The 115,343-nt window shown below is 31.9% G+C and carries 105 protein-coding genes and 1 tRNA gene (2 of these 106 running past the window's edge); 61 read left to right on the forward strand and 45 right to left on the reverse strand.

Translation table 11 applies throughout. From position 1 onward, the window contains the following. The 6 genes in view from WA327_RS00580 to WA327_RS00605 are tightly spaced (at most 46 nt apart) and all read left to right on the forward strand, a layout consistent with a single transcriptional unit that may run on beyond the window. Nucleotides 1–282 carry the final stretch of a glycosyltransferase gene (locus WA327_RS00580; RefSeq protein WP_336065259.1) on the forward strand. The gene continues 834 nt to the left of window position 1, outside the view, so 282 of the gene's 1,116 nt are visible here — the last part of the coding sequence; its start codon lies beyond the left edge, outside the window; it ends in the stop codon at nt 280–282. Next, nucleotides 273–818, forward strand: coding sequence for a sigma-70 family RNA polymerase sigma factor (locus WA327_RS00585; protein WP_336065260.1), 546 nt, complete (start codon nt 273–275; stop codon nt 816–818). Before WA327_RS00580 ends, WA327_RS00585 begins: the two co-directional genes overlap by 10 nt. Next, entirely contained in the window at nt 818–2,038 is a 1,221-nt protein-coding gene (locus tag WA327_RS00590; protein ID WP_336065262.1) for an Nramp family divalent metal transporter, read from the forward strand. The genes WA327_RS00585 and WA327_RS00590 overlap by 1 nt, the downstream gene beginning before the upstream one ends. Before the next feature lie 43 nt (nt 2,039–2,081). Next, the gene (gene lipA, locus WA327_RS00595; protein WP_336065264.1) at nt 2,082–2,960 is read left to right on the forward strand and encodes a lipoyl synthase; all 879 of its coding nucleotides are present in this window, start codon (nt 2,082–2,084) and stop codon (nt 2,958–2,960) included. Further along, nucleotides 2,960–3,955, forward strand: coding sequence for a type I glyceraldehyde-3-phosphate dehydrogenase (gap, locus tag WA327_RS00600; RefSeq protein WP_336065266.1), 996 nt, complete (start codon nt 2,960–2,962; stop codon nt 3,953–3,955). Before lipA ends, gap begins: the two co-directional genes overlap by 1 nt. A gap of 46 nt (nt 3,956–4,001) precedes the next feature. Beyond that, nucleotides 4,002–6,245 (forward strand): ATP-binding protein, encoded by a 2,244-nt coding sequence (locus WA327_RS00605; protein WP_336065269.1) that lies wholly within the window; start codon nt 4,002–4,004, stop codon nt 6,243–6,245. Here the strand turns inward: WA327_RS00605 and lpxK are convergent. Then, nucleotides 6,232–7,236, reverse strand: a complete 1,005-nt coding sequence (gene lpxK / locus WA327_RS00610) for a tetraacyldisaccharide 4'-kinase (protein ID WP_336065272.1) — start codon at nt 7,234–7,236, stop codon at nt 6,232–6,234. The genes WA327_RS00605 and lpxK overlap by 14 nt on opposite strands. 91 nt (nt 7,237–7,327) lie before the next feature. On the opposite strand from lpxK, the gene WA327_RS00615 reads away from it, so the two are divergent. From WA327_RS00615 to msrA, 3 genes are all read left to right on the forward strand, one after another. After that, entirely contained in the window at nt 7,328–8,422 is a 1,095-nt protein-coding gene (locus WA327_RS00615) for a Nif3-like dinuclear metal center hexameric protein (RefSeq protein ID WP_336065275.1), read from the forward strand. A gap of 3 nt (nt 8,423–8,425) precedes the next feature. Then, nucleotides 8,426–9,211 (forward strand): C4-type zinc ribbon domain-containing protein, encoded by a 786-nt coding sequence (locus tag WA327_RS00620; RefSeq protein ID WP_336065277.1) that lies wholly within the window; start codon nt 8,426–8,428, stop codon nt 9,209–9,211. 133 nt (nt 9,212–9,344) lie between these two features. Then, the gene (gene msrA, locus WA327_RS00625; protein WP_336065279.1) at nt 9,345–10,001 is read left to right on the forward strand and encodes a peptide-methionine (S)-S-oxide reductase MsrA; all 657 of its coding nucleotides are present in this window, start codon (nt 9,345–9,347) and stop codon (nt 9,999–10,001) included. Here the strand turns inward: msrA and WA327_RS00630 are convergent. Beyond that, nucleotides 9,998–10,798: a class I SAM-dependent methyltransferase gene (locus WA327_RS00630; RefSeq protein WP_336065282.1), complete on the reverse strand. Its 801-nt coding sequence runs from the start codon at nt 10,796–10,798 to the stop codon at nt 9,998–10,000. The two genes, msrA and WA327_RS00630, sit on opposite strands and share 4 nt — an antisense overlap. A gap of 88 nt (nt 10,799–10,886) precedes the next feature. Between WA327_RS00630 and WA327_RS00635 the strand changes: the two genes are divergently transcribed. From WA327_RS00635 to WA327_RS00680, 10 genes are all read left to right on the forward strand, one after another. Next, nucleotides 10,887–11,558 carry a hypothetical protein gene (locus WA327_RS00635; protein ID WP_336065284.1) on the forward strand — a complete coding sequence of 224 codons (672 nt, stop codon included), beginning with the start codon at nt 10,887–10,889 and terminating at the stop codon, nt 11,556–11,558. Nucleotides 11,559–11,752: 194 nt separating this feature from the next. Then, nucleotides 11,753–13,018: a kynureninase gene (gene kynU, locus WA327_RS00640; RefSeq protein WP_336065286.1), complete on the forward strand. Its 1,266-nt coding sequence runs from the start codon at nt 11,753–11,755 to the stop codon at nt 13,016–13,018. Beyond that, entirely contained in the window at nt 13,019–13,369 is a 351-nt protein-coding gene (locus WA327_RS00645; RefSeq protein ID WP_331808342.1) for a hypothetical protein, read from the forward strand. Between the two features lie 26 nt (nt 13,370–13,395). After that, nucleotides 13,396–14,799 (forward strand): NAD(P)/FAD-dependent oxidoreductase, encoded by a 1,404-nt coding sequence (locus tag WA327_RS00650; RefSeq protein WP_336065289.1) that lies wholly within the window; start codon nt 13,396–13,398, stop codon nt 14,797–14,799. A gap of 292 nt (nt 14,800–15,091) precedes the next feature. Continuing rightward, nucleotides 15,092–15,526: a RidA family protein gene (locus tag WA327_RS00655; protein ID WP_336065290.1), complete on the forward strand. Its 435-nt coding sequence runs from the start codon at nt 15,092–15,094 to the stop codon at nt 15,524–15,526. Between the two features lie 80 nt (nt 15,527–15,606). Continuing rightward, on the forward strand, nt 15,607–17,046 hold the full coding sequence (locus tag WA327_RS00660) for an aldehyde dehydrogenase (RefSeq protein WP_336065292.1): 1,440 nt from the start codon (nt 15,607–15,609) through the stop codon (nt 17,044–17,046). Nucleotides 17,047–17,121: 75 nt separating this feature from the next. Beyond that, nucleotides 17,122–17,904, forward strand: a complete 783-nt coding sequence (locus WA327_RS00665; RefSeq protein ID WP_336065295.1) for an SDR family oxidoreductase — start codon at nt 17,122–17,124, stop codon at nt 17,902–17,904. 141 nt (nt 17,905–18,045) lie between these two features. Then, nucleotides 18,046–18,582 (forward strand): 3-hydroxyanthranilate 3,4-dioxygenase, encoded by a 537-nt coding sequence (locus WA327_RS00670; protein ID WP_336065298.1) that lies wholly within the window; start codon nt 18,046–18,048, stop codon nt 18,580–18,582. 83 nt (nt 18,583–18,665) lie between these two features. Beyond that, nucleotides 18,666–19,751, forward strand: coding sequence for an amidohydrolase family protein (locus WA327_RS00675; protein ID WP_336065301.1), 1,086 nt, complete (start codon nt 18,666–18,668; stop codon nt 19,749–19,751). Beyond that, complete coding sequence (locus WA327_RS00680) at nt 19,751–20,392, forward strand: O-methyltransferase (RefSeq protein ID WP_336065303.1); 642 nt, start codon at nt 19,751–19,753, stop codon at nt 20,390–20,392. Before WA327_RS00675 ends, WA327_RS00680 begins: the two co-directional genes overlap by 1 nt. Nucleotides 20,393–20,460: 68 nt before the next feature. On the opposite strand, the gene WA327_RS00685 is transcribed toward WA327_RS00680, so the two are convergent. From WA327_RS00685 to WA327_RS00695, 3 genes are all read right to left on the reverse strand, one after another. Further along, nucleotides 20,461–21,981 (reverse strand): S8 family serine peptidase, encoded by a 1,521-nt coding sequence (locus tag WA327_RS00685; protein WP_336065305.1) that lies wholly within the window; start codon nt 21,979–21,981, stop codon nt 20,461–20,463. 211 nt (nt 21,982–22,192) lie between these two features. Further along, complete coding sequence (locus tag WA327_RS00690; protein ID WP_336065307.1) at nt 22,193–22,480, reverse strand: twin-arginine translocase TatA/TatE family subunit; 288 nt, start codon at nt 22,478–22,480, stop codon at nt 22,193–22,195. A gap of 32 nt (nt 22,481–22,512) precedes the next feature. After that, nucleotides 22,513–23,481 carry a type I phosphomannose isomerase catalytic subunit gene (locus WA327_RS00695; RefSeq protein WP_336065309.1) on the reverse strand — a complete coding sequence of 323 codons (969 nt, stop codon included), beginning with the start codon at nt 23,479–23,481 and terminating at the stop codon, nt 22,513–22,515. A 113-nt stretch (nt 23,482–23,594) separates the two neighbouring features. Here WA327_RS00695 and WA327_RS00700 point away from each other — a divergent pair, with 113 nt between their 5' ends. After that, complete coding sequence (locus WA327_RS00700; RefSeq protein ID WP_336065310.1) at nt 23,595–25,358, forward strand: aromatic amino acid hydroxylase; 1,764 nt, start codon at nt 23,595–23,597, stop codon at nt 25,356–25,358. A gap of 1 nt (nt 25,359) precedes the next feature. Here WA327_RS00700 and WA327_RS00705 read toward each other — a convergent pair whose 3' ends face one another. Further along, nucleotides 25,360–26,112 carry an enoyl-CoA hydratase/isomerase family protein gene (locus WA327_RS00705; protein ID WP_336065312.1) on the reverse strand — a complete coding sequence of 251 codons (753 nt, stop codon included), beginning with the start codon at nt 26,110–26,112 and terminating at the stop codon, nt 25,360–25,362. A 140-nt stretch (nt 26,113–26,252) separates the two neighbouring features. Between WA327_RS00705 and WA327_RS00710 the strand changes: the two genes are divergently transcribed. Next, on the forward strand, nt 26,253–26,558 hold the full coding sequence (locus tag WA327_RS00710) for a rhodanese-like domain-containing protein (RefSeq protein ID WP_336065315.1): 306 nt from the start codon (nt 26,253–26,255) through the stop codon (nt 26,556–26,558). Here WA327_RS00710 and WA327_RS00715 read toward each other — a convergent pair. The 10 genes from WA327_RS00715 to alaS all read right to left on the reverse strand — a co-directional run bounded on the left by WA327_RS00715 (nt 26,553) and on the right by alaS (nt 38,190). Beyond that, a complete protein-coding gene (locus WA327_RS00715; RefSeq protein ID WP_336065318.1) occupies nt 26,553–27,161 on the reverse strand; it encodes a DUF4230 domain-containing protein in 609 nt (202 codons plus the stop codon). The genes WA327_RS00710 and WA327_RS00715 overlap by 6 nt on opposite strands. Before the next feature lie 331 nt (nt 27,162–27,492). Continuing rightward, complete coding sequence (locus WA327_RS00720) at nt 27,493–28,134, reverse strand: response regulator transcription factor (RefSeq protein ID WP_336065320.1); 642 nt, start codon at nt 28,132–28,134, stop codon at nt 27,493–27,495. Between the two features lie 15 nt (nt 28,135–28,149). Then, nucleotides 28,150–28,395, reverse strand: a complete 246-nt coding sequence (locus WA327_RS00725) for a hypothetical protein (protein WP_336065322.1) — start codon at nt 28,393–28,395, stop codon at nt 28,150–28,152. A gap of 16 nt (nt 28,396–28,411) precedes the next feature. Beyond that, nucleotides 28,412–29,743 (reverse strand): hypothetical protein, encoded by a 1,332-nt coding sequence (locus WA327_RS00730; RefSeq protein ID WP_336065324.1) that lies wholly within the window; start codon nt 29,741–29,743, stop codon nt 28,412–28,414. Nucleotides 29,744–29,827: 84 nt separating this feature from the next. Continuing rightward, nucleotides 29,828–31,639, reverse strand: coding sequence for a tetratricopeptide repeat protein (locus tag WA327_RS00735; protein ID WP_336065327.1), 1,812 nt, complete (start codon nt 31,637–31,639; stop codon nt 29,828–29,830). A 147-nt stretch (nt 31,640–31,786) separates the two neighbouring features. Continuing rightward, entirely contained in the window at nt 31,787–33,676 is a 1,890-nt protein-coding gene (locus WA327_RS00740) for a PQQ-binding-like beta-propeller repeat protein (RefSeq protein WP_336065329.1), read from the reverse strand. 12 nt (nt 33,677–33,688) lie between these two features. Beyond that, nucleotides 33,689–34,162 (reverse strand): hypothetical protein, encoded by a 474-nt coding sequence (locus tag WA327_RS00745; protein WP_336065331.1) that lies wholly within the window; start codon nt 34,160–34,162, stop codon nt 33,689–33,691. A gap of 74 nt (nt 34,163–34,236) precedes the next feature. After that, on the reverse strand, nt 34,237–35,205 hold the full coding sequence (locus WA327_RS00750) for a GSCFA domain-containing protein (protein ID WP_336065333.1): 969 nt from the start codon (nt 35,203–35,205) through the stop codon (nt 34,237–34,239). A 4-nt stretch (nt 35,206–35,209) separates the two neighbouring features. Continuing rightward, nucleotides 35,210–35,563 (reverse strand): peptidoglycan-binding domain-containing protein, encoded by a 354-nt coding sequence (locus WA327_RS00755; RefSeq protein ID WP_336065335.1) that lies wholly within the window; start codon nt 35,561–35,563, stop codon nt 35,210–35,212. An 11-nt stretch (nt 35,564–35,574) separates the two neighbouring features. Further along, nucleotides 35,575–38,190, reverse strand: a complete 2,616-nt coding sequence (gene alaS / locus WA327_RS00760) for an alanine--tRNA ligase (protein ID WP_336065338.1) — start codon at nt 38,188–38,190, stop codon at nt 35,575–35,577. 173 nt (nt 38,191–38,363) lie between these two features. Between alaS and WA327_RS00765 the strand changes: the two genes are divergently transcribed. Genes WA327_RS00765 through WA327_RS00790 form a run of 6 tightly spaced genes read left to right on the forward strand, consistent with a single transcriptional unit; the run spans nt 38,364 to nt 42,077 of the window. Beyond that, on the forward strand, nt 38,364–39,335 hold the full coding sequence (locus WA327_RS00765; protein WP_336065341.1) for a M23 family metallopeptidase: 972 nt from the start codon (nt 38,364–38,366) through the stop codon (nt 39,333–39,335). Next, entirely contained in the window at nt 39,335–39,664 is a 330-nt protein-coding gene (locus WA327_RS00770) for a MerR family transcriptional regulator (RefSeq protein ID WP_336065344.1), read from the forward strand. The genes WA327_RS00765 and WA327_RS00770 overlap by 1 nt, the downstream gene beginning before the upstream one ends. A 12-nt stretch (nt 39,665–39,676) precedes the next feature. After that, complete coding sequence (locus WA327_RS00775; protein WP_223076119.1) at nt 39,677–40,261, forward strand: LemA family protein; 585 nt, start codon at nt 39,677–39,679, stop codon at nt 40,259–40,261. Between the two features lie 9 nt (nt 40,262–40,270). Next, nucleotides 40,271–40,711 (forward strand): TPM domain-containing protein, encoded by a 441-nt coding sequence (locus WA327_RS00780; protein ID WP_336065346.1) that lies wholly within the window; start codon nt 40,271–40,273, stop codon nt 40,709–40,711. Beyond that, the gene (locus WA327_RS00785) at nt 40,708–41,541 is read left to right on the forward strand and encodes a TPM domain-containing protein (protein ID WP_336065348.1); all 834 of its coding nucleotides are present in this window, start codon (nt 40,708–40,710) and stop codon (nt 41,539–41,541) included. Before WA327_RS00780 ends, WA327_RS00785 begins: the two co-directional genes overlap by 4 nt. A 59-nt stretch (nt 41,542–41,600) precedes the next feature. After that, on the forward strand, nt 41,601–42,077 hold the full coding sequence (locus WA327_RS00790) for a TPM domain-containing protein (protein WP_336065350.1): 477 nt from the start codon (nt 41,601–41,603) through the stop codon (nt 42,075–42,077). Nucleotides 42,078–42,226: 149 nt separating this feature from the next. Here the strand turns inward: WA327_RS00790 and WA327_RS00795 are convergent, their stop codons facing one another. Next, nucleotides 42,227–45,010 (reverse strand): TonB-dependent receptor, encoded by a 2,784-nt coding sequence (locus tag WA327_RS00795; protein ID WP_336065353.1) that lies wholly within the window; start codon nt 45,008–45,010, stop codon nt 42,227–42,229. Nucleotides 45,011–45,133: 123 nt separating this feature from the next. Next, on the reverse strand, nt 45,134–46,441 hold the full coding sequence (gene der / locus WA327_RS00800) for a ribosome biogenesis GTPase Der (protein WP_336065356.1): 1,308 nt from the start codon (nt 46,439–46,441) through the stop codon (nt 45,134–45,136). A gap of 99 nt (nt 46,442–46,540) precedes the next feature. Here der and WA327_RS00805 point away from each other — a divergent pair, with 99 nt between their 5' ends. Beyond that, nucleotides 46,541–47,038 (forward strand): GTP-binding protein, encoded by a 498-nt coding sequence (locus tag WA327_RS00805; RefSeq protein ID WP_336065358.1) that lies wholly within the window; start codon nt 46,541–46,543, stop codon nt 47,036–47,038. Between the two features lies 1 nt (nt 47,039). On the opposite strand, the gene era is transcribed toward WA327_RS00805, so the two are convergent. Continuing rightward, complete coding sequence (gene era, locus WA327_RS00810; protein ID WP_336065359.1) at nt 47,040–47,924, reverse strand: GTPase Era; 885 nt, start codon at nt 47,922–47,924, stop codon at nt 47,040–47,042. Between the two features lie 27 nt (nt 47,925–47,951). Beyond that, nucleotides 47,952–48,410: an RNA methyltransferase gene (locus WA327_RS00815; RefSeq protein WP_336065360.1), complete on the reverse strand. Its 459-nt coding sequence runs from the start codon at nt 48,408–48,410 to the stop codon at nt 47,952–47,954. Nucleotides 48,411–48,536: 126 nt separating this feature from the next. Here WA327_RS00815 and WA327_RS00820 point away from each other — a divergent pair, with 126 nt between their 5' ends. After that, complete coding sequence (locus WA327_RS00820; RefSeq protein ID WP_336065363.1) at nt 48,537–50,459, forward strand: glycoside hydrolase family 97 catalytic domain-containing protein; 1,923 nt, start codon at nt 48,537–48,539, stop codon at nt 50,457–50,459. 112 nt (nt 50,460–50,571) lie between these two features. Here WA327_RS00820 and WA327_RS00825 read toward each other — a convergent pair whose 3' ends face one another. After that, complete coding sequence (locus WA327_RS00825) at nt 50,572–50,832, reverse strand: hypothetical protein (protein WP_336065366.1); 261 nt, start codon at nt 50,830–50,832, stop codon at nt 50,572–50,574. Nucleotides 50,833–51,057: 225 nt separating this feature from the next. Further along, nucleotides 51,058–52,710, reverse strand: a complete 1,653-nt coding sequence (locus WA327_RS00830; protein WP_336065368.1) for a SusC/RagA family TonB-linked outer membrane protein — start codon at nt 52,708–52,710, stop codon at nt 51,058–51,060. 234 nt (nt 52,711–52,944) lie between these two features. On the opposite strand from WA327_RS00830, the gene WA327_RS00835 reads away from it, so the two are divergent. Beyond that, a complete protein-coding gene (locus WA327_RS00835; RefSeq protein WP_336065370.1) occupies nt 52,945–53,631 on the forward strand; it encodes an NrtR DNA-binding winged helix domain-containing protein in 687 nt (228 codons plus the stop codon). Between the two features lie 37 nt (nt 53,632–53,668). Here WA327_RS00835 and WA327_RS00840 read toward each other — a convergent pair. The 7 genes from WA327_RS00840 to WA327_RS00870 all read right to left on the reverse strand — a co-directional run bounded on the left by WA327_RS00840 (nt 53,669) and on the right by WA327_RS00870 (nt 62,697). Next, nucleotides 53,669–53,741: transfer RNA gene (locus WA327_RS00840), tRNA-Met, on the reverse strand. 59 nt (nt 53,742–53,800) lie between these two features. Next, complete coding sequence (locus WA327_RS00845; RefSeq protein ID WP_336065372.1) at nt 53,801–53,983, reverse strand: CPXCG motif-containing cysteine-rich protein; 183 nt, start codon at nt 53,981–53,983, stop codon at nt 53,801–53,803. A gap of 67 nt (nt 53,984–54,050) precedes the next feature. Beyond that, the gene (locus WA327_RS00850) at nt 54,051–54,863 is read right to left on the reverse strand and encodes a Two component regulator three Y domain protein (protein WP_336065373.1); all 813 of its coding nucleotides are present in this window, start codon (nt 54,861–54,863) and stop codon (nt 54,051–54,053) included. A gap of 194 nt (nt 54,864–55,057) precedes the next feature. Further along, nucleotides 55,058–56,392 (reverse strand): TolC family protein, encoded by a 1,335-nt coding sequence (locus tag WA327_RS00855; RefSeq protein WP_407942421.1) that lies wholly within the window; start codon nt 56,390–56,392, stop codon nt 55,058–55,060. Continuing rightward, nucleotides 56,370–59,570 carry an efflux RND transporter permease subunit gene (locus WA327_RS00860; RefSeq protein WP_336065378.1) on the reverse strand — a complete coding sequence of 1,067 codons (3,201 nt, stop codon included), beginning with the start codon at nt 59,568–59,570 and terminating at the stop codon, nt 56,370–56,372. The genes WA327_RS00855 and WA327_RS00860 overlap by 23 nt, the downstream gene beginning before the upstream one ends. Further along, a complete protein-coding gene (locus tag WA327_RS00865) occupies nt 59,570–60,700 on the reverse strand; it encodes an HlyD family efflux transporter periplasmic adaptor subunit (protein WP_336065539.1) in 1,131 nt (376 codons plus the stop codon). The genes WA327_RS00860 and WA327_RS00865 overlap by 1 nt, the downstream gene beginning before the upstream one ends. Nucleotides 60,701–60,789: 89 nt before the next feature. Further along, nucleotides 60,790–62,697, reverse strand: a complete 1,908-nt coding sequence (locus WA327_RS00870) for an ABC-F family ATP-binding cassette domain-containing protein (RefSeq protein WP_336065380.1) — start codon at nt 62,695–62,697, stop codon at nt 60,790–60,792. Between the two features lie 86 nt (nt 62,698–62,783). Here WA327_RS00870 and WA327_RS00875 point away from each other — a divergent pair, with 86 nt between their 5' ends. Continuing rightward, the gene (locus WA327_RS00875; protein WP_336065383.1) at nt 62,784–63,170 is read left to right on the forward strand and encodes a DUF983 domain-containing protein; all 387 of its coding nucleotides are present in this window, start codon (nt 62,784–62,786) and stop codon (nt 63,168–63,170) included. Between the two features lie 139 nt (nt 63,171–63,309). Here WA327_RS00875 and WA327_RS00880 read toward each other — a convergent pair whose 3' ends face one another. The 7 genes from WA327_RS00880 to topA form a co-directional block, all read right to left on the reverse strand. Next, nucleotides 63,310–64,359, reverse strand: coding sequence for an FAD-binding oxidoreductase (locus tag WA327_RS00880; RefSeq protein ID WP_336065385.1), 1,050 nt, complete (start codon nt 64,357–64,359; stop codon nt 63,310–63,312). Nucleotides 64,360–64,435: 76 nt separating this feature from the next. Beyond that, complete coding sequence (gene gldN, locus WA327_RS00885) at nt 64,436–65,335, reverse strand: gliding motility protein GldN (RefSeq protein ID WP_027880541.1); 900 nt, start codon at nt 65,333–65,335, stop codon at nt 64,436–64,438. Between the two features lie 32 nt (nt 65,336–65,367). After that, entirely contained in the window at nt 65,368–66,930 is a 1,563-nt protein-coding gene (gldM, locus tag WA327_RS00890; RefSeq protein WP_336065389.1) for a gliding motility protein GldM, read from the reverse strand. A 54-nt stretch (nt 66,931–66,984) separates the two neighbouring features. Then, on the reverse strand, nt 66,985–67,620 hold the full coding sequence (gene gldL, locus WA327_RS00895) for a gliding motility protein GldL (RefSeq protein WP_336065390.1): 636 nt from the start codon (nt 67,618–67,620) through the stop codon (nt 66,985–66,987). A 68-nt stretch (nt 67,621–67,688) separates the two neighbouring features. Beyond that, nucleotides 67,689–69,056 (reverse strand): gliding motility lipoprotein GldK, encoded by a 1,368-nt coding sequence (gene gldK, locus WA327_RS00900; protein ID WP_304141836.1) that lies wholly within the window; start codon nt 69,054–69,056, stop codon nt 67,689–67,691. A gap of 162 nt (nt 69,057–69,218) precedes the next feature. Continuing rightward, nucleotides 69,219–70,385, reverse strand: coding sequence for a formimidoylglutamase (locus WA327_RS00905; RefSeq protein ID WP_336065396.1), 1,167 nt, complete (start codon nt 70,383–70,385; stop codon nt 69,219–69,221). A 6-nt stretch (nt 70,386–70,391) separates the two neighbouring features. Continuing rightward, the gene (gene topA, locus WA327_RS00910; protein WP_336065399.1) at nt 70,392–72,896 is read right to left on the reverse strand and encodes a type I DNA topoisomerase; all 2,505 of its coding nucleotides are present in this window, start codon (nt 72,894–72,896) and stop codon (nt 70,392–70,394) included. 155 nt (nt 72,897–73,051) lie between these two features. Between topA and miaB the strand changes: the two genes are divergently transcribed. The 8 genes from miaB (at nt 73,052) to groL (ending at nt 80,705) form a co-directional block, all read left to right on the forward strand. Then, entirely contained in the window at nt 73,052–74,497 is a 1,446-nt protein-coding gene (gene miaB / locus WA327_RS00915) for a tRNA (N6-isopentenyl adenosine(37)-C2)-methylthiotransferase MiaB (protein WP_336065400.1), read from the forward strand. Between the two features lie 10 nt (nt 74,498–74,507). Beyond that, the gene (locus WA327_RS00920; protein ID WP_336065402.1) at nt 74,508–75,476 is read left to right on the forward strand and encodes a hypothetical protein; all 969 of its coding nucleotides are present in this window, start codon (nt 74,508–74,510) and stop codon (nt 75,474–75,476) included. Between the two features lie 25 nt (nt 75,477–75,501). Then, nucleotides 75,502–76,761: a sigma-54 dependent transcriptional regulator gene (locus WA327_RS00925; RefSeq protein ID WP_336065403.1), complete on the forward strand. Its 1,260-nt coding sequence runs from the start codon at nt 75,502–75,504 to the stop codon at nt 76,759–76,761. Nucleotides 76,762–76,790: 29 nt separating this feature from the next. Next, nucleotides 76,791–77,291, forward strand: a complete 501-nt coding sequence (locus tag WA327_RS00930; RefSeq protein WP_336065404.1) for an LptE family protein — start codon at nt 76,791–76,793, stop codon at nt 77,289–77,291. Nucleotides 77,292–77,300: 9 nt separating this feature from the next. Then, nucleotides 77,301–78,206, forward strand: a complete 906-nt coding sequence (locus WA327_RS00935) for a hypothetical protein (RefSeq protein WP_336065405.1) — start codon at nt 77,301–77,303, stop codon at nt 78,204–78,206. 12 nt (nt 78,207–78,218) lie between these two features. After that, a complete protein-coding gene (gene secG / locus WA327_RS00940; RefSeq protein ID WP_336065406.1) occupies nt 78,219–78,572 on the forward strand; it encodes a preprotein translocase subunit SecG in 354 nt (117 codons plus the stop codon). A gap of 142 nt (nt 78,573–78,714) precedes the next feature. Further along, nucleotides 78,715–78,993, forward strand: coding sequence for a co-chaperone GroES (gene groES / locus WA327_RS00945; RefSeq protein WP_336065407.1), 279 nt, complete (start codon nt 78,715–78,717; stop codon nt 78,991–78,993). A gap of 74 nt (nt 78,994–79,067) precedes the next feature. After that, on the forward strand, nt 79,068–80,705 hold the full coding sequence (gene groL, locus WA327_RS00950; RefSeq protein ID WP_336065408.1) for a chaperonin GroEL: 1,638 nt from the start codon (nt 79,068–79,070) through the stop codon (nt 80,703–80,705). A 54-nt stretch (nt 80,706–80,759) separates the two neighbouring features. On the opposite strand, the gene WA327_RS00955 is transcribed toward groL, so the two are convergent. Further along, complete coding sequence (locus WA327_RS00955) at nt 80,760–81,188, reverse strand: exosortase F system-associated membrane protein (protein ID WP_336065409.1); 429 nt, start codon at nt 81,186–81,188, stop codon at nt 80,760–80,762. After that, a complete protein-coding gene (gene xrtF / locus WA327_RS00960; RefSeq protein ID WP_336065410.1) occupies nt 81,181–81,732 on the reverse strand; it encodes an exosortase family protein XrtF in 552 nt (183 codons plus the stop codon). The genes WA327_RS00955 and xrtF overlap by 8 nt, the downstream gene beginning before the upstream one ends. Nucleotides 81,733–81,812: 80 nt before the next feature. On the opposite strand from xrtF, the gene WA327_RS00965 reads away from it, so the two are divergent. The 7 genes from WA327_RS00965 (at nt 81,813) to rodA (ending at nt 89,700) form a co-directional block, all read left to right on the forward strand. After that, nucleotides 81,813–82,268, forward strand: coding sequence for a GAF domain-containing protein (locus WA327_RS00965; protein WP_336065411.1), 456 nt, complete (start codon nt 81,813–81,815; stop codon nt 82,266–82,268). A gap of 124 nt (nt 82,269–82,392) precedes the next feature. After that, entirely contained in the window at nt 82,393–83,922 is a 1,530-nt protein-coding gene (purH, locus tag WA327_RS00970; protein ID WP_336065412.1) for a bifunctional phosphoribosylaminoimidazolecarboxamide formyltransferase/IMP cyclohydrolase, read from the forward strand. Between the two features lie 226 nt (nt 83,923–84,148). After that, nucleotides 84,149–85,177 carry a rod shape-determining protein gene (locus tag WA327_RS00975; RefSeq protein WP_336065413.1) on the forward strand — a complete coding sequence of 343 codons (1,029 nt, stop codon included), beginning with the start codon at nt 84,149–84,151 and terminating at the stop codon, nt 85,175–85,177. An 11-nt stretch (nt 85,178–85,188) separates the two neighbouring features. Then, on the forward strand, nt 85,189–86,001 hold the full coding sequence (mreC, locus tag WA327_RS00980) for a rod shape-determining protein MreC (protein WP_336065414.1): 813 nt from the start codon (nt 85,189–85,191) through the stop codon (nt 85,999–86,001). Next, on the forward strand, nt 85,994–86,500 hold the full coding sequence (locus WA327_RS00985; protein WP_336065415.1) for a rod shape-determining protein MreD: 507 nt from the start codon (nt 85,994–85,996) through the stop codon (nt 86,498–86,500). The genes mreC and WA327_RS00985 overlap by 8 nt, the downstream gene beginning before the upstream one ends. Continuing rightward, complete coding sequence (mrdA, locus tag WA327_RS00990) at nt 86,497–88,422, forward strand: penicillin-binding protein 2 (RefSeq protein ID WP_336065418.1); 1,926 nt, start codon at nt 86,497–86,499, stop codon at nt 88,420–88,422. The genes WA327_RS00985 and mrdA overlap by 4 nt, the downstream gene beginning before the upstream one ends. Further along, on the forward strand, nt 88,423–89,700 hold the full coding sequence (gene rodA / locus WA327_RS00995; protein WP_336065422.1) for a rod shape-determining protein RodA: 1,278 nt from the start codon (nt 88,423–88,425) through the stop codon (nt 89,698–89,700). Between the two features lie 53 nt (nt 89,701–89,753). Here the strand turns inward: rodA and WA327_RS01000 are convergent, their stop codons facing one another. Next, nucleotides 89,754–92,489 (reverse strand): TonB-dependent receptor, encoded by a 2,736-nt coding sequence (locus WA327_RS01000; protein ID WP_336065425.1) that lies wholly within the window; start codon nt 92,487–92,489, stop codon nt 89,754–89,756. A 33-nt stretch (nt 92,490–92,522) separates the two neighbouring features. After that, complete coding sequence (locus WA327_RS01005) at nt 92,523–93,437, reverse strand: GLPGLI family protein (RefSeq protein ID WP_336065428.1); 915 nt, start codon at nt 93,435–93,437, stop codon at nt 92,523–92,525. A gap of 157 nt (nt 93,438–93,594) precedes the next feature. Here WA327_RS01005 and WA327_RS01010 point away from each other — a divergent pair, with 157 nt between their 5' ends. Together WA327_RS01010 and WA327_RS01015 are read left to right on the forward strand one after the other, a co-directional pair. Then, nucleotides 93,595–94,374 carry a hypothetical protein gene (locus WA327_RS01010; protein ID WP_336065430.1) on the forward strand — a complete coding sequence of 260 codons (780 nt, stop codon included), beginning with the start codon at nt 93,595–93,597 and terminating at the stop codon, nt 94,372–94,374. Between the two features lie 2 nt (nt 94,375–94,376). Then, the gene (locus tag WA327_RS01015) at nt 94,377–94,991 is read left to right on the forward strand and encodes a deoxynucleoside kinase (RefSeq protein ID WP_304141801.1); all 615 of its coding nucleotides are present in this window, start codon (nt 94,377–94,379) and stop codon (nt 94,989–94,991) included. Nucleotides 94,992–95,055: 64 nt separating this feature from the next. On the opposite strand, the gene WA327_RS01020 is transcribed toward WA327_RS01015, so the two are convergent. From WA327_RS01020 to WA327_RS01040, 5 genes are all read right to left on the reverse strand, one after another. Continuing rightward, a complete protein-coding gene (locus WA327_RS01020) occupies nt 95,056–96,057 on the reverse strand; it encodes a phosphatase domain-containing protein (protein ID WP_336065431.1) in 1,002 nt (333 codons plus the stop codon). A gap of 75 nt (nt 96,058–96,132) precedes the next feature. Next, on the reverse strand, nt 96,133–98,583 hold the full coding sequence (locus WA327_RS01025) for a sodium-translocating pyrophosphatase (RefSeq protein WP_336065433.1): 2,451 nt from the start codon (nt 98,581–98,583) through the stop codon (nt 96,133–96,135). A gap of 114 nt (nt 98,584–98,697) precedes the next feature. Beyond that, nucleotides 98,698–99,225 carry an inorganic diphosphatase gene (locus WA327_RS01030; protein WP_336065436.1) on the reverse strand — a complete coding sequence of 176 codons (528 nt, stop codon included), beginning with the start codon at nt 99,223–99,225 and terminating at the stop codon, nt 98,698–98,700. A 150-nt stretch (nt 99,226–99,375) separates the two neighbouring features. Then, nucleotides 99,376–101,877, reverse strand: a complete 2,502-nt coding sequence (locus WA327_RS01035; protein ID WP_336065439.1) for a DUF5686 family protein — start codon at nt 101,875–101,877, stop codon at nt 99,376–99,378. A 78-nt stretch (nt 101,878–101,955) separates the two neighbouring features. Next, the gene (locus WA327_RS01040) at nt 101,956–102,933 is read right to left on the reverse strand and encodes a pyruvate dehydrogenase complex E1 component subunit beta (protein WP_336065443.1); all 978 of its coding nucleotides are present in this window, start codon (nt 102,931–102,933) and stop codon (nt 101,956–101,958) included. Nucleotides 102,934–103,174: 241 nt separating this feature from the next. Between WA327_RS01040 and WA327_RS01045 the strand changes: the two genes are divergently transcribed. The 13 genes from WA327_RS01045 to WA327_RS01105 all read left to right on the forward strand — a co-directional run. Next, nucleotides 103,175–103,921: an electron transfer flavoprotein subunit beta/FixA family protein gene (locus tag WA327_RS01045; RefSeq protein WP_304141793.1), complete on the forward strand. Its 747-nt coding sequence runs from the start codon at nt 103,175–103,177 to the stop codon at nt 103,919–103,921. A 56-nt stretch (nt 103,922–103,977) separates the two neighbouring features. Then, nucleotides 103,978–104,940, forward strand: coding sequence for an electron transfer flavoprotein subunit alpha/FixB family protein (locus WA327_RS01050; RefSeq protein ID WP_336065447.1), 963 nt, complete (start codon nt 103,978–103,980; stop codon nt 104,938–104,940). A gap of 114 nt (nt 104,941–105,054) precedes the next feature. Beyond that, the gene (locus WA327_RS01055; RefSeq protein WP_304141790.1) at nt 105,055–105,672 is read left to right on the forward strand and encodes a bifunctional nuclease family protein; all 618 of its coding nucleotides are present in this window, start codon (nt 105,055–105,057) and stop codon (nt 105,670–105,672) included. Nucleotides 105,673–105,688: 16 nt separating this feature from the next. Then, nucleotides 105,689–107,380 (forward strand): nucleoside transporter C-terminal domain-containing protein, encoded by a 1,692-nt coding sequence (locus WA327_RS01060; RefSeq protein ID WP_336065451.1) that lies wholly within the window; start codon nt 105,689–105,691, stop codon nt 107,378–107,380. Between the two features lie 211 nt (nt 107,381–107,591). After that, complete coding sequence (locus tag WA327_RS01065; protein WP_336065454.1) at nt 107,592–108,416, forward strand: thymidylate synthase; 825 nt, start codon at nt 107,592–107,594, stop codon at nt 108,414–108,416. 17 nt (nt 108,417–108,433) lie between these two features. Next, nucleotides 108,434–109,288: a hypothetical protein gene (locus WA327_RS01070; protein ID WP_336065457.1), complete on the forward strand. Its 855-nt coding sequence runs from the start codon at nt 108,434–108,436 to the stop codon at nt 109,286–109,288. 34 nt (nt 109,289–109,322) lie between these two features. Beyond that, nucleotides 109,323–110,234: a dihydrofolate reductase gene (locus WA327_RS01075; protein ID WP_336065459.1), complete on the forward strand. Its 912-nt coding sequence runs from the start codon at nt 109,323–109,325 to the stop codon at nt 110,232–110,234. Between the two features lie 23 nt (nt 110,235–110,257). Continuing rightward, on the forward strand, nt 110,258–111,067 hold the full coding sequence (locus WA327_RS01080; protein ID WP_336065462.1) for a LytTR family DNA-binding domain-containing protein: 810 nt from the start codon (nt 110,258–110,260) through the stop codon (nt 111,065–111,067). A 229-nt stretch (nt 111,068–111,296) separates the two neighbouring features. Continuing rightward, on the forward strand, nt 111,297–112,496 hold the full coding sequence (locus WA327_RS01085; RefSeq protein ID WP_336065464.1) for a S41 family peptidase: 1,200 nt from the start codon (nt 111,297–111,299) through the stop codon (nt 112,494–112,496). 84 nt (nt 112,497–112,580) lie between these two features. Continuing rightward, the gene (locus WA327_RS01090) at nt 112,581–113,165 is read left to right on the forward strand and encodes a Crp/Fnr family transcriptional regulator (protein ID WP_336065467.1); all 585 of its coding nucleotides are present in this window, start codon (nt 112,581–112,583) and stop codon (nt 113,163–113,165) included. Nucleotides 113,166–113,261: 96 nt separating this feature from the next. Then, entirely contained in the window at nt 113,262–113,615 is a 354-nt protein-coding gene (locus tag WA327_RS01095; RefSeq protein WP_336065469.1) for a nuclear transport factor 2 family protein, read from the forward strand. A gap of 28 nt (nt 113,616–113,643) precedes the next feature. Then, nucleotides 113,644–114,207, forward strand: coding sequence for a YceI family protein (locus WA327_RS01100; RefSeq protein ID WP_336065471.1), 564 nt, complete (start codon nt 113,644–113,646; stop codon nt 114,205–114,207). A 109-nt stretch (nt 114,208–114,316) separates the two neighbouring features. Then, nucleotides 114,317–115,343, forward strand: the 5' portion of a protein-coding gene (locus tag WA327_RS01105) for an FAD-dependent protein (RefSeq protein ID WP_336065472.1). The gene runs 530 nt beyond the window's last position; the window shows 1,027 of its 1,557 coding nt (coding positions 1–1,027); it begins with the start codon at nt 114,317–114,319; the stop codon falls past the right edge of the window.

The following is a 115,343-nucleotide window of genomic DNA, read 5'->3' on the forward strand; positions in this document are numbered from 1 at the left end:
AAGTTTAAGCATAAATCTTTGTTAGCTTTATTTTACATTAGTCAAGTTTTGTTTTGGATTTTAGGAATAACTCTTATTTCAATACTTTATTTATGGCCTTTTGTTTTAGGTATTATTGTTTTAAGATTTACGCTTCAATTTTTTAGCATTGGTTTTTCAGCAAAAAAATTAAATGAAATTGATGTTATTTTATTGCTACCAGTTTTAGAAATTTCTTTACTTGCCTTACAATTCTGTATCTTTATAAATAATATAATTTCAAAACCTAATTATTGGAAATAAAAGACGCCATAAAAAAGGCTAAAAACAACGATCAAAAAGCGTTTAAATATTTACTAAACACTTATTGGGATCAAGTTTACGGATTTCAATTAAAACGTGTTGAAAATGAAAATGACGCAGAAGATATTACTATTCAAACTTTTTCTAGAGCATTTGACAGAATTGAAACGTTTGACGAAAATTATACTTTTAGCACATGGCTAATTACCATTTCTAAAAACATACATATTGATATAATTAGGAAAGAAAAACACTCGATAAAACATGCGCTTTCTAGAACAGATGATGAAGTTTTTCATGTCTTAGATGAAACACCTTCTGTAGAAGACAAACTTATTACCGAGCAAAATCTAGCCAAGTTACTTAGAGACATTAAAAAACTAAAACCGCATTATCAAGAGGTTATAAACCTAAGATATTTTCAAGAATATAGTTACAAAGAAATTTCTGAAGAACTTAACGAGCCCATCAACAACGTAAAAGTTAAATTATTACGTGCAAAAAAACTGTTAGCAGAAATTATTCAGAAAAAATAATGGCTTTCAATATAAAAAAATTAGGTCCTGGTTTATTGTTTGCTGGTGCAGCAATTGGCGTCTCGCATTTAGTACAATCTACACGTGCTGGTGCCGAGTTTGGATTTGGTTTTATTTGGGCATTATTACTCATTAATTTTATAAAATATCCTTTCTTTCAGTTTGGACCAAGGTATGCTTTAGCAACCGGAGAAAGTCTTTTGGATGGTTATAAAAAAATGAGCAAAAGCGTTTTAGTCACTTATTTCGTGCTCACTTTTTTAACCATGTTTACTATTCAAACCGCAGTTACCATAGTTACTGCTGGTTTGGCAAGTTCGTTATTTGGAGATTTTATTTCTGTTGAAGCTTGGACCGTAATCATCCTTGCTATTTGCCTGGGTATTATTCTTCGTGGTCGCTATAAATTTCTTGATTTATTGATGAAAATTATAGTCATTGCTCTAACAATAAGCACTTTAATTGCTGTTGTTTTAGCCTTAACGGGAAATGCTAAACCAATTTCATTTGCACAAATTATTCCAGATAATGCCGAAAGCATTGGATTTTTAATCGCCTTTATGGGTTGGATGCCAGCACCATTAGATGTTTCGATTTGGCAATCGCTTTGGGCTTTAGAGAAACAAAAAGACACCTACAATTACGACGTAAAAACTTCATTATTTGATTTTAATGTTGGCTTTATCGCTGCTATTTTTGTTGGTATTGGTTTTATTGCTCTTGGCGCTTTAGTTATGTTTAATTCTAGCGAAGTGATTAGCCCAAAAGCATCTGTTTTTTCTAACCAACTAATTAGTATGTATACACAACAATTAGGTAATTGGTCTTATGTTATTATTGGTTTAGCAGCGTTCACAACCATGTTTAGCACAACACTTACTACTTTAGATGCCTCACCAAGAGCGATGCATAAAACCACTGAGCTAGTTTTTGAAAGCTCACAAAAAAATGGGTTTTTAATTTGGACGTTGATACTGGTAATAGGCACAATTTCAATCTTTTTCTTTTTAAAATCAGAAATGGGATTTCTTATACAAGTCGCTACAATTTTATCTTTTGTTACCGCTCCTTTTTATGCAATAATCAATTACAAATTAATTTGTAGCAAACACACACCAAAAGAATGGCAACCAAAAAAAGGACTTCGTCTTTTAAGCTGGATCGGTATTATCTTTTTAATAGGATTTAGTATTTGGTACTTAACCAGCCTAAAGTTTTAAATCACATTAATAACTCGTATCTTTGTGCGTAGAAAAATAAACTATGAATACAGAGAACGCTTCAAATATATTACCAGAAAGAAAACCTAAACCAAAATGGTTACGCGTTAAATTACCTACTGGTAAAAAATACACCGAATTAAGAGGCTTAGTAGACAAGTACAATTTAAACACTATTTGTACTTCTGGAAGCTGTCCAAATATGGGCGAATGTTGGGGAGAAGGAACTGCTACCTTCATGATTTTAGGTAACGTTTGTACTCGATCTTGTGGTTTTTGTGGTGTAAAAACAGGAAGACCAGAAGATGTAGATTGGGACGAACCTGAAAAAGTAGCGCGCTCTATCAAAATAATGAAAATTAAACACGCCGTTTTAACCAGTGTTGATAGAGACGATTTGAAAGACATGGGAAGCATCATGTGGGCAGAAACTGTAAAAGCAGTACGACGCATGAATCCTGAAACGACAATGGAGACTTTAATTCCAGATTTTCAAGGTATAGAAATGCATCTTTATAGACTTATTGATGTTGCTCCAGAAGTTATTTCGCATAACATAGAAACCGTAAGACGCTTAACCAGAGAAGTTCGTATTCAAGCAAAATACGACCGTAGTATGCAAGTTTTAAAATATTTAAAACAGCAAGGTCAACGTCGTACTAAATCTGGAATTATGTTAGGTTTAGGTGAAACTAGAGAAGAAGTTATTGAAACACTTCACGATCTTAAAGAAAACGACGTAGATGTTGTAACTATTGGGCAATACCTTCAACCAAGTAAAAAACATTTACCTGTTAAACGTTTTATCATGCCTGACGAGTTTAAAGAATATGAAGAAATAGGTCTTAAACTAGGTTTTAGACATGTAGAAAGTAGCGCGTTAGTTCGTTCATCTTATAAAGCTCAAAAACATATAAACTAATGATAACGGTTGCTATTAACGGTTTCGGTCGTATTGGTAGACGTGTTTTTAGATTATTACACAATCATCCATCTATAAAGGTAGTTGCAGTCAATGATTTGGCAGACGCTAAAACATTAGCACATTTATTAAAATACGATAGCATTCATGGTGTTTTTCCTGCTGAAATTACTTCAACAGAAAATACTATTGTAGTTAATGATGAGTCGGTTACATTATTCAACAAAAAACATCCTAAAGACATTAATTGGTCTTTAGTCAATCCTGATTTTGTAATTGAATCTACAGGAAAATTTAAAACTTCTGAAGATTTAGAATTTCATTTAAAAAACGGAGCTAATCGAGTAATCTTAAGTGTTCCTCCAATAGAAGATGATATTAAAACTATTGTTTTAGGTGTTAATGAAAGTAGTATTAATGGTGATGAAAAGATAATTTCTAACGCGTCTTGTACTACTAACAATGCTGCACCAATGATTAGTGTTATTAACGATTTATGTGGTATTGACCAAGCTTATATTACCACTGTACATTCTTACACTACAGATCAGAGTTTACACGATCAACCACATCGTGATTTACGTCGTGCCAGAGCTGCAGGACAGAGCATTGTACCAACAACAACTGGTGCTGCTAAAGCGTTAACGAAGATTTTCCCAGATTTATCAGATGTTATTGGTGGTTGCGGTATTAGAGTACCTGTTGCTAATGGATCGTTAACAGACATTACATTTAATGTAAAAAAAACGGTAACGATTCAAGAAGTAAACGAAGCATTTAAAAATGCTGCAAACACTAAGTTTAAAGGTGTTTTAGAATATACCGAAGACCCTATTGTATCTATTGATATTGTAGGAAATAAACACTCATGCATATTTGATGCTCAAATGACATCGGTAATAGGAAACATGGTAAAAATTATAGGTTGGTACGATAATGAAACTGGATATTCTAGCAGAATTATTGACATTATAATCAATTTATCGAATAAATAATTACTTTTATCGGATAAATATTTATATTTGTTTGATATGTAATGCTATGCGTACCCTAACCAAAACATACCTACTCTATTTTATTTTCTGTCTATTTGGACTAAATCTTTTTGCACAACAGGATTTGTCTCAAACAGAAATTGATGCTATTAAAGATAAGATAGATTTTGACATTAGCTTTGCTCAAAACAACATAGATAACAACGAATTTTACAAAGCTCAAGACGATTTAGAACAAGCTTTAGAATTAGCAAAACAAATTAATGACAACAAGAGCATTGGTTTAATCTACTCTAAAATGGGTAAATTGTATTACATACAAGAAAACCCAGAAGAAGCCACTAAAATATTAGTAAAAGCTATTGAAAAACAACGTTTTGCAAAAGACAACATTAATATTGCTGAAACTTATAAAACTTTAGGTTTAGTTTATCTTAAACAAAAAAAAGAATACAACAACGCAATAGATTATTTTAATTCTGCTGAAGTCATTTTTGAAAATGAAGACTTACACTCTTACGAAGCAGAAACCAAAATGTATAAAGCAGATGCTTATTTCATTTTAAAAAATTATGATTTAGCTCGCGATTTATATGAAGAAGTTATCAGCTTATCTAAACGCTACCAACACAATCAATTACTTAGCACAAGCTACCTAAAGTTAGGACAAACAAAAGCTGCATTAGGTAATATTACAGAAGCAGAAAACTTAGCTAATCTTGGATTTCAGATTGCAGAAAAAAATGGTTTTATTGATATTTTAAGTATTGGGTACAAAGTAAAAAGCGACATTAAAGAAGCTGCTGGAGAATACAAAGCATCTAACACCTTATTAAAAAAACACCTAAAATTAAATGACTCTTTACTAAAAGTGAAACGTTCTCACTTAGCAGAAGATAAAAAATTAGAGTTTTTATATGAAAACCCAGTAGAATATCAAGAAGAAAGAGAAGCAGATTTACAAAAAGAAGCTAATTCTTCTTGGTTAGAAAAATTAACTACCATCTTAAGTATTGCGTTAATTACCATTCTATCTTTACTAACATTATCACTTTACAAAAACAACAATATTAGATTAAAATCTAACAACATCTTACATAAGAAAAATGCAGAGCTTACCATTGCTATGGAAAAAGCAGAATTGGCAACAAAAACTAAAGCCAACTTCTTATCTACAGTAACGCACGAGTTAAGAACACCTTTATACGCAGTAACTGGTTTAACAAATATGCTGCTAGAAGAAAACCCAAAACCAGAACAAGTACAGCATTTAAAATCCTTAAAATTTTCAGGAGATTATCTACTTACTTTTATTAATGACATTCTTCAAATTAATAAAATTGAAGCCAATAAAGTAGATATAGAACCTGAAGTTTTCAATCTTAAAAAGAAAGTAGAAAATGTTATTTCTGCACTAAATAATTCTGCGTTAGATAACAATATTAAAATTCATTTTGAATACGACCGTAATCTGCCAGAAAATTTTAATGCCGATCAATTGAAAATTTCTCAAATCTTAATAAACCTTATCGGTAACTCAATAAAATTTACCAAAGACGGGGATATTTGGATTAGAATTATTCAGCAAAAGATTTCTGGTGATAACCTAGAAGTAAGATTTGAAATTGAAGACAATGGTATAGGAATAAGTGAAGAAAAGCAGCAAAACTTATTTGAAAGTTTCTCTCAAGGCTCAATTCAAATTAACAGAAAATACGGAGGAACAGGTTTAGGGCTTTCAATCGTAAAAGGATTAATAGACATTTTAAAAGGAAAAATTTATTTAAAAAGTGAACTAGGAAAAGGAACCACTTTTTACTTTGAATTACCTTTAAAAAGAAGTCACGAAGAAGTTAAAGTAGAAAAAACGACTTACTTTAAAGATGTAGACGAAATAGAATTAAGTAACATTAAGATTTTAGTTGTAGAAGACAACAAAATTAACCAAATGATTACACGTAAAATTCTAAATAAAATGAATTTATACTGTGACGTTGTAGATAATGGTGAAGAAGCTGTAGACAAAGTTAAAACAGGCAGTTACGATGTTGTTTTAATGGATATACACATGCCTGGAATAAGCGGTATTGAAGCCACAAGAATGATTAGAGCATTTGATAGAGAATTAACCATTTTTGCATTAACAGCAGTTACTATTGAAGATAAAATGCAAGAATTTGATGAAGCTGGTTTTACAGACATCATACCTAAACCTTTTAAACAAGAAGATTTTGAGCGTAAACTTTACAATGCTTTAATGTCTGAAGGTTCTCAAATTAGCCAAGAGTAAACGCTTTAACTAAAGCATCAAATTGTTCTGAATTATCAATAACCGTTTTAATTGGTAAAAAGTATAATTTACCTTTTAAAACAGCTTCATTTTTAAGACGCATATAATCTTTTTCAGTAGTTACAATTCTTTCTAATTTTGAAAGCTTTTTTACATCATCAGCAGTGAAATTATGATGATCTTTAAACTCGATATGATTAAAATCTAATTGCTGTGATTTTAGATAATTTACTAAAGGCTTTGCGTTTGCAATACCTGTAACTAAAGTGAAAGACTTTAACGCTTTTAAACCAACTTTCTGTGTTTCATTTAAAACTGAATCATTATAACTAATATGACTAAAAAACACATGCTGATACACCTTTGGTTTCAATTTTAAAACAATAGCTTCTTTATCATTTTGACTCAAAAATTCAGGACATTTAGTCACCACAATTATATTAGCTCTTTTTGCCCCTTTTTTTGGTTCTCGTAGATTTCCTGTTGGTAAAACAAAGTCATCTACATAAAGATTGTTATACGTTGTTAGTAAAATATTATAACCTGCTTTTACTTTTCTATGCTGAAAAGCATCATCCAAAATAACAACTTCAGGCTTTGTTTTTAAAGCTCTTAAAGTTGCAATACCATGTTGCCTGTCTTCATCTACTGCTACTGTAATTTCATCTTTAAATTTATGATAAAATTGAAATGGCTCATCACCTAATTCAGTCGCTGTAATATTGTTTTCTGCTAATAAAAAACCTTTTGTTTTTCTTCCGTAACCTCTACTTAAAGTAGCTAAATTGGTTTCATCTTTTAACAATCTAATCAAATACTCAACCATTGGTGTTTTTCCTGTACCGCCAGCACTTAAATTACCAACACAGATTATAGGAAAATCATAGCTCGTGGACTTAAACCAACCTTTATCGTAAGCTAAATTTCTAAACCAAGTCACTAAAAAATAAATTGGCACAAAGGGAAAAAGTATGATTCTTATAAACTTCATTTTAAGATAAAATTTCTGTTTTGTTTTAACAGATTACAGTAACGAAAGTAAATATTTTATATTTGTTTTAAATTATTAAACCTAAAAAAGTATGCTAATAAAAGACATTATTAACGCTTTAGAAGAAGATGCACCATTACACTATGCAGAAGATTTTGACAATGTTGGTCTTTTGGTTGGCAATAAAAATACCGAAGTAACTTCAACTTTAATCACACTAGACACAACTGAAAATGTTGTTGAAGAAGCTATCGAAAAAAACTGCAACTTAATTATCAGCTTTCATCCAATCATTTTTAAAGGTTTAAAAAGCTTGACAGGCAAAAATTATGTAGAGCGCACTGTGTTAAAAGCCATAAAAAATGACATTGCTATTTATGCAATTCATACCGCTTTAGACAATTATAAAAAAGGTGTTAATGCTATGCTTTGTGACCAATTAGGCTTAATTAATCAGCGTATTTTAATTCCGCAAAAGCAAACCATAAAAAAACTAACTACTTTTGTTCCTAAAGCAGAAGCAGAACAACTTCGCAGTGCTCTATTTAATGCTGGAGCAGGTAGTATTGGGAATTATAATCATTGTAGTTTTAATGTAGAAGGTGTTGGCACTTTTAATCCTAACGAAGACGCAAATCCTACTATTGGAAATAAAGGTGAAACACATTTCGAAAACGAAACAAAAATTGGCATTACTTATCCTAAACATTTAGAACATAAAGTTTTAGAAACATTGTTTAAAACACATTCTTATGAAGAGGTTGCTTATGAAGTAACCACTTTAGAAAATACAAATCAAAATATAGGAATGGGAATGATTGCAGAGTTTGAAACCGCTATGACAGAAGTTGATTTTTTAAATCATCTGAAGCAAAAAATGAAGGTTTCCAACATTAGACACACACAACTTTTAGAAAAACCAATCAAAAAAGTAGCTGTTTTAGGTGGTTCTGGTAGTTTTGCTATCGGCAATGCAAAAGCGTCAGGCGCAGACGCTTATGTCACTGCAGACCTTAAATATCATGACTTTTTTCAAGCAGAAAACAACATCCTTTTAGCAGATATTGGACATTACGAAAGCGAACAGTACACAAAAAACGGTTTAGTAGCAATACTTACAAAAAAAATTCCTAATTTTGCATTCGTTTTATCAAACACAAATACCAATCCTGTTAAGTATTTTTAAAATATGGCAAAGAAGAAAGAAGCAACAGTAGAAGAACGCTTAAGAGCATTATACGATCTACAATTAATCGACTCTAGAATAGACGAGATAAGAAACGTTCGTGGAGAACTACCTTTAGAGGTAAGTGATTTAGAAGATGAAGTTGCGGGATTAAAAACTAGACTTGACAAACTAGAAGAAAGTCTTAATAACATTGACACTGAAATTTCTGATAGAAAAAATTTAATTGAAGAATCTAAAGCTTTAATTAAAAAATATACAGAACAACAAAAAAATGTTAGAAATAATAGAGAATTTAACTCTTTAAGCAAAGAAATTGAATATCAAGAATTAGAAATTCAATTAGCAGAAAAACACATTAAAGAATTCAAAGCTCAAATCGAGCAAAAGAAAGAAGTAATTGCTAAAACTAAAGAGCATACTAAAGATCGTGAAACACACTTAAAACATAAAAAAGGTGAGTTAGACGCTATCTTAAAAGAAACAGAAAAAGAAGAAAAAGCTTTAATAGAAAAATCTGAAGAGTCTAAAGACAAAATTGAAGATCGCTTAGTAAAAGCTTACGAAAGAATAAGAGCAAACGTAAAAAATGGATTAGCTGTTGTACCAATTGAAAGAGGTGCATCTGGTGGTTCTTACTTTACAATTCCACCACAAGTGCAAATGGAAATTGCATCACGTAAAAAAATTATTACAGACGAGCACAGTGGACGTATCTTAGTAGATTCGGCTTTAGCAGACGAAGAGCAAGAAAAAATGAACAAGTTATTTGCTAAGTTATCATCTTAAGCTATATAACAAAACAAATATTTTATCAGAGTCTTCAATAAATTGAAGGCTCTTTTTTTTTAAGACAATTTTATAAAAAAATAAATTAAGGCTTTAGTAATTTTTACGTCTAAAGATGAAAAAGAAATTTATTATGAAACGATTACTACCTATCCTATTACTTACGCTACTTTTTAGCTGTAATAATCAAGCTCAAACAAATCCAAAACAAGAAGCAGTAAAAAATGCTAAGCCTATTGAAGTGCCTTTAAAAAACGGATTAGCTAAAGCATATTTTGCTAGTGGCTGTTTTTGGTGTGTAGAAGCTGTTTACGAAAGTGTTAAAGGTGTAGATGAAGCTATTAGTGGTTATTCTGGCGGATATACACAAAACCCAACTTACGAGCAAAGCAACACTGGATTAACAGGTCATGCCGAAGCTGTAGAAGTTATTTATGATCCTAAAATTGTTAGCTTTTCAACCTTAGTTGATGTGTATTTTGCATCTCAAAACCCAACACAAGTTAACGGACAAGGACCAGATCGAGGATCTCAATACCGTTCTATTATTTTTTATCAAAATGATGTACAAAAGAAAATTATAGAAGAGAAAAAAGCAGCTTTAGCAAAACAATTAAACGCTACAATTGCTGCTGAAGTCTATCCGTTTCAAAAATTTTGGAAAGCAGAAGCTTATCACCAAAATTATGAAAAGTTACATCCTGAAAACCCATATATACAGAACGTTTCTATACCGCGTTTAAAAAAGTTTCAAGCTAAAATACCGGAAGTTTTAAAGGAAAAGCATTAAACCTTCCTAGCTTTTACTTCAAAAATTAAAGGGTACAATTTATCTTTAGTAACGTACATTTCAGATTTAGTTTTTTCTAAATTTGGAAGTACGTTATAAGGACTTTCATCATACTCGTTTAAATAATCAATACGTAGACCAGCTTCGGTTAAGGCGTTAATAACTTCGCTTAAACCATGGTTCCAACCGTATTCTTTACTTATCATTTTAGAATCAGTATCTGCGTAAGTCCCTTCGTATTCTTCATAAATAGCTTCATCTTGCATGTAACCATATTTCATTTTTGGTTGTCCTTCTAAATAATCAAACATCCAAACTATTGGATGAAACTCAACCATATAAAATGTACCTCCTTCTTTTAAACGCTCTGCAATCATTTTTCCCCAAGGTTTTAAATCTGGCAACCAACCGATTACGCCATAACTGGTAAAAACAATATCAAACTGTTCTTTTACATGTTGCGATGTATCTAAAACATTACAACACACAAAATTAGCATCTAATTTTAACTGATCATTTAATTGCTGTGCTAGCTTAACACCTTCGTCACTTAAATCTACTCCAGTACACTTTGCGCCTAACCTGCTCCAACTTAGGGTGTCTTGACCAAAGTGACATTGCAAATGCAATAAAGACTTACCTTTTACGTCTGGCAAAGCATTTAACTCATAAATGTTAAGAGAGTTTTCACCATTTATAAATGCTTCTAATTTGTAAAAATCACTATTTGCATGTGCTTTTACTTTTTCATTCCAAGTAGCTTTGTTTGTACTAAAGGCGTCGTTTAAGTCTTTCATTTTTATAAAATATTGATCCTAAATTTCATCTAAATTAAACTAAAAAAGTGATTCCGAATTTCAATTACGTAACTTTACAAAAAAACTTATGAGATTACTTTTCACAATTTCAATCCTTTCACTTTTACTTTTTAGTTGTAAAAACGAAACTAAACCAGCTCAAAAAAAAGAAACAAAATCGCTTACAACTGCTGAAAAAATAGCAAATAATTACGGTTTTAAACACTTTAAAGACATTACCGAAATTGATTTTACCTTTAATGTAGATAGAGATAGCTCGCATTTTGAACGCTCTTGGATTTGGAAACCAAAATCTAACAAAGTCACCTTAATTACCACAAAAGATACGATTACTTATAATCGTAAATCTGTTGACAGCACAAACATAAAAGCCGACCAAGCATTTATAAATGATAAATTTTGGCTGCTGGCACCTTTTCAGTTAATCTGGGATAAAAGCGCTACAATAAGTGAAGTTTCAAAAGAAAATACACCAATAAGCAATATTGAATCCAACAAAATAACGTTAACCTATCCAGATAAAGGCGGTTACACACCAGGCGATGCTTACGATTTTTATTTTAATGATAATTACCAAATCACAGAATGGGTTTTTAGACAAGGTAACAGCAAGGATCCTTCTATGATTAATACTTGGGAAGATTATCAAAATTTTAATGGATTAAACCTTAGTTTAACACATAAAAACAAAGAAGGTAATTTTAAACTTTACTTTACAAATATTAAGGTTGTTAAATAAATATTAAACCCAAACTACTTAACATCCAACCACAAAAAACAACACGTATATATAGCATAATAAGGTTAAAATCCCGCGTTATGCGTCTATATATATTCAAAGCGCTTCATTAAAAAAATGAAGTGCTTTATTTTTGATTTATTATCCTTATTTTTATACTCAGATTACAAAAATCAACTAAAACTAAAAGCACATTGTCTGACTATAAAAAAGGTCTTGATTACGCAAAAACACAAGACCAAAACGATTCTTTAGCGCAATACCGCAGTCAATTTCATATTCCAAAAGACAAAGACGGAAATGATTGGTTATACTTTACAGGAAACTCGCTTGGACTACAACCAAAAAGCACGCAAAAATACATTCAACAAGAGTTAAACGATTGGGCAAACCTTGGTGTAGAAGGTCATTTTGATGCCAAAAACCCATGGATGCCGTATCACGAATTCTTGACTGAAAGCATGGCAAAAATCGTAGGCGCAAAACCTATTGAAGTTGTAGTGATGAATACGCTAACCACTAATCTACACTTGCTAATGGTTAGTTTTTATCAACCAACAAAAACCAAATACAAAATTGTAATTGAAAGTGATGCCTTTCCGTCAGATCGATATGCTGTGCAAACACAACTAGATTTTCATGGTTTTGATGCTAATGAAGGTTTAATTGAATGGAAACCTCGTGAAGGCGAAGAATTACTAAACATTGAAGATTTAGAAAACATTTTAGACCAACAAGGTGATGAAATTGCTTTACTTTTAATTGGTGGCGTTAATTATTACACAGGTCAATATTTAGATATAAAGCGTATTGCCGAATTAGGTCACGCCAAAAACTGTATGGTTGGTATCGATTTAGCGCATGGAGCAGGAAATATCCAACCAGAATTACATAATTCTGGAGTCGATTTTGCAGCTTGGTGTACTTACAAATATTTAAATTCTGGACCAGGTAGTTTAGCAGGTCTTTTCGTTCACGAAAAACACGCACACAATAAAGATTTAAAACGTTTTGCAGGTTGGTGGAGTCACAATAAAGACACACGTTTTAACATGCGTCAGCCATTAGATGTTACACCTGGCGCCGAAGGTTGGCAACTTAGTAATCCGCCAATTTTATCTATGGCTGCCATAAAAGCGTCATTAGATATGTTTAATGAGGTTGGTATGGAAGCTTTACGCGAAAAATCAGAACAACTAACAGGTTATTTTGAGTTTTTAATTAATGAATTAAACAACGATAAAATAAAAATAATCACACCAACAGATTCAAAACAACGTGGTTGCCAACTATCTATTCAAGTTAAAGATGCCGATAAAAGTTTACATCACAAATTAACCGAAGCCAACATTATTACAGACTGGCGCGAACCTGATGTTATACGTTGCGCACCAGTACCACTTTATAACAGTTTTGAAGATGTATTTAGAATGGTTGAAAAGTTGAAAGAAATTTTATAGATGAAAAATATTTTTTCACTAATAAAGGATGAAAATATTTTACTCAAAATCAAGAAAAAGTCAGAAGCAAGTTTTTGGGAATATCAAATTTTAGGTCTGTTCTATTATCTTTTTAATTTAAGCTTTGACTATTTTATAATAACTGACAAAAAAATAGTTTATGTAATAAAAGATAAATTAATAAAAATTGCTGAATACAGTGATTTTTCAACCTTAGAATTTAATTCTAAAAACGATATTTTTTCTTATAAAAACATTGATAATCAAGAACAAAAATTAAATTTAAAAAGACTTAGATTATCATATGAAGAAATTCAAAAAATAAAGAAAGTATTGAATCATAATATTTAGACACTTGATTAAACAAGGATAAAATAATGAAACAAAAAGAAAACATATTAATCATTGGCGCAGGTTTATGCGGTTCACTTTTAGCACTACGTTTAGCACAAAGAGGTTACAACGTTAATGTTTACGAAAGCAGACCAGATCTACGCACAACAGACATTTCCGCAGGAAAATCAATCAATCTTGCCTTATCAGATCGCGGTTTTAAAGCCTTACGTCTAGCTAATGTTGAAGATAAAGCGCGAGAGATTTGCATACCAATGAAAGGCCGATTAATTCATGATATTGAAGGCAACACCTTTGCATCCAACTATTCTGGTCGTGATAATGAATACATCAACTCAATTTCAAGAGGCGATTTAAACGGAATGTTATTAACTGAAGCCGATAAATACGACAATCTAACCATTCATTTTAATACAGAATGTGAAACGGTGGATTTAGATACAAACACCGTTCATTTTGTAAACCGAAACACAAAAGAAACGTTAAACGTCACTGCAGATGTTATCTTTGGTACAGATGGCGCAGGTTCAGAATTAAGAAAAAGCTACTTTTTGCAGCGTAAATTCTTGTTTAGTTTTTCTCAAAATTTCTTAACGCACGGTTATAAAGAATTAGAAATTCCTGCAGCAGTAGATGGAAGTCATCAAATCAGTAAAGATTATTTACACATTTGGCCAAGAGGCGAATATATGCTTATCGCTTTAGCTAATTTAGATGGAAGTTTTACGGTAACTCTGTTTTTAGGACATGAAGAAGGTACTTATAATTTCAAAGATTTAGATAGTGAAAACAAAATAAAAGCCTTTTTCCAAGAGCAATTTCCTGATGCTTTAGCGCTAATTCCAAATATTGCTGATGAATTTGCAAACAATCCAACAGGCGCGTTAGGGACTATAAAATGTTCACCTTGGCATTATAAAGGCAATACTTTAATTTTAGGTGATGCGGCGCATGCTGTTGTTCCGTTTTACGGTCAAGGAATGAATGCCTCTTTTGAAGATGTTGCTGTTTTAGATAGCATTATCGATAAACATGAAGGCGATTGGGAAACCATTTTTAAAACCTACCAATCGGTTAGAAAAGCAGATGCAGATGCTATTGGCGAATTAGCAGAAGAAAACTATTACGAAATGCGAGATCATGTTGCTAATCCAATTTTCAAGAAAAAACGCCAGCTAGAAATGCAATTAGAAAAGCATTTCCCAGAGCAATATTTTTCAAAATATTCGATGGTCACATTCAATGAAAATATTGGCTATAACGAAGCTATGACCAAAGGTCGTGCGCAAGACAAAGCCATTTTAAACATGATTGCAGACAACGAGATTGATTTAAATGATGACCTTTCAGTTTTATTAAAAATAGTAAAAGAAAAAACTAACGACATTATTGATGACGACAACGTTGCAAAAACGATGCGTCACTAAATTCCTGCGAAAGCAGGAATCTCATAAAAAATATAAACTCTGAATCAACACTTCGACAAGCTCAGTGTGACAATTCAGAAAAAAACATTAGGAAAGTAAAGTCCTTAAAATCAATTCGCAGAATTGAAAGTCAAAATTCAGAAATAATGAGCAAAGGAATGAAGATGCAAAGCCCAGCTTTAAGCACGAAATTCCAAAAGCGAATGATGCTTTAGCAATTTCCTAATTTTGATATGATTTTTTGGTTCGTTTTGCATCAAGGCAAAATGAACATAAATAAAAAATGAAAAACATGAGTGAAAATAAAAATGAGGTTCCTGCTTCAGCAGGAACTAAAGTAACACCAAGAGGCGCATATCCACATGTAAAAGTGGTCGGCGATTTCATTTTCGTTTCAGGAACCAGTTCAAGACGCGCAGACAATACTATTGCTGGTGTGGAACTTATTGACGAAATGAACACCAAAAAATTAGATATCGAAGTTCAAACCAGAGAAGTTTTAAAAAACATCGATAAAAATTTACAAACCGTTGGCGCAAGTCTAAAAGACGTTGTTGATGTGACTACTTTTTTAGTAAACATGAACGATTTTGCAGGTTACAACAAAGCCTACGCCGAGTTTTTTGAAAAAGCTACTGGACCAACAAGAACAACTGTTGCTGTACACCAATTACCACATCCAGATTTATTGGTTGAGATTAAGGTGATGGCGTATAAGAAGCAATAAAAAAAAATGTCATGTCGAGTGCAGTCGAGACATCTCATCATGTGATTTCTCACATTCGTTCGAAATGACAAATCAGAAGAATGAACATACAAAATTACATTAACGGTCAATTTGAAAACTCAGCATCTAACAGTTGGATTGACAACTACAATCCTTCAAATGGAGAAGTCTATGGACAAATCCCAAACTCATCAAAAGAAGATGTAGAACAAGCCTATAAAGCTGCTAAATCTGCTTTTCCTAGTTGGAGTCAAACTACATTAGAAGAACGCAGCAGAATTCTAATTAAAATTTCAGAATTATTAGAAGCCAATTTAGACCGTTTTGCAGAAGCTGAAAGTAAGGATAATGGAAAACCTGTAAGTCTTGCTAAAATGGTTGATATACCAAGAGCAGCAAGTAATTTTAGGTTCTTTGGTAATGCCATTACACAATTTGCAAGCGAAAGCCACGAAAGCGTTGGTCAAAACGCTGTAAATTATACACTACGCCAACCTATTGGTGTTGTTGGCTGTATAAGTCCGTGGAATTTACCCTTATATCTGTTCACTTGGAAAATCGCACCTGCAATCGCTGCAGGTAATTGCGTCGTTGCCAAACCAAGCGAAGTCACACCAATGACAGCTTATTTGTTAGGCGAAATTTGTAACGAAGCTGGTTTACCTAAAGGCGTGTTAAATATTGTTCACGGTTTAGGCACTACGACTGGACAAGCTATTGTAGAGCATCCAAGCATCAAAGCCATTAGTTTTACTGGCGGCACAGCAACAGGTGCACATATTGCTAAAGTGGCTGCACCAATGTTTAAAAAATTATCTTTAGAATTAGGTGGAAAAAATCCAAATATCATCTTTGCCGATTGCGATTATGATGATATGCTGAACACAACTGTACGCTCGTCGTTTGCTAATCAAGGTCAGATTTGTTTATGCGGAAGCCGAATTTTTGTAGAAGAAACTATTTATGAGAAATTCAAAGCAGACTTTGTAGAAAAAGTAAAAGGTTTAAAAGTTGGTCATCCTTCTATAAAAGACACCAATATTGGTGCTTTAGTTTCAAAACCGCATCTTGAAAAAGTGAAAAGCTACATCGAAATAGCTAAAGAAGAAGGCGCAACTATTTTATGTGGCGGAAACGAAGTTACTGTTAAAGGTTATGAAAACGGTTACTATTTACAACCAACAATTATTGAAGTAAAAACAGACGATTGTCGCGTAAACCAAGAAGAAATTTTTGGTCCAGTAGTTACTATTATGCCATTTAAAACTGAAGACGACGTGTTAGATATGGCTAATAAAGTAAAATACGGATTATCAGCAACGCTTTGGACAAACAATTTAAAACGAACGATGAGAATGAGTAATCAACTACAAGCAGGTATTGTTTGGGTAAACACGTGGATGATGCGCGATTTACGTACACCTTTTGGTGGCGTTAAAGCAAGCGGTGTTGGTCGCGAAGGTGGTTTTGAAGCTTTACGCTTTTTTACCGAACCAAAGAATGTATGTATAAAGTATTAATGTCATTCCTGCGAAAACAGGAATCTCATTTAACAATATAAACTAAAAAAATTCCTGCCTACGCAGGAAGTTATTATGAATCTAAACTTAAACAACAAATACGCACTAGTTTGTGGTAGCACAGCAGGAATTGGTAAAGCAACTGCTTTAGCTTTAGCTGAAGAAGGTGCAAATATCACACTAGTAGCAAGAAACGAAGACAAGCTAAAAGCTGTTTTAGCCGAATTACCAAAACACAGAAATCACGATTATATCGTAGCTGATTTTTCTAATCCGATGGAATTAAAAGAAAAAGTTGAAAGCTATATTAAAAACAATCACGGATTTCATGTGTTGGTAAACAATACAGGCGGACCAGCTGGCGGACCAGTTTTTAATGCAAAAATTGAAGAATTTGAAAGCGCTTTTACACAGCATTTAAAATGTAATCATGTATTGGCGCAAGCTGTTGTTCCGTTTATGAAAGATGAAAACTATGGACGTATTGTTAATGTAATTTCAACATCAGTAAAACAGCCTTTAGACGGACTTGGTGTAAGTAATACTATTCGTGGTGCTGTAGCCAACTGGAGTAAAACACTGGCTAATGAACTTGGTCAGTTTGGCATTACCGTAAACAACGTATTACCTGGAGCAACAGGAACAGAACGTTTAACCGAAATCATTAAAAACAAAAGTGCTAAAACTGGTAAAACAGAAGAAGAATCTGCTAACGCCATGAAAAGTGCTGTACCTGCAAAACGTTTTGCTAAACCAGAAGAATTAGCTGCTGCAATCACCTTTTTAGCAAGTGAATGTGCCAGTTATATTAACGGAATTAACCTTCCGGTTGATGGTGGAAGAACAAAAAGTTTATAAGCCTAATATTTCAAAAATATTATTCTTAATTTTATTGAATTGATGAATCTGCGTTAAGGATTGAAAGGTTTGTTTGAGCTCCTCGCAGAGAGCGAGCCTTGAAAGCCTGACCCGATAGGGTAACGCCCAAAATATTATACTATGAGCAAATTATATCCTCCTATTAATTTTAAAGCTTGGATTGAAGAACACCGTAATTTATTAAAACCACCTGTTGGTAACAAAGTGGTTTGGAAAGATGGTGATTTTATTGTTATGGTTGTTGGCGGTCCAAATAGCCGCAAGGACTATCACTACAACGAAACACCTGAATTTTTCTATCAAGTTGAAGGTGATATTACTTTAAAAGTTATTGATAACGGTGAGCCAAAAGATATTCATATAAAAGAAGGTGAAATCTTTTTGTTACCACCAAAAGTTCCGCATTCACCTCAACGTGGAGCAAACACTGTTGGATTGGTGATAGAATATCCTCGTGAAGAAGGTGTACAAGATGCCTTACTTTGGTTCTGCGAAAATTGTACAACTAAATTATACGAAGAAGATTTTACTTTAGATAATATCGAAACTGATATGCCTAAAATTTTTGATAAGTATTACGGTGATAAAGAAAAGCGTACCTGCCCTAATTGTGGCGAAGTTATGCAACCACCAAAGAAAGTTCAGTTAGAAGACTAACTTTCATTTAGAGCTAAGCAAAGAATTTAAATCATAACTAATTCTAAAATAAAAGATTCCTGCTTTTGCAGGAATGACAGAAAATGGAAAAACGCAAACTAAGAATTAACGGTCATTCACATTTATTACCTTATCCAGAAGAAATTCCTCAATTTATGAAAGATAAAGGTATTTTTTGGGTAGACAAAGACCGTAAATACATGCTTCAAAAAGATTGGAATAGACCCATTACAGACTCTAGTTTTTTCTTAAACGAAAAATTAGAATGGATGGAGCGCAACAAAATAGACCATGCAGTTGTGCTAAACTTATCCCAGTTATATGGTAATGGTTTACGTGTTGAAGAAATGAAGCAAGCGTTACGTTTTCAAAATGATTTTAATGCAAAAATCCAACATGAAAACCCAAGTAAGTTTACTACAGGATTTGTGGTACATCCAGGATTTGTACGTGGTGCTTGTTGGGAAATTGAACGTTGTGTAGAAGAATTAGGTATGCGCTTATTGTGTTTACCTACACATTACATGGATACTATTGGGACATGGCGTTGCATTTTTGATGAAGAAAACGAACCTATTTTTGAATTAGCCAATAAGTATAATTTAGCTGTTGAAATTCACCCGTACGATGGTGAAAAGTTTATCAAATTAGAAAACACGTCGTGGCGATTTCATCTTATTTGGATGTTAGCACAATGTGCAGATGCCTATCACTTTTTAACCCTAAACGGATACCAAGATAAGTATCCAAATATGCGAACTTGTTTTGCGCACGGCGGACAATTGGCACAAATTAACTTAGGACGACGCATACAAGGTTTTGATGGTAGACCAGATTTATTTGAAGGAAAAAGTCACCCAAGAAAAGCAGTAGCACATCCAAATATTTTCTTTGACACATTGGTACACGATACTGGCGGACTTCAATTATTAATCAAAAATCAAACGTCTAAACAGGTTTTAATGGGATTAGATGACCCTTATCCTTTAGGTGAAATGGAAAGTGTCAAACAAAGTTCTTATCCTGGAAAGATTTTAGATTTAGCTATAGAAAGAGATATCATTAATGAAGACGAACGAGATGCAATTTGGGAAGACAATGTAATACGTTGGCTTTGCGGAAATGATCAAGCTGAAAAAGATAAAATATATAAGCGAATTTTAGGATAATGTATTTTTTACCAGAAAAATTGGACGACTATGTTGTGGCTCATTCTGAAGAAGAACCAGAATTACTACAGCAACTTACTAGAGAAACCTACCAAAAAATTTTACAACCTATAATGCTTTCTGGACCTTATCAAGGTCGTGTGTTAAGCATGATTTCTAAATTAGTGCGTCCAAAAACTATTTTAGAGCTTGGTACTTTTACAGGCTATGCAACAATTTGTTTAGCTGAAGGTTTAGATAAAAATGGTCAAATACACACTATAGATATTAATGAAGAATTGCATGATTTTCAACGTAAATATTTCGATAAATCGGCTTATGGAGATCAAATCATTCAGCATACAGGCAGTGCTTTAGATATTATTCCTGAATTAGATATGACGTTTGATTTAGTCTTTATTGACGCTGATAAACCTAATTACGTTAATTACTTTCATTTAATTATTGAAAAGCTAAATCCTGGCGGAATTATTCTATCGGATAACGTCTTATGGCACGGAAAAGTAGTAGAGCCTTTAAACGAAAAAGACATATCTACTAAAGCTGTTTTAGAATTTAATACACTTTTAAAAGAAGACCATCGTATTGAGACTGTATTATTACCTATACGAGATGGATTGACTATTAGTAGGAAAAAATAGATTTTAGAAAGAACTAAAAAAACCTCTTCAAATTGAAGAGGTTTTTTGTATTATAAAATTTTTTTAGATTACTGAACAGCTTGCAACGCATCTATCATACCATAACCAAAACTAGAGTGTTTGTTAGGATATAAATGTGCAGATTGTTTAAGTTTTGATAACACTTGACTTCTACTCCAACTTGGATGTCTAGACCAAACTAATGCGGCTATACCAGCTGTTGTTGCTGTAGCTACAGAAGAGCCGCCTGTATATTGTCTCTGACCATTATAAAAACCTAAAACTGGCGGATGTTTACTTGTATTGTTATCTCCTTCCATTACGATAGTAAAATCTATTTTATCACCTTCGTGACACACATCACAAGTTTCATAATAAGCACCGTCTGTAATACCTGTTACTGCAACTGTTTCGCTCATAGTTGCCGGAAAGATAACACCGTACCAATTAGTAAAGTTTGTAGATGTTCCTCCTGCAGCGAATATTAATTTTCCTTTACTGTACGCGTATTTAACCGCATCTTTTATATTACCTATTGACCAAGGATAACCTATTGACATCGAGATTATTTTAACATCACTTCTATTTCCTAATTGGGTTAAAGCATCGCTTACACCTTTACGCTCATGGTAATCATTTAAAACAACATCTTCTGTTGCTCTGTAAGCAACAAGATTAGCATTATAGGCAACACCAACTGGCATACCATTATCGTTACGTGGTGCAGCAATAGTCGATCCCATTTGTGTACCGTGACCGCATTTATCATGAGGACCATCGTAATTGCTACTCCACCACCAAGAAGAATCTATAAATGTTCCATATTTTTGAACAAAACGACCATTTGAATATCCGTCGTTAAATCCAGAACTATTTAATAATGTTTGTGATTGAGACACACCTGTATCTATTAATCCAACTGTAATACCTGATCCTGTTGAATAGTTCCAAGCTTGCGGAATATTATGCTCGTAAAAATGCCAAGATACTTGCGCATTATTTGGAGCGATTGTAGTGTAATGTGCAGAATTAATAGTTTCTCCATTTTTAGAGCAACCTGAATCTGACATAGAACGCTGATTACTAGTAGATGTAGTGTAGTATTGGTTATACCCGTTTGGTTCTAAATAACGTACACCATCTGTAGAAAGTAAGCGTTTTATAGTTTCAAAATTTTCTACTTCTACATCTACTACATTTATAATGTTGTGTTCTACTAATGTTTTTTCACTTCGTTTGTACCCTTCTGTAGCTTCAACAATTTGAAGAATATTTTCTAGGTTTTGTTTTAATCTTTCTGATTTTACTTCGCTAAAAAATTCGCCTTCTTGACCATAACCTATCGTTAGAATATTGTTACCGTGTTTAACAGCACTCCATAGCGTATGAGCAGATACTTGACTCCAATCAAAATCACCTGTTGTTTCTAGACTTTGAGTTATTATACTATTAATTTCTTGTACGGTTAAAGGTTCTTTTGCTTGTTCTTCTTGTAGTGTTTGGTTATCAAACACTTCTTCATCTTGACAAGATTGCACAAAAATAAAGGCTAGACAAAGCATGGCTAGCTTAACATGAAAAGTTTTCATAATTTTAGGTTTAAGGGTTAATAGCTTAAATATATAAATATTTAACAATTATTAAGTATTAAAATTATGAATTTATCAAAATATAAAAACTAATATTTAAAAGACTGTAATTTGCGTTAGCGATAGAAGTGGCATCCTTTTTTTGCTTCCATATAAGGCAAAAAAAGATATAACGGATAGCGCGACCCTTGTGGTAACGCCCAAAAAATTATTATTTATTACGTTTTATTGAACCTGTAAACTGCTCTAAATCGTCTTTTACTTTATTAAGCTCGTCATTAACATCTTTAGTAATGCTGGTATCTATACCGTTATTTTCGGCAGATTTTGTGATTTCGTGCTTAATATCATTGGTTGCATCTTTAAGTGTACGCATACCTTTACCCAATCCTTTAGCTATATCTGGAATATTTTTAGCTCCAAAAAGCATAACAACCACCAAGAGTATAAAAAACACTTCTGGCGTACTGATAAATAATATATGTGAAGCTAAAATCATATTGCAAATATACTAAGTTGTTTGTTTAGTCCTTAAAAATAAACCTCCAAAATTTGAGCATCTTCAGACTTTAACATTACTTCTTTTATAGATGCTGGTAAAAGAATAGTTTCGCCTGTATTTAAGGCGCAATCTTTTTGTTGATGTTGAATAGTGGCTTGACCAGAAACACACATATAAATCACAAATGAATCTGTGCTACTATAATCTTTAACCAACTCTCCATTAACAGGTAAAAAGTTAGTTTTAAAATATGGCGAATGAATTAATGTATTTGAAGTATTTGTCTCTGTTTTATAATCGGTCTTATAACGCTCTTCTACGTTAAAATCTAATACTTCTGTTGCTTGTTCTGTATGTAACTCTCTTGTTTTACCAATGGTTTTGTCTACACGATCATAATCATATACTCGATAAGTAACATCTGATGTTTGTTGAATTTCAGCAAGCATTACTCCTGCTCCAATTGCATGAATACGTCCTGTTGGGATATAAAACGCATCTCCTTTTTTAACATTTTCATGATGCATGACTTCTAAAAGAGTTTTATCTTCTAAATGCTGTTTAAATTGAGTTTTGTCAATTTCTTTTTCAAAACCAACAATGATGTTAGCATCTTCATCTGCTTGCATGATATACCACATTTCATTTTTTCCAAAAGAATTGTGGTGCGTTTTTGCATATTCATTATTTGGATGCACTTGAATTGAAAGCGGTGTTTTTGCGTCTATAAACTTAATAAGTAACGGAAAGGCTTCTCCAAACTGTTTATAAACACTTTCGCCAACAAATTCTCCTTTAAACTCTTGTATTAACTGCTTTAATGTATAACCTTTAAATGATCCATCTTCAACAATGGTTTCGTCATTTGGCACATCTGAGATTTCCCAAGATTCACCAATAGAATCGCCATTATAGTCTTTATTTAAAACGGTTTTTAATTTATTTCCGCCCCAAATTCTGTATTTAAATAAAGGTTGAAATTTTAAAGGAGTTAACATTTGCTATTATTTTAATGCAAAAATAAAATTTTTATTGACTAATCTACTGTTTTACAGCATTCTGTTTTTAGTGTAAATTTTAGTATTTTTACCTAATAGCAAACTAAAGTAAAATGAGCTTAAAAAATATAGAAACTAATCCAATTTTAGACCGCTTACCAAAGCACTTAACGCAATTTATAAAACCTCAAAATTACGAGGATTACAGTGCAATTGATCAAGCTGTTTGGCGTTATGCAATGCGTAAAAATGTAGATTATTTAAGTCAAGTAGCGCATAACTCTTACTTAGAAGGTTTAAAACAAACAGGAATTAGTATAGACGCTATACCAAATATGTATGGTATGAATCGTATTTTAAAAGAAATTGGTTGGGCTGCAGTTGCTGTTGATGGTTTTATCCCACCAAATGCTTTTATGGAATTTCAAGCTTATAATGTTTTAGTAATTGCTAGTGATATTAGACAGTTAGAGCATATTGAATATACGCCTGCTCCAGATATTATTCATGAAGGTGCAGGACATGCACCAATTATTGCAAATCCAGAATATGCTGAATATTTAAGACGTTTTGGAGAAATTGGTTGCAAAGCCATAAGTAGCGCAAAAGATTACGAATTATATGATGCTGTAAGACATCTTTCTATAATAAAAGAAGCACCAAATACGCCACAAGACGAGATTGATAAAGCTGAAAAAAAAGTTGAAGATTTACAACAAAATATGGGCAAACCAAGTGAAATGGCTTTAATAAGAAATTTACATTGGTGGACTGTAGAATACGGTTTAATTGGCACACTTGAACAGCCTAAAATTTACGGAGCTGGATTATTATCTTCTATCGGGGAAAGTGCTTGGTGCATGACCGATAAAGTGAAAAAACTACCGTACTCTATAGAAGCTACTTTTCAGGATTTTGATATTACAAAACCACAACCACAACTATTTGTCACACCAGACTTTGCGCACTTAAGTTTAGTTTTAGAAGAATTTGCAAATACTATGGCATTACGTACTGGCGGCGCAAGCGCAGTAAATAAATTAATAGAAAGCAACGCACTAGGCACCATAGAATTAAGTACAGGTTTACAAATTTCGGGAGTATTTACTAATGTTATAGAAACTAACGGAAAAGTACATTACATCCAAACCACTGGTAAAACTGCATTGGCTAATCGTGATAAAGAATTAGTAGGTCATAGTACTTTAGAACATCCAGAAGGTTTTGGGTCTCCAATAGGAAAATTAAAAGGTATTAATCTTGCTATTGAAGATATGTCACCGAGAGATTTGCGTGCATATGATATTTATGAAGGTAAAACTGTAACACTTGAATTTGAAGGTAATATTACCGTAACTGGCGAAATTATTACCGGAACTAGAAACCTTCAAGGAAAAATTATATTAATAAGCTTTAAAAACTGTACCGTAAAACATAACGATACAGTTTTATTTAAACCAGAATGGGGACAGTATGATATGGCTGTTGGCAAAGAAGTTATTTCCGGTTATTCTGGACCTGCAGATTTGCATAGCTTCGATTTGATTTCTCATAAAATTAGTAGCAATACCATTCACGAAGAAAAATCTCCTGAAAAACTTGAGCTTATTTCACTATATAAACAAGTAAGAGATTACAGAGAAGGCACTAATAAAACTGTTTCTAGAACTAAAGTTTTAGAACAGTTACAAGACAAATTTCCTAAAGATTGGTTATTACCTGTTGAGTTATACGAATTAGCTTTTAAAGGAAATGAAAAAGATTTATGTGCTTCTATTTTAGAACATTTAGAAACCATCAAACAAAACCGACCAAAAATTGGTCATTTAATTGATGACGGTATTAAAATTGTAAATGAAGAAGCTGTTTTAAGTTAAACTATTTATAACTAGCTAGCTTTTCTTTTGTAAAACTACTTAGCACTAATTTACCGCTAATTTTGGCGCGTTCTTTAAGTAACGTATCCCAATTTTCGGTGTTTTGCCAAAGTACGTTTTTAAGTTCTGATAACGCTTCTGGATTATAACTAGCTAATTTATTTGCGAGTTCGTTTACTGCTTGGTCTAATTCTTCAATGGTTTCAAAAATATTTGCATAAAGTCCTTTCTCTTTTGCGTATTCTGCCGAGTAAAAATTTTCGGCATCAATAGTCATTTGCGAAAATGCGGTTACTCCTATTTTTTTAGACACTGCTGGCTCGATTACAAATGGTCCAATACCAATACTTATTTCGCTTAATTTAATAGCTGCATATTTGGTTGCTAAACAATAATCTGTTGCACTAGCCAAACCAACACCGCCACCAACAGCTTTACCTTGTACGCGCCCAATAATAATTTTACCACAAGTACGCATGGCATTGATAACGTTAGCAAAACCAGAGAAAAATAAATCTCCTGCTTCTAAATTATCTATCGCAATTAACTCTTTAAAGCTTGCTCCTGCGCAAAATGTACGGTCGCCACCACTTTTTAAAACAATTACTTTTACTTCATCATCGTTACCTGCATTGGTGATTACTTGCGCTAATTCTTTTAAAATAGGACTTGGCATTGCATTATGTTCTGGAGTAAAAAACTCGATAAATGCTATATTATTTTTGGTAGTTTGCTTAACGTAAGACTGAGCCATAAATTACTGTTTTAAATTTGCTTTGTTACAAATTTAAGCCTTTAAATCTTATCTTTAAACAGAAGTAACAATTGTTACTAAAAACATTATAGTGTTTTGTATTTTTGTATCAAACAAAACACTATTTATTTAAATATATTATGGGAATTTTGAGCTTTCTTTTCGGTAATAAAAATGAAAAAATTAAAGACTTTCAAAATAGAGGTGCAATAATTTTGGACGTTAGGTCTAAAGCCGAATATGATTCTGGCGCCATACCTGGTTCTAAACACATACCTTTACCAAGTTTACAAAGTAAAGTTGCCGAAATTAAAAAATGGAACAAACCTGTAATTACTTGTTGTGCTAGTGGTATGCGATCTGGTAGTGCTGCTGCAATTTTACGCAATAATGGCGTAGAAGTTTTAAATGGTGGCGGCTGGCAAAGCCTTGCTAGTAAACTATAATTTTAGATTGCTTAAATCTTCTGCTTTATCTATTGTTTTTTGATTGTACTGCAAAGTCCAACCTAAACTATTAGTTAAAATATAGAATTTAGACAACTCGCTAATCAATCTATTTTCGGCATTAGATTTTAGATTTGAAGCATTGATCTTTTTAGTGATTTGCTGTTTTACCTTTTTGTTAATAGCGTTATAATCTTCGGCTTCAAAAGGGTTTAAAAAATCGGCTTGCACATCATAATACTCTAACTCGGGGAAAATTTTTATTTCCTGTTCTGGTATTTTTGTAATGGTTAGTGTTTTATTTTCTTCGTCTAAATTAAATTCAATTTTACTTAAATCGTAAGCAACTGTAACTTCTGCATTAACAACAACTAGTGCTTTTTTTTCGACTTCAATTAAATCTCCAAATACTGCTTTGCTGTTTTTATAGCTAAAAACTTCGCTAAAATTACCTTCGGTAACAACTAGCTTACTTACGTTTTTTATTTGTTTTTCTATTAATGCAGAATGTTCTTGTATTAGAGTTTCTTCTTTATTAGAACATTTGTTTACAATAAACACAACCATTAAGGTCATACATATTGCTACTATTATTTTTCTCATAATTTAAAAGTAAAGAAAAAAGCATCAATGTTTACAATAAACATAAGATGCTTTTTTATAAGAAGATTAATAGCACTATAAAACTAGAACTATATACTTGATTTAAAATGAATTAATTGTTATGAAATTGATAATAAAAAACACCAGATTTGCGTAAACTTTTGGTTGGTTTAGTAATCTGGTGTTTATAATGAAATATGATTAATAGCCTTATAAAATTATAACAATCTCTGAATCATCAACTTTTTTTTCGACCAAAAGGATAAAATTTAGTTCAAGACACTATTTGTAGATAATATCTTACAAAGCTGAAGATTTTATTTAATATTTTCTAAATCAAATTGTTACGTCTTGCTTTTTGTACGGCTTCTAATTTTGAGTGCACTTGTAGCTTTGAGTAAATATTTTCTATATGTTTCCTTACTGTAGAAGGTGATAAAAATAAATTATCTGCTATAACTTTATAGCTTAATCCTTTTGACAATTGCTCTAAAACCTCAACTTCTCTATTAGTTAAATTAATATCTTCCTTTGATACATCTTTAAAATCTACTGGATTACGGAGTAATTTTAATGTTTTTAACGCTATAGAAGGATTCATAGCTGCACCACCATTTAAAGTATCTACAACACCGTTAAACAACTCATGCGGATTGACATCTTTTAATAAGTAACCATCTGCTCCTGCTTTTATAGCGTTAAAAATATTCTCGTCATTATCAAAAACCGTTAGCATAATTATTTTTATTTGTGGATACTTTTGTTTTACTGCCAACGTAGTTTCTATACCATTTAAAACAGGCATTTCTATATCCATTAAAAGCGCGTCTAAATTATGGTCTTGTTCTAGCTTTTCTAATAAATCTGCTCCATTATTGGCTGTAAATTTCACTTGAATTTCTTCAAAAAAAGAAAGTTTCTCTTTTATGGATGAAATTAAAAAACTGTTATCGTCTATAATGGCTATTTTCATTAGTTTTATTTTTAATTAATTTGAAATTTCCTTTAGTAAATCAACTTGTCTCTTGATAAGATTAAGCTTAAAATTTAACAACTTATAGTTATAATCTTTAGCAGTAAAAAGTTTAGTGTTTTTCTCATTTTCAAAATTTAAGTTAGTATTCAAACTATTCATAATATAATTATGACGCTGTTTTTCTTTTTTTATAAATTGAAAATGCCAGATTAAAACAAATACTAAAGTTAACGTAAATAAAATTATTGGTGTTTCCATTTTTTATTTTGTTTAGCTATTCAATTAAGTCCACATTACAATAGTCTTTATCCTGATATGTTATATTTACAAATTGCTGTGTTACTATTGATACATTTAAATCTGTAACATCAACCATAAAATCTGAAACAGAAAAACCTGATACATCTGTAAAATTATAGGGAATTAAATCTATGTTATGATTTAAAAAATTTAAGTCTGCTATTGAAATTTTTGTGCAAATTTGGTTTGGATTGTAATTAAAAACACCAATATATTCTGATTGTGTTACAACACTACCTTGTGACTGAAATTGTAAAAAACTACCTGTGCTTTGACTAAACACACTACCTTGATGATATTTATTTGAAAGCAATTGACCTTCTTCATTAATAGAATAAGTTATTAATCCTCTTAAATAGTATTTATTAAGACCAAACTCTTCTATTGAAATACCACCAGGACTAAAATTTGTACCACCTTGAGTATTATCTATTGAAAATTGATGATTCCAATGGTCAATCAAATTTCCGTTTAAATCAAAAACCATATAACCTCCAAGTCCAGTCGCGTTATATTGAAAAGTATTATAAGGCCAAATTATTTTATCTGTACTTGTAATAATTGGCACAGAAGAAGTTAATAAAGCATCTGGTCTAGTATCTGATGCTTTTTTCATGAAAATATTATTTCCTTGCCAATCAAATTTTGCTATAACAGCATCACTACCTAATCTTCCAAATGCATAAAATCCATCTGCAACAGCTACATTTCTTAACCAATGATAAGTTGTATTATTTTCTATTGCCTTAATTAATAGTCCTGTTGTGGCATCAATAATAAACATCCATTGCATGTTACATACAACTAGCTTATTATTTTTTATATTACTTATTGAGTTGTAATAGTACGAATCGTAATATGGCAAAGAGTAAAAATCGTACTTTTTTTGCCAAACAACATTTAAACTATCGTTTAGTCTTATTGCAAAAACACGACCAGAATTAACATTAGAGCTACTAAAAACAGTACCGCTAATTAATAAATCTCCTGACTGATCTAAATAATAATGATGAACATCTATATCTCCATTAATTTGAATTGTATTTAGTTGATTAGTTTGAAAATTTAAAAATGAAACTGTTACAAAATATTCTCCTAAGTTTTGCTTAGCAATAAAAATTCCGTTTTCATTTTGAGCTTTAAAACCATCTAATCTATTTATATAGGCTTGACCATCAAAAAGCAACTGGTTAGCATTAGAATTTGTAGACGAGTTATTATTTTCTGCTTCATCATCAGAAGATTTTGAACATGAAAAACACATCAAAATTATTAAAAGTAAAAACAGAGTAGCAGGCTTTTTCATTTATAAAATTTATTAATTTTTATAATATCAAAGCTACTATTACAGAGGTGATTTTAAAATAAGGCACTTGCCCTATTTAAACACTTACATTTCAAATTTTATGGTGATTTCTGTTCCTTGATTGGAAGATTTCATTTCAAAATCTGCATCAATTTCGTTAGCTCTTTTCTTCATTGATGAAAGACCATTTCCTGCTTCTATAGTTGATTGATCAAACCCAACACCATTGTCTATAATCGAAATTTTTAAATCACTACCATCTATCTCAAAATTAACTACAATTTTAGTTGCTTTTGCGTGTTTTACCGCATTGTTTATTGCCTCTTGAATGATGCGATACACATCTATTCCTTGAAGTGAATTAAGTTTAACATTATCGGTGTCTTTAGGATAATTAAATTCAAAATCAATACCTAACAAAGAGGTTTTTGCAGCTTCTATAAAGTTGGTGGTTCTTGTTTTTAGGTCTTCAAAAGTAATTTCTTCTTTATTCATTGCCCAAATTGTATCGCGCAAATCTGTGATTGTACTTCGGGTAAAATTACCAATAGAATCGAACTTATTGTAAAGTTTTTCTTTGGTAAACTCAAAATATTTTAAATTGTCTAAAGACGAAATTATAAAGGTTAATTGCGAACCAATATTATCATGTAAGTCTTTAGAAATAGCTAATCGTTGTTCTTGTAAATTGTTTTGATTTTCAATTTTTATTAAAGCTTCTTTCAACTCATTTTCTTTAATAATCTGCTTGTTTTTTAAACGTTGTTGCTTGTAAACTAAATAACCTATTAAACCTAAAAAAAATGCTAAACCAAACGCATAATAAATTAAGGTTGTTCTTCTTTTAATTTTTGCTTCTTTAATTAAAATATCAGACTTAGCTTCTGCTAGTTGTTTTTCTTTCTTCTCAGTTTCAAATTGTATTTGAAGTTCTTCAATTTTATTTTGAGCTAATACATTTTCTGTACTGTCTTTTAATGATTGAAACTTTTCTTTAAATTGAAATGCTTGTTTATAATTATCAATTTTTTGATAGCATTCGGCTATTTTTTGATAACAATATTTTTCTAAATTTTTGTATTTGTATTTGTTAGCAGACTGTGCGCATTTTTTATAATTTTCTATTGCTTTTTCGTAATTTCCTTCTTGTTGAAAAATTTCAGCGACGTGCACGTAGTTTACAGTAATCCCATAATTATCTGCAATTTTATTTCTTATAACTGAAGAGCTATCTACATAGGTTTTTGCTAAGTCATAATTTTGTTTTTCGGCAAACGTATTAGCTATATTTGCGTAGCTGTAACCAAGCCCTATGCTATCTTTTAACTGCTTTTTTATGGCTAAAGATTTATATTGATAATATAAGGCACTATCCAGCTTTTTGTCCATACTTAACAACACGCCGTAATTATCATATACTGGATTTAATCCTTCTAAATCATTTTCAATTTCTAGAAGTTTTATTCCTTTTCTCATGTAATAAAACCCTTTTTCTAAATCTCTGGTTTTTAAATTGTAGCCTAAACCGCCATAAGCAATTCCTGCTTTGGTATTGTTTTTTTGATTTTCAAAAATTCTTATCGCTTGTAACGTGTATTCTAACCCTTGGTCAAACTTATTTTGATATGCTTTTAACAACCCATATTTAAACATAATTTCACCTAAAGCAATACTATCGTTTATGCTTTTAGAAAGTTCTATTCCTTTGTTAAATAATTGCTCTGACTTTTCTAGTTCTGCAACAAAACTTCCGTAAGGAATTTCTATAATACTACTTAAAGCTTGCTCTGGTTTTTGAGTTTTAATGACTGCACTTATACTGTCTATATATGTATTTTGGTTTTGCGCGAAAAGATTAAATCCTATAAAAAAGAAAAGAAAGAAAAAGCGATTCATGTAAGTTGGTTTTAGTCTTATAAAGTAAAGTGATAAATATTATATTTCAAAAAAAGCTAAAAAAAAATAAACACCAACTTATAAGTAAAACTTATTTTAGTTGTTGGTGTTTACAGATTAATAGCGCGTTTTTAGTGTTTTTTAATACTATAATTTATATGCATAGATGGTGCTTTTATTTGCTTTATAAAATAACACTCCAGCTACTTCATCTACTTGATATTCTGGCTTTTTGTCTTTAAGAATAATTTCTTTATCCACGTTACCATTGTCTTTATTTACTTTAACTAAGCCAACACCGTCATCTAATTTAGTTAGGATGAATTGTGAATTTTCGGTAGCTGCGGTTGCTTTAAAACGTTTTGACATGATCTTAAAAGACTCGTCTGCTATTGATGCAAACATATCTGCAGCTCTTTTGTTTTCTTTACCATAATCATTGTAATTATCTAGATTATTTACGCTTCCATAACGTGTTTTATTTGCTCCTGCTTTGTAAGCATGTGCCATAGCTAATCCTGTAGATGCTACTGCAACCACGCCAGATAACGCTTTCATAAAGCCACTTTTTGATGGTGATTTGTAATATTTATGATATACTTCGTTACCATCTTTATCTAAAACCATCATGTTTTGAGACGAAGCTAAGTAGACATTTCCGTTTCTAATTTCCATTTGGTTTGCTTCTTCTTTTTCGTCAAATTTTACTTTTGCAAATTCTTTTGTATCTCCTGAGTTAGCATCAATACTAAAAATAGTACCATCTGCTGCTATTAAATATCTATTATTAGCCGAATCAAAAGTTGATGCTACAGATAACGAGTTTTTATATTTTAAAGGTTTATCCCAAACTTGTTCTCCTGTTTGCAGGTTGACAATATTAGCATCTTCACTTGTAATATAAATAAGACCTTGTGGTGAATTTGCCATAACCATTATATTCTCTCCTGTTTTTAAAGGCTTTTTAAATAACGTTTCACCTTCAAAAGAAATCTTGTTTATTCCTCCTTGTTGGATTCCAAATAATATACCATCATCCTGAACATAAAAATGCTGCACATAGCCTTTTGTTTTTGGTGCTTTTTCCCAAAGATCTTCTCCTGAACTAGCGCTTAAAAAAGCGATTTCAGATTCATTATTTTGAGAGAATACGCTTTTATCTCCACCATCGCTTTTATTACTAACAACAGCAATACCTTGTGGTAAAATTTCAAAATTAGAAACGATTCCTTTTACTTTTCTATCATCTTGCCAAAGCTCTTTACCGTCTGCTCCTATTTTGTGTATTCTTGTGTTTTTTCCGTTTGTAGTAGTCTCAAAACCATAAATTTCTTTTTCGGTTGGATCAGACACCATCCATGTTACTCCTTTGATTTTATTAGACCATAAATCTTCACCGCTATGGGATTTTGCAATTAAGCCTTGCGCAGTAGGAATGATTAAAAAATCCTTTAATAACAAAGGTAATCCTGTAACACTAAAATCTTTTGCTATTCCTACTCTACCTGGTTTATCTAAGAAAAAACTATAATCTAATTTTTGAGAACTTAAATCGTATACGGCTATTTTTGGTGTTATTTTTTCGGCTTTTGTACCTACTTTTTGGATTCCGCTAACCACTAATTTATTATCTGGTAAAAAGACATCACATGTGTAAACTTGATTCCAACTATCATCATCTGAGTTAAAAATCACTTTTCCAGTAATATAATTAATAACTGCTCTTTTTGTTTTGGATAACCCTGCAAATTTTGAAGTTGCTCCTTGAGATACTATGATATAAGGTGATTCTTCTACAAAAATAGTTTCCTCTGGAGTCAATTTTCCAAAATTATTAAATGTAAACGTAGGTGTACTTGTTTCTGGATTTATACCAACTAAACCATCGTTAGTTGCGACTACTAAAACGCCACCAACAGTTAAAGTCATCTCATTAATTGTTGCACCTAAATCGTAAGAGTTGTTAGGTTGCTCTGCTTTTTGCGCAAAAGATATTTGAACACACAAAAGCAATAAAAATAGATTGATTGTTTTCATTATAGCTTATTATTAAAATATAGTATTATTAGAATCTTTACTTATTGCTAAAGTCACACCAGTTTGAAATAACTTTACGGCACTTACAAATGTTTTGTCAGAAAAACCATTATCTATCCAAAAATAATAGTAAAAAGATACCGAATGCGCTGACTCATTATAATGACACTTGATCATTAGTACATCTTTATTAATCGTATTAAATACTTCTAAAATTTCATCTTTTTTAGCGCCTTCTTTTAATGTATATAGAATACTTATGCTTATAAATCTTTTTTGAGAATCAATATCTAAATAAATAGTTCGGTTGTCTTTTATTTTTACAAAAGTGTCCTTTACTTCTAATACATCTATATATGCATTTTTAAAAATGTTTTCTAAATATTGAGGTGTTACATCATCTGGAGAAGATAATTTTTCTTGAGAAAAAGATTGAGTAGATACACTCAATAAAACAAGCAACAATAATAGTTTTAGATTTTTCATTCAATTTCGATTTTAAATTATAATCCAAAATTGAAATAAAACAACAAAAATGTAAATACGTCATTTGGCGTATTTTAGTAAAAATCAATAAAAGGGAAAGATTTTTTAAGTGTTTCTTTACGTTTTTTTAACTGAAGTAAAAACTTCTGATGCGCTTCTGAAGATTCATTAAAAGGTTTATGAGACAACCCTTTTTGGATAGCTTCGACGTCTTCCATAGTTAATTTTGCACTAGAAGAAACCCAAGTATTTAAAAACTTATCCCAAATATAATCTACTGCTAACGGACTTGGATGCAACATATCTTGATTGTAAAACCTATAATCACGTAATTCGTCCATTATAATTTCATAAGAAGGAAAGTAATGTAAACTATGTTTTTTCGTTTCTTGATTTTTGCTTAAAAATTCATGAATAGCAGTTATTAAATGCGATTTACTTCTTGTATTTTCAACAAAACCGTCTTTAATATGTCTTACAGGAGATACCGTAAAAATAAATTGTGCTTTTGGATTAACCAAACTAATTAACGAAACTAGACTTTGCAGACTTTTTTCAATTTGTAATGGTGATAATAATTCTTTTTTGAAGTTTTTCTGAGGAATTTTATGACAATTTGCTACAATTTGCTGATTTTCTAAAAAACGATAAACCCAAGCTGTGCCTAAAGTAATCATAATATGCGTTGCTTCTTTAAGTTGAAGTCTAGCTTCCACTATTTTATCATTTAATGTAGCAAGTAAATCTTCTTTAGATGTGTTACTTATAGCAGAATGTGCATTAAAACAATGAAACTGTTCATTATTAAACACTACATCCTTATCTGTAAATATCTGGTCGGTTAATGCTTTTTTTATTAAAGTTTCAATCGCTAAAGGATGAAACAAAATCCCTAACGGATTAACTGTATGTTGAAACTTATAATAGTTAAACTTTTCGGCAATATTTTCTGCAAAACAAGAGCCTAACAATACCACTTTAGAGTTATAATCTATTTGATTATGGTCTTGATTTTTTAGTGGTATTTTGGTTTGGAGTTTCAATAAACTATTTCTTTTTCTTAATAATTCTACTCTGCTTCTTTAATAATTTTAAAGTAATTTTTCTTAAACCAAAATAGCATTTTAAATTATTTTTTTTATTAAACAACTCAATCTGTTTCCCTGTGTTTTCATCGTAAACACCATCCTCTCTTACTTGATAACCAAGAAGATTTAATTGACGTTGTATCTTAATAATTGTTTTTTTAGAAGGATTCCATACTTTGTCAACTTCTACAGTTTCGCCTAATGTTCCATCTGCTTCTATACATTTAACAAAAGTCTTATCAAAAGATGAGCTTTGAGCATTTACATAACAACTAAAAGCTAAAATAAATAAAAGAGCAAAATAATTTTTCATAGCCTAAGCAATTATTTAATATAATTTTTTGCAGCCTCTAAAGCATCCTTAATTCCATCAGGATTTTTACCACCTGCGGTAGCAAAAAATGGTTGTCCACCGCCACCACCTTGGATGTGCTTACCTAATTCTCTAACAATAGTTCCTGCATTTAGTTCTTTACTTTCGACTAAATTTTTAGATATGTAGCATGATAAAATAGCTTTACCATCATTTTCTGCTCCAAAAAGTAAAAATAGGTTATCGAACTGACTGCCTAATTCAAAACATAAATCTTTAATTCCGGATGCATCTAAATCTAATTTTTTAGCTAGGAAGTTAACACCGTTAACATCTTTAATTTCAGATTTTAATTCACCTTTTATATTTTGTGCTTTATCTTTTAAAAGCTGCTCAATTTGTTTTTTTAACGCTGTATTTTCTTCTTGCAAATTTTGAAGTGCCTTAACTGGTTCTTTTGCGTTATTAAGCAAATCTTTCATTTCAAAAAATGCACGGTTGTTTTCGTGAAAATAATTTTTTACGGCATCATTTGTTATAGCTTCTATACGACGTATTCCTGCAGCGACAGCACTTTCTGACACGATTTTAAAATGCCAAATATCTGCTGTATTCTCAACATGCGTTCCACCACATAATTCTATAGATTGTCCAAATCTTATGGTACGTACTGCATCACCATATTTTTCACCAAATAACGCCATAGCGCCTTCTTCTAACGCTTTTTCCATAGGTACGTTGCGTTGTTCTTGCAATGGTAATTTGCTTTCTATTCTTGCATTTACAAAGTTTTCTACATCTCGTAATTCTTCTACAGTCATTTTTGAAAAATGCGAAAAATCAAAACGTAAATATTTACTGTGTACAGCACTTCCTTTTTGCTCTACGTGATCGCCTAAAATTTCGCGAAGTGCTTGATGCAATAGATGTGTTGCTGTATGATTACACTCGGTTCTTCTACGTTGTTTTGCGTCTACAACTGCTTTAAATTTCTCATTTAAATGCGTTGGTAAATTTTTAGTTAGGTGAATGATGACATTGTTTTCTCTCTTAGTATCTAAAATGTAAACTACGTCACCATGTTCGTCTTCTAAATACCCTTTATCACCAACTTGTCCACCACCTTCTGCATAAAATGGCGTTAAATTGAATACCAATTGGTACATCTCGCCATCTTTTTTAGAAGTCACTTTACGGTATCTTGTAATTTTTACTTTTGCTTCTAAAGCATCGTAACCTATAAACTCTTGTTCTTCGTCTTCTAAAAGAACAGTCCAATCATCAGATTTTAATTCTGAAGCTTTACGACCTCTATTTTGTTGTTCTTCTAAGCGTTTTTTGTATTCTTCTTTATTGTAAGTGAATCCTTTTTCGCGTAAAATTAAATCGGTTAAATCTTCAGGAAAACCATAAGTATCTTTAAGCTCAAATACCTTTGATCCAGAAATTTCTTTTCCTTTAGCAGTTTCTACAATACGGTCTAAAATAGTTAATCCTTGGTCTAATGTGCGTAAAAAAGATGCTTCTTCTTCTTTAATTACGTTTTCGATTAATTGCTTTTGTGCTTTAAGTTCTGGGAATGCTTTACCCATTTTTTCAACTAAAACATTAACTAATCGATAAATAAAAGGTTCGTTTTTATCTAAAAAAGTAAAGCCGTAACGTACTGCACGACGTAAAATGCGTCGAATGACATAACCTGCTCCGTTATTGCTTGGTAATTGCCCATCTGCAATAGAAAACGCTACTGCGCGCACGTGATCTGAAATAACACGAATAGCAACATCTACTTTATCTTCTTTACCATAATCTTTATGCGTTATGGTTTCAATTTCTCTAATTAATGGCGTAAATACATCGGTATCGTAATTTGAAGTTTTGTTTTGTAAAACCATACATAAACGCTCAAATCCCATACCTGTATCGATATGTTTGTTAGGTAGTTCTTCTAAGCTTCCGTCTGCTTTACGGTTGTATTGCATAAAAACCAGATTCCAGATTTCTACGACTTGCGGATGGTCTTCGTTAACCAAAGATTTACCGTCTACTTTTGCTTTTTCTTCAGCAGAACGAATATCTACATGAATCTCGCTACAAGGTCCGCATGGTCCTTGATCGCCCATTTCCCAAAAGTTATCTTTTTTATTTCCTTTTAAAATTCGGTCTTCGCTTATATATTCTTTCCAAATATCATAAGCTTCAGTGTCCATTTTTAGGTTATCAGCATCATCGCTACCTTCAAAAACAGTAACATACAGTATGTCTTTATCTATCTTATAAACTTCGGTTAATAATTCCCAAGCCCAAGCAATTGCTTCTTTTTTAAAGTAATCACCAAACGACCAGTTACCTAACATTTCAAATAAAGTATGATGATAGGTATCGTAACCAACTTCTTCTAAATCGTTATGTTTACCCGATACTCTTAAGCATTTTTGAGAATCTGCAATACGATTATTTTTTGGTTGAGCGTTTCCCAAAAAATATTCTTTAAAAGGCGCCATACCTGAGTTTACAAACATTAAGGTTGGATCATCTTTTAAAACCATTGGTGCAGAAGGCACAATGCTATGCTTTTTGTTTTTAAAAAAATCTAAAAAGGTAGAACGAATGTCTTGAGAATTCATATTTATATTTTAATACATGTCTTTTTTAAAGCGATTTACACCAAAATAAAAGACTTTAGTTTTATTTACTTAAATTTAAACTGAAATATTTTTGTAAGTTTGCTCGTTACTGTTTTTGATTAAAGCACAACTTAAATCATATTTTTAACAGCAAAAATAGTATAAATTAAGGAATGAGTAAGGTAAAATATTATTATGATTCTGAAACGCTTTCATATAAGAAAATAGAGCGTAAAAAAAGACGTACATTTAAGTTCATCTTATTGTTTCTTTTAGCTAGTATTTTATTTAGCTTTTTGCTTGTTTTTATAGCAGGTCATTACATAGAATCTCCTAAAGAAAAGGCGTTAAAACGTGAGTTGGCAAACTTAGAATTTCAATATGAATTATTGAATAAAAAAATGAGTCAAGCCGAAACTGTTTTAGCCAACATCGAAGAGCGAGACAATACCATTTACAGATTATATTTTGAGGCCAATCCAATACCAGAAGAACAACGCAAAGCTGGTTTTGGTGGTGTAAACCGTTACAAAAAACTTGAAGGTTTTGATAATTCTGAATTAATTATAAATAGCAACAAACGTATTGATAAACTTTTAAAACGTATTGTAGTGCAATCTAAATCTTTAGATGAAATTGCTGTTTTAGCTGAAGAAAAAGAAAAATTATTAGCTTCTATTCCTGCAATTCAACCTGTAAACAATAAAGATTTAACCCGAATGGCTTCTGGTTATGGTATGCGTTCTGACCCATTTACAAAACAACGTAAAATGCATTGGGGAATGGACTTTACAGCACCAAGAGGCACGCCAATTTATGCTTCTGGAGATGGTGTTGTTGTTAGAGCAGATAGTAATAGTTCTGGTTACGGTAACCATATTAGAATAGATCATGGTTACGGTTACGTTAGTCTTTATGCACATTTATATAAGTACAATGTGCAAAAAAAACAAAAAGTAAAACGCGGAGATTTAATTGGTTTTGTAGGTAGTACTGGTCGTAGTGAAGCACCTCATTTACATTATGAAATCTTCAAAGATGACCAACGTATTAACCCAATAAACTTCTACTACGGTAGTTTAACTCCTGAAGAGTTTAGCAAATTGTTAGAACGTGCATCTTTAGAAAACCAATCTTTAGACTAATGATTATCAACCTACCAGAAAAACGCTATTACACTATTGGTGAAGTTGCCAAAGCTTTTGATGTAAACACGTCTTTAATACGTTTTTGGGAAAAGGAATTTGAAGTTTTAAAACCCAAAAAAAACGCTAAAGGCAATCGTAAATTTACACCAGAAGATGTGAAAAACCTTCAGCTTATTTATCATTTGGTAAAAGAACGCGGGTATACTTTGGAAGGAGCAAAAATTCATTTAAAAGAAGAAAAGAAAAAAACACTCGATAATTTTGAAATAATCGCTAAATTAGAAAGTGTAAAAAACCAACTTATAAAACTAAAAGAACAACTTTAAAACCAACACATCATGAAAAAATGGCTTGTACCAATTATCTTAATTGCACTAGCAGTTATTTTTGGAGTAAGAGTATACAACTCGACAATAGGATTAGAAGAAAATGTAGAAGAAGCATGGGCTAAGGTAGAAAGCTCTTACCAAAGACGTAGCGACCTAATTGGCAACCTTGTAAAAACAGTACAAGGTGCAGCAGATTTTGAAAAAAGTACATTAGAGTCTGTAATTAATGCCAGAGCAAAAGCAACATCTATAAATATAGACCCAACAAATATTACTCCAGAACAGTTACAACAATTCAATCAAGCACAAAGCGGTTTAAGCAGTGCTTTATCTAGATTATTAGTAACTGTAGAACGTTATCCAGACTTAAAGGCTAATCAAAATTTTTTAGAACTACAAAGTCAATTAGAAGGTACCGAAAATAGAATTAATGTAGCAAGAGATAGGTTTAATGAAACGGTAAAACCTTATAATAAACATATAAGAACTTTCCCTAACAATCTACTTGCTGGTATTTTTGGTTTTGAGAAAAAAGCTTATTTTGAAGCAGAAGAAGGAAGCGAAAAAGCTCCTGATGTAGAATTTGATTTTTAATAAAACGCGATGTCTTTAGACGTAGAATCTTTTTTAACCGCTAGTGAAGAACAAGACATTGTTGATGCTATTAAGTTAGCAGAAAAAAACACGTCTGGAGAATTACGAGTTCATATAGAAAACACTTGTAATGCACATCTTGAAGAACGTGCTTTAGAAGTGTTTTCTGTTTTAAAAATGCACAACACCAAAAACCGAAATGGTGTCTTAATTTATGTCGCTGTAGATGATCATAAATTTAGCATTTACGGTGATCAAGGTATTAACAAAGTAGTGCCTGATAACTTCTGGGGCGAGACAAAAGATATCATTCAAAAGCATTTTAGAAACGGTAACTTTAAACAAGGTCTTGTTGATGGCATTATACACGCTGGCGAAGCATTAAAAGCACATTTTCCTATAGAAGATGATGACACAAATGAATTAACCAATACGATTTCTAAAGGATGAAAATAAGTAAACAGTTTATAAAAAACAGTGTATTTATTTTAGCACTATTATCGTTTAGTTTTGGATTTGCTCAGTTTGAAATCCCTAAAAAACCAGATTTTCAAACTAGTGTTTATGATTACGTAAACTTATTATCTGCATCAGAAAAAAACACACTAGAAAACAAACTAGTTAAATACTCTGATAGTACTTCTACTCAAATTGTTGTTGCAATAATTGCATCTACAAAAGGTGAATATATCAATTATTTAGCGACAGAATGGGCGCATAAATGGGGAATTGGTCAAGCTAAAGAAGATAATGGTGTCTTTATTTTATTAGCCAGAGATGATCGCAAAATAATGATTGCTACTGGTTACGGTGTAGAACATTTACTAACCGATGCTATGTCACGCAGAATTATAGAGCGAGACATAATCCCATATTTTAAACGTAATGATTATTATGGCGGTTTAAATCGTGGTGCAGATGCTATTTTTGAAGTCTTACAAGGCGAATATCAAGGCACAAGAAAAAGTTCTGGTGGTGGTTTTCCTGTTGGTGTCATTTTCTTTTTGATTATCATCTTTATAATTATTCTTATTTCAATATCAAAACACAAACGCAATGGTGGTAATGGCGATCATTTTGGTGGTGGCGGAAATAGCACACGTGATATTTTAGAAGCCATTATTTTAAGCAATTCTGGTCGTGGTGGCTACAGACGTAGCTCTGGTGGATTTGGTGGTGGATTTGGAGGATCTTCTGGTGGCGGATTTGGTTCTGGTGGCTTTGGCGGCGGTTTTGGTGGCGGCGGTTTTGGCGGCGGTGGCGCTTCTGGTGGTTGGTAAATATAGTTTTAAGTAACAGTCGCAAAAATTCTCTTTAATTTCAATATAAATTCTTTTAGATGAAATATTTTATTTTTGTATTAGCCTTAGTTTTTTGTATATCTTGTAAAACAAAACCTCAGCAAAACTCAAAACATAATCAAGCAGTTGTTCAAGATTATGCTGATATATTTTCTAAAGTTGAAGAAGATTCTCTTACTAATTTCATTTTAAATTATGAAAAACTAACTACTAATGAAATTTGTGTAATGAGCATAGATTCTTTACCAGAAAACACAAAAGCTCTAAAATACGCGACTGATATTGGTCAAAACTTGGGCGTAGGGAAAGCAGATAAAAACAATGGATTATTACTTTTAATTGCTAAAAGTGATAGACAAGTTGCTTTTGCTACGGGTTATGGTACTGAAACTGTTTTAACTGATAGTGTTTGTTATCATTTAATTGAATCTACACTAATTCCAAATTTTAAAAACCAGTTGTACTATCAAGGTGTAAGACAGGTATTAGATTCTGTAAAGACTAAATGGTATTGATTACTTAAACCAAATAATTCATTTAAAAATTTTACATTTCTCACTCATTATCATTAAAATAGAGAATAGAAAAGAATCTTCGCTTAATGAGATTTCTCGTCGCTCATGCTTCGCTCTGTCGAAATGACATTACCTATTATTAAATAGTTTTAATCCATAAAATACATACCTCCATCTCCGCTTTCTCCTTTTGCGCCTAAACTATTAAACTTCCAACTAAAGTTAAGCATAAAATACTGTCTTAAAACGGTACTTTGCGTGTCTTCTATGTAATCTAAAGTTGCGGTTCGCCTTGCGTTGGTATTTTGGTTAAGCAAATCGTAAACTTTTAAGGTTACCAAACCTTTGTCTTTTAGCACAGAATAAGAGACACTTGCATTCCAGAACCAAGCGTCTTTTTGGAAACCGTCAGCCACATTTGGATTGTAATTATACGCAATATCGTTTCTCCACTCAAAGCCTTTTGGCAAGAAAAATGCAGTGTTTAAGTCTAAGTTATGAGAGGTAAAGTTTCTATCTTCAAAAGCATCAATATCATATTTGTTGTTTGTGAAAGATATACGATAACGTGGTCTAAATTCAAATACTTTATTATGAATGTAATCAAAACCAACATTTGGGGTTACACCTAATCGTTTACTAGAATATTGCACATCGTTATTGTAGTTTACATTTTCAGAAAAATTTCCCCACATTCCTACTCTTGCTCTAAAACTTCTTAACGAGTCTATTTTAAATTTCTTTCTAAAACTACCACCAAAGTACCCACTTTTATTACCGTTTACGTTGTCATAAGTTGTAACCCTTGTTAATGTTTCTGGGTCAATAGTTGTTCTAGATACAATCGCATCATTTGTAATGGTAATATTTGAATAAAGGAAAAACCCTGTTTTTTCTTGCCAGTTAAACGAGTTAAAGTTTGCGTAAACACTATGCTCGTTTGTTGGACTTAAATTAGGGTTACCAATTACTGTATTTAAGGGATTAGATACATCTTCAAAAGCTTGAAGCTGTCTTAATGCTGGTGGTCTGTTTCTTAAATTATAACCTATGTAAGTTGAAGCATTTTTACTAAACCTGTAACTAAAACTAGAGTTTAACTCGATTGCTTCAAAGTCTCTTTCTACATTAAATTGAGGTCTTAATCCGTCATTATTTTTTAATGTTCTTGCAACGTAATCTGCTCCTAAACGTGCTGACCATTTTTCTTTTTGAACACTAAACTCGATACCTGGCGAATTTCTAATATCTCTATATTCAAAATCTGTACTTAATGCAAGATTAAAATCGTCATAACTGTTAGTTGCATTATTAAAATCGAAGGTACTTTGTCTGTTTTCGTCTTTATTATTTTGATATTGATAGCCAAACTTCACAAAAATTTCTTTCGCTTTAATTGGTAATCTATACTCTAAATCTGCTCTTAAATTAGAACTACTATTATCACCATCTGTAAATTGATCCCTTATAATAGTTTCTGGAGTTGCACCAAAAACATCAGCTGTAGAATTTATAAAATCATCACTTTCATTATTATTGATACTATTATCAATATTTAATCTTAAAAAAGCACCTTTGGTTCCAAACTTTTTAGTGGCACTAATTTCATTTGAAAAATTCTTTACTTTATTTTCTACAAATGAATTTAAAGACGATTGGTTTGTTAATGTTTGATCTTCATCTAAAGTTTGGTCATTACTTGTATAATCTGTATTTGTTTTGGTGAATGAAAAACGCGGTCTTACATTAATCATAAATGTGGTGTCTACCTCAATTTCAAAGTCTGCGTTAGCGGTATGAGAATCGGATTCGCTTGTCGATCTTGAACTTGAATTAGTAAAGAATCTTGAATCTGAAAGAATGGTTTCTCTTTGAGAATTTGATTCGTTTTCTGAGCTACTTCCAGAGTAAAAATAATCTGCAGATGCTTCTAAAGCCTTACCGTAATTATCTGCAAAATTTGCACCTGCTAATCTTGATGTGGTAATACCTTGTCCGCCACCAAATTGTCTTCCGTTAATACTAAAAGAGCCATTACTGTTCCAAGAACGACTACCGCCGCTACCAAACATTTTTTCTATTTCACCAAAGCTAAATCCTGGTGAATTTATATTGTTACCACCAACTAAAACACTAAAGCGTTGATCGTTATCAAAACGGTTAAACATTCCGGCAAACTCATAGCGTTTATCGGTTCCTGCTCCTGCTGCGACACGACCAAAAACTCCTTTATTATTCTCTTCTTTTATAGTAAGGTTTATGGTTTTATTTTCGGCATCACCTTCTTCTCCTGTAAAAGCTTCACTTTTTGTTTTTGTATCTACTACTTGTATTTTTTCAATAATTTCTTTGGTTAAATTTTTAGTAGTAATTGTTGGATCATTTCCAAAAAATGGCTTACCGTTAACTAATATTTGATTTACTTCTTTTCCGTTTACGGTAATTGTTCCTTCTTCATCTACTTCAACACCTGGCAATTGCTTTAATAAATCTTCTACCGTTGCATCTTTTTTGGTTTTAAAGGACTTTACGTTAAATTCTAATGTATCCTTTTTTATAGTTACTGGTGCTGAAGACTTAATTAAAACTTCATCTAAAGCATTACTGCTTACCTTTAGTTTAATATCACCTAACACTATATTATTTTTATTGATAGCTACCTTTTGCTTGTAGGATTGGTAACCAACATAAGACACCAAAAGGTTAAGATTTTGGTCTGATGTTTTATCTTCTAATTGAAAGCTTCCATCTTTATCTGAAATTGTATAAGTAACCAAACTACTGTCTCTTTCGCGTTCTAAATAAACGGTTGCTGCTTCTAAAGGTGTATTATCTTCTTCGGCTACAATTGTTCCTGAAATTTTAAAGTCTTTAGATTGACTAAACGAAAGTGAGCTACATAAAATAGCTGCTACAAAAAGTAATTTGCGCATTGGTTGTTTTTTGATTGATTTGATAGCACGTTTAGTTAGGAAGTGCTTGATTATAAATAAAAAACGAAAATATACTTGTTGTAGTATTTAAGGTCTTAAAATAAACTTAAAGTTATGCTAAATTTACTTTTTACGCATATATACACTTACTGGGACACCTTGAAAATCGTAGATTTCTCTTAATTTATTTTCTAAGTATCTTTTGTAAGGATCACGCACATATTGTGGTAAATTACAGAAAAATGCAAATTGTGGTTGCGGCGTTGGTAACTGCATGATATACTTAATCTTTACAAACTTACCTTTGTAAGCTGGTGGCGGATAACTCTCAATTATTGGAAGTAACGTTTCGTTAAGCTCGCTAGTTTTTATACGCTTAGTGCGGTTATTATAAACCTCAACAGCAGTTTCTATAGCTTTATAGATACGCTGTTTTGTTAACGCAGAAATAAATACAATTGGTACATCTGTAAAAGGCGCAATTTGTTCTCTGATATATTTTTCAAATTGAACTGTTGATTTATGGTCTTTTTCTACTAAATCCCATTTATTGACCAAGATTACAATTCCTTTTCGGTTACGTTCTGCCAACCAAAAAATATTTTGAACTTGTCCATCAAATCCTCTGTTTGCATCTACCACTAATAAACATACGTCTGAGTGTTCTATAGCTCTTACACTTCGCATTACAGAGTAAAATTCTAAATCTTCTTTTACTTTAGATTTTTTACGTATTCCTGCGGTATCAACTAGATTAAATTCAAAACCAAAACGGTTATATTTTGTATCAATTGCATCTCTTGTTGTTCCTGCAATATCGGTTACGATATATCTATCTTCACCAATTAACGCATTTATAAAAGACGATTTACCAGCATTTGGACGACCAACAACTGCAAATCTTGGCAAGATTTCTTCTCTTTCGTCTTCTTTAGGTTCTGGTAACGCTTCGACTAAAGCGTCTAATAAATCACCTGTTCCGCTACCATTTATACTGGCAATTGTGTAATAATCACCAAGTCCTAAACTGTAAAATTCTACAGCGTCTTCGGCACGTTTTGCATTATCTACTTTATTAACAACTAAAAATACTGGTTTTTTAACCTTACGAAGTAATTGTGCAACATCTTCATCCATTCCGGTAACACCAGATTCTACATCTACCATAAAGATAATAGCATCTGCCTCGTCAATAGCCAATTCTACTTGCTTATCAATTTCAGCTTCAAAAATATCATCACTACCAACCACATATCCGCCTGTATCGATTAATGAAAACTCACGACCATTCCAGTCTGTTTTTCCGTAGTGTCTATCTCTAGTTACACCACTTACTGCGTCTACGATAGCTTCGCGACGTTGAATTAATCTATTAAAAAAAGTGGATTTACCTACGTTTGGTCTTCCTACTATGGCAACAATACTACTCATATCTTTGTGTTTTAATCTGCATTACATATCCTGCAAGCGAGTGCAAAGGTAGTGTTTAGTTCGATAAAAAACAGTATTTTAGTTTATTATGAATTAATTATGAACGAAAATTTAAACGAAGTAATTTTAAGACCGCGTTTTAAAATTGAATTAAACAAAGATAACACATCTGTTTTAAAAGCTTTTGAAGCTAAAAAAACATCACAAAAAGAGTTTGTAGTTTCAAGAGTTGATGATCATGTTTTTATTAAATTCCCAAAAGCTAAACAACGTTTTTGGACGCCACAATTACATTTAGAAATCAACGAAACCGAAGATCATAAAAGCCAACTTTACGGTCTTTTTGGACCTAACCCAACGGTTTGGACTATGTTTATGTTTTTTCATTTTGCAGTTGCTGGTTTTTTTATAGCATTTGCTATTTGGGCATATTCTAATTATGCTTTAAAAACCGATTATTACCTGCAAATTTGGGGCATGGTATTTATGGTACTTTTGTGGTTTGTGCTTTACTTTGCTGGTAGCTTTAGTAAAAACGCCAACCAAGATGAAATGACGGCACTCTATACTTTTATGAGTAATGTTTTAGACGAATAATCTACTTTTGATTATACCCAAAACGTTTAAGTTGTCTTTGGTCACTTCTCCAATTTTTGTTCACTTTTACATAAAGTTCTAAATGTACTTGCTTGCCAAAAAATTTCTCTAAGTCCTTTCTTGCTTCTACACCTACTTTTTTTAAGGCGCTCCCTTTATGACCAATAATAATTCCTTTTTGAGTGTCGCGCTCTACCATAATTACAGATCGCATACGAATAATGTTTTCTTCTTCAAAAAACTCTTCGGTATCGACTTCTACTGCGTAAGGAATTTCTTTTTTATAGTTTAGAAGAATTTTTTCTCGAATAGTTTCATTTACAAAAAAACGTTCTGGTTTATCTGTTAATTGATCTTTTGGGTAAAACGCTGGACTTTCTGGAAGTAACTCGATAATTTTTTCAAAAACTTCTTTTACGTTAAATCCTTCTAATGCAGAAATTGGATACAACAATGCGTTTGGCACTTTGTCTGCCCAAAGTTTTACTTGCTCTTCTAATTGTTCTTGATTTGAAGTATCAATCTTGTTGATTAAAAGTAATACAGGTATTTTTGAGTTGGTTATTTTTTTAAAAAAGGCTTCGTCTTTTAATTCCTTCTCTCCTATTTCTACCATGTAAACTAAAACGTCTGCATCTTCAAAAGCAGATTTTACAAAATCCATCATTGACGCTTGCAGCTCGTAAGCTGGTTTTATAATTCCTGGTGTATCACTTAGTACCACTTGAAAATTTTCACCATTTACAATTCCTAAAATACGGTGTCTTGTAGTTTGCGCTTTTGAAGTGATGATAGATAATTTTTCGCCTACAAAAGCATTCATTAATGTAGATTTACCCACATTAGGGTTACCAATTATATTTACAAAACCTGCTTTATGACTCATGTGTAATTATTATTTTAAAGTGCAAAGTTACGACCTTGGTTTGTTAATTCCTCTATCATACATCACAATACTTCCTGCAACCGATACATTTAAGCTTAATTGCGACTTAAATTTAACTAAAAAATGGCTTTTTTCTATTGCTGCGTTAGATAAACCATGATCTTCTGCTCCGAGTAAATAAACACAGCGTCTTGGGTGATTAAAGGTTTCTAAAGGTTGTGCACTCTCGGTTAATTCAACACCAACTAATCTTGCGCCTTTAGGAAGATTTTTATAAAACTCTTCAAAATTTTCATAATGAAAATAAGGCATAGATTTTACAGCATTATGCGTATCGCAAGCTTGTTTGGCGTAACGATTACCTATGGTAAAAATAAAACTAGCGCCTAAATTTTGTGCAGATCGCCATAATACACCAAGGTTTTCTGGTGTTTTTCCGTTAAGGATACCAATGCCAAAAAATTCGTTTTCAAAATTATCAATCATAGTGCAAAAATAGGTTATTTAATGCGATTTGTAATTTCTATAAATCAATTCTTGTTTTTCTTTTTCTTAAGCATTTCTATATGAAAAAAAATGAGTAATTTAAAAGTGTAAAACAAACACTTATAAATGAAAAACTTACTACTAACTACTATTCTACTAGCGTTTACGCTTTTTGGATGTAAACAAACTAAACAAAATCATGTTTTTGAAAACAAAGACAAAACTATTTCCTTAACCTTTAATTTGGATAAAAACCAACGTCCTTTTTATACAATTAGTCACAAAAACAATACAATTTTAGACACATCTTATTTAGGTATTGACAGAAACGACAGCAATTTTTATAGCAACTTATCTGTTTTAAATGTTTCTGAAGCCAAAACTATAACAGATCAATACAGTTTATTTCATGGTAAGCAAAAAGAAATAATCTACGAAGCCCAACAATATACCATATCATTAAAAAATGAAGACAATAAAAAGCTAAATATCATTTTTAATTTATCTGACGATGGTGTTGCTTTTAGATATGAATTCCCTGAAACTTCTGACAGTATTTTTAAAATTAAAGACGAAAAAACAACGTTCAATTTTAATAAAAACACCAAAAGTTTTTTACAACCTATGTCTAAAGCAAAAACAGGTTGGGAACATACTAATCCTTCTTATGAAGAACATTATGATATGGAAATTCCCGTAAATAAACCTTCATCTATTAAAGAAGGTTGGGTTTTTCCTGCGTTATTTAACACTAACCAAACTTGGATTGCGATTACCGAAACTGGTTTAAACTCTAATTACTGTGGAAGTAGATTACAATACAACAATACAGATGAAGCGTTGAAGATAACATTTCCTCAAAAAGAGGAAATTTTTACAGATAGCGCACTAAATCCAGAGTCAAAAACACCTTGGTTAACACCTTGGCGTGTTATTGCTATTGGCGATTTAAAAACTATTACAGAAAGCACTTTAGGTACAGATTTAGCCGATAAAGCCATTAACATGGATACGTCTTTTATAAAAAGTGGATTAGCATCTTGGAGTTGGGCTTTACTTAAAGACGATTCTGTTAATTACGACACCACAAAACAGTTTATTGATTATGCTTCTACAATGCATTGGAGCTATTGCTTAATAGATGTGAACTGGGACACAACCATTGGTAACGAAAAAATGAAAGCACTTGCCGATTACGCAAAAACTAAAGACGTAAAGCTAATTGTTTGGTATAATTCTTCTGGAGATTGGAACACAACGCCATATCACCCAAAGAGTAAATTACTAACTCACGAAGATCGAGTTAGAGAGTTTAAACGTATGAACGATTTAGGGATTTCAGGTGTAAAAATTGACTTTTTTGGCGGCGATGGACAATCTATGATTGCCTACTATCATAATATTTTAAAAGATGCTGCAGATTATAAATTACTAGTTAATTTTCATGGCGCTACTTTACCTAGAGGTTGGCATCGTACTTATCCGCATTTAATGACTGTAGAAGCTATAAAAGGGCAAGAATTTATCACTTTCTTTCAAGATATAGCAGATCTACAACCTAGTCATTGCGCTACGTTACCATTTACCAGAAACTTATTTGACCCAATGGATTTTACGCCAATGGTTTTAGATAGCATACCAGGTATTGAAAGAAAAACAACCAAAACTTTTGAGTTAGCTTTACCTGTTTTGTTTTTATCAGGAATACAACACATTGCCGAAACACCAACTGGCATGTACAAACAACCCGATTTTATTTTGGATTATTTAAAAGAAATACCAACCAATTGGGACCAATCTAAATTTATAACTGGCTATCCAAGTAAAGATGTTATTATAGCAAGACGACAAGAAAACACTTGGTTTATTGTTGGTATTAATGGTGAAAATAAACCGAAAGAATTACAACTTGATTTATCTTTTATTAAAGACAAAGACGGTTATATCATTACTGATAAAAATGAAACCTTTGATAAGTCAATGATTAATAGCAAAAACTTAACAACCATCAAACTACAACCCAACGGAGGATTTGTTGCTAAGTTTTAATCAAAAAAAGAGGTTATTCAATAAAGAATAACCTCTTTTTAGTTTTAGTTGAAAGTATTTATTATTTATTTTCCGTTGAAGAAAATCATCACTCCAATTACAACAATAACAACTAAGATAGAAATTGCAATCTATTATTAAACATACCTAAATCTACACCTACGTTTGTAGATTCAGTGTCTTCCCATTTAATATCAGGGTCTACTATATTAATTACAGATGAACCACTAGTGTAAGGTGTACCGTCTGCTCCCCCAAATCCATATGATGCATAAGGGTTTATTGTTTGCGCAAATTCATAAACACCAATCGTGTTATTTCCTAACTGCCCATAACCCGCTCTAATTTTTGCTGTATTCCACCAATCTGGCAAGTTAATAAAGCTTTCTTTATGTAATTTCCATCCTGCCGAAAAAGAAAAATAGTTTCCTGTATTATTTCTTGGTGCAAATTTTGACGATTTATCTTGTCTAAAATTAAAAGTTAGTAAATACTTATCATCAAACGTATAATTTAATCTACTAATTAAAGACTTATAAGTTTCTACTTCTTTTCTTTCTTCTCCAGTAATATTATCTCCATTTTGTATAATAGGTATCTATCCATCTTCAAAACCTTGAGAGTTTGTTATTACGCGATGTAAGTCACTTCTTTCATCTAACATACCAACTAACACATCTATCTTATGTTTATCTGCAATTGTTGTTTCGTAAGTTAAAGTATTGTTTAAGATTGTTCTTGTCACATTACCATTATTTAAACTCATTCTAGCTTCTGCATTTTCTGTAACATAATACCAACCTAAATTGCTTGGAGGATTATAGTACCTGTCATTCCAAATTAATTTATCTGCACTAACATTAATTTTATATTTTAATCCTTTTAAAATTTCAAACTCTCCCCAAACGTTACCTAAAAATCTATTTCTTTGATTTGTATTTGTAATTAAATTATTAAAACCAATCACATTTAAAGAAATAGCCCTTTGTGCTAACTCTGTAGTACCACCATAACCACCTTTACGGCTTGAATCATAAACAGGCATTGTTGGTATAGCTTGTAAAAGACTTATTATAGAAGAAGTACCAGGAAGATATTCATTAAAATTTTGTTTATCTGATTGAGTGTATGCAACTTTTGCCCCATATTTAAACTTACCTTTCTGACCACCTAAATTTAAATTAAGAGCATACCTATCATAATCTTGAGGAGTTTCAAAATAAGCCGTATTGTTAAAATAATCTAAGTTAAAATTATAGTTTACTGCCTGATTACCTCCATTAAATGTTAACGAATGATTTTGAATTACTCCTGTTCTAAAAGCTTCTTCTTGCCAATTTGTATCTACATCATCAATATACGCAGGATCATCTGGATAATTTGCTAAAGAAGGTGTTACACCCGCATTAGTTTCTGCTACTCTTACAAGCTCTTGATATTGCTCTCTATTTGCTAAAGAATACCATCTTGATTTTGGCACACTTTGAAAACCTATTAAAGATTGATAAGACACATTAAGTTTGCCCTCTTTACCTTTTTTTGTTGTAATAATCACAACACCATTCGCTCCACGAGCACCATAAATAGCTGCTGAAGACGCATCTTTAAGCACTTGAATAGACTCTATATCTCCCGTTGCAAAATCATAAGGCGAATCTGTAATTACACCGTCTATAACAAATAAGGGATTACTGTTTCTAAAAGAAGTAATACCTCTAATTTTAATATCTACAAAACCACCTGGAGTTCCGTTAGACTTAACTTGCACACCTGGCGCTTGACCTTGAAGCATTTTAGCCACATCATAAGTAACGGTTTTTTTAGCATCTTCTACATTTACAACACTAACAGAACCAGTTAAGTCTGACTTCTTTTTTGTACCATAACCTACAACTACAACTTCATCAAGATTAGAAATATCTTCTTCTAAAGTTACATTTACTGTAGATTGAGCTCCTACTACAACATCTTTAGTCTTAAATCCTATAAAACTAAATTCTAAAACATCTTCTGCAGATGCTTCAATTGAGTAATTACCATCAAAATCTGTAGACACTCCTTTTGATGTTCCTTTAATTACAACGTTTACACTAGGTAAACCCATTCCGTCTGTTGAGGACGTTACTTGCCCTGTAATTGTTTTTTCTTGAGCATAAATACTTAATGAAAAAACAAAAGCAATCATTAAAAGTAATGATCTTCTCATTTTCTTTTTCAAATGATTACCATAACTACAATTAGTCGTTATCATATTTGTTAGTTTTTAGTTGAAAAAATTTATAAGTGTTTTTTTTACACTTATCAAAAGAAGTACATTTTTTTTAATTAACCAAATTTTAACACTAATTTTTAACGATTTAACATTATAACACCTATCAAATTCAATAATTAATAATTGTATTTTATACATTTATAATTAAAATTAAATACCTTTACATTGTTTTGTTTAACTAGAATAAATATCTTTATTCCTCAATTCTTACAAATGCTTAATAACTATTCTAAAGAAGATAAGGTTTTACTTGCAGTAGACTGTATCATTTTTGGTTTTGAAAAAAACAAACTAAAAATCTTATTAATAAAAAGAGATTTTGAACCTGAAAAAGGAAAATGGTCTCTAATTGGCGGATTTTTAAAAAAAGATGAAACTTTAAATCAAGCCGGAAATAGAGTTCTTAAACACCTAACAGGTTATGATGATATTTACATGGAACAATTTAATACTTATAGTGAAGTAGATCGTGATCCTGTAGATAGAACTATTTCTGTAAGTTATTATGCATTAATCAATATAGAAACCCATAGTGCTTTAGAAGAAGAATATTCTGCCAAATGGTTTGCTTTAGACAAAATCCCAAAGCTAATTTTTGACCACGATATAATGGTAAGGCATGCATTAAACAGATTAAGATATCGTGCTACACACAAACCTATTGGTTTTGAATTGTTACCTGAAAAATTTACCATGAAACAACTTCAAAAATTATACGAATCTATTTTAAGAACCAAACTTGATAAACGAAACTTTGCTAGTAAAATTAATACTTTAGATATACTTGTTAAGCTTGATGAAAAGGATATGAATTCTTCTAGAAAAGGGTCTTTTTTATACACCTTTGATGAAAGCAAATACAAGAAAAAAGTAGACGACGGATTTATTTTTAAGATATAAAAAAAGCCTTTCAAATATTGAAAGACTTTTTATCTAGTAGCGGGAACAGGACTCGAACCTGTGACCTTCGGGTTATGAGCCCGACGAGCTACCTACTGCTCTATCCCGCGATATTGGACTGCAAATATACAACCCTTTTTACATTTAACAAGTATAATTAGTAAAAAAATTATTGTTCTATATTAATCGCTTCAAAACTAACTAGTTCTGATTCATCAAATATTGGAGTTATTTGAATAGGATTACAACATACTTCACAATCCTCTACATAAGTTTGTTTTCTTGCACTTACATCTAACAACATAGATATCGTTTCCCAACAGTATGGACAAGTAAAAAAATGTTCTAACATAGTAAAGGTTATAAATAAAAAAAGTCAGCTTAAAAGCTGACTTAATATATAAATATTTTACGAATTACTAATCATTATCAACTACCGTTTTATCTTCTAAAAATAAGCTTGATTTTGAAGGGTTATTATCTACAATAGTAACATATTCATTATTAAGGTTATTATCACTTAACATTACTAAAGATAAGTTTTCTAACTGAGATAATTGAAATGGTAAAGCACCAGACAATTGATTATTAGACAAAACTAACTCTTCTAAATTCGTTAATTGCGAGATAGTTTCAGGAATTTCTCCTACTAACTTGTTATCTAATAAACTTAACTTTTTAAGTTGTGTTAATTTATTGATTGAAAAAGGAATATTTCCTTCTAAATAATTACTACCTAATTCTAAACTTTTTAAAGCTGTTAAGTTTGTTATTGATTCAGGAATTTCTCCAGTAAACTTATTACTGTAAAGCGCTACAATTTCTAAATTCTTTAATTCTCCTATCCAAGAAGGAATATTTCCTTCAAACTGATTTAAAAACAGTTCTAAATTCTCTAAAGATTTAAGTTTAGAAATTGATTCTGGTAATGTCCCGTTGATTTTATTGAAACCTAAATTAATTGATTTTAAGTGAATTAAATTTCCTATTTCTGTAGGTAATTGCCCTTTTAAATTATTGAAAGAAAGATTTAATCCAACTACTTTAGAATCTTGAACAGTTACACCATGCCAAGTATTTATTGGCGCTTCTAAATCCCAAGTTGTGTTCCAACTAGCTCCGTTAGTACTATTGTAAAGTGCTACTAAAGCTTCTTTTTCTGAATTTGAAACTTCTGCAAAAGATAACATTGCAGTTAAAAAGAAAACGATGGTTAATTTTAAGTGTTTCATGGTGAATTATAGATTTGGTTTCTGATTTCATATTAAAACTAACTTAAAAGAAGGTGAATGACAAATTCTTTCGATTAAATGCATAAAATTTTAACATTCATTTCGGAAAAAGACGCATTTCATCGGATATTTACTTGAATTTAAACATTATATTCTACGTTTATCGACTAAAAACACTGTTAAACAGCATTTTACTAAAATTCAACATTTAATAATTCTCCACTAATTTGAAGTAATTGTAATTCGGCTAATTTTGCGGCATATTTAGCTTGATTTCTGCTTAATTCTGTGTTTAATAAGTTAAGCTGTGCTTGTCTAAATTCGATAGAATTAACTTGTCCTATTTTAAACTTCTCTTGAGTACGATCAAAGTTATTTTGGGCAGTGATGATGTTTTTTTCTTGGATATTATATATCTCCAATTTATTCATATAATCGTCCCAAGCATTATCAAAATCTCTTTGGATTGATAATAAAATATTTTCTTTTTGAAGTTGCTGTGTTTCTAAATTTACTTTTGCATTTCTTACACGCGTCATAGTTGCTCCGCCATCAAATAAATTCCAGCTTAAATTAAGTCCGCCAGACAGTACTGTATTTGTAGATACAGTCACAAAAGATGCTGCGTTGTTATTGTTTTTATTCCAACCATAACTTCCTGTTAATCCTAACGTTGGCAAATATGCAGATTTACCTGATTTAATATCTAACTGACTAATAGCTATATTTTTTTCTGTTTGAAGTAAAGCTACATTACGCTGTTTTGCCTTTTCAAATAAGCTATCTTTTTTAAACTGAAGTAAAAAATCAACTTCTGTTTCTACGTTAAAATCTTCGGTAAACGTTTCGCCTAAAACCAGTTTTAAATCTCGTTTTGCTATTTTTAAATCTTGTTTTGTGTTTATGATATTAATGCTATCTGTATTTATATCTACTTCTGCATTAAGTACTTCTAATTTAGTATTTTGTCCGTAATCAAATTGATATTCTGCTCTTACTAATCGGTCTTTTGTTACCAAAAGCGTTTCATCTAAAGTTTCTAAATTTTCTGAGAGTTGAGCCACATTGTAATACACAGAAAACAACTGTACAATTGTATTCTCAATGGTTTCTCTTGCCTGCAATTCACTTAATTGATATTGTTCTTTTAGACGCTTGTAATTATAATGTCTTCCTAAACCATCAAAAATGGTATAGTTTAAACTTACACCTGCATTATACCTGCTACTTTCTGCTCCGTTTAAAACGGTTGTATTTCCGTTAGAAAATTCTGCTTCTGTATTGTCTAAATTATAAGTTGCACCAGCAGTACCTGTTACTGTCGGTAAATATCCAGAGTTTAAAACACTTGTATTATTTTCGGCAACTTGAACATTGTTATTTGCAATTTTTATATCGTAATTATTGTCTAAAGCTAATTTTACAGCTTCCTTTTTAGTCAACATTTGTTGTGCATTCAAATTATTAATGCAAAACATAATAGAAATGCATATTAAAAATGCAAAATTACTCTTCTTCATCTGTTTCATGTTGTTCTATTATTGCACGTTCTACTTCTTCTTTGGTTACATTATTACCTGTTACTAACCATTTTCCTTTTTGTTTAATGGTATTGCTAAACGATAAAAATAGAGGTAATACCAATAATGTTAATATGGTAGCATAACCTATACCATAAGAAATAGAGATTGCCATAGGTTTTAAAAATTGCGCTTGTCTACTTTGTTCTAAAAGTAAAGGAGCTAAACCTGCAATAGTTGTTAAAGAGGTTAAGAAAATGGCTCTAAAACGCGATTTACCAGCTTCAGATAATGCGATTTCAAATGGCATTCCTTCTTTTAAATTACTATTAAATTTACCAATCAAGACCAAACCGTCATTAACCATAATTCCTATTAAAGCGATAATACCTAAAAGCGATAAAATATTTACAGGAAAACCAGAAATCCAATGTCCCCAAGCTACTGCTGTTAAACTAAAAGGTATTAAAAGCAATAGCAATAATGGTTGAGAATAACTTCTAAAAGTGAAAGCTATTGTAATGTAAATTAGCAGTAATATAGGTATTCCTGCTGCTTTTAAAGATCTTCCTAGTTTACTAAACTCTCTATTTTGACCTTCAAAAGAGGCATTAATTGTTGGATATTTTGATTGTAAATTTGGTATAAAATTATCTTTTATATCATCCAAAATATCATTTGGACTTGTACTAGGATCTTTTAAATCTGCATAGACTTGTATTTCGCGCTTTCCTTCTAAATGGTTAATTGCCACGTCACCACGAACAATATCATATTCTGCAATGTCTTTTAAAGTAACACGCTCGCCGGTTGGTGTTACAATACGCATAGCGTCTAGATCGTTTATAGAGCTTCTGTTGTTTTTATCGTAACGTACCCAAACTCTAATCTCGTCTTGACCACGTTGAAAACGTTGTGCTTGTGCACCAAAAAAACCAGCTCTAACTTGAGACATTACTGTCCTTAAATCTAAACCAAGTAAATAGGCGTTATCTTTAAGTTGTAATCTAATTTCTTTTATTCCGGCAGGGTCATTATCTCCTATATCTTTAAGTAAAGGATTAGATTCTAAATACTTTTTAAGCTCTTTTTTTGATGCTTTAAGCTCTTCAATATTATTACTCAATAATGATACTGAAACTGGACTACCACCAAAATTTCCTCCAGAACCATAAATTAATCGTTCTGTTCCTATTACAGGTCCAACTAATTCTTCTAATCTATTGGTTATTAAAAAGGATTGGATTTCATCAGGACGTTCTTCACCTGGCAATAAATTAATCCTTAAAGTTGCGCTAGAGCTACTACTAATATTAACTATTGTGTTTTCAAACAGTTGCTTTCCTGTACCTTTTAAATATTTTTCTGTAAGCTCTTGATTAACAATAAATGACTTTTCTTCTATCATGGAAATGATAGAATCTGTAATCTTTACGTTAGTTCCTGCTGGCATTACCAACTCGATATTAGCAGAGTCACTTGCTATTCTTGGGAAGAATGATGTTTTTATAATTCCGCCACCAATAGATCCAAAAGTAATCACTAATAAAGACACAAAAATACCTAATGACAACACCTTATAACTTAATACAAACTTTAAAGCTGGTGTATATACTTTATCCCTTAAGTATGCCATAAAGTTATCTCCTGCTTTATTAATACCGCGCATTACAGCAAAAAAACCTTTAGATTGTTTAGCGTGTAGCTCTTCCTTTTTTATTCTTAATGCTTTAGAATGTGCTAAATGAGCAGGTAGGATTATTAATGCTTCTACTAAAGAAACTACTAGCGTGAGAATAACAATAACGGATACTTCGCTAAAAAATTCGCCAATACGACTTTCTAAAAAGAAGAATAATGAAAACGCTAAAAGTGTTGTTGCTATTGCTGAAACTACTGGCGGAATCACTTCTAAAGTTCCATCTATTGCTGCCTGGATAGGTTTTTTACCTTTTTCGTAATTTTGATATATGTTTTCGGCAATAACAATACCATCATCTACCAAAATACCAATAACAATAATCATCCCAAATAGTGACAATACATTTATGGTTACATCAAACTGACCTGCAAAAGCAAACATCCCAAAAAACGAAATTGGTAACCCAAAAGCTACCCAAAGTGCTAATCTTGTATTTAAGAAAATAGATAAAAATACTAACACTAAAATCATACCTACAACTGCATTTTCTACTAGTAATTCTGTACGTTGGTTTAATGTAATAGACAAATCTCTAATAACATTTAATCTAACGTTATCATACTTTTGATTATAATCTTCTATGTAGGCTTTTACTTTATCTGCTGAAGAAATTAAATCTTCATTATTAGTACTTGTAATTGTTACATTAACTGCTAAATCTTGATTAAAATACGTTGCATTTGGTGTTTCTGAAAAACGATCTCTTATTATAGCTACATCTTTTAACCTAATAACTTTACCGTCTACCGAAGCTCTAACTACAATATTAGATAGCTCTTTACCGTAATATTCACGATTATTAGCTCTAATTAAATACTCTTCGGCTTCTGTTTTTACATTTCCACCAGTGACTAAAATATTGGCGTTACTAACCGCTTGTGCAACCTCGTTAAAGGTTAAATTATAAGCTAATAAATCAAGCTCGTTTACTGCTATTTCAATTTCTTCTTCAGGAAAACCAGAAATTTCAATTTGCGATATACCTTCTAATGCACGTAGATCGGTTTCTACTTGACGTGCTAATTGTTTTAAAGTAACTAATGGCACGTTGTTTCCGCTTAAAGCGAAAGAAATAGTTTCTCTTACCGCTTCTTGTTTAGAAACCACCAAAGGTTCCATTCCTGTAGGGAAAGACGGTACTCTATCTACTGCATTTTTTACTTCTAAAAGCATAAAGTCAAGACTTTCGCCTTTTTCGATTTCAACAGTAATTGATCCGCTATTTTCTCTAGATACCGAAGTCACACGGTCTACACCTTTCAATCCTTTTAAATTATCTTCAATTTGAAGTACAATACCTTCTTCTATTTCTTGTGGTGATGCACCTGGATAGGTAATGGCTACATTGATAATTTTGGATTCGGTTAAAGGAAAAAATGACGATTTTAATGATAAAATACCAAGTATACCAAATACGATAAAGGCAATAATAAAAATGTTTACTGCAACGTGATACCTTATAAAATATTCAATTATCTTTTTCATTATTTAATTGAATCTTTAGTTGTTGCTGTAGTACTACTTGATGATTTTACACGCATACCTGCATAAGCGCCAGGTACTGGTTTACGTAATATAATTGTACCATTTGGCACGTCTTTTAAAATTACTTTTGTCTCAGAAAAATGAATTGGCTTTGCAGGTATTACATCCAATAAACTATCTTTAACCACATAAATTTCTTGACTATCTAAAAGCAAGTTTCTGTCTATTTCTATAGCGTTGTCTACTTTTTCTGCATCTAAATTTGCTTCTAGATACATGCCTTCTTTTAAATCCGGATGTTTTACTTCTATAAATACAGTTATGGTTTGCGTGGTCGCATCAATATTACCATTTACACGAGATACTGTTCCTGTGTAGTTTTCAGTTTTTTCTAAGTTAGAAAGACTAACATTTTCACCTTCTTTTAAAACACTTGCAAAAGATTTACTCACTGCAACTTCCATTTCGTAAACTGAAGGATTTATAAACTCTGCTAATTTTTGTCCATTACGCACCAAGGTACCTTCGGTTACTAAAGCTTCGGTTAAAATTCCTGAAAACGGTGCAGTAATGCGATATTTTGCTAACCGTTGCTCTAAGTTTTTAACGTTGTAATAAGCACTAACAATACCTCTTCCGGTGATGAAATAATTTTCTTTTTCATTTGAAATTTCTGGAAGTTTTGGTGTTGTCTTGTTTAAATCAAAACCATTTAAATACGATTGCCACTTTGGGAAAACATCTGGAAAATCTAAACGTAAATCTGGCATAATCGCAGCAATGCTATTATATAAATTACTTTTTGCAGATTGTACGCTAGCATAATATTCTGAAGCATCAATACGAATTAAAGTTTCTCCTTGATTATACTTTTGTCCTGGTTTAAATAACTTATTCCCAGTTTTAAAAATACCTTGTACTTCTGAGTATAACTCGACTCTTTGCTTTGCTGTTAAGTTTCCGTTGGCTTGAATAACAATAGGAACAGTAGTATTTTTAACGGTATCTGTTAATACAGTTTTTACCACTTTAGGCACTACTGGTTTTGGCTTGTTCTTATTATCTACTAGTGTTTTTGCTCCAAAAAAAGTTACTGCAATTAAAGCTAAACCAAGTATGCTAAGTATAATTTTCGCATGGTTAGAAAGTTATAAATCTTAAAACTACAAAACTAGCTTTTAGATAGATGTAACTTTCTTAAAAATTTCTTAAAAAGAGACTAACTAAGCGACTCTAATTCAATGGTAATAGCTTCCCAAGTTTCCATAAGTTCTGATAATTGATCTTTTTTTGCTTGGTAGTTATCAAAGAAGTTTGGCTGCGCAATAACTTCATCATAATTTGTTGCTAACTCTACATCAATTTCTTTAATTTCTTTTTCTAATTGATTGATTTTAGCTTCTGTATTACTCAGTTTATTATTTAAAGATTTTAGTTTCTTTTGGTCTTCGTAAGATTGCTTATTACTTGCTTTTGGCGATTCTTTTTCTACGGTACGTTTTTCGACTTCACGTAAATTTTCAACATTACGTTGTTCTAAATAAAAATCGATATCACCTAAATATTCTTTGATGTGTTGATCTTTAAATTCGAAAACTGTATTGGTCAAACCTTGAAGAAAATCTCTATCATGAGACACCAATATTAATGTACCTTCAAAACGTTGTAGCGCATCTTTTAGGACGTTTTTAGATTTAATATCTAAATGGTTGGTTGGCTCATCCATCACTAATACGTTAAAAGGCTGAAGCATTAGTTTTGCTAAAGCAAGACGATTACGTTCGCCTCCAGAAAGTACTCGTACGTACTTATCTACTTCTTCGCCTCTAAATAAAAACGACCCTAAAATATCACGTACTTTACTACGGTTAGATTCGTTTGCTGCATCAATCATAGTATCTAATACGGTTTTACTTCCGTCAAGATACTCTGCTTGATTTTGGGCAAAGTAGCCTATTTGTACGTTGTGACCTAGTTTTAGGTTTCCATCGTGTTCAAGATCACCAACAATTATTTTAGCTAACGTAGATTTACCTTGTCCGTTTTGTCCAACAAAAGCGGTTTTAGCATCTCTTTCGATTAACAAGTCTACTTCACTTAAAACTTGCTTTTTCCCGTAGCTTTTAGATACGCTGTTAGCCTCTACTACAACTTTACCTGGCGTTACCGATACGGGGAAATTTAAGGTCATGACACTATTATCATCTTCATCAACCTCAATAATATCCATGCGGTCTAGCTTTTTGATTAAAGACTGTGCCATTGTTGCTTTACTAGCTTTAGCACGGAATTTTTCTATTAGCTTTTCGGTTTGCTCTATTTGCTTTTGCTGATTTTTTTGAGCGGCTAATTGTTGTGTTTTAATCTCATCTCGCAAGACTAAATATTTACTGTATGGTTTTGGATAATCGTAAATTCTACCTAAAGAAATTTCGATAGTACGATTGGTTACATTATCTAGAAACATTTTATCGTGAGACACAATAACAACAGCTCCGGAATAGTTTTTTAAAAAACCTTCTAGCCAAATAATAGACTCGATATCTAAGTGGTTTGTAGGCTCATCTAATAACAAAATATCGTTGTTTTGAAGTAGAAGTTTCGCAAGTTCAATACGCATACGCCAACCACCAGAAAATGTATCGGTGAGTTTATTAAAATCTTCACGTTTAAATCCTAGTCCTTGCAATATCTTTTCGGTATCACCTTGATAATTGTAACCTCCTATAATTTCGTATTGGTGTTGAACTTCGTTTAGCTCGACCATTAAATCATGATAGCTTTCGCTTTCATAATCGGTACGCTCTGCTAATTGCGTATTAATGGTTGCCATCTTAGCTTCTAAAGTTTTTATTTCTTCAAAAGCTTGATAGGATTCTTCCAATACCGTTCTACCAAAAACAAAGTCTATATCTTGCTTTAAAAAACCAATTTTTAAGTCTTTATCTGTAGCTATTTGACCAGAATCTGGCTGCATTTCTTTAGATAAAATTTTAAGCATAGTCGATTTTCCTGCTCCGTTTTTACCAATAAGACCTACTCTATCACCTCCGTTAAGTTTAAAGGTAATGTCTTCAAAAAGGAATTCTCCTTGAAAAGAAATAGATAAATTATGAATATTGAGCATAGATTTGTGACTTTTGTTACTTATATTTTTACCAAGAAACTTTAATTTTGCATTTCTTAAAGCAATTGCAAAAGTACACAATTATTATGTTTAAAAAAGGCTCTAAATTATACTCGATTATTACAGGGACTTGCCCTAAATGTCAAGAAGAATCTATGTATGAAGATTCTAATCCTTACAATGTTTCAAAATTGTTTAGTATGCATGAGCGTTGCAGCAATTGTAATACTAAATACAAAATCGAGCCGTCATTTTTTTACGGTGCTATGTATGTAAGTTACGCTGTTGGTATTGCTTTTGGCGTAGCTGCTTTTGTAATTAGCTACCTTTTTATTGGCACGTCTTTAAAAAGCGCTTTTATTGCTATTGTTGGTGCTTTAATTGTTTTTTACCCAGTAATTGTAAGGCTTTCTAGAAATATTTGGATTAATATTTTTATGAGTTACGATAAAAATTTAGCTAAAAAGAATTGATTTTTGGGCGTTACCTTAATCCTAAAAGTGTTTAGTATAAAGGTCGCGTTATCCACTATATCTTTTTTATAGATCACTTCGACTACGCTCAGTGAGCTATAAAAAAGGATGCCGTTACTACCGCTAACGCAACTATCAGCTATAGATTAGTAAATCTGATAATATTAATCTCATCATCTAGAGGCATTTCATTTTCAATGTGGTTAAAAAGCTGTTTTGCAATGTAAGGTCCAATCATGACGCCTCTTGTTCCTAAACCATTAAGCACAAACATATTTTTATGTTCTGGATGAGCACCAACTAAAGGTCTTCTATCTTTAACCGTTGGTCGTATTCCTGCCACTTGATCTACAACTTCAAAATCGTATTTTAAAAAGGTTTTAAGCTTATTTAAAAGCTCTTCTTTAGCTTTTTGTGTTACTGTGTTGGTTTTATCTTTCCACTCATAAGTAGCACCAACAATGTATTGATCCTTTTCTTTTAAAGGAATTAAAAACGCACTAGATTTTAATACGTAATCCAACTTTAATTTTGGAGCTTTTATAATTAGAAGCTCTCCTTTAGTCCCGTTAAGTGGTAGAAAATTGAAATACGGATTTTGTTTTAAGCCAAAACCTTCGGCAAAGACAATTTGCTTCGCTTTTATAGTTTTATAATGTATACCAGTTGATTTTACTTCTAATTGATTATGATTAAAACTTTCAGGATAATAACTATTTAGTTTTTTCAACCAATCTTTGTAGTTATCAATTAACGTATTGGTATCTATTTTTCCGGTTTCTAAAACTTCACCTAATTTAAAATCAGCATCAATTGCATCATTTTCATTAGTAATTAAATTAGTGTTTAAAAAAGGTTTTAATCCTTCTTTATCTGAAGCTTCAAACCAATTGTTTTGCTCTTCTAATGAAGTGAAACGTCTTCTTACAGGTATTTTATAATCTAATTTCACATCAAGTCTATCTTCAATATTTTGATAGGCTGGGATAGCTAAATCTAATTGCTCCTTACTTTTCCAAACTTTTGAGAATCGTTTTAAAACAACTGGATTATACAATCCGCCAGCAACTAATGATGATTGCTGACTTTGATCATCAAAAACAACAAATGACTTTTGGTTAGAATATAGTTGCTCGCAAAAAGCTATTCCCGCTAAACCACAACCAACAATTATGTAATCTACTTCCATAGTGCAAAGGTAATAAAGGGTATAAAAAAACGCTCACTAAAATAGTGAGCGTTTTTAAATATTATTTAGTTACTTATTAGTAAGACCACATGTCTAACTCAAAGTTTCTAATTTTTTCTTTAATTCTTTCAGATTCTAAAAGTTGCATTAATGCATTTTCTGCAATGTATTCTTTTACTTCTCTATCTCCATAAACGTTTTCTTCTTTGTAGATAATACCATTAAAACGTCTAGAATTTAAGATATGATCAAAAGTAAAAGGCATAGCACTGTTTTTTGTGTTGAATGCTTTTGCTTCGTGTAAAACATCTCTTGCATCTGGATAGAAAATCCAGAATAATGGAATTGGCTCGTTGTTAGCAGGATCGTCAGAGTCGATAAAGTTAACATCTGGAGCAGCTGGTGCAATTGCAAGAATACGATATTTTAATTCGCCTTGACGCTTGTCAAAGTACCATAATCCTTTGATTAAGTAAGCAGATACATTGTAAGCAGAAATTGTTCTTTTAATAATGTATTCTGGATCTACGTAACCATCTGCATTTAACTGATCGTAACCAATATCCATTGTATCAATAGATGTTCTGATTTGAGCAATCTCTTTTTTAGTCTTCTTTGAAGTAAAATAAGAGTCTGTATAAACGTCTTCAATTTTATTTTCGTCTACAGCTTTCATTAATGCATCAAATAAAGAACGTCTATCACTACCAATATTATTTGTATCTACTGGATAGTATAATGGAAAGTTTACACGCTCATCTAAAACCACTTTTTCCCAAGTCATTTTAGCAAACATAATATCTCTATCATCAACATAACCGTATTCCAAAGGTTTGTCGTTATCTAAAGCTTTTTGTTCTTCTGTTCTAAACCCAATTTGATCTGGATCTTTTGCATTAAGAATGTTAGCTTGTGCATTTACTTGAGCAGTAAAAACTACTCCGAATACGATTGCTAATAAAGATTTATAATTCATCTGAAAAATTTTAAAATGTTAATCAATTATGATTAGTTTGCTAACTCAATTACGATAGCTGTTGCCGGCTTAATTTTTACGCTTGAATTAGCTTTTGACGAAATGTCAAATATTTGGATAGCTTCACCACGCTTAGCTTTTCTTAACGCCGCTTTAGCTTGTCCGTTTAATTTATTACCAGATACTCTTACTGTAGCTTCACCTGGAACTTTAAATTTGAAACCAGTTACTGTTAACGGTAAATCAAAATCAAAGTCTTCTAATTCTGCTTTAATAGTACCTATTTCTACGTTGTTTCTTGGTAAAGAACCAGAAGACATACCTGCGATCTTACCAGTTGGCTTAGGTATATCTTTAATTCTAAACGTTTTACTATCTCTAGCTGAAGAACCATCGTCTAAGGTAGCTGTAACATTAATAGTTACTTCTTTACCTCCACCTGGACTCATAACATATTTACCAACACCTGAAGTTTTAGAAAGACCATTACCTGAGGCTTTTACTTTGTTATCTGGCACACCAGCAAATGAAATTGTCATTGGGTTTGGTACACCACGGTAAACAACATTCATTTTGTCTGCAGATATAGTTGCAGAGTTAGGTCTTGGTACAACAACATAGTTTCCTTTGATGTCAATTTCTAATGGTTTACCATCTTCTAAGAAAGTAAATTTACCATCAATTTCGTGCTCACCAACATTACCTACATTAAAGTCTAATCTAGCAGCTCCTGTAGAGTCGATAGCGTTTGATAAATCTATTTCTTGACCAGAAACTGTCATTTTAGTTGGAACAACATTAGCATACTTTCCTAAAACTACACGTCCTTGGAATTTTTCACCAGCAAAGAAAGCTGATTTATCTGCTAATACAATTGCTTGATAATTCTTTAATGATGTAGCATCACTAACTAAGTTACCTAAAAACCCATTATAAATGTTAGTTTCAGTAGCTTTAACATCATTTTGCATAGCTGTTAACTTTGTGTAAGAAGCAATAGCTGGGAAACCTTGAAAGTGATAGTTTAACCAATCAACTTTTTTACCATCATTGTTTTCTACTTTAGCTGTGCTAAAACGCTCTTCAAAGCTAGTAATAACTGGTTGCCATTTTCCTTCGTTAGGAATAACAGCTTTAATGTCTGCTTTGTACTTTTCTATTCTGTCAACGATCTCTTGACCTCTTTTAGTTAATCTGTCTCCAGTAAACCAATGCTCATCAAGTTTGTCTCCCTTATCCATTTCTTCGTAAGGTAATTGACCATTTTCCATTTCGTATTGACCTAATTTTACAATGTCTCTAGCTTTTACATCATCTAAAAACTTGTAAAACTCGTCTGATATAATACTGATTTGTTTAGCTTTCTCGTTAGGTGCAGCAAATTGTTCTGGCTTTTCTTCAGCTTGTGTTTCTAACTGTCTTAAAATACCATCGTTTGAATTTGCAGCTAACTCATTAGCTCTATCAAATTTTTGATCCATTAACCCGAATGCAGATAGTACCTCTTTCGACATTGTCATTGCAATCATCGAGATGAATACTAAGTACATCAAGTTAATCATTTTCTGCCTTGCAGATAATTTTCCTCCTGCCATTTCTAATTAGTTTTTTCTTTTTTAATTATTAAATAAATTGAGACTAATTACTAATTAGTTTTTTGACATTGCAGATAACATTCCACCGTAAACTCCATTTAATGAAGATAAGTTAGATGCTAAAGATTGCATTTGCTCTTTTAATTTAGCAGCATTTTCTACAGTCTCTTCGTTAATTGAAGCTTGACGACTAGCAGCTTCCATTTGAACTTTATATAAGCTGTTTAAAGACTCCATTTGAGCAGCAGCTAAAGACATTTCTTCACCGTATTTTTTAGTTGCAGCAACAGAATCTACTGTTGGAGCGATACCTTTTGCAGCACCTTCAAAGTTTTTAATGCTTTCTCCTAAGCTAGCCATTAACTCACCGTCAATTTTAGCTTCTTTTAATAAGTTATCTAATTTTTTAGATAATAAACCTTCTGCATCTTTAGGCTCTTCAGTTTTTGCTTTCTTACCAGTTGATTGTCCTCCTGCTAATTCTGGATAAACTAATGACCAATCTAAATCTGCTTGAGATTTTTCGAATGCAGAAATTATAAATACAATAGCTTCTACAATCATACCAATTGCTAAGATTAACGAACCATAAGGCCAGTGTTGAATTTTGAATAACGCTCCAATAATTACAATTGCAGCTCCTAGTCCGTAGACCATATTCATTGTTGAGATTTTTCCTTTTTGTGCCATAATTTCTAAGTTTTAGTTTTTTCTACTGTGGTAGTAGGTTGTTATAATTTAGTTAAGTTGTTTAATTATTATTGTCTTGCATTAGCTGTTACATCTGTTCCCATATAATCCTGAACAGTTCTGAAACCAATATAACTTCTTGCAGAATCTGCATATTCGTAATCTCTTGAACTTACTTGTAAGAAGTAAGCAACATCTTTCCAAGAACCACCTCTAACAACTTTACGTTTGTTGTTTGGATCATTAACACTTGGATTAATTGTTGATGCATACTCATAAGAACCTGGATCGTAAGATGAATCTACCCATTCTGATACGTTTCCAGCCATGTTATATAAATTAAAGTCATTTGGCTCATAAGCATCAGCTTCTACTGTGTATAATGCCTGGTCAGCTGCATAATCTCCTCTTAAAGGCTTGAAGTTTGCCATAAAACAACCTCTATCGTTTTTAGCATAAGGTCCTCCCCAAGGAAAAGTAGCTGCTTGTAAACCACCTCTAGCTGCATATTCCCATTGTGCTTCAGATGGTAATCTATATCTACTAACAAAATGTTTACCTCTTTCTTTACGTGCTTGATTGTGCCATAACGTTCTCCATTCACAAAACGCTTTAGCTTGTTGCCAAGACACACCAACTACAGGGTAATCACTGTAAGCATCATGCCAGAAATAGTCATTATGCATTGGCTCGTTATAAGAGTAAGCGAAGTCTCTAATCCAAACTGTTGTATCTGGATAAATTTCTACTTCTTCTTTTACTATTACGTCTTTACGTCTTAAGTTTTTGTTTTTTGCAGCTTTTGCAATATCCATGTAAGAGTATTGGAATTTAAACTTAGTTACATCCCAAGTTCTTTGTCCGTTGTAAGACTCTTCTAATGGTAAGTACATAGTATCCATAACCTCAACATAATATTCGTCAGGATATTCTGCAGTATCAAATATTAAATCTATATCGTGATTAAGCTTTCTTCCTTCGTAACCAGTTTCACCTAAACCACTGTAGTTAACATACATATATTGTTCGTACGGAGTCATATCACCTTCTTCTGTGTCTTTAAAAGCGAAATCACCAATACCTCCATCTCCTGGAGTTGCACCAACCTCATCAGCTAAGATTGCTAATTTAGTACGGATAGTCGAGTCACGTACCCATTCTACAAACTGGCGATACTCACTATTAGTTATTTCTGTTTCATCCATATAATAAGATGCAACAGTTACAGTTTTAGCAGGAGCATCTTGGATACCTGCCAAATCATCATCGGCTTTACCCATAATAAAAGCCCCACCAGGTATTAAAGTCATACCGTAAGGCTTCTCTGGATGCCATTTTTTTCCTTTAACACCAACTAGCTGTCCTTGGTCTTTAGATCCACAACTTGCTAATAGTGCGAAAACCGCTGTTAATAATACAAACTTCTTCATATTCATAGAAAACTCGAGGTTAATTTTATACTCTTAAAATTTTAAGAGCGTAAACATATTTATATATTTTTTAAAAAACAACTATTTACTGTAAAAATATCACGTTTTATCGTTAAAATTTAACATTTGAACGGTATAAAATTGCACTTAATCCGATTTTTTACTCATTTAAACGCTATTCTTATAATAAGCCTTGAACCAACGGTCTGGAATTTTATCATTACAAGCATCTAAATAATCTTGATGCGTGCATGGTAATAACGTATGCTTTTTTAATTTATTATTAACATTTGATAAAAATGGAATTTCTATCCACCATCGCCCAGTTTTAACACTTTTGTAAAAGATTAACTCATGAGAGTCCGCTAAGGTAATAAATTTTTGATGACTTTTATCATCTGCAAAGTTATCATCTTGCACTCTGCAATTAACTCCTTCAATAAAATACCAAATCATTTGAGAGATTAGCATTGACGTTATTTCGTCATCTGTAGAAGGTTTATATTCGTAAATTCCAAAACTACTTACTTTATTACTTATTCCTGCATACCTTGAAACAGCGCATATTTCTTTGCCATCTAATCCATTTGGAGACACTTTTTGTCTTAAGCTAACTTCTGCAGCTTTTAAAACTCCTAAGTCTACAGATACTATGTTAGCATCTCTCATCACTGGTTCTACTAATGTAATATCATTTGAAACCTCTCCTAATCGATAGGATTCAAAATGCAGACGCTCCATCAAGTCAATTTCTTCTTGACTATTAAAATAGGTTTGATAGCCTATAGCAGCATAATTAAATAAATTGTATGGCTGATCTATTATTACTTTACCTAAAAAGCTATTATTTTTAATTGGCTTAGCTGAATCTCCTAAATCAAACGCACGATCTACATTAACCACATTAACCATTGGCATCAAACTATCATAAGCACGATAATTTGCGTATGTTAAATCTTGACTTCCTCCTATTATTATAGGTATGATTCTTTTTTGAATAAGTATTGAGAGTGTTTCTTGTAGTGCGAAGTAAGTATCTTCTACACTTTCGCCTTTTTGAATATCTCCTAAATCTGCAATATTTGTAGACCAACTTCCAGGAAAGAGTGAATATAGAGATTTTCTAATTTCATTTAAATTGAAATCTTCTCCTATATAATTAACATCATTTCTGTTTTCTAAAACACCAAGTATTACAATGTTGACGTTTTCTAAATCAGGAATTCCGTTTTGCTCTGAGTGAATTTTAATTTTCCTTCCTAAACTAAGAGGCGCTAGTAATTGGTTGTGCGCTAAAACAGTATCTGGAACCGGAGAAAGAAAGTTAAAATTCATTATATATTATTTCTTTTTTGCTGATGTTTTTTTCTTGGTAGTTTTCTTTTTTGTTGCTTTTTTCTTTGGCGCATTCTTTTCTATCAGATCTTTTACCTCTTCTAAAGTTAGCGCAGCTGCATCTACTGTTTTTGCTAATTCTATTTTGGTTTTACCTTTAATGATATTGTGTCTGCCCCAACGTGCTTTTTCTACACGTATTCCTTCTTCTTCCCAATTATGTACTACTTTATCAATTTCTTTTTGAATTTTTTCATCAATAAGTGTTTCGATATCTTCTGTAGTTAAATTATCCCAATCGTATTTTTTGTTGACGTTTATAAACATATCGTCCCATTTTATAAATGGTCCAAAACGTCCTTTTCCTTTAGTTACATCTTTACCTTTATAGGTATATATAGGAGCATCTGCTTTTTCTTTTTCTTTAATTAACTCCACCGCTTCATCAAGTTCGACGTTTAAAGGGTCTTGTCCTGCTGCTAAAGAAATGTACTTTTTACCAAATTTCACATATGGTCCGTAACGTCCGTTATTTACCTCTACAACTTCTCCTTTATATTTACCTAATTCTTTTGGAAGCTTGAATAAATCCATAGCCTCTTCAAAAGTTATTGTATTTAATTGTTGATCTGGTCCTAGGCTTGCAAAGGTTGGTTTTTCTTCGTCATCTACAGTACCCATTTGTACCATAGGTCCAAATTTACCTAAACGTACACTTACTTGTTTTCCTGTTTTTGGATCTTCACCAAGAATACGCTCTCCTGATTCTCTATCTGCATTTTCTTGAACATCTTCTACTACTGGATGAAACTTATCGTAAAAAGTTTTCATCATCTTTTTCCAATCTTCTTTTCCTTCTGCTATATCATCAAACTGGTCTTCTACTTTTGCTGTAAAGTTATAATCTAAGATACTCTCAAAGTGATTAACCAGAAAGTCGGTAACTATCATACCAATATCTGTTGGCACTAATTTTCCTTTATCAGATCCAACTTTTTCGGTTAGTTTTTTATCTTCAACTTTTCCTTCTGTTAAGGTTAATTGCGTGTATTCTCTTTCTACACCTTCAACCGTTCCCTTTTCTATATAATTTCTATTTTGAATAGTAGAAATTGTTGGCGCATATGTAGATGGTCTACCAATACCTAACTCTTCTAACTTTTTAACTAACGAAGCTTCTGTGTAACGGTAAGGCGGACGTGTATAACGTTGAGTTGCGGTAATATATTTATTTAATAAGGTTTCGTTTACCTTCATTGCTGGCAACATTCCGTCTTGCTCTGTATCTTCATCATCTGTCCCTTCTAAGTACACCTTAAGAAAACCATCAAATTTAATTACCTCTCCATTTGCTGTAAACGTTTGGTCATGTGTATCTGCCTCAATTTTAACGTTTGTACGTTCTAGCTGCGCTTCACTCATTTGTGATGCAATTGCACGCTTCCAAATCAATTCGTATAAACGTGCTTGATCACGATCAATATTAACGCTATGTCTTGAAAAATCTGTAGGTCGTATCGCTTCGTGAGCCTCTTGCGCACCTTTAGTTTTCCCTGTAAAATTTCTTTCTTTACTATATTCTTTACCGTAGGCATCTACAATTTCTTTCTCTGCTCCTTTTCTTGCTTCGTCAGATAAATTTACACTATCTGTTCTCATGTAAGTAATCAAACCGGCTTCGTATAAACGTTGCGCCATAGTCATGGTTTTACTTACTGAAAAATATAATTTACGTGATGCTTCCTGCTGTAATGTAGATGTCGTAAATGGTGCTGCAGGCGATTTTTTTGCTGGCTTTTTTGTTAAGTCAGCAACTTTAAAATTAGCAGTCGCATTTTTTTCTAAAAAGGCTAAAGCTTCTTCTTTAGTCGAAAAAGTTTTAGGCAATTTAGCTTTAAAAGATTGTCCTTCCTCGTTAGAAAACTCGGCATCTATTCTATAAGATGCTTCAGGTTGAAATTCTTGAATTTCTCGCTCACGCTCTACAATTAAACGTACTGAAACAGATTGTACACGACCAGCAGATAAACCACCTTTTACTTTTCGCCATAACACTGGAGATAATTCGTAACCTACAATTCTATCTAAAACACGTCTTGCTTGTTGTGCATCTACTAAATCGTAATCTATTTTACGCGGATTTTCAACCGCTTTCATAATGGCAGATTTAGTAATCTCATGAAACACAATACGCTTGGTTTTTTCTTTATCCAAACCTAATGTTTCAGCAAGATGCCAAGCAATAGCTTCTCCTTCGCGGTCCTCATCACTTGCTAACCAAACCGTTTCGGCTTTTTTAGCTAAGTCTTTTAATTTTTTTACTACCGCTTTTTTATCGGAAGACACTTGATATTTTGGCTCAAAATCGCCATCAACATCAACACCTAATTCCTTTGAAGGTAAGTCTGCAATATGCCCAAAACTAGATTCTACTTTAAAATCTTTTCCTAGAAATTTTTCAATAGTTTTTGCTTTTGCAGGTGACTCTACTATTACTAAATTCTTCGCCATTCTTTGATTTTTGTGAGTGCAAAGGTAAATCAAAAAAAATTTATCTTCCTAATTTTATAACTTTTAGCAAAATTTAACTAGCTGTCAGATTGTCATAATTTTAAATTAATCGTACCTTTGCATGCTTATTGAGTAGCAGTATTTCAATATTATATATGGAAAAGACAATAGACGAAAAGAAACAAGGCGAAACATTAGTTATACCTTCTAAATCAGAAAATAGCAAGAAACTTTTTATAGAGAGTTACGGTTGTTCTATGAATTTTAGCGACAGTGAAATTGTTGCTTCAATCCTTCAAAATGAAGGCTTTAACACAACACCTCATCTAGAAGAAGCCGATTTAGTATTGGTTAACACCTGCTCTATACGTGACAAAGCAGAACAAACAGTTAGAAAACGCCTTGAAAAATATAATGCTGTAAAACGCATCAACCCTAAAATGAAAGTTGGTGTTTTAGGCTGCATGGCAGAGCGTTTAAAAAGTAAATTTTTAGAAGAAGAAAAAATAGTAGATCTTGTTGTTGGTCCAGATGCTTACAAAGATTTACCTAATTTAATTGCAGAAGTTGACGAAGGTCGTGATGCAATTAACGTTATCTTATCTAAAGAAGAAACTTACGGAGATATTTCACCAGTCCGATTAAATAGTAATGGTGTGACTGCTTTTGTAAGTATTACACGTGGTTGTGATAATATGTGTACGTTTTGCGTCGTACCTTTTACACGTGGTAGAGAACGTAGTCGTGATCCGCAAAGTATTATTGAAGAAGTTAACGACTTATGGGCAAAAGGCTACAAAGAGATTACTTTACTGGGTCAAAACGTAGACAGTTATCTTTGGTATGGCGGCGGACTTAAAAAAGATTTTGACAAAGCTAGCGATATGCAAAAAGCAACTGCTACAGACTTTGCTAAACTTTTAGAACTTTGTGCAAAAGCACAACCAAAAATGCGAATTCGTTTTAGCACGTCTAATCCGCAAGATATGCATCTTGATGTTATTAAAACGATGGCTAAATATGATAATATTTGTAACCATATTCATTTGCCTGTACAAAGCGGTAGTGATCGTATTTTAAAAGCGATGAATCGTTTACATACACGTGAAGAGTATTTCACTTTAATAGATAACATCAGAGGGATTATTCCAAATTGTGCTATAAGCCAAGACATGATTGCTGGTTTTCCTACAGAAACTGAAGAAGACCATCAAGATACACTAAGTTTAATGGAGTATGTAAAATATAATTTTGGTTATATGTTTACATATTCTGAAAGACCAGGTACGCTTGCTGAAAGAAAACTAGAAGATGATATACCTGAAGAGGTAAAAAGCAGAAGACTTGCCGAAATTATTGAACTTCAACTAAAACATAGCGCCTTTAGAACCAAACAGTTTTTAAACACAACTGTAGAAGTTTTAATCGAAAAAGAATCTAAAAAATCTAACCAACATTGGTCAGGTAGAACAGAACATAATATTGTAGCTGTTTTTCCTAAAGAAAATTATAATGTTGGAGATTTTGTAAATGTAAAAGTAACAGATTGCACTAAAGCAACACTAATAGGTGAAGCTGTTGGGTTATCTAAAAACAATTAATAAATTGACTATGAAAAAATTACTTTTAATATTAATTTCATTAAGCCTATTTACTGCTTGTGAAAACGAACCTATAGATAATGGTTTATCTGGTTTTGAAAACCCAAACAACAATCCTGGTGGCGGCAACTCTGGCGGCAACAATAATAGTGATAGTGACGATTTAACGCTTTCGGTTTATGAGCTAGATATTGATTTATCAATTTCATTTTTTGGATTTCCTATTACAACAATTACTAATAGCGATATTAATATTTCTAATGATTTGATCGTTTCAAGTTCTATTGAATTATCTGCTAATGACAGTCCTTTTGTTACCGAAAATCAAACAATTACAAGAAACTCAAGCGGACAAGTAATTAGTGACATAAGCGTAAATGAATCTGGTCAAAACACCAACGAATATTTTGTTACTTATAGTGGTAATAACATTACTCAAATAGAGTACAATTATTACGATTACGAAGACCCAAGCTACAACGAAAGCCACGTCTATAATTACACATACAGCGGTAATGTAATTACAAGAACCGAAGTTGGCTCTTCAATCACTATTGAGTTTACATTAAACAGCAATGACAAATTAGTAAAAAAAGAAGCTTTTGATAGTGGTACTTCTATACTAGCAGAAGAAGTAACTTATAATAGTGAAGGCAACATTATAAGCAGCACAACTACTGGAGAAAGCAATAATACAGCTACTTACGCTTACGATAATTTTGAAAACCCTTTAAAAGTGGTTTATGATGAAAGCTATTTACTTAACTTTTTAGCAGATGATTATTCTGATGAAATTGGTGGTTTAATTGCTCAATTTCATTCGACTAAAAACTGGAATAGTGTTACTGTAGATGGATCGACTTTCAACTTCAATTTACAGTATAATGCTGCTAACAGAATTCAATCTAGAGAGATTTCATACAATTACGGACCAGAACTTTCAATTTCGATAAACGAAAACTTTAATTATTTAAACTAAACCAATCGCTTAAATTCCTCTTTATATGGAATCAGTTCAATCAATAAAACAACGTTTCGGGATTATAGGTAATAGTGCTGGATTAAATCGCGCTATAGAAAAAGCTATACAAGTAGCGCCAACAGATATTTCTGTGCTAGTCACCGGAGAAAGTGGTGTTGGTAAAGAGAGTATTCCTAAGATAATTCATCAATTATCACATCGCAAACACGGTAAATATATTGCAGTTAACTGTGGCGCGATACCAGAAGGCACAATAGATAGCGAACTTTTCGGTCACGAAAAAGGCGCGTTTACAGGAGCAACACAAACCCGTAGTGGTTATTTTGAAGTCGCAGATGGTGGGACCATTTTTTTAGATGAAGTTGGCGAGTTACCACTTACCACACAAGTACGTTTATTACGTGTTTTAGAAAATGGCGAGTTTATTAAAGTAGGTTCCAGTAAAGTACAAAAAACCAATGTACGTATCGTTGCTGCTACTAATGTAAACATGTTTGAAGCGATTAAAAAAGAAAAGTTTAGAGAAGACTTATATTATCGTTTAAGCACTGTAGATATTCACTTACCACCCTTAAGAGATAGACAGGAAGATATTCATATATTATTCAGAAAATTTGCTAGTGACTTCGCATTAAAATATAAAATGCCAACCGTTAAATTAACAGACGATGCTATAAATATGCTGTTAAGATATCGCTGGAGCGGAAATATTAGACAACTACGTAATGTTGCAGAACAAATATCTGTACTAGAACAAAATCGTACCATTAGCGCACAAACTTTACAAACATATTTACCGTCTGGAGCAAGTAACCTTCCTGCAGTAGTCAATAATACAAAGTCTGAAAGCGACTTTAGTAGCGAGCGCGAAATTTTATACAAAGTTCTTTTTGATATGAAAGCCGATTTAAATGATTTAAAGAAGCTTACCATGGAACTGATGAAAAACGGAAACGCCAAAGACGTACAAAAAAACAACGAAGGTTTGATACAAAAAATCTACGGTGAGAATGAAAGCGATGCCGAGTTTGAAGAACAAGTACATGATTTAGAGATTTTATCAATTCCTGAAACTTCAGAAAACACAACTTCTAACATAGAAGACAAATATCATTTTGCAGAAGAAATTGAAGAAGAAGAAACATTATCACTTCAAGATAAAGAATTAGAGTTAATCAAAAAATCTTTAGAGCGTCACAACGGTAAACGTAAACTTGCAGCAGAAGAGTTAGGCATAAGCGAACGTACATTATATAGAAAGATTAAGCAATACGATTTGTAAAAAAAGCGTTACTTTCAAAAAAAATTAAAATGAAATTATACAAACATATATTAGTTGCTATTTTACCACTACTCTTTTTTGGTTGTGGCATCTACTCGTTTACTGGTATCGAAACTAACGCAGAAACCTTTCAAGTTAATTACTTTCAGAATACTGCTAACCTTATAGAACCAGGTTTAGACAGAGATTTTACAATTGCTTTGCAAGACCAAATTCAAAACTTAAGTAGTCTTAGCTTAGTAAATTCTAACGGAGATTTAGTTTACGAAGGAGAAATTACACAATATCGTATATCTCCAACAACAGCAACAGCAAACAGTACTGCAGCACAAAACCGTTTAACTATTGGCGTTAATGTTAGATTTACAAATAGATTAAACGAAGAAGAAAATTTTGAAAAAAGTTTTTCTTTCTTCTATGATTATACAGGTAGCCAACTATTATCCGGCGCTACAAAAGACACAGCTTTTGAAGAAATTTTTCAGCGTTTAACACAAGACATTATTAACGCCTCATTAGCTAACTGGTAAAACAATTTTATGACCACTCAAGACTTTATACAAATCTTACAACAACCGCAAACCGTTAGCAACGAGCAAACCGATGCGTTAAGTGGTATTATAGAAGAATTTCCTTATTTTCAATCGGCAAGAGCTGTCTATTTAAAAGGATTAAAAAACAAAGAAAGTTTTAAATACAACCAAGCATTAAAAATAACTGCAGCATACACAACAGACCGTAGTATTTTGTTTGATTTTATAACTTCAGAAAGCTTTAATCAAAACGAAATTTCAGATTACATCAAACAAAACACCGCTTACATTAACAACTTAGATGTCACTGTAGAAGATATTTCGGTTAACAAAAGCGTGACTTTTGATGATGATTTAGAAACTCATATAAAAGCCACAAAAGAAATTATTAATCCAGATTTATTTCAACCTAAAATTGAAATTAAAGAAATAGCAAGTTTCAATAAAGATGAAGTTGAAACTGAAGACCCAAAGGATGAAACTCCAGAAAAGGTTTTAAATATTGGTAAACCCTTAGATTTTGATAAAACCGAAACCCATAGTTTTAACGAATGGCTTAAATTAACAACTTTTACTCCTATTGAGAGAAATGAAAACAACTCTAAAAAAGAAGAAAAAATTGATGATGTTTCAGAAATTGATAGAGACAAAAAGTTTGAGTTAATAGACAAGTTTATAGCTAACAATCCTAAGCTTGAACCGGCTAAAACTAGCGGCAAAAAACAAAACTTAGCCAAAGAACGCATGATACAACCAGAAGCGTTAATGACCGAAACTTTGGCAAGAATTTACGTCGAACAAAAAAATTATAAGAAGGCAATTCAATCTTATAAAATTTTAAGTTTGAAATATCCAGAAAAAAGTGGTTTCTTTGCAGACCAAATTAAAGCAATAGAACAATTACAAGAATAAAATTATAATATAATGAACACATTTTTAATCTTCTTAATACTAATCATAGCAGTAGCTTTCTTTTTAGTAGTTGTAATTATGGTACAAAATCCAAAAGGTGGCGGATTATCTTCTACTTTTGGTGGAGGAAGCAACCAACAATTAGGTGGTGTTAAGAAAACGACAGACTTTTTAGACAAAAGTACTTGGACGTTAGCAGTTGCATTATTAGTGTTAATCTTAACATCTAGTTTAGCAATACCAAGACAAGGTGTAACTTCAGATTCTAAAATCTTAGAAAATGACAACATCGAGTTACCTGCTCCAACAGAAACTCCTGCAACAGATAACACTTCTACTCCAGTAGATTCTACTTTTAGTGAGTAGTTAACAATATAAAATTTACATTAAAAATGCCAACTTAAACAGTTGGCATTTTTTGTTTTCTGCAAGTTTGTCAGTCCTATGTCATTGGCACATTTTTGGCTTAAAGCTAAACATCAAACTTAATAATCTAAAAAAATATACAATGAGTAAACTAAACATTAAACCACTTGCAGATCGTGTTCTTGTAGAACCGCTTCCTGCCGAAACACAAACAGCGTCTGGTTTATACATTCCAGATACAGCACAAGAAAAGCAACACAAAGGAACTGTAGTTGCAGTTGGAAACGGTAAAAAAGACGAACCTTTAACCGTTAAAGTTGGTGATACTGTACTTTACGGTAAATACTCTGGTTCTGAAATCAAATTAGATGGTAAGGACTATTTAATGATGCGTGAAGACGACATCATGGCAATTATTTAAGAGTATTCTAAACCAAAAATTAAGGATTAGAACATTCACTATTAACAATTCCAAAAACATTAAATTAAATAAAAATGGCAAAAGATATAAAATTTGATATTGAAGCTCGCGACGGATTAAAACGTGGTGTAGACGCTTTAGCAAATGCAGTAAAAGTAACATTAGGACCAAAAGGTAGAAATGTAACCATCAGTCGTTCTTTTGGCGCACCAGTAGTAACTAAAGACGGTGTTAGTGTTGCTAAAGAAGTAGAATTAGAAGACGCTCTAGAAAATATGGGCGCACAAATGGTAAAAGAAGTTGCTTCAAAAACCAACGATCTTGCTGGTGATGGTACAACTACCGCTACCGTTTTAGCACAAGCAATTGTAAAAGAAGGATTAAAAAACGTAGCAGCTGGAGCCAACCCAATGGACTTAAAACGCGGTATCGATAAAGCTGTAGAAGCTATTGTAACCGATTTAGGTAAGCAAGCTAAAGAAGTTGGAGATTCTTCAGAAAAAATTAAGCAAGTAGCTTCAATCTCTGCAAATAACGATGATGTTATCGGAGATTTAATTGCAAAAGCTTTTAGTAAAGTAGGTAAAGAAGGTGTAATTACTGTAGAAGAAGCTAAAGGAACAGATACTTACGTAGACGTTGTAGAAGGTATGCAATTTGACAGAGGTTATTTATCACCTTACTTCGTTACAGATAGCGAAAAAATGATTACCGATTTAGAGAATCCTTACATCTTATTATACGATAAAAAAGTATCTACAATGAAGGATTTATTACCAGTATTAGAGCCTGTTGCTCAGTCTGGTAAACCTTTATTAATCATTGCTGAAGATGTAGATGGTGAAGCTTTAGCAACTTTAGTTGTTAATAAATTACGTGGTTCTTTAAAAATTGCTGCTGTAAAAGCACCAGGATTTGGAGATCGTCGTAAAGCTATGCTAGAAGACATCGCAATCTTAACTGGTGGTACTGTTGTAAGTGAAGAAAGAGGTTACACTCTAGAAAACACAACTTTAGACATGTTAGGTACTGCAGAACGTGTTACAATTGACAAAGACAATACAACTATTGTAAATGGTTCTGGAGATAAAGACTTAATCAAAAACAGAGTTAACCAAATAAAAGCACAGATTGAAACAACAACTAGCGACTATGATAAAGAAAAACTACAAGAACGTTTAGCTAAATTAGCTGGTGGTGTTGCTGTACTTTATGTTGGTGCTGCTAGTGAAGTAGAAATGAAAGAAAAGAAAGACCGTGTAGATGATGCTTTACATGCAACTCGTGCAGCTGTAGAAGAAGGTATTGTTGCTGGTGGAGGTGTTGCTTTAGTTAGGGCAAAATCTGTTTTAGAAAAAATTACGACAGATAATTTAGACGAAACTACTGGTATTCAAATTGTAGCTAGAGCTATCGAAGCACCTTTAAGAACTATTGTTGAAAACGCTGGCGGAGAAGGTAGTGTTGTTGTAGCAAAAGTCATTGAAGGTAAAAAAGACTTTGGTTACGATGCAAAATCTGAAGCTTATGTAGACATGCTTAAAGCAGGTATTATAGATCCTAAAAAAGTAACTCGTGTAGCATTGGAAAACGCAGCATCTGTTTCTGGAATGATCTTAACTACCGAATGTGCTTTAGTAGACATTAAAGAAGAAAATCCATCTGGAGGAATGCCAGGCGGAATGGGCGGAGGTATGCCAGGAATGATGTAATAACATCATGTAAATAATACTAAAAAAAGCCACTTCTAAATTGAAGTGGTTTTTTTATACTTTCAACCGTTGATAATAATAAGCAGGTAATAACAATAACAATATTAAAGGTTGAATTAAAAAGCGTCTAATATTAAAAAACACGTAGTAATCTTCTTGTTTTGGATTCAACATAAAATACAAGAAAAGTGCAATTAAAATAACATACGAAATCGCATAAACTATCACCGAAAACTTCACAACACTTTTATCTTTAAAAAACAGGTATAAAACACCTAATGAAATAACGGTATTAATCACATATCGTAATGTTGTAGAAGCTACCAATTTTGCAACTTCGCGTCTTGGCGAGTCTAAATACAAATAGTCATTTTGAAAAAACACTAAATATGGGTCATAAAACAATTCGTTTTCAAAAAATCGCACTAAAGCTAATAAGCAAAACAGCAAACCTATCCATATATATTTAGTGAATTTACCCATTTGTCTTTTTGATTTTAGAAAAACGATTCACCCAAAACATCCAAAGTAAAAACACCATTCCGTAAATCATTCCAGGAAAAACTACAGAGTGTAAAATTTCTTTTCGCCAAGGATAATGATACAACCCAATAGCTAAAATTACTATCCTAAAAAGATTGACCGTATAAATCAAAACACTGCCAGACAAAATATAAAAAAAGGTAGTTTTTGCTCGACCTGCAAAAGCCACAACAAAAGCAATAAACAAAATAATAACGCTTGTTCCGTTACAACCTTCTATCACTCTAGCCACATACTTCCCATTAACTAAAAGTTTCATTGAAGGCTCATCAGGATGCGGTAAAACTTGACTATCGTAACCAAAACTATCTAATAAAATTTCAGATTGATTTGCTACCAAATTGGTCACATAATCGGGATAATAAACAGTACCTTTTGATACATCTAAATAATAACTATACGCCAAGCTTAACACACCATAAACCAATAAAAAAGTGGCTATAAATTTAATAACAGGCTTATATTGTTTTAATAAAGATTTCAAATGATGAAATAGAAAAAAATTGATTTTATAAAGGTTGAAATTACGTCTTTTTAAATACTTTTACCAAAAATTTTATGAAAATGAATTTTGAGACACTAAAACCTCAAGTTGAAGCTATTATTACAAATTCTTCTTTATCTAAAGACGAAAAACTTTTAGACATCTGTAAACTTCTAGAAACCAATATAGAATATTATAATTGGGTTGGATTTTACTTTAAAAATGGTGATAAAAACGAGCTTAAATTAGGCCCTTATGTTGGTGCGCCTACAGATCACACAATCATTCCTTTTGGCAAAGGTATTTGTGGTCAAGTAGCGGTAAGCAACAAAAATTTTGTCGTGCCAGATGTGTCTGCTCAAGACAATTATATTGCATGTAGCATCACCGTAAAAGCTGAAATTGTAATTCCTATTTTTATTAATGGTGAAAATATTGGTCAAATAGACATCGACTCTAACACACCAGATCCTTTTACAGAAGCTGATGAGCGCTTTTTAGAGTTTGTTTGCGAGCAAGTGGCTGTAATTCTTTAAAAACAAAATTAATAGCAGTAATTTCTGTTAACAACTTGCTTTATTTAGTTGAAAAAACAAGCTAATTTCACCTTGATAAAATCGTGAAATTCATTACATTTGACAGCTTATTAACACAACTATAATGAGCAACAAAACAATTAAATCTGCATTAATTTCAGTATTTAGCAAAGACGGTTTAGAGCCAATTGTTAAAGAACTTGATAAACAAGGTGTAACCATCTACTCTACTGGTGGTACAGAAAAATTCATTAAAGATTTAGGTATTAACGTCATTCCTGTAGAAGATGTAACATCTTATCCTTCTATTTTAGGTGGTCGCGTTAAAACATTACACCCAAAAGTATTTGGTGGTATTTTAAATCGTCAAAACCATGATGGCGATGTTAAAGAAATGAAAGACTTTGAAATACCACAAATAGATGTTGTAATCGTAGACCTTTATCCGTTTGAAAAAACAGTAGCTTCTGGCGCAACAAACCAAGATATTATTGAAAAAATTGATATTGGAGGAATTTCATTGATACGTGCTGCTGCTAAAAATTATGCAGATGTTATTTGCGTATCTTCTGTAGATGATTATGCTGAATTTTTAGAGCTAATTACAGATAAAAAAGGAAATTTAAGTGAAGACGATCGCAAACGTTTTGCTGCAAAAGCTTTTAATGTATCATCGCATTACGACTCGGCAATCTTCAATTATTTCAATACCACTGAAAATATTCCGGCTTACAAATTAAGCGAAACAAAAGGTCAAGTTTTAAGATATGGTGAAAACCCGCATCAAGAAGGTTTCTTCTTTGGTGATTTTGATGCTATGTTTACAAAATTACACGGTAAAGAATTAAGTTATAATAACCTTTTAGACGTAGATGCTGCTGTAAATTTAATTAACGAATTTAAAGGCGAAGCTCCAACTTTTGCCATTTTAAAACATAATAATGCTTGTGGTTTTGCACAACGTAGCACTATAAAACAAGCTTACGCAGATGCGTTAGCAGGAGATCCTGTTTCTGCTTTTGGAGGTATTTTAATTTCTAATGTTGAAATTGATGCAGACACTGCTGCTGATATTCATAATTTGTTCTGTGAAGTTGTAATTGCACCTTCATTTTCAGATGAAGCATTAGAGATTTTAAAAGGAAAGAAAAACCGTATTCTTTTAATTTTAAAAGACACAGGATTATCTGCTAAGACTGTAAGAACATGTTTAAACGGTGTTTTAGTTCAAGATAAAGACAATAAAACAGATGTTGTAGAAGATTTTACTTATGCAACAAACACAAAACCAACAGATGCAGAAATTGAAGATTTAATCTTCGCTTCAAAGATTTGTAAACACACAAAATCTAACACTATTGTTTTAGTAAAAGACAAGCAACTTTGTGCTAGCGGAACAGGTCAAACTAGTCGTGTAGATGCTTTAAATCAAGCCATTCATAAAGCAACGTCTTTCAATTTTGATTTAAAAGGAAGCGTAATGGCTAGTGATGCATTTTTCCCATTTCCTGACTGTGTAGAAATTGCAGGAAACGCTGGTATAACAAGTGTTATTCAACCTGGTGGATCTATAAAAGATCAATTAAGCATTGATTATTGTAACGATAATAATATTTCAATGGTAATGACTGGGACACGTCATTTTAAACACTAATTTCATTTAAAATATATTCAAAAAGCTTCAGTTAAACACTGAAGCTTTTTTTATGCAAATAATTTCAACTTCAATAAAATAAAACATAAAAAAATCTGTTACTTGAAAAGGAATTTATATCTTAATAAAATTAAGTAGTAAGTAAATTATTAAATTCATAATAATTTCAGCATTTTTCTTACTTTTACACCATTATATACTAATAGCAAATAATTACACGTAGCGCATGGGTTTTTTTGACTTTTTAACTGAAGAAATCGCAATAGATTTAGGGACAGCAAACACACTTATTATTCATAACGATAAGGTTGTGGTTGATGCACCTTCCATAGTTGCCAGAGATAGAGTTTCTGGAAAAATCATTGCTGTTGGTCAAGAAGCTAACATGATGCAAGGTAAAACGCATGAAAACATTAAAACTATTAGACCTCTAAAAGATGGTGTAATTGCAGATTTTGATGCGTCTGAGCAAATGATTAGTATGTTTATTAAAAACATACCTGCGTTAAAGAAAAAGCTATTTACACCAGCTTTAACAATGGTTATTTGTATTCCTTCAGGAATTACAGAAGTTGAAATGCGTGCCGTAAAAGAAAGTGCAGAACGTGTTAACGGTAAAGAAGTTTACCTAATCCATGAGCCTATGGCTGCAGCAATTGGTATTGGTGTAGATATTATGCAACCTAAAGGAAACATGATTGTTGACATAGGTGGAGGAACAACAGAAATTGCGGTTATTGCGCTTGGTGGTATTGTTTGTGATAAATCTGTAAAAATTGCAGGAGACGTTTTTACAAACGATATTATATACTACATGCGTACACAACACAACCTTTATGTTGGAGAGCGTACTGCTGAAAAAATTAAAATTCAAATTGGTGCTGCTACCGAAGATTTAGATTTACCACCAGAAGACATGAGTGTTCAAGGTAGAGATTTGTTAACAGGTAAACCAAAACAGGTACAAATTTCGTATAGAGAAATAGCTAAGGCATTAGACAAGTCTATTTTGCGTATTGAAGATGCGGTAATGGAAACATTATCACAAACGCCTCCAGAATTAGCAGCCGATATTTACAATACTGGTATTTACTTAGCTGGTGGAGGATCTATGTTACGTGGTTTAGACAAGCGTCTTTCTCAAAAAACAGATTTACCTGTTTACATTGCAGAAGACCCATTACGTGCTGTAGTTAGAGGAACAGGCATTACGCTAAAAAACATAAGCAGATTTAAAGGCGTATTGATCAAGTAGGATAAAACACTATGCAACAAATTGTAAATTTCATCTTAAGAAACAAATCGTTTTTGTTTTTCTTGTTGCTATTGTTTATTTCGGTTTCACTTACAATTCAATCACACTCTTATCACAGAAGTAAGTTTATAAATTCGGCTAACTTTTTAACTGGCGGACTTTATGATGCTAGTAATTCTGTCTCTAGTTATTTCAATTTAGAAGAAGAAAATCAAAAACTTAACGAAGAAAACGCAAGACTTAAAACCTTAATTGGAGACACCAAAAAAGAAAGTGTTAGCTATATAGACACTACAACTTTTGAAAGTACTTTTAAGTTTACACCTGCTAGAGTTATAAAAAACAGCTATTCAAAACAGCAAAATATTCTTTTAATAAATAAGGGTGAAAACGATAGCATAAAACAAGATTTAGCGGTTATTGACAACAATAAAATTATAGGTATTACTGCTAATTACAATTCAAAATACGCAACTGTTATTTCAATTTTAAATACTACAAGTCGTATTAGTGCTCAATTAGAAAAAACAAATCACTTTGGAACTTTAAGCTGGAATGGGAAGTCTCCAAAAGTTATTCAGTTGACAGATATTCAAAAAAATGCACCAGTAAAAGTTGGAGATACTGTAATTACTTCTGGTAGATCGGCAATTTTTCCTAAAGGAATTCTTATTGGGACGATTAAAGATTTTAAGTTAGACGTTACCGAGAATTTTTACGAAATCAATATTACTTTGTTTAACGACATGACCAATTTAGAACACGTTTTGGTTATAGAAAACAAAGACAAATCATTAATTGAAGCGTTATTAAACAATGAATAACCTATTATCTGTACATACGCTAAGGTTTGTTTTACTAATACTTTTTCAAGTGTTATTATTTAGTCATATTGATTTTTTAGGTTATATCAATCCGTATATCTACATTCTTTTTATAGCACTATATCCTGTAAAGAACAACCGAATGTTGTTTTTATTTTTAAGCTTTTTATTGGGTTTAATTATTGACTTTTTTATGGATTCTGGTGGTGTTAACGCAACAGCTTCACTAATTATAGCATTTATTAGACCTGCTGTGTTAAAGTTTAGTTTTGGTGCGGTTTATGAACATAACGTATTAAAGTTTAACAACACTAACTTTATTCAAAAACTGGCTTATTTTAGTATCTTGATTGTTATTCATCATTTCTTTTTCTTTTTGATGGAGTTTTTTAACATTTCTAAAATAATTTTAATCTTAAAAAACACGTTATTATCTAGCATTTTTACTATACTACTCAGTATCTTAATAACCACTATTTTTAGCAAACAAACTAAATGAGAAAATACATACTTTTCTTTTTTGTAATTATTGTTGGCATTATATTTATAGGCAGATTGTTGTACTTACAAGTGTTTAACAGCAATGTGCAAAGTATTTATGATGATAATGCTATTAGAAAGGTTTTTAACTATCCAAAACGTGGTTTTGTTTACGATCGTAATGGTCAGCTATTAGTATCTAATCAACCATCGTATGACGTTATGGTCATTCCTAGAGAAGTTGAGCCTTTAGATACTTTAGAGTTTTGCTCACTTCTAAAAATTGATAAAACTCAATTCTTAGAAAAATACAATAAAGCCAAACATTATTCACCAAGATTACCGTCTGTTTTTGTTTCTCATTTAGCAAAGGAAGATTATGCCATTCTTCAAGAAAAAATGAGAAAATACAAAGGATTTTATATTCAAAAAAGATCTCTAAGAAAATACGAAACCAACATTGGCGCAAACGTTTTGGGTGATATCGGTGAAGTTAATAATAGAGAAATCACAAATGACAATTATTACCATAGTGGTGATTTAATAGGAAAACAAGGTGTTGAGGCTTCTTACGAAGACATCTTACGCGGTCAAAAAGGGATAAAATTCATTCAAAAAGACATACACAACCAAGATATTGGTCCATACAAAAATGGTAAGTACGACACACTTCCTAAAGCAGGAAAGGACATTAAAATTACCATCGATGCTGATTTACAAGCTTATGGCGAATTACTAATGACTAATAAACGCGGTGGTGTTATAGCTATAGAACCTAAAACAGGTGAAATTCTTGCTATGATTTCTGCACCAACTTATAACCCAAATAGTTTAGTGGGTAGAAATAGGAGTAAAAACTTCACTAAATTATTTAATGATTCAATAGCAAAACCATTATTTAATAGGAGTTTACAAGGTGTTTATGAGCCTGGTTCACCTTTTAAATTAATGAATGCTCTTATTGCTTTAGAAGAAGATGTAATGTCTCCAAACGAAAAAGTAACTTGCTATCACGGTATAAAATACGGTAATAGTTTTATGGGTTGTCATTGTCCTTCTGGGAAAAGAAATGACATGATTGAAGGTATTGAAGAGTCATGTAACGCTTACTTTTTAACAGCTTACAGACGTATATTAGATAAATACGAAAATGCATCAATAGGTATTGACAAATGGAGTGAACATGTAAAAAGTTTTGGTTTAGGTAATTACTTAAACAACGATCTTTTTGTTGGACAAAAAGGTAGAATACCAGATAGAGATTATTATCAATATCAATATCCAAACACCTTCTATTCTACTTATACGGTATCTAATGCAATTGGTCAAGGTGAAGTAGCAACAACACCAATACAATTAGCAAACATGGTTGCAGCAATAGCTAATAGAGGCTATTATTACACACCTCATATTATAAAATCTATTGAAGGAGATACTATTCCTGAAGATTTTAAAACGCCTAAATATACGTCTATAAGCAAAGAAAATTTTGAACCAGTTATAGAAGGTATGCATCAAGTATACAAAACAGGTACCGCTAGCGGTCTTAAAATAAAAGATATTGAAATCTGCGGAAAAACGGGTACCGTAGAAAACTTTACCAGAATTGATAGTGTAAGAACACAGCTTACTGACCATTCTATTTTTGTAGCATTTGCACCAAAAGATGACCCAAAGATTGCTATTGCTGTTTTTGTTGAAAATGGTTATTGGGGAAGTAGATTTGCAGGAAAAGTTGCCAGTTTAATGATTGAAAAACATTTAAAAGGAGAAATCACAAGAACAGATTTAGAAGATTGGCTGCTTTCACATAGTCTTGAAAACGAATACGCAAAACCTTATTCTGGCAAACCTTTTAAAATTAATGGACAAACAGAGTTGCAAGTCATTCCGCCAGAAGAGTTTAACAAACTTAAACAAAAGTTAAATCAGCTTAACTAAATGCTAAGAGAAACCGACAGACATTATAAATTTGATTGGCTAACCATACTACTATTCTTTTTATTAGTAGGTTTTGGTTGGGTAAACATTCTGTCTGCGTCGCATTCTGGAGAAGCTATTGAGTTGTTTAATTTTAGTCATTCATACAGCAAACAGCTTCTATTTATTGGACTCTCGGTTGTACTAATTATCTTTATTTTATCCTTAGAAGCCAAGTTTTATGAACGGTTTTCAAGTATATTTTACCTCATCTCAATTGTTTCTTTAATTGGTTTATTCATTTTTGGTAAAAACATAAACGGAGCTACATCTTGGTACGCCATTGGCTCTATGACGCTTCAACCTAGTGAGTTTGCAAAAACAGCAACCGCGTTAGCAGTAGCTAAGTATTTAAGTGACTTAAATACAGATATTAAAAACTTTTCAGACCAATTAAAACTCTTTGGGATTATCATCTTACCAGCGTTATTAATTTTACTTCAAAAAGATGCTGGTAGTACTTTAGTTTATAGTGCTTTTTTCTTTGTTTTATATAGAGAAGGTTTACCTCAAATTTATTTAATTATTGCCATTTTAGTAGTTTTACTTTCTATTTCTGCTTTAAAATTTGGACTAATTATTACATTGCTAGTTACCGCTTTTATCGTACTTACTTATCATTTCACCAGAAAAAAAAGACCTTCATTTTTTCAACCTTTAATGGTTATTTTAATTTCTGGAGCATTAGCTTTTACCGTTAGATTTATTTATCAAAACTTTTTACCTGTCCACCAAAAAGATCGTATTACCATTTGGCTAAGTTTAGAGAAAGATCCTGTTAAGTTGAAGCAAATGAAACAAACTATAGCCTATAATTTAAATGAATCTGAAAAAGCAATAAGTAATGGCGGTTTTAAAGGAAAAGGGTTTTTACAAGGTACGCGTACTACTGGAAATTTTGTTCCAGAGCAACACACAGATTATATCTTCACAACCGTTGGTGAAGAATGGGGATTTATTGGTAGCGCACTAACCGTTTTGGTTTTTGTGCTCTTAATAATTAGAGTGATTATTTTGGCAGAGCGACAAAAAAACCAATTTAGCCGCATGTACGGATATGCTGTTGCTGGTATTCTGTTTATTCACTTTAATATTAATATTGGTATGGTTATGGGATTAATTCCAACCATTGGTATACCGCTTCCGTTTTTTAGTTATGGTGGATCTGGACTTTGGGGATTTACCATTTTATTATTCATTTTTATCAAATTAGATTCTAATAGAATTAATGAGTGGTAATAAAAAAAGCGCCTTTTTCAAAGCGCTTTTTAAAATGACTAAAATTCTTAATATCATAAATTATATATAACTCTTAGTGTTAAAAACCTTGGTTGTATAAAATACTCACTTGTACTTACAGAAAATGTACCGTTATTGGTTTGATTTCTTGTAGCTGTATCTAACAGGTTTGTTGCTTTAAGTTCATATTCCCATTTGCTATCATTTGTTTTACGATAGGCTAAAGAAGCGTTCCATAAATCAAAAGAGTTTATGGTTTCATCTTCATTTCTTAAATTACTGTAAGTATAATCTGTTCTGAAGGTTAATTTCTTAAAAATTAACGCATCAAATTCAATAGTTGGCGCATTGGTATAAAACTTAGTTCTTGTACTTCCTTGATCACTATCTTGAATGCTGTAACGGTAACTTACTTCAAAATTAGGCGCTTCTAAAAAGTTAGAACGTATACTTGTTGTGTAAGTTTGATTATAGTTTTCGTTAACCGAAACAATATCGTTAATTAACTGGTTGAATTTTGTGTAGGCAAAGCTTCCTCTTACGCTTCCTTGTAGTTTACCAAAACGTCTTTGAAAACGTCCACTAGCTGTAAAAGATTCATCTTCAAAACCAGAATTGAAAGGTGTACTACTTCTAATTACAGATCCATCTTGAAACACCGATCTTGTTCTAATATTATCAATGCTTTTTGTATAGTTTAACATAGCAAACACATTGGTATAATTAAACATATTAAAGCTGAAATAACTTAAATTTAAGTTATGCGACAACGCACTTTCTAGATCTGGATTACCGATAAAAGTCGAGTTGTAATTATTTAAAACCAATCCTCTTGCAAACTGATTGATGTCTGTAAACTGCGTTTGCATTCTATAATTGAAATTTAAATTTTCTGATTGTTTAAGCTGAACACGAACATTTAAATCTGGTAATAATCTGAAAAAGTTATCTTTAGTTTCTTCTCCAAACTGTGTATTTATTGCACTGTAAGCATGAGCTGAAACACCTGGACTAATAGTAAATTTACCTGTTTTCCAACGGTAATGCATACCTAAATATACATCGCTAAATGTATAATCTGTATCATTTATATCTGTTACACCTGCAATTGGCGTTGTATCTAACTCATTAGCATTATCTAATACTTGAAAAATATTAGAGTTAAACTGTTGTTTACTGTAAATAGTACCAATGGTAAAATTAATATCGCTTTTCTTATTTAAAATATTCCAGTAATCTAATTTAGCATCTAACTGATTGGATTTAACACGTTTTTCTTGATTAACATCATAAAACATTTGATCTGTATTCAATCCTAAAGCAAATGCAGTATTATCAAAAGCATCATTATCTGCATCTGCATTGTTTGTTGGATCATTCTCTAATACCGCTTTATAAAAAGGATCTTCATCTTGAATTAAATGCTGAGCAGATAATGCAAAAATATTATTCTCGTCATGCGTGTAGTAATAATTTAAATTCTGATTTATACTGTATGGGTTTGAGTTTTGGTTTTCGTCTATACCGCCTACTACAGAAGATAGCACCATTTGATCTTGAGACTCTTTAGATGTACGTCCAACAATATCGTAATCTAATTGATTATTAGTGTTTGGCTTGTATTTAGCACTTAATTTAATCATCCCTAAATCACTTTTTTGATGCGTGTTTGTTGAAGTTTGCTCGTTAGGAATATTCAAACTTTCATCTGTATAAATTACATTTTGATTTTCTTGCATATCTATACGACTGCTAGAAAAAATACCAAAACCACTTAAATCTAAAGTCTTTTTAGGTGAAAAACTGAAGTTTGCAGCACCAAACTTAGTATTAATATCTTTGGCTTGGTTATTTTGTAGTTGAAGGAAACTTAGGTTGTTATTTCCTAGACTGATATTGGTTCCACTTTGTTGACTTGGCATTTGGAAACCACCAGAAAAGTTAAAAATATCACGACGTGTTAAAGCTAATTCGCCAACATTATTTAAATCACCAATAAAGTTGATACTTTTATTTGGACTGTAATAAAACAGTTTAGGCTGAGCAAGGTATAATGTTTTGTCTGGCGAGTCACCAATACCGCCAGTAATGGTTCCAAACCAAAAGTTTTTCTTTCCTTCTTTTAACTTAATATTTATAGCAATATTATCTTGATTATTAGTTACACCACTTAATTGACCAACTTCTGAATAGTTTTTTAACACCTGTACTTTATCTACTGCATTAGCAGGAATATTTTTAGTTGCTAATTTAGAATCGCCATCAAAAAAGTCTTTACCATCAACCATCACTTTTCCAACAGCTTTACCTTCTACTTCAATTTCACCTTCATCATTAACCTCAACACCTGGTAATTTTTCTAAGACGTCACCAAGTTTTCTTTCGGTTCCGTTTTTAAATGAATCTGCATTGTAAACTATCGTGTCACCACTAATAGTTACAGGCATTTCATAAGTTAATTCCACTTCATCTAAACTGTCATCAAAAGACATTGTAAAGTCTTTTTCTACATTTGCTTCTTTTGTTTCAATTGTTTCAGATAACGATTTCATACCGATATAGCTCACGGTAATTGTATAGGTTGAATTTTCTTCTAAATTCAACTTAAAGCGTCCTTTATCGTTAGTAATTCCGTAAGAATCTAAATTTTTTGTTGCTTGGTTTATGGCTACAACATTGGCTAACTCTAAACCAACACCTGTACTATCTTTAATTACACCTTGAAACGTTACTTGAGCAAAAGATGTACTTGCTAATAAGATTATTAGCAGTTTTATTACGTTTTTCATTATTTGATTTTTGATTAGTTAAAAAGAAATGGACTAGTGTCTTCCGCCGCCACCTCTAGCTCTTCTGGCTCTAAACATTTCACGCATTTCTTCCATTTTCTTTTTTACAATCTCTTGGTACTCTTCTCTGCCAACTTCTTTACCTTTTGTTGGTTTTTTGATTTCCTTTTTATTTTCAGGATTTAAAGTGATTTTAGAACATAAAATTGTTGTTCTTCCAGAATTAACTTCAAGAATTAAACCTGGTAATCCCCAATATTCTCCTGGACCAGCACTTACTGGTATTTGCATAGTATACCATGCTGTAATTTCTATTTCTTCAGGGATTTCTATTTCATCAAAAGGATCTTTAAATTCTTCTTTTTTTGTACTATCCTTTTCTACTTCTGCGTTTTCTTTTTCATCGTCTTTTTTCTTGTTTTCATCTCTATCTCTACGACGCATATTTGTCCAATCTGCAGCATCTACTTTTTTAACTGTAGTGGCTTTAAAACACATGTATTGACCAATTTGTTTGGTTTCGCCTGTCATTTTCCATTCGTATTTTGGCAGACTATCGTTAATTAAAAATTGCTTTCCAAAAAACTCTTGGTCTTGTAAATATTCGTTTGTTTTTACATTTTTATATACTGGACCATTGCTTCCCATTCCGCCCATCATACGCATTCCTCCTTGTGCTGGCGACTCTAAAGCTTCATCCTCTTTATACATCGATTCTGTTTTGTTAAACGTAAGAACAAATGTTTTTTCTAACATAGACTTCATACGTTCCATAATCATTTTTTTACGCTCTGGACTAAGCTCTCTTCCTCCAAAATTATCTAAGTCTACTGTTGTTTTTGACATGTAAACTGCTTCTCCTTGAAAATCGTTTTGAGCATTTAAACCAAAAGCAATTAGCATGATAAAGCTTGCTGATAAGGTTTTTAGGGTAGTTTTTAAATTCATTTTAAAAATTTTAAATATTAAATTCTAATCTTTGATTAGACCTTCAAATTAGCCAATAGTTTAATTGGCAAATGTTAATTATTTACTAATAAAAAATTAGTAGCAAAAATGCTGGTTTTGTTACAAATATGACATGAAATTTGTACATTGTAATCCAATGAAACAGCTTTTAATTTTATTTACCTTCTTTTCAATTTCTTGTTTTTCGCAAGAAGAAATTTCTACTGAATTAGTTGAAACAAAAACTTTAAATGCCGATAAATTAGTTTCTATAGATAATTTTGAAGCTACTTATTTTATAAAAAACAACGCTATAAAAAAAGCTACTGTAAATGATACTTTAAATTACAGCAACTTTCAATTAGGGCAAATTAGCAGTGCAAACGCTTTTAATCCTTTAAAAATTAATTTGTTTTATTCTGATTTTAATACAGTAATTATTCTTGATAACAGACTGGCTGAAGTTGCTAAAATAGATTTTAATTCAACTGAAAACTATAAAAACATTACCCATGTAACCACTGGTTTTGACAATACTATTTGGATTTACAATCAAGATTTTCAGTATTTAGAATTGTATGATTATCAAACCAAAAAAACGCGTTATAAAACTATTCCTGTTAGTTCGAAAGTTTTAGATTTAACCAGTAATTACAACTACTGCTGGTTACTAACTGAGAATTTTTTGTATTGCTACAACTACTTTGGTAGCGTGGTTTATAAATTACCAAATTCAGGTTTTACAAATTTACAAGCCACAAAAGAAAACTTAATCATAAAAGGAAAAGATGGGCTAATCTATTACAGCTCAAAAGACCAGACACAAAAAGCTATTAAAACTTCAAATATGTTAATAAATCAGTTTTTTGTAACCAATCAAATCCTGTATATTTACACCCTTAAAACGCTATCTAAATTTCAACTTAAAACCGACTAATTATGCACGTTGCTATAGCAGGAAACATAGGCGCAGGAAAGACTACGCTAACCAAATTATTAGCTAAACACTTTAACTGGGAAGCCCAATTAGAAGATGTTGTAGACAACCCATATTTAGACGATTTTTATAACCAAATGGAACGTTGGAGTTTTAATCTTCAAGTATACTTTTTAAATAGCCGTTTTAGACAAGTTACCCAAATTAAAGAAAGCGGAAAAGACATTATTCAAGACCGTACCATTTATGAAGATGCCCACATTTTTGCACCCAATCTTCATGCTATGGGATTAATGACTAATCGTGATTATGAAAATTACAAAGCTTTGTTTGATTTGATGCAAACCTTTGTACCTGGTCCGGATTTATTGATCTATTTACGTAGTTCTATTCAAAATTTGGTAGCTCAAATTCATAAACGTGGTCGTGATTATGAAAACTCAATTAGTATTGACTACTTAAGTAGACTTAATGAGCGTTACGAAGCTTGGATACATAATTATGATAAAGGTAACTTACTAATTATTGATGTAGATAATTTAGATTTTGTCGCAAATCCTGAAGACTTAGGAAACATCATTAACAAGATAGACGCACAAATTAACGGATTGTTTTAGTTTTTTTAGCGTTAGCCTATCTGGTCTGATTAGAGTTTATACTGAGCGTAGTCGAAGTACGGGATCACTTAATAATACCTAAACCTTTAGCATGCGCAATAGCTTCTTTACTATTGTCTAATAACATAACAGGTATACTATAATCTGCTAACAAGCCTTTAACACGTTGCATTTTTTGCTTGTGTAACACACTACGTAAATACACTGCTTTAATACGATTAGGAAACGTATTTACCAACTCAAGATAAATATCTGGGTCATGCTCACCACTATCACCAATAAGCACAAAAGTTAAGTCTGGATAGGTATTTAAAATATTGGTAATCTCTAACTGCTTTTGAGGCTTACACGTTGCTGTTTTCTTCTTAAAAATAGTTCTGAAACTGCGCAATAAAATAGGTCCTTTAGGAAAATTATTAGTTTTTAAAAAGAACTCTAAATATCTGTATAAATTCCATGGACTATGACTTACATAAAAAATTGGATTTGCATTTTTACCGCTAGAACCACGATGTAAAAGGTGATAAAATTCGGCTGCGCCTTCTAACGGTGTTCTACTTTGTACGTGCTTTAAAAAGGTATTAAAAATAACACGCCATTTTAAAAATGAAGCTACACCAGTATGAATAATCGTATCATCAATATCGCTTATTACTCCAAAATCGGCATTTTGCGCTGGTATTAGCATTTCACCTTTAAAACGGTTTTCTTTTTGAATAGTACGTTTTATGTTAGGCTCATCGTAAGAGAGTTCAAAATTTAGCCAACCTTCTTCATTTATTAAAACCTCTAAGTTTTCAATTTTTGTGTCTATTTTATAATATCCGTCGCGATCTGTTTTTGCATAATAAACACTATTATCTGGTAAGGTAATTTTGAGTTTGGTGTTTTTAATTTCATCCGTTTCAAAACGTTTCCAAGTATTAAGAATAAGACTCCACAAGCTTTTTTCTTCTAAATTAATAGTTTCATCTTCCAATGCGCGACCACGTATATAGAAATGGTTTTGGGTACCATAACTTAAAAACGAAATTATTTGTAACGGATCTTTTTTAAACCAGCTCATAGTAGATTCAAATATAACACAAAAAAAACCTGCTAAAAATAATAGCAGGTTTTTAATTTTATAAAGTCTAAAGTATTAGGCTTGTGGTAAGTTTTTAATGTCTTCTTTAGTAACTTCTATTTCTTTTTCTACGTTTACTTTAACATTTTCTAAAGCATTTATTTTTGCATTAACTTCTTCTTCTGTTCCTGTAAACACATGCTTTTTTACTGTAGATGTTCCGTTTTCAAAAGTTGTTGACGTTACATTAGCTGTAACTGTACCATCATTATTGTCTTGCATGATTACTTTTACTTTAACCTCTTTTTGGTCTTTTGCCAAGTTATCGCCCATAATAACTTCAACTTCTTTAGTCATTGCCATACCTTCTTCAGCATCATGATTTCCTAAAATTGGAGCAATTACTAATCCTACTAAACAGGTTAATTTAATTAAAATATTCATAGATGGACCAGATGTATCTTTAAAAGGATCACCAACAGTATCACCAGTTACTGCAGCTTTGTGTGCATCACTTCCTTTATATTCCATTTTACCATTAATCTCAACACCAGCTTCAAAAGATTTTTTAGCGTTGTCCCATGCTCCACCAGCATTATTTTGGAAAATTGCCCACATGACACCAGATACACAAACACCAGCCATATAACCTCCTAATGGTTCTGCTCCAAAAACTAGTCCGATAATTATCGGAGTAATAATAGTGATTAATCCAGGTAAAATCATTTCTTTTAATGCTGCTTTAGTTGAAATATCAACACATTTAGCATATTCTGGTGTACCAGTTCCTTCCATAATTCCAGGAATTTCTTTAAACTGGCGACGTACTTCTTGCACCATTTCCATTGCGGCTTTACCAACAGATTGCATAGCTAATGCCGAGAAAATTACAGGAATCATACCTCCAACAAATAGCATTGCTAATACATCTGCTTTAAAAATGTTTATCCCATCAATACCTGTAAAAGTTACATAAGCCGCAAATAATGCTAAAGCTGTTAAGGCTGCAGATGCAATTGCGAATCCTTTACCTACTGCTGCTGTTGTATTACCTACAGAATCTAAAATATCTGTACGTTCTCTTACGTGTGGCTCAAGTTCGCTCATTTCTGCTACTCCACCTGCGTTATCTGCAATTGGTCCAAATGCATCAATAGCCAACTGCATTGCAGTAGTTGCCATCATTGCAGAAGCTGCTAAAGCAACGCCGTAAAATCCTGCTAATGCATATGACCCATAAATTGCTGCTGCAAATAATACTACAGAAGCAAAAGTAGATTTCATACCTACAGCTAAACCTGCAATAATATTTGTTGCTGCACCTGTAGAACTATTTTTCACAATATCTAAAACTGGTTTTTTACCTAAACTTGTATAGTGCGCCGTAACCATCGAGATTAATGCTCCTACTGCTAATCCAATCATTGCAGCATAAAATACGTGCCTTGACGGAATAGCCTTTACACCTTCTCCGAAGAAGCTCATTTGTAATGTTTCTGGTAACATCCAACGAATTAAAAACCAGCTAGCTACTAAAGTTAAAATGATAGCAACCCAGTTTCCTAAATCTAATGCTTTTTGTACTTGAGGCTCTTTTGCATCGTTTGAAGAAATTCTTACTAAAAATGTTCCTAAGATAGAAGCTAAAATACCTACTCCTGCAATTACTATTGGTAATAATATTGGTCCCATACCGTTAAAAGACTCTAACATTGTACCTGCATCTGCCATATCTTTGATGATATAGTTACCCAATACCATAGCAGCTAAAACTGTTGCTACATAGCTACCAAATAAATCTGCTCCCATACCTGCAACATCACCAACATTATCACCTACATTATCAGCAATTGTTGCTGGGTTACGAGGATCATCTTCTGGTATACCGGCTTCAACTTTACCTACTAAATCGGCTCCAACGTCAGCTGCTTTTGTGTAGATACCACCACCAACACGAGCAAAAAGTGCGATAGATTCTGCACCTAAAGAAAAACCAGCTAAGGTTTCTAAAACGATAGTCATATTTTTATAAAAAGAACCTTCATTACCCATAAATTGTCCTAAGAACAATAAGAATAATAAACTAAGTCCTAAAACTGCTAAACTAGCGACACCAAGTCCCATTACGGTTCCTCCTCCAAAAGACACTTTTAATGCTTGTGGTAAACTTGTTTTTGCAGCTTCGGCAGTACGTGCGTTAGCATCTGTTGCAATTCGCATTCCTATATTTCCTGCTAAAGCAGAAAAAACAGCTCCGATAATAAATGCAGGAATAATCATCCAACTAGTTGTTGCTACAACTTGAGATATCCCAAAAAGTGCAATTGAAGCGATTACTACGAATATGGCTAGCAACCTATATTCTGCATTTAAAAAAGCTAAAGCTCCTTCTTTAATAGATTTAGAAATACCTTGCATTTTCTCGTTACCAGCAGCTTGCTTTTTTACCCAAGCCATTTTAACGAACATAAATACAAGTCCAAGAACTGCCAATGCTATTGGCACATAAATCATATTTGATTCCATATTTATTTTGATTTGTTAGTATTAATTATCGTAAATGTAACAAAATGGAAGCTAATACAAAAACCCTTACACGCAATATGTAAGGGTTATAAATATTTAAAATATTGATTTTAATTAAATTAAGAAATCGCCGTTAGCTTTGTGCTCACTGTTTTCGTATCTGTCTACACATTTGCTTACAATTTCGTAAGCTTCTTTTGCGTCTCCCCAACTGCCAACATCTACTTTCTTTTTTTCTAAGTCTTTATATACTTGGAAGAAGTGAGTAATTTCATCTAAACGGTGCGGATTAATATCTGCTATATCATTTTTTGTACTCCAAATTGGATCAGATACTGGTACACAAACTATTTTTTCGTCTGGACCTTTTTCATCAGCCATATGGAAAACTCCGATTGGTTTTACCTCAACAACACACATAGGAAACGTTGGCTCATGTCCTAAAATTAATACGTCTAACGGATCACCATCTAAAGCTAGTGTTTGTGGGATAAATCCGTAATCTCCTGGATACATCATCGAAGAGAATAACATACGGTCAAAACGTATTTTTTTTAATTCAAAGTCATATTCGTACTTGTTTCTACTTCCTTTAGGTATTTCTACTAAAGCATCAAATGTTGTTTCTCCTTTTGGGCTCATCTAAACTATTTTATACGCTAATAGCGCTATTTATTAATAACTATTTAAAAATAAGGGTTGCAAAAGTAAGAGATTATTTAGGTTTAGGCAAGAGAAAAGAGTTTGACTTTGTAAAATTAATATAGCAAACTAAGTTATAAACTGTTGATTTTAAAAATAGAAGCCAAAACTACCTGTTACCCCAAATTTTCTAGCATCAGGATATAAAACCGCGTCTGTGTAATTCCCTCTAAAGTTGAAATCTATTCTAAAGACTTTGAAAATGTTTCCTACACCAAAACTATATTCGTAGTAAGGCTCTCGGTTTGGAGCTTCGTAAATTAATCCTGATGCATTAATATTTCTATTCTCTTGTGATATATTTCCTATAACTCCTCTTGCACCAATTATAGCTCTTAAATTGTATTTTTTTAAGAATGGAATACGAGAAAATAATCTTCCGTTAAAATTATGTTCTATGTGAAGTGTTGCGTATTCATCGGTAACGAACTCGTAAAAATCAAGATTTGAAAAGGTGTTATAAATTGAAAAATAACTTTGATTACCAGGCACAACACTTAACAAACCTAAAGGAACTTCGCCAAAAGTTTTACCTGCTTCTATAGTTGTGTAGAGTCTTCCAAAACCTCCTATTGCCCAAGGTTGCGTGTAAGAAAACTGAACTTTAGTATAATCAAAATCACTATTTAAAACACTTTGATCTCCAATCGAAACTTGTACAAAAAGCCTTGCGAAATCATCATTTTTTGTTCTTCGTTCTACTCCAAAACCTGTCATTTCTCTTTTCGGAAAATAAGAAAGTGAGATTGCAGTTTCGTATTGTTTAACTTCAGATTTTGTTGTTGTTTGTGATGCGTCTGTATAATAATCTAAACTAAATGTTTTTGATGCCGACTCTAACGTACGATAGCTTCCGCTTAAGCGTGTTACAAAATTTCTAAAAGGCTCTGCTTCTATCGCTAAAGTGCTAAGATTTATACTAGTTAGTTTATCATTTGTTCCGGTTCCTACTACTGATGAACTTGCTAAACTACGTCCTAAAACATCTGTGCTATTAGTCAGACTTGCACCTATTTGCTCGACATCGCGACGGTTTCCTCCGGAAATTATTAATCTACTTTTTTTATCTAATAGCCATTTTCCTGAAATACCATATTTAAACTTATCGTCTCTAAAACCGTATGCTGTAAATCCTTCGATACGCCATAAATCATTTTGCCCAAAATAGGTACGTCCACCAGCACGAAGTCTTACGCCTTCAACTTCATTATAACCAAAGGTTGAAAATATGGGTCCGTAGTCTAAGTTTAAATCATCAAACTCGATATAACCAGATGCTAGAATGCTTCCTAAGTTGTAAAGTCTTTTAAATTTCTTTGTTTGTTTTAAAGAGTCTAACATGGTGTACACACCTTTTTCATCTTTACTCAAAGACTCCATGCGGTTTTTATCCCAAAAACTATCGTCTTGATTATAAATATCTTCATCAAAGCTGTATACTTTTTCTTTGTAAAATTTAGGGTCTTTCTCTTCGTTAAACTTGTAATTATCGTAAAGTGTGGTACGTTTTCCATAGATTCCTCTAGATTTTTCCTTTTTATTAAAGGCAAAATCTGACATAAAATAATCGCGTTTTATTAAAAAGACAGAATCGTTTAACACTTCAAAATCTTGCTCTATATAAATTTCTTTCACCCAATTTATATTAGCGCTTTTAGACGCTTGCATATTGATATTTTTTAATGCAAATGTGGTATCTGCCACCCAAAAATCGCCTTTAAAAGTAAGTTCGTTTTTACGTCTTGGATAATAAATAATATTGTAGCACCATTTATTATCTATATATGTACTGTCTGAAAGCACATAGTTATAGGTTTGAATTCCGGTACGTGAGATTGGGCTAACAAAACTTTTATCAAAAAACTTTAAATAGTTATCATAGACATCGTAATCTGAATACAAATCGTCTACAAAGTCAATAATTACTTGATTATTACTAAACCCTGAGTTTTTATTTCCTTTTAAAATTTCTCGTTTTTCGTTTATTACATTATCACCGTAAACCTCGCTAGCAGCTTCGTTAATAAACATTGGTAAATACGTTTTACCAGTCACTTTAGAAGTATCTACCTGATTAAAAACAAACTCCATACCCTTAAACAACTTACTTTCTATAAGCGAGCTATCTATGGTGTTAAGGTCAAATTCAACTTTTTCGTATTTATCGTATTGATATTGTTTGTACTGTTTAAGTCCGTTACTACGTTTATTTGCCCATATTTTTCTTAAAATATCAATTGCAGGATTGTTCTTTTTAGGTTGTTTACCAGAGACAATAACCACTTCATCTAATGCAGCAGCTTCTTCTTGAAGCGTCACCTTTAACTGATAAGTTACTCTTTTTTCAAGTTGAATTTCTTGAGTTTCAAAACCAATGAAAGATATTTTTAATACGTCCCAATTATTTTCGTCTTCAATATAAAAGGTACCTTCTTCATTAGTTATTACTCCTATTGAAGAACCTTTAAAAATTACATTTGCAAAAGGCACCGGATTATTTGATGCGTCAAAAACTTGACCACTAACTTTGGTTTGTGCTAACGCAGAAATGATGCTAAAAAGAAAAAAAAGGGCAGAAAAAAGTTTATTCATTAATTTTGATTTATAAACAAAAAAACTTCATCAACAATCGTGCTAATGAAGTTTTGATATAACGAAAATAATAATTTTTTATTTGTACATCACTTTTTTAACAGCCTTTATCACATCGTTATGGTTTGGTAACCACTCTTCTAACAATACTGGACTGTAAGGTGCTGGTGTATCTGCAGTGTTTATTTTTACAATTGGTGCATCTAAAAAGTCAAATGCTTCGCTTTGTACAAGGTAAGTAATTTCAGTTGCTACGTTACCAAATGGCCAAGCTTCTTCTAAAACTACTAAACGGTTTGTTTTCTTTACAGATTCTAAAATAGCTTTTCTGTCCATTGGTCTAACTGTACGAAGATCTATAATTTCAACAGAGATTCCTTCTTTTTCAAGTTCGTCTGCAGCTTTGTAAGCTTCTTTTATAATTTTTCCAAAAGAAACGATGGTTACATCTGTTCCTTCACGCTTAATATCTGCCACACCTAATGGTATAGTGTATTCTCCTTCTGGCACTTCACCTTTATCACCATACATTTGTTCAGACTCCATAAAAATAACTGGATCGTCATCACGTATTGCAGATTTTAATAAACCTTTTGCATCATATGGGTTAGAAGGCACTACCACTTTTAAACCTGGTGTATTAGCAAACCAGCTTTCAAAAGCTTGACTATGTGTAGCTGCTAATTGTCCTGCAGAAGCTGTTGGACCTCTAAAAACAATTGGACATTTAAATTGTCCACCGGACATTTGTCTAATTTTTGCAGCGTTATTTATAATTTGGTCAATACCAACTAAAGAGAAGTTAAAGGTCATATATTCTACTATCGGTCTATTACCAGTCATGGTAGACCCAATAGCCACACCAGCAAAACCAAGCTCTGCAATTGGTGTATCAATAACACGTTTTGGACCAAACTCGTCCAACATACCTTTAGATTCTTTATAAGCACCATTATATTCTGCTACTTCTTCACCCATAAGGTAGATGCTTTCGTCACGACGCATTTCTTCGCTCATGGCTTCAGCAATAGCTTCTCTAAACTGTATTGTTTTCATTAAAATATCTATTTGAATTGCAAAAATAAGAATTAATAAAAAACTTACAGTAAAAGAATTCTTTAAAATTTATTATGCACGCATAGTAAATTTTAAAAATATTTCCATATCTTCGTAACCACAAGATTTTAGAGCGTTTTTTGCTTTGAAATTTTATAAAAAATTGCTGTTCAGCCTACGTTACTACAACGTTTTAGTAGGTTTAAAAGCATTCATTTAAAAACTAAATAAATTAAAAAATATGAAAATTTTAGTGTGTATTAGTCACGTACCAGACACTACTTCAAAAATTAATTTTACTGATGGAGACACAAAATTTGACACTAACGGTGTTCAATTTGTAATTAATCCTAATGACGAATTTGGTTTAACCAGAGCGATGTGGTTTAAAGAAAAACAAGGCGCTTCTGTAGACGTTGTTAACGTTGGTGGACCAGAAACCGAGCCTACTTTAAGAAAAGCATTAGCTATTGGTGCAGATACTGCTATTAGAGTAAATGCCGAAGCTAAAGATGGTTATCAAGTTGCTAAAGAATTAGCTAAAGTGGTAAAAGATGGTGGTTACGATTTAGTAATTGCTGGTCGTGAATCTATTGACTATAACGGTGCAATGGTACCAGGTATGTTAGCAGAAATGGTTGACGCCAACTTTGTTACTAACTGCATTAGCCTTGAAGTAGATGGCACTAACGCTAAAGCTACAAGAGAAATTGATGGTGGTAAAGAAAGTGTATCTACAACATTACCTTTAGTAATTGGTGGACAAAAAGGATTAGTAGAAGAAAGCGATTTACGTATACCTAATATGAGAGGTATCATGATGGCTAGAAAAAAACCTTTAAACGTCCTTGAACCTGTTGGAGCAAGTACAGAAACTGGATCTGTTAAGTTTGAAAAACCAGCTCCAAAAGGTGAAGTAACTTTAGTTGCTCCTGATAACTTAGACGAATTAGTTAATCTTTTACACAACGAAGCTAAAGTAATCTAACCATATCATATAGTTAGATTAGGAATTTAGTTTCAGAAATTAAAAATTTAAAAAACATGTCAATTTTAGTATATACAGAATCAGAAAACGGAACTTTAAAAAAAGCTGCTTTTGAGGTTGCATCTTACGCTAAAGCAGTTGCAGACCAAATGGGTACAAGCGTTACTGCTGTTGCAGTTAATGTAAATGACACTTCAGAGTTAGGTAAATATGGTGTAGACAAAGTGCTTAACGTATCTAACGATGGTTTAGCTAAGTTTAACGCAAAATCTTATGCTTCAGTTTTATCTCAAGCTGCAAAGCAAGAAGGATCTAAAGTAGTTGTGCTTAGTCAAAGTGCAGACAGTAAATATTTAGCACCATTATTATCTGTAGGATTAGACGCAGGATATGCATCTAATGTAGTAGCTGTTCCAACATCTACGTCTCCTTTTACAGTAAAACGTACTGCTTTTACAAATAAAGCATTCAACTTTACAACTATAGATACAGATGTGAAAATTGTTGGTGTATCAAACAACTCTTTTGGTTTAGTTGAAAACAGCGCAAGTGCTTCTTCTGAAGATTTCTCTCCAGAAATCGCTATATCTGGTGTTACTGTTGAGTCTGTAGATAAAGTTACAGATAAAGTAACTATTGCAGATGCAGAAATAGTAGTATCTGCTGGTCGTGGTCTAAAAGGACCTGAAAACTGGGGAATGGTTGAAGAATTAGCAGACGTTTTAGGTGCAGCAACAGCATGCTCTAAACCAGTTTCTGACTTAGGCTGGAGACCTCATAGCGAACACGTTGGACAAACAGGAAAACCTGTCGCTTCTAACCTTTACATTGCTATTGGTATTAGTGGTGCCATCCAACATTTAGCTGGTATTAATGCCTCTAAGGTGAAAGTAGTAATCAACACAGATCCTGAAGCACCTTTCTTTAAAGCGGCAGATTATGGTGTTGTTGGTGATGCTTTTGAAGTCGTACCTCAACTTATAGAAAAATTAAAAGCTTTTAAAGCAGCAAACGCTTAATTTTTTTTAACTTTAAGTCTGATATAATAAGGACTGTTTAAATTTTGCACAAAAAACTAACCCTTACGGTTTGGTAAAGTCCTAATTTAAACAGTTCTTTGTGTTTTTGATTGCATGAGTTTAGTAAGACTAAATATTAAAGGAATTTCGTACAGCCAAACCCAAAATGGCGCCTACGCGCTTATCTTAAACGAGGTAGACGGCGACCGTAAATTACCTATCGTTATTGGTGCTTTTGAAGCACAATCTATAGCTATTGCTTTAGAAAAAGAAATTAAACCACCAAGACCACTTACCCACGATTTATTTAAAAATTTTGCAGACCGTTTTGACATTGTTGTCAAACAAGTCATTATTCACAAGTTGGTAGATGGTGTTTTCTACTCGTCATTAATCTGCGAACGCGATAAAATTGAAGAAATTATTGATGCAAGAACCAGTGATGCTATTGCATTAGCACTTCGTTTTCAAGCTCCAATTTTCACTTACAAAAACATTTTAGATAAAGCTGGAATCTACTTAAAAGTAGAACCTAAAGACGAAAATGAAGACGAAGATGACGTATTAGTTAATGAAATAATTAACGAAGAATTAGAATTAGAAACCTCTTCTTCTGAAGACGAATTAAAGTCGAAAAGCTTAGAAGAACTTCATAAACTTTTAGATGAAGCTGTTAACAACGAAGACTACGAAAAAGCAGCAAAATTAAGAGACGAAATATCTAAAAGATAATTTACCCTTTTTACAGATGAAAAACTTTTTACTAGTTACAGCGACCATCTTACTTGCATTAACCTCTAGTTTTGGGCAAGACATTAGCAAAGATTGGTTGTTAGACACAAGTAATACTATTGCTTCAGATAGTACTGCAACAAAAATTTTAAAAGACGAAATTTTATCATTAAACAAAGGTGCTTTTAAGCTTAATACAACTTCTGGAGATTACCTTTTTCAAAACAATCTTTTGGTATTTTATTATGACCAGCCTTATGAAGTTGTAAAAAAGTTTAAAGTAAAAACCCTAACAGATTCAACATTAGTACTATCTCAAAAAGAGAATATTTACAATTTTGTTGTAAAACCACAAACTGAAGCTCAAACCGCAGTTGCAGAAGCAGATCAAATTATCCCAAATCAAGGATTTTCTTTTACTAGCTTATGGCGTGGTGCTTTGGGCATGATTTCTTTAATCATTATTGCATTTCTATTTAGTAGTAACCGCAAGGCAATTGACTGGAAAATTGTTGGTATCGGACTCGCTTTTCAACTACTAATTGCAATTGGTGTTTTAAAAGTTGATTTTATCAAAAATGCTTTTGAATTTATTGGTGGACTTTTTGTAAGCGTTTTAGATTTTACTAGAGCTGGAAGTAAATTTTTATTTGAAGGTTTAGTAGTAGACATGGATACTTTTGGTTTCATTTTTGCCTTTCAAGTATTACCAACTATTATTTTCTTTTCAGCATTAACATCTGTTCTTTTCTACTTAGGTATTATTCAAAAAGTAGTAAAAGGAATGGCTTGGTTATTATCTAAAGCTTTAAAAATTTCTGGAGCAGAAAGTTTATCGGTTGCTGGAAATATCTTTTTAGGCCAAACCGAAGCACCTTTATTAATTAAGGCATATTTAGAAAAAATGAACAAATCCGAAATGCTTTTGGTGATGATTGGTGGTATGGCAACCGTTGCTGGCGCTGTACTTGCGGCATATATCGGGTTTTTAGGTGGTGAAGATGAAGCTTTACGCCTGTTCTATGCAAAACATCTATTAGCAGCTTCTGTTATGGCTGCGCCAGGTGCTATTGTCATTTCAAAAATATTATATCCACAAACCGAAAAAGTAAATACAGATGTTACTGTTTCTCAAGAAAAAATTGGTTCAAATATTTTAGATGCTATCGCAAATGGTACAACCGAAGGTTTAAGACTTGCTGTTAATGTTGGAGCAATGCTTTTAGTATTTGTTGCTTTTATCGCTATGGTAAATGGGATTTTAGGTTGGGTTGGAGACGTTACCACATTTAACTCTTGGGTTGCTGGTAACACGCCTTACGAGAGTCTTTCTTTAGAATTAATCTTAGGTTACATCTTCTCGCCTCTTATGTGGTTAATTGGTGTTGCTAAAGAAGATATGGCTTTAATGGGGCAACTTTTAGGAATTAAATTAGCTGCATCAGAATTTATTGGATACATTCAATTAGCAGATTTAAAAAACATAGCAAATCCAACACATTTAAAATATGAAAAGTCTATAATTATGGCAACTTATATGTTATGTGGATTTGCAAATTTTGCTTCTATCGGTATCCAAATAGGCGGTATTGGTTCATTAGCGCCTGGACAACGTAAAACCTTATCACAATTTGGTATAAAAGCTTTAATTGGAGGAACAATTGCTTCGCTAATTTCAGCAACAATAGCAGGAATGATTATTGGTTAAAACAATTTCTGCGAAAGCAGAAATCTTTAAATCTAAGACGTAACTTTTTCATTTAAAAATAGTAGTTGATAACTTTTAATATCTTAAAATCAATTAACTAATTAACTACATTGATTTTTATTTATTTTCGTTTTCAGCTATTCCTTATTTCAAAATAACTAGCTATTTTTATAACTAAAAATGAGATTTCTGCTTTCGCAGAAATAGTATTATGAAGCAATATCACGACCTTGTAAAGCACGTTTTAGAACACGGCAACGCAAAAGAAGACCGTACAGGAACAGGTACCAAAAGTGTTTTTGGTTACCAAATGAGATTTGATTTAAGTGAAGGTTTCCCAATGGTAACCACAAAAAAACTTCACTTAAAATCTATTATCTATGAATTACTTTGGTTTTTAAAAGGCGATACCAACATTAACTATTTACAAGAAAATGGTGTAAGAATCTGGAACGAATGGGCTGACGAAAACGGAGACCTTGGTCCTGTTTACGGGCATCAATGGAGAAACTGGAATAGTGACGAGATTGACCAAATAAAAGAAGTTATAGATACACTAAAAAACAATCCAGATAGTAGACGTATGTTGGTTTCTGCTTGGAATCCTTCTGTAATGCCAGATACATCAAAAAGCTTTAGCGACAATGTAGCTAATGGCAAAGCAGCGTTACCACCATGTCATGCGTTTTTTCAGTTTTATGTGGCTAACGGTAAATTATCTTGCCAATTATATCAACGTAGTGCAGACATCTTTTTAGGTGTTCCTTTTAACATCGCGTCTTATGCTTTATTTACAATGATGATGGCACAAGTTTGTGGTTATGAAGCTGGTGAATTTATCCACACTTTCGGAGATGCCCATATTTACAATAACCATTTAGAGCAATTGGAACTGCAATTATCTAGAGACTGCAGACCATTACCAACAATGAAACTAAACCCTGACGTTAAAGATATTTTTGATTTTAAATTTGAAGATTTTACATTAGAAAATTACAATCCGCATCCACATATTAAAGGAGCAGTTGCAGTTTAAAATGTAAAAAAACAAATATGAAAAAATTAACTTTAATCACTGCTTTATTATTTAATATAGTTGCTTTATCTCAGGAAATTGTTATTAGCAACCCTACTATTTCAGATAGTATTTTTGATAATAAAAGCATTAGACCTTTTGAAATTGTTGAAAACGTTCCTGTTTATAAAGGTTGTGAAAATTTGGAAGGCAATGCATTAAAAAAGAAATGTTTGCAACAAAAAATAGGTGAACATTTCAAGGCAAATTTCAACTCTACAATTCCAAATAACTCAACCTTAAAATCTGGTATATATAGAGTATTAGTAAACTTTAAAGTTAATCAAGAAGGTAGTATAACAGATATTAGAACAAATATTTCTGATGAAACTGTAAAAAACGAAGTTAAACGTGTTTTCAAACTAATGCCTCAATTGAAGCCAGGAATACATAAAGGAAAACCTGTAACTGTAGCGTTTTCAATTCCATTTAAAATATATTTAGAAAAAGATAAAAATATAGAAACAAAAAACCCTGTATTTAAAGGATGTGAAGAGTTTTTAACCAATAAAGAATTAGATTATCGTACTGAAGAAAAAATAATTGAGCACATCCATAAAAAATTTAACTATAAAAAGGCAAAAAAACTTTTTATAAATAAAGAGGAAAAAGGTTTTTTTCAAAATGTAGAACCTATACCATTTAAGTTAGATTTTATGATTAATAAAAAAGGGGAAATAGAAAACATAAAAACAGACATAGAAAAACAAGAAATTGCAAACGAAATTATAAAATTAGTAAATAAATTACCTAAATTTAAACAACCAGGAACCATAAACGGATTACCAACAAATATGCCTTTTAGCCTTCAAATGACTTTAAATTTCTTTTAAAATGGTTATAATTTAACTTACAAACGCTTTACCAATGTTCGGCAAAAAAAAACAAAAACCACAGATTGATAAAGAGCAATTAGAATTAATAAAAAATGCTCAACAACGTGTTAAACAAAAAAAACGCTTATACTATCACTTTGTTATTTTTTTAATTGGTGCTTTATTCTTAATCTTAGCTAACACTGTTTTAGGTATCGGTCAAGACCTTAAAATATTTGGTCAAGATTGGTTTGTTATCGCCATTATAGTTTGGTTATTCTTATTTGTCTTTCACTTATTTAATGTGTTTGTTACTCATAAATTTATGGGTAAAGACTGGGAAGAACAACAATTAGCAAAGCTAGTTGAAAAACAAAAAGTACGTATAGAAAAACTAAAATCGCAATTAGAAAAAGAAGATTTAACTATTGTCGAAAGCCAATTATACAATCAAAAAAACAACAAAGTAATTAATAACCTAACCATGATTGTTGCTGCTGGAGAAAATAACGAAATAGGAAAAGACAACGACCTAATTTGGCATCTTCGTGATGATCTTAAACGTTTTAAAACATTAACCTCTGGTCACCATATTATCATGGGACGTAAAACTTTTGAAAGTTTTCCTAAACCATTACCAAACCGTACTCACGTTGTTATTACAAGACAAGCGCATTATAAAGTTCCAGATGGCGTAATTGTAGTTAATAGTCTTGAAGATGCTATAAATATTGCTAAAAAAGACACACAACCTTTTATTATTGGTGGCGGCGAAATCTATAAACAAGCCATGCCTTACGCTAGTAAAATTGAAATTACGCGTGTGCATGCAAAGTTTCCTGAAGCCGATACGTTTTTCCCTGAAATTAATACAGCTGAATTTAAAGAAACAGCCAATACATTTCATAAAAAAGACGAGCATCACGACTATGAGTTTTCGTTTTTAACTTTTGAGAGAATTTAGTTTAAGTTTTAAATCCTGAAATATTGTTTAGCTTTTTTAAAAAACGAATACCTTTTGTAGCAACTTTTAGAGAAAGCATAATTATAGGGTTAGTTTTAGGGTTACTTCTTTCATTTATAATTATTTTTCTCGAGCCATATAACACAAATCAATTTCAGCATAAATATAAAACGCTTCTTTTATTTGGTTTTGGTATCGTTTTTTTCCTGACTTATATAACATACTCTCGTCTAGAGAACTTACTTTATAAAAGAATAGGTTATTGGAATTTCACATTAGAGATTATTTCAATTTTAACATTTTACATTATAGTTGGTAGTTCTCTTTTTTTATACAATAATAATATTGTTAACGGAGATACTTATAGCCTTAAAACTCATTGGATATATTTTAAACAGATAGTTATAAACTTTATTCCTATTTTCTCTCCTTTTCTTTTGTTCTTAAGATTCAGATTAGGAAAAATCAAACCCAAAAACTCTGAGAAAACAATAACTATTTATGGTAAAAATCAAGATGAAAAACTAAAACTTCTAAAAGATAATTTGCTTTTCATCAAAGCCAATGAAAACTATATTGATATTACTTTTTTAAACTTAGAAAACAAGTTGCAAGTAAAAACATTTAGACATACACTATCTAAAATACATTCTCAAATTAGTTTTTTAGAAAAGTGCCATAGGTCATACTTAGTTAATACAAAACTGATAAATGAAGTTAGAGGAAACTCTCAAAACGCAAAAATTATTTTAAAAAATAGTGATCTAGATATTCCTCTTTCTAAAACCTATTACAATAAAATAATAAGCAAAATAAATCTAACAAAAGACTAAACAACTTCTACTATATTATTTGGTCAAAAAAAATAGTCTTTAATCACAATCTTAACAAAACCAACACTTTTCTTTATTAATTTGAGCATAAATAAAAATCACTTTTATGTTACTAACTAATAAAACACTTTATTTTTTTCTATTTTTTTTTACTGCAAACTTCTTATTTAGTCAAAATAATTGGCTCGTAAAAAATCCTAATGGTTTTGATTTTTACATTACAACTAAAGTGGAGAAGAACACTCTTGTTGGGTACTCAAGACCTAAAGCTTTAAAAGAAATTATTGGAGGATTAAATTTTTCTTTAATAAAATCTACTACAAGTATTAAACATCCTGAAATTATTCATTTCAAAGGATTACTTAATAACTCTTACTATGAAGGTGAGTTTCAAAATCTATTTGATCAATCAAATTTTAAAGCTAAAATTACTAAAGACTCTTTGATAATACATATTCAAAATAAAAATGGAGCTAAAAGTTTTATAAAAGCGAAAAAAGTTGAAAAAATTAAACCCTTAAGAAACTATAAAGAAACTTTTAAATCAATTTTTAAACTTACAGAAGATAACATTTACAATCCTTTGTTTATTGAGTCAAAAGACTGGAAGAAGTTCAAAAAACAAATGAATAAACTTAGCAAAAGTATTAATGATGATTATGAGCTACAAATTGCCTTTTATGCATTTGCTAGAAAGTTCCCTTTTTCTCATTATTATTTAGGCAAACATAAAGAAACTACTAACAATGCTAATGGTTTTTCTGGATTTGCAAATCTCAAACATGTAAACACAAAAACATGCATCTTAAAAATTGACGGTTTTTATGGATCTAAAAAGGAAATGGATAGTCTAATTAAAATTATAAACAATAAAAACTATAAAAATTTAATTATTGATTTAAGAGACAATCAAGGTGGAGATTTAGAAGCTGCTTTTCCTTTAGCTGAATTTATAATAGACCACCCTATTATTGCTGGTGTATTTCCTAATAAAAATTGGTATGAGGATTTTAAAAAATTACCAACCAAAGATGATTACTCAAAATTCACTGAATTTACTGGAGGCACACTAGACCAATGGTACAAGAAAGCGTCAGAAAATTATGGCGCATACTACAAAGTAAACCCATCAAAAATCCATTTTAATGGTCAAGTATACATCTTAACTAATACTAATACAGCAAGCACTTGCGAACCATTAGTTTTTGGCCTTAAACATCATAAATTTGCAACAGTAATAGGTGAAAACACAGCTGGAGCAATGCTATCTGCTAAACAATTTGTTATTGAAAACATCTTTGAACTCACAATACCTCTCAACGACTATATAACATATTCTGGAGAAAGAATTGATAACAAAGGCGTCAAACCTAATATAGAAGTAAAGTCTACCGAAGCACTAAAATACGTTTTGGATTTAATTGAGTAGAAATCAAATTTTCAACACACCTTTTAATCTTTTTTAAATATTTTAGCATAAAGTTTCAAATCAAAAAGACTTCGCTAAATTAAAATGAAAAACAGCGCATTCCTTCAGTACACAAAAAAATATATCAAGCTTACTACTGAAGAAGAAGCTATATTACTTTCTAACATTGTTGTTCGCACGTATTTGAAAGACCAATACATAGTACAACAAGGCGATATTTGTAACAGTTCTAATTTTATTATTTCTGGATGTACAAAAACATTTTATATGGGTGCAGATGGACAAGAACATGTAGTGATGTTTTCTATTGAAGACTGGTGGACATCAGACCTTGGAAGCTTTATTGCTCAAAAACCAGCAGATTTTAATGTACAGTGTATAGAAAATACAACCGTAGTTCAATTTACTTATGAAAACCTAGAAAAACTCTACACACAAATCCCAAAATTAGAGCGTCTTTTTAGAAAAATTGTAGAACGTGCTTTTGTTGCTTCACAAAAAAGAGTCATTAGAAACTTTAGTCTTACCGCAAAAGAACGTTATGTTATTTTTAAAAAAACATATCCTAAAATAGACCAACGTGTACCGCAATATATGATTGCTTCTTACCTAGGAATTACCAAAGAGTTTTTAAGCAAAATTAAAAGTCAACTTATCAACGAGCAATAAAAGTTAATCTAGTTTAACTTCATTTAATAAACTACTTCATTTTTTACCTCTTATCTGTTTTAGACCTTTGTATCAACAAATTTAAAAACAGAAAAAATGAATACACTTTTAGAAAAAATCAGCTCTATAAATGATATGATTCTTCAAGGAAAAGCTATGGAAGCTTTTGAAGAATACTACCATGACGATGTAGTAATGCAAGAAAATGAAAACCCAGAAGTAGTTGGAAAAGACGCTAACCGTAAACGCGAAGAAGAGTTTTTTGGAGCAATTACAGACTTTAGAGGTGCAAAACCTTTAAAAGTAACTGTTGGAGAAAACACAACTATGGTCGAGTGGCATTTTGATTATACACACAAAGATTGGGGAATTAGAAACTACACTCAAGTAGCAGTACAAGACTGGAAAGACGGTAAAATTGTAAAAGAAAAATTTTACTACGCAGGATAAACAATAATAAACTTAAAAAACAAAACACATGAAAAAATTAACAGGAATTACGCTTATAGCATTAGTATTATTATCATTCACCACAATTGATGGTAAAAAAGAAATCAAAACAGGAGACAGTAAAGTAGTATGGAAAGGTTACAAAGTAACTGGATCTCATGAAGGAACAATAGACATCAAATCTGGTTTCTTAAACTTTAGTGAAGATGTTTTAACAGGTGGCGAGTTTACAATAGATATGACAACCCTATCTAACACAGACTTAGAAGGAGAATATAAAGGAAAATTAGAAGGTCACTTAAAATCTGACGACTTTTTTGGAGTAGAAAAATACCCAACTGCAACTTTAAAATTTACTAAAGTAAAATCTGTAAGTAAAAACGCTTACAAAGTAACAGGAGATATTACTATTAAAGGAAAAACAGAATCTATCACTTTTGACCTTTCTGTTTATGGCAATAAAGCTAATGCTGCTTTAAAAATTGACAGAACTAAATTTGATGTTAGATATGGTTCTACTAGCTTCTTTGATGGTTTAAAAGACAAAGCTATTTATGACGAATTTGATATCGTTGCAGATTTAGAGTTTTAATTAAAATTTAAAATACACATTAAAAAAAGCATAAGGTTTCTTATGCTTTTTTTATTTAAAACGAAAAGTAAAAAATTACTTTCAACTAAATTTTACCTAATTTCGCAGTATGGTAAAAGACATTCAACTTCGTGTTTCTCTTAAAGAAGAGGAAATCCCAGATATATTATTAATTAAATCTGCGGAATGGTTGTCTATACCGCGTGAAGACATTTCAGGCATTAAAATACTACGTAAATCTATCGATGCACGTAAACCTAAAATTATCTTCAACTATAAAGTGTCTGTCTTTATAAAAGAACCAGTTCCAGAAACTTCAGATTATCACTTTGAATACAAAGACGTTTCTAATTCCAAACCTGTTCATATTATTGGTTTTGGTCCTGCTGGTATGTATGCAGCGTTGCGCTGTGTAGAACTAGGTTATAAACCTATAGTTTTAGAACGTGGTGCTAATGTGCAAGACAGACGTCGCGATCTAAAAGCCATAAATCAAGATCATTTTGTAAATGAAGATTCTAATTACTGTTTTGGCGAAGGTGGCGCAGGTACATATTCTGACGGAAAACTATACACACGTAGTTTAAAACGTGGTGATGTACGTCGTATTTTTGAAAATCTTGTTTTTCATGGTGCTACAGATCAGATTCTGGTCGATGCTCATCCACATATTGGGACTAATAAACTACCAAAAGTCGTTCAAAATATTAGACAAACTATTTTAGATTTTGGTGGCGAAATTCATTTTAATACTCGCGTTACCGATTTCATTATAAAAAACGAAAAAATAGTTGCTCTTCAACTTAACAATGGTAACGAATTAACTACCGAAAAAGTAATTCTAGCAACAGGTCATTCTGCGAGAGATATTTTTTATTTATTAGACAGAAAAAATATAGCAATTGAAGCTAAAAGTTTTGCAATGGGTGTACGTGCAGAACATCCGCAGCAGATTATTGATAACATTCAATACCATTGTTCTGGCGAAAGACATCCATTATTACCAGCTGCTTCATACAGTTTAGTGCAGCAAGTAAATGGACGAGGCGTATACAGTTTTTGTATGTGTCCAGGCGGATTTATTGTTCCTGCAGCAACAGCAAATGGTGAAGTTGTAGTTAATGGTATGTCGCCTT

This window comes from Mesoflavibacter sp. CH_XMU1404-2 (assembly GCF_037029465.1).
Classification (GTDB): Bacteria; Bacteroidota; Bacteroidia; order Flavobacteriales; family Flavobacteriaceae; genus Mesoflavibacter.

Bases quoted from the DNA above. Each gene is read 5' to 3' on its own strand.
- WA327_RS00745 (WP_336065331.1), bottom strand. From the start codon at position 34,162: ATGAAAAATCTAAAACTATTATTGTTGCTTGTTTTATTGAGTGTATCT.
- WA327_RS00590 (WP_336065262.1), top strand. From the start codon at position 818: ATGGCTTTCAATATAAAAAAATTAGGTCCTGGTTTATTGTTTGCTGGT.
- WA327_RS00615 (WP_336065275.1), top strand. From the start codon at position 7,328: ATGCTAATAAAAGACATTATTAACGCTTTAGAAGAAGATGCACCATTA.
- WA327_RS00835 (WP_336065370.1), top strand. From the start codon at position 52,945: ATGCTTAATAACTATTCTAAAGAAGATAAGGTTTTACTTGCAGTAGAC.
- rodA (WP_336065422.1), top strand. From the start codon at position 88,423: ATGCTAAGAGAAACCGACAGACATTATAAATTTGATTGGCTAACCATA.
- gldM (WP_336065389.1), bottom strand. From the start codon at position 66,930: ATGGCAGGAGGAAAATTATCTGCAAGGCAGAAAATGATTAACTTGATG.
- WA327_RS00785 (WP_336065348.1), top strand. From the start codon at position 40,708: ATGAAAATAAGTAAACAGTTTATAAAAAACAGTGTATTTATTTTAGCA.
- WA327_RS00675 (WP_336065301.1), top strand. From the start codon at position 18,666: ATGGAAAAACGCAAACTAAGAATTAACGGTCATTCACATTTATTACCT.
- WA327_RS01100 (WP_336065471.1), top strand. From the start codon at position 113,644: ATGAAAAAATTAACAGGAATTACGCTTATAGCATTAGTATTATTATCA.
- msrA (WP_336065279.1), top strand. From the start codon at position 9,345: ATGAAACGATTACTACCTATCCTATTACTTACGCTACTTTTTAGCTGT.
- WA327_RS00695 (WP_336065309.1), bottom strand. From the start codon at position 23,481: ATGTTAACTCCTTTAAAATTTCAACCTTTATTTAAATACAGAATTTGG.
- WA327_RS00930 (WP_336065404.1), top strand. From the start codon at position 76,791: ATGAAATTATACAAACATATATTAGTTGCTATTTTACCACTACTCTTT.
- WA327_RS00850 (WP_336065373.1), bottom strand. From the start codon at position 54,863: ATGAAACACTTAAAATTAACCATCGTTTTCTTTTTAACTGCAATGTTA.
- gldK (WP_304141836.1), bottom strand. From the start codon at position 69,056: ATGAATATGAAGAAGTTTGTATTATTAACAGCGGTTTTCGCACTATTA.
- WA327_RS00880 (WP_336065385.1), bottom strand. From the start codon at position 64,359: ATGGAAGTAGATTACATAATTGTTGGTTGTGGTTTAGCGGGAATAGCT.
- secG (WP_336065406.1), top strand. From the start codon at position 78,219: ATGAACACATTTTTAATCTTCTTAATACTAATCATAGCAGTAGCTTTC.
- WA327_RS00670 (WP_336065298.1), top strand. From the start codon at position 18,046: ATGAGCAAATTATATCCTCCTATTAATTTTAAAGCTTGGATTGAAGAA.
- WA327_RS00925 (WP_336065403.1), top strand. From the start codon at position 75,502: ATGGAATCAGTTCAATCAATAAAACAACGTTTCGGGATTATAGGTAAT.
- WA327_RS01010 (WP_336065430.1), top strand. From the start codon at position 93,595: ATGAAACAGCTTTTAATTTTATTTACCTTCTTTTCAATTTCTTGTTTT.
- WA327_RS00875 (WP_336065383.1), top strand. From the start codon at position 62,784: ATGTTTAAAAAAGGCTCTAAATTATACTCGATTATTACAGGGACTTGC.
- topA (WP_336065399.1), bottom strand. From the start codon at position 72,896: ATGGCGAAGAATTTAGTAATAGTAGAGTCACCTGCAAAAGCAAAAACT.
- WA327_RS00650 (WP_336065289.1), top strand. From the start codon at position 13,396: ATGAAACAAAAAGAAAACATATTAATCATTGGCGCAGGTTTATGCGGT.
- WA327_RS00770 (WP_336065344.1), top strand. From the start codon at position 39,335: ATGATTATCAACCTACCAGAAAAACGCTATTACACTATTGGTGAAGTT.
- WA327_RS00685 (WP_336065305.1), bottom strand. From the start codon at position 21,981: ATGAAAACTTTTCATGTTAAGCTAGCCATGCTTTGTCTAGCCTTTATT.
- mreC (WP_336065414.1), top strand. From the start codon at position 85,189: ATGCAACAAATTGTAAATTTCATCTTAAGAAACAAATCGTTTTTGTTT.
- groL (WP_336065408.1), top strand. From the start codon at position 79,068: ATGGCAAAAGATATAAAATTTGATATTGAAGCTCGCGACGGATTAAAA.
- WA327_RS00860 (WP_336065378.1), bottom strand. From the start codon at position 59,570: ATGAAAAAGATAATTGAATATTTTATAAGGTATCACGTTGCAGTAAAC.
- WA327_RS01095 (WP_336065469.1), top strand. From the start codon at position 113,262: ATGAATACACTTTTAGAAAAAATCAGCTCTATAAATGATATGATTCTT.
- WA327_RS00735 (WP_336065327.1), bottom strand. From the start codon at position 31,639: ATGAATCGCTTTTTCTTTCTTTTCTTTTTTATAGGATTTAATCTTTTC.
- WA327_RS01020 (WP_336065431.1), bottom strand. From the start codon at position 96,057: ATGAGCTGGTTTAAAAAAGATCCGTTACAAATAATTTCGTTTTTAAGT.
- WA327_RS00905 (WP_336065396.1), bottom strand. From the start codon at position 70,385: ATGAATTTTAACTTTCTTTCTCCGGTTCCAGATACTGTTTTAGCGCAC.
- WA327_RS00765 (WP_336065341.1), top strand. From the start codon at position 38,364: ATGAGTAAGGTAAAATATTATTATGATTCTGAAACGCTTTCATATAAG.
- WA327_RS00805 (WP_336065358.1), top strand. From the start codon at position 46,541: ATGAACGAAAATTTAAACGAAGTAATTTTAAGACCGCGTTTTAAAATT.
- WA327_RS01045 (WP_304141793.1), top strand. From the start codon at position 103,175: ATGAAAATTTTAGTGTGTATTAGTCACGTACCAGACACTACTTCAAAA.
- WA327_RS00705 (WP_336065312.1), bottom strand. From the start codon at position 26,112: ATGGCTCAGTCTTACGTTAAGCAAACTACCAAAAATAATATAGCATTT.
- purH (WP_336065412.1), top strand. From the start codon at position 82,393: ATGAGCAACAAAACAATTAAATCTGCATTAATTTCAGTATTTAGCAAA.
- WA327_RS00755 (WP_336065335.1), bottom strand. From the start codon at position 35,563: ATGAAAAATTATTTTGCTCTTTTATTTATTTTAGCTTTTAGTTGTTAT.
- WA327_RS00725 (WP_336065322.1), bottom strand. From the start codon at position 28,395: ATGGAAACACCAATAATTTTATTTACGTTAACTTTAGTATTTGTTTTA.
- gldN (WP_027880541.1), bottom strand. From the start codon at position 65,335: ATGAATTATAAATCTTTATTAGCAATCGTATTCGGAGTAGTTTTTACT.
- WA327_RS00780 (WP_336065346.1), top strand. From the start codon at position 40,271: ATGTCTTTAGACGTAGAATCTTTTTTAACCGCTAGTGAAGAACAAGAC.
- WA327_RS01035 (WP_336065439.1), bottom strand. From the start codon at position 101,877: ATGAATAAACTTTTTTCTGCCCTTTTTTTTCTTTTTAGCATCATTTCT.
- WA327_RS00730 (WP_336065324.1), bottom strand. From the start codon at position 29,743: ATGAAAAAGCCTGCTACTCTGTTTTTACTTTTAATAATTTTGATGTGT.
- alaS (WP_336065338.1), bottom strand. From the start codon at position 38,190: ATGAATTCTCAAGACATTCGTTCTACCTTTTTAGATTTTTTTAAAAAC.
- WA327_RS00975 (WP_336065413.1), top strand. From the start codon at position 84,149: ATGGGTTTTTTTGACTTTTTAACTGAAGAAATCGCAATAGATTTAGGG.
- WA327_RS00855 (WP_407942421.1), bottom strand. From the start codon at position 56,392: ATGAAACAGATGAAGAAGAGTAATTTTGCATTTTTAATATGCATTTCT.
- WA327_RS00920 (WP_336065402.1), top strand. From the start codon at position 74,508: ATGAAAAAATTACTTTTAATATTAATTTCATTAAGCCTATTTACTGCT.
- gldL (WP_336065390.1), bottom strand. From the start codon at position 67,620: ATGGCACAAAAAGGAAAAATCTCAACAATGAATATGGTCTACGGACTA.
- miaB (WP_336065400.1), top strand. From the start codon at position 73,052: ATGGAAAAGACAATAGACGAAAAGAAACAAGGCGAAACATTAGTTATA.
- WA327_RS00815 (WP_336065360.1), bottom strand. From the start codon at position 48,410: ATGATTGATAATTTTGAAAACGAATTTTTTGGCATTGGTATCCTTAAC.
- lipA (WP_336065264.1), top strand. From the start codon at position 2,082: ATGAATACAGAGAACGCTTCAAATATATTACCAGAAAGAAAACCTAAA.
- WA327_RS01070 (WP_336065457.1), top strand. From the start codon at position 108,434: ATGAAAAAATTAACTTTAATCACTGCTTTATTATTTAATATAGTTGCT.
- WA327_RS00790 (WP_336065350.1), top strand. From the start codon at position 41,601: ATGAAATATTTTATTTTTGTATTAGCCTTAGTTTTTTGTATATCTTGT.
- WA327_RS01030 (WP_336065436.1), bottom strand. From the start codon at position 99,225: ATGAGCCCAAAAGGAGAAACAACATTTGATGCTTTAGTAGAAATACCT.
- WA327_RS01050 (WP_336065447.1), top strand. From the start codon at position 103,978: ATGTCAATTTTAGTATATACAGAATCAGAAAACGGAACTTTAAAAAAA.
- WA327_RS01090 (WP_336065467.1), top strand. From the start codon at position 112,581: ATGAAAAACAGCGCATTCCTTCAGTACACAAAAAAATATATCAAGCTT.
- WA327_RS00775 (WP_223076119.1), top strand. From the start codon at position 39,677: ATGAAAAAATGGCTTGTACCAATTATCTTAATTGCACTAGCAGTTATT.
- WA327_RS00715 (WP_336065318.1), bottom strand. From the start codon at position 27,161: ATGAGAAAAATAATAGTAGCAATATGTATGACCTTAATGGTTGTGTTT.
- WA327_RS00985 (WP_336065415.1), top strand. From the start codon at position 85,994: ATGAATAACCTATTATCTGTACATACGCTAAGGTTTGTTTTACTAATA.
- WA327_RS00690 (WP_336065307.1), bottom strand. From the start codon at position 22,480: ATGATTTTAGCTTCACATATATTATTTATCAGTACGCCAGAAGTGTTT.
- WA327_RS01040 (WP_336065443.1), bottom strand. From the start codon at position 102,933: ATGAAAACAATACAGTTTAGAGAAGCTATTGCTGAAGCCATGAGCGAA.
- WA327_RS01075 (WP_336065459.1), top strand. From the start codon at position 109,323: ATGTTCGGCAAAAAAAAACAAAAACCACAGATTGATAAAGAGCAATTA.
- WA327_RS00830 (WP_336065368.1), bottom strand. From the start codon at position 52,710: ATGATAACGACTAATTGTAGTTATGGTAATCATTTGAAAAAGAAAATG.
- WA327_RS00665 (WP_336065295.1), top strand. From the start codon at position 17,122: ATGAATCTAAACTTAAACAACAAATACGCACTAGTTTGTGGTAGCACA.
- WA327_RS00655 (WP_336065290.1), top strand. From the start codon at position 15,092: ATGAGTGAAAATAAAAATGAGGTTCCTGCTTCAGCAGGAACTAAAGTA.
- WA327_RS00680 (WP_336065303.1), top strand. From the start codon at position 19,751: ATGTATTTTTTACCAGAAAAATTGGACGACTATGTTGTGGCTCATTCT.
- WA327_RS00710 (WP_336065315.1), top strand. From the start codon at position 26,253: ATGGGAATTTTGAGCTTTCTTTTCGGTAATAAAAATGAAAAAATTAAA.
- WA327_RS01060 (WP_336065451.1), top strand. From the start codon at position 105,689: ATGAAAAACTTTTTACTAGTTACAGCGACCATCTTACTTGCATTAACC.
- WA327_RS00935 (WP_336065405.1), top strand. From the start codon at position 77,301: ATGACCACTCAAGACTTTATACAAATCTTACAACAACCGCAAACCGTT.
- WA327_RS00635 (WP_336065284.1), top strand. From the start codon at position 10,887: ATGAGATTACTTTTCACAATTTCAATCCTTTCACTTTTACTTTTTAGT.
- era (WP_336065359.1), bottom strand. From the start codon at position 47,924: ATGAGTCATAAAGCAGGTTTTGTAAATATAATTGGTAACCCTAATGTG.
- WA327_RS00630 (WP_336065282.1), bottom strand. From the start codon at position 10,798: ATGAAAGACTTAAACGACGCCTTTAGTACAAACAAAGCTACTTGGAAT.
- WA327_RS00700 (WP_336065310.1), top strand. From the start codon at position 23,595: ATGAGCTTAAAAAATATAGAAACTAATCCAATTTTAGACCGCTTACCA.
- WA327_RS01000 (WP_336065425.1), bottom strand. From the start codon at position 92,489: ATGAAAAACGTAATAAAACTGCTAATAATCTTATTAGCAAGTACATCT.
- WA327_RS00645 (WP_331808342.1), top strand. From the start codon at position 13,019: ATGAAAAATATTTTTTCACTAATAAAGGATGAAAATATTTTACTCAAA.
- mrdA (WP_336065418.1), top strand. From the start codon at position 86,497: ATGAGAAAATACATACTTTTCTTTTTTGTAATTATTGTTGGCATTATA.
- gap (WP_336065266.1), top strand. From the start codon at position 2,960: ATGATAACGGTTGCTATTAACGGTTTCGGTCGTATTGGTAGACGTGTT.
- WA327_RS01055 (WP_304141790.1), top strand. From the start codon at position 105,055: ATGAGTTTAGTAAGACTAAATATTAAAGGAATTTCGTACAGCCAAACC.
- WA327_RS00795 (WP_336065353.1), bottom strand. From the start codon at position 45,010: ATGCGCAAATTACTTTTTGTAGCAGCTATTTTATGTAGCTCACTTTCG.
- WA327_RS00740 (WP_336065329.1), bottom strand. From the start codon at position 33,676: ATGAAAACAATCAATCTATTTTTATTGCTTTTGTGTGTTCAAATATCT.
- WA327_RS01025 (WP_336065433.1), bottom strand. From the start codon at position 98,583: ATGGAATCAAATATGATTTATGTGCCAATAGCATTGGCAGTTCTTGGA.
- WA327_RS01015 (WP_304141801.1), top strand. From the start codon at position 94,377: ATGCACGTTGCTATAGCAGGAAACATAGGCGCAGGAAAGACTACGCTA.
- der (WP_336065356.1), bottom strand. From the start codon at position 46,441: ATGAGTAGTATTGTTGCCATAGTAGGAAGACCAAACGTAGGTAAATCC.
- WA327_RS01005 (WP_336065428.1), bottom strand. From the start codon at position 93,437: ATGAATTTAAAAACTACCCTAAAAACCTTATCAGCAAGCTTTATCATG.
- WA327_RS00720 (WP_336065320.1), bottom strand. From the start codon at position 28,134: ATGAAAATAGCCATTATAGACGATAACAGTTTTTTAATTTCATCCATA.
- WA327_RS00955 (WP_336065409.1), bottom strand. From the start codon at position 81,188: ATGGGTAAATTCACTAAATATATATGGATAGGTTTGCTGTTTTGCTTA.
- WA327_RS00660 (WP_336065292.1), top strand. From the start codon at position 15,607: ATGAACATACAAAATTACATTAACGGTCAATTTGAAAACTCAGCATCT.
- WA327_RS00620 (WP_336065277.1), top strand. From the start codon at position 8,426: ATGGCAAAGAAGAAAGAAGCAACAGTAGAAGAACGCTTAAGAGCATTA.
- groES (WP_336065407.1), top strand. From the start codon at position 78,715: ATGAGTAAACTAAACATTAAACCACTTGCAGATCGTGTTCTTGTAGAA.
- WA327_RS00605 (WP_336065269.1), top strand. From the start codon at position 4,002: ATGCGTACCCTAACCAAAACATACCTACTCTATTTTATTTTCTGTCTA.
- WA327_RS00820 (WP_336065363.1), top strand. From the start codon at position 48,537: ATGAAAAACTTACTACTAACTACTATTCTACTAGCGTTTACGCTTTTT.
- WA327_RS01065 (WP_336065454.1), top strand. From the start codon at position 107,592: ATGAAGCAATATCACGACCTTGTAAAGCACGTTTTAGAACACGGCAAC.
- WA327_RS00845 (WP_336065372.1), bottom strand. From the start codon at position 53,983: ATGTTAGAACATTTTTTTACTTGTCCATACTGTTGGGAAACGATATCT.
- lpxK (WP_336065272.1), bottom strand. From the start codon at position 7,236: ATGAAGTTTATAAGAATCATACTTTTTCCCTTTGTGCCAATTTATTTT.
- WA327_RS00870 (WP_336065380.1), bottom strand. From the start codon at position 62,697: ATGCTCAATATTCATAATTTATCTATTTCTTTTCAAGGAGAATTCCTT.
- WA327_RS00965 (WP_336065411.1), top strand. From the start codon at position 81,813: ATGAATTTTGAGACACTAAAACCTCAAGTTGAAGCTATTATTACAAAT.